Raw genomic sequence first — 111,404 nt, 5'->3', positions numbered from 1 at the left:
TCTCGGTCTCGTCGATGGCCTCCGCGAGCGCCGACTGGAGGCCCCGTAGCTCGGGGTCGGCCACGCACGTCTCTCGAATCCCGGCGAGTTCCGGCGGCGTGGTGGGGTCGGTCGCCGCGGTGACCGACCGCGGCGCGCCGGTGTGGTTGAGGATGCGGGTGGTCTCGGTCAGCGAGCGCGGCGCGGCGTCCGGGTCCGGGAGCCTCTCGGCGATGCTCCGCGGCGTGGCGTCGGTGACCGCGAGCAGCCGGTAGCGCAACTGGTCGTCGTCGCCGAGGAGCCGACCGCTCGCGCGGGTGAAGACCTCGCGCGGGGCGTCCCCGACCACGAGCAGATTACAGCCCGTCGTCTTGAGCTCGTTCAGCAGGCCGATGAACGCCGAGAGGTCGTCGGGCGGTCCGTCGTCGGCTCGCGAGGGGTGTGGCTGGTCCGTCGACATATGTTCACATGGTAAGTCATGTGTGTTTTCTTTATAAATTTTATCGATTAGTAAAAGTCAGTATAAAGATGTTCGGCCAGAGTCTTGAACGGAAAACGACGAGTCGGCGCTCGGGTGAATCGGCCCGCAGAACTAAGTTTCTGGAGTCCATAATTTAAATCGAGTTTGCAGATTGAAGTTCATATCGTATTTTTACTATAGGAAATCTTTAGAAAAATAGAAATTACCAGCTGGTGTAAATAAATTTGCAATGGAAAACAAATCCAAGCTCGCAGATTGGCTCGCGGACAACCCGAAGATGATGGGCGTTCTCTGGGCGATGATGTTACTGCTTGCAGAATCGGGGTCAGTGATAGCAACTAGTTCAAGCGCAAGAGCAGGACCATAATTCAAATATTTGAAAGCCAGTGTTTGCTCCAGACTAAGTTCTGGTCAACAATAATAGGTGGCCAATCGCCCTGAAACGTTTCGCGGATTTCCTCCGTACATACCGTTGTCTTTCCAGATAGTCCCCCAAGGATGAACCATTTAGGTTCAGAGATATGTGGATGGACAGTTGAACCAATGCCGAAAGAGCGTGTGATATAACCGCATGGCTCAATCTTTATTTCTCTAGTATTACTATAATCTACCATATGGTATAACACAGGAGCATTATTCTCACACTGAGTAAATGTCGTTCCGGGGTCCCCCAACACCACGTACTGATTCCCTAACGAAGTATACTCCCGAACGAGTTCGACCGCCGCACCGACGCCGAATCCGTGATACAGTAGACGCGCGAACGTCTCACCCACCTCCACGGCACCGGAGTTCCACAGGTCGGCCAGACTCACCACCGCCGCCCTCGCGCCCGCCTCCACGAGCGCGACGCCCTGATCGTGCGAGCGACACCCGTTCAGGAGGACGGTCTTCGCGCCCGTCTCGTCCAATTCCTCGGCGTCGAGGATGCCGTCCGAACACTTGAAGCCGAGGCCGTCGATGTGGCCGATGAAGTGGAACATGTCGGAGTCGGCCGCGAGCAGGTCCCGGAGCCGGTCGGTGGAGACGCCGAACTCGCAGGTCACGTCGGTCCGGAGGTCGTCGCGGCTCCCGTAGATTTCGGCGGCCGAGTCGAGTTCCTCGCGCATCTCCTCGTCGTTGCAGACCACCGTGATGGCGACCGTGCCGTCCTCGGAGGTCGCCCGGTCGTGTTCGAACGCCGCCTTGAGGAGCTTGGTGCCCTGAATCGGCGTCCGGTCGCCGACCCACGCCTGTTCGAGGGCGTCGGTCTCCGGGAGGGGCATGTACCCGCCCTCGCCCGGTACCCCGCGGGCCGACTCCGAGTCGGTGAGGTCGTCGGAGTCGTCGGATTCGTCCCCGTCGTCGCTCCCTCTCCGGGTCACCGACCGGCGGGTGCCGACCGACCGCAGGAAGTCGTCGGGGTCGCCCCCGCTCGCACTCCCGGGGTCGCCAGCGCCCGCGGGCGCTGGCGACCCCGCTGGCGGGCCGGACGGGACCGTCGCGTCGGGACCGCGGAAGAACCCCGACAGCGCCTCGTCGGTTTCGACCTGCTTGTCGGTCGGCGTCCACGACCCGCCGCCGGTCGTCTTCGGCCGGACGAGCGAGAGGTCGTTGACGACGTACGGCAGGAGTTCGGCCGCCTCGGGTCCGGGTTGGACGTGCGTGACCCGGTGCCACGGCGACTCGACCGCGGCGACCGCCTCGTCTGGCACCGCGAGGTACTCCCGGAGGCGCTCTCCGGGCGAGGCGTCGTAGAGCGCGGCGAAGTCGAGGTCGGCCTCCGATTCGAGGACCGACCGCTCGTGGAGGTCGTCGGGATACAGCCCCTCTGTCCGGGTCGCGCAGTCGAGGACGAGCGTTCGCTTGAGCAGCGACTCGACCGCGTCGGCGACTGCCTCCGGGTCCTCGCCGAGGAAGCGCGCGACCCCCGACTCGGCGGTCAGCCGCGGGGTCTCGCCCGCCGCGACCCGCGCCCCGAGGTAGTACGCCAGCGGCGCGACCGTGAGGACGTACTCGTACTCCGGGGGCACTGCGATGGTGATGCCCGTCTCCGGCGGGTCCAGCCCCTCGGGAATCGAGAGTTCGTCCCCGCGCTCGATGCGGGGCGGATGGCCGCGCAGGGTCGGCCACGCGCGCTCGGGCGAGGTGGTCTTGAGCGCCGAGGAGAACGTCGAGACCGCTTCCATGAGCGCCTCGGGGTCGTCGGGCACCGTCACGGTGGCGGCGGGTTCGCTGTGGTACGACCGCGCGCCGACCGCGACCGAGCGTTCGCGGTCGAACTCCACGTCGACGCTGTCCTCGGTCGCGTCGATGGCGACCGCGCCGGTGACCCGGACGTATATCTTGATGGGCGAGTGGAGTTCGAGCAGGTAGTCGCCGACCGGGAACGCCTCGGTCGTCGGGAGGTCGACGGCCGCCAGGTGGTCGCCGTCGGGCGTTCGGACCTCCATCGGAACCATGTACGGGAGTTCGAAGCCGTCGGTCCGAATCCGGCAGGCGTTGGCGACCGGGAAGGCGAACGACTCGGGGTCGGCCGGGACCGGGTCGACCGGCGCGCTCGTGAACAGCGAGAAGTGACGCGTCTCGATGGGGTCGACGACGTCGAGACCGTTCGCGTCCGGCAACGAGCCGAAGGTCGGGTGCGTGGACATGGTGTGGCGCGCCCCTGAACTGTACGGGATACTCTCAGCCAACTCCTAAAAATCCTCGGACACGAATCGACTCAGACGAGCCGGGTCGCGAGTTCGAACCCCTCGTCGAGTCGCTCGTTGTACCGGTCGGCGTCGGGGTCGAGGCTGTCGACGACCACCTCGCCCGCTTCGCCCTCGGCGTGGATCACCCGCTCGCCCCCGAGGCTCAGCGCGACGTGGCCCGGGAAGAACAGCAGGTCGCCGGGTTCGAGGTCCCCGCGCGCGACCTCCTCGCCCATCTTGCGCTGGAGGTCGGCGTCCCGCGGCAGGGTCAGGCCGTTCCGGCGGTAGGCCATCCACGTCAGCCCCGAGCAGTCGATGCCCTCGACCGTCATTCCGCCCCAGACGTACTCGGTGCCGAGGTACTCGCGGGCGGTCTCGACCACCTCGTCCCCGGTCGGAGAGCGGCCCGCGGGCCGCTCTCCGACCGCCTCGCGGGGCACCGAGTGCTCGACTCCCGTCCGGAACCGGACCCGCGCGGGGTCGGCGTCCTCGATTATCTCGCACTCGGTGCCCGCGTACATCGTTCCGGGGTCGGCCGCCACGTCGAGTCTCGTCGCGGTCACCGCGGCGTCGGCCGAAATCTCGGTCGGAACGCCCACGCAGGTCCGGTCGACCCACCCGACGTAGCCGTCCGGAACCCGGACGCGCCGCCAACCGTCCTCGGCGTCGTAGGCCGTCAGGTCCGCGCCGTACAGCACCTGCGTCACCTGCTCGGCGTCCTCGTCGGGCTCGCCCCGGACCGGCGCGACCGGCGCGGTGACGGTTCGGTCGCGGGCCGACCGCTCCAGCGCGGTCACGTCGGTGGCCGCGACCGGCCGGTCGGTCGCGGCCTCGACGGCCTCGACCGCGCGGGCCTTCAGGTGGTCGGTGAGTACTACTCCCGAGAGCAGGACGGCGCTGTCGGTCGATTCCGCGGATACGTCGAAGACAGTGACCCGCGGGTCGGGCGCGCGGTCGGTCTCGCACTTGGCGAGGACGTGGGAGAGTCGTCGGTCCGGGAGAGCCATCGTCTCTCCCCAACTCCTCGTCCGGAGGTGTTAAGTTTTGACACCCCACGCCGAGGCAGTCCGTTTGCGATTCCGCAAACGCGCTCAGAACTCCGTGACGACCTCGATTCCGACGGTCCCGTAGTCGCCCATCGCCGCGAGTCGGTCGGGCACGTCCGACAGGCCGACCTCCGCGGTCACGAGGTCGGCGGGCGAGACGGTCCCTCGGTCCATCATCCGGAGGAGTTCGTCGTACCGGGTCGGCGGCATCCCGCGCGACCCGAGGAACGTGATTTCGCTCATCGTCATCGCGTCGGTGGGGAGCGAGACCTCCCCGCGCTCCTCGTCGGTCGTCAGCCCGAGCTGGAGGTGCTGGCCGCGCTTGCGGAGACACGCGACCGAGTTGCGAACCGTCTCTGCGATGCCGAGTGCGTCGACCGAGACGTGCGCGCCGCCGTCGGTGAGCCCCCGAATCGCGGCGGGGACGCCGCCGTCGGCGGCGTCCCCGGCGTCCACGTCCCCGGCGTTCACGGTCTCGTCGGCACCCAGCTCGCGGGCCTTCACCAGCTTCCCGTCGGCGAGGTCCACCGCGACCACGTTCGCCCCGAGCGCGTCGGCAACGTGGACCGCCGAGAGGCCGACCCCGCCACAGCCGTGGACCGCGACCCAGTCGCCGGGCGCGAGGTCGGCGCGGTGGGCCAGCCCGTGGTACGCGGTCGCGAACCGACAGCCGAGACTCGCCATCTCGGTGGGCGAGACGCCCGCGGGCAGGCCGACCGCGTTGTAATCGGCGTCGGGGACGTGGACCCGCTCGGCGAACGCGCCGGGCGCGTCGGCCTCGAACCCGAGCGCGAGGCCGCCGGCACAGACGTTTCCGTGGCCGTTCCGGCAGTACTCGCAGTCGCCCCGACCGAGGTTGAACGGGACCGCGATGCGGTCGCCCTCCCGGATTCGCTCGACCGAGTCGCCGACCGCGACCACGGTGCCCGCGGGTTCGTGGCCGAGTATCTGGCCCTTCGGAACCCGGTCGTCGGCCCATTCGCCGTGGCCCTGCCACGCGTGCCAGTCGCTCCGACAGACGCCGCAGGCTTCGGTCTCGACGACGACGCCGTGGGGGTCCGGGTCGGGCGCTGGGACGTCTTCGATTTCGAGGGGTTCGCCGTATTCGCGCAGGACTGCGGCCTTCATGTGGGAACTGTTGTCGGGGCGCGGATTAAAAGGTGAGAGGTTCGACGCCCGGGACTCGCCGGTCTATCGACCGAACTATTGATGGGCGTGGTGTTCGAATTCGGAGGGTATGGAAATAACCCCGACCCAAGTCGGGCTCGCCGGGGCGCTGGCGGTCGTCCTCGCCAGCGCGTGGTACGTCGACGGCCGCGGTCGCTGGTACGCCGCCCTCGACGAGCGACTGCTCTACGGTGTGCCGTGGGGAACCCTCCTCGCCGCCAGCGCGGTCGTCGGGTTCTATCTCGTGGTTCAGGGCGGTTTCGAGCGTCCGAGCGACCCCCTCGTCCTGCCGTTCGTTACGTGGTCGTACTTCTATCCGACCGGGTTACTCACCGCCGGAATCGCACACGCCGGACTCGCCCACCTCGTCTCGAACGTGACGGCGACTCTGGTCTTCGGGTCCATCGCCGAGTACGCCTGGGGCCACCGGCCGCGTCGGGAGCGCCGCGCCCGACGGCGCGGTCTCCCCACCGGTGGGGAGACCGCCGCGACGGACGCCCGTCGCGGCGGCCTCCTCGGCCGTCCGTGGTTCCGGGCGTTCGTGGCGTTCCCGGCGGCGCTGTTCGCGGCCGCGCTGGTGACCGCCGTCTTCTCGCTCGGGCCGGGACTCGGCTTCTCGGGCGTGGTGTTCGCCCTCGTGGGGTTCGCGGCCGTCCTGCGCCCCCTCGCGGCCGTCGTCGGGGTCGTGGCGTCCTCGGTCCTGTCGGTCACGCTCGACGCGCTCACGCAGCCGGTCGTCCGCGAGACGGTCGAAGCCGGTGGGCCGTCACCGCCGGGGTGGGCTGGCATCGCGTTTCAGGCCCACTTGCTGGGGTTCCTGCTCGGCGTCGTCGTCGCGGTCCTCGTGGTGTCGCGTCGTCGGCGCAGGCCGTCGTTCGCCGCGCTCGGACTGGGCGTGTTCGCCGTCGGTGCGGTCCAGTCGCTGTGGCTCCTCGTCTGGACGCCGAGTCAGGACGTGTACGTGCTGTACCGGGGAATCGGCCTCGCCATGGTGGCGGGTCTGGCGCTGGCCATCGCGAGCGCGGTCGCGGGCCGCGACCGACGCCTCCTGACGCCGGGCGGGCGCTTCGCGTGGCTCCCGTCGGGCCGGACGGTCGCGGTCGCGTGGCTCGCGTTGCTGGTCGCGGGGGCGGCGCTCGGAGCCGTGAGCCTCGTCGCGACGGGAGAGGGGAACGTCTACGAGTCCGCCGTTCTGGTCGCGTTCGCGTCCGTGCTGGCCGTCCCGGCGCTCGTCGCGCTGGCCCCCGACGACCGACTGCCCTCGACCGCGTCGTGGCGGGGCGGGGCCGTGGTCGCCATCGCGGTGTTCACCGCGCTCGTCGCGGTCGTGAGCGTTCCCGTCGGGCTGACGGTCGTCGGGGCCGACGCGATGCCCGAGGGGGGCGTGTCGGCCGGGGACTACGCCGTCACCTACGCGGAGAACGCCACCAGCGGACAGCAGTGGCTCGTCGACACCGGGGACGAAGCCACCGACGAACCGACGAGCGTCAGCGGCGTCATCGTCGCCAGCGACGACCGAGAGCTCTGGACAGTCGGCCTCGACAGACGGACGCTCGCGTTCAGGGGCGAGGGGAACGTCACGGTGGGCGGCGTCGGCTGGCGCGAGACGGTCCGCGCCGAGCGAACGGGCTGGGAGGTGCTGGGCAACGACACCGCCTACGCGGTCGACCTCGAACCGGGCGCTGGCGGCGAGACCGTCCGGGCGTTCACCTCCGACGGGTCTCGGGCGAGCGCCGAGGTCGACGGTCGACGTCTCGAAGTGGTCCCGACCCCGGAAGGATTCGAGGTCGCGGTCCTGACCGACGGCGAGACCGTCGACGCCGTACCGGTCCCCGAGACCAACGAATCGGCCGACGTGGGAGACCTCACGGTGACGGCCGTCGACGGCGACGACGGAACCCGGCTGATGGCCGAATCGGGCGACACGCGCGTCCGGTTCGCCGAGCGCGAGACGTATCGGTGACCCGAGAGCGGTGTCCCGGGCGCTCCCGTGTCCTCGACCCGTGAGCTTGTCGCCGCCAGGATTGGGACCGCCGTGGCGTCACGCGAACTCTTCGGCGGCACTGAGCAGGACGGCGAGGCAGAGGACCCCGACCAGGACCGAGGCGATTCCCTCTCCCGTCAGGAACACCCGGACCGTGCCGAAGAACACGTTCACGAAGAGGAGGAGCGTCGCCCAGAAGAACGCCCACGCACGGGTGGCGAGCACCCCGACCGCGACCACGAGCTGGCCGGTCGCGGCGAGTGCGAGTGGAAACCCGACGATGCCCATCCCACCGGCGATCAACAGCAGGCTACCCCAGAGCGCTCCGAGAGCGCCGACCGCCATGAGGAGTCCTAGAGCCACCAGCCGGACCGAGCGGTCGGTTCCGCGGGTCGCGGAACGCCGCGACTCGTCGCTCGGCGATTGCCCCCGAGACCGGCCCCCAGACTTCCGCCTGCGCTTCTCTCGCTCCGCGCGGACCATACGCCGGGTAGAGTGTAAACTTATTAATATCTTCGGGTCGGTGACGGCGTCTCGGTCGGAGGCGTTCCGGGGACCGCCACGCACAGAACTAAGGACGAAACCCCCGACCGGACGAGTATGGAGTACGTCAGACTCGGCTCCACGGGCACCAAGGTCAGCGAGATATGCTTCGGGACGTGGCGGTTCGGCAAGGAGTCGAACGGCACCGTCGAGACCGACCGCAAGACCGCCCACGACCTGCTCGACGCGGCGTGGGACCGCGGGGTCAACTTCGTCGACACCGCGAACGTCTACGGCGACCCCAACGGCACCGCAGAGGAGTGGATCGGCGACTGGCTCGCCGACCACGACCGCGAGGACTTCGTGCTGGCCTCGAAGGTGTACTTCGGCGTCGACGAGGGCCCAAACGACAGGGGCCTCTCGCGCAAGCACGTCCGGGCCCAGATCGAGGGCACGCTCGACCGACTCGGCACGGACTACCTCGACGTGTACTACGTCCACCGCTGGGACGACGAGACGCCCATCGAGGAGACCCTGCAGACCTTGAACGACCTCGTTCGCGAGGGGAAAGTGAACTACCTCGCGGCGAGTTCGATGGCGGCGTGGAAGCTGACCAAGGCGCTCTGGACCAGCGACGTGGAGGGACTGGAGCGCTTCGAGGTGACCCAACCGAGGTTCAACGCCGCGTATCGGGACCCGGTCGCCGACTACCTCGACGTGTGCGCCGACCGAGACCTCGCGGTGTGTCCGTACTCGCCGCTCGAAGGCGGATTTCTGACGGGGAAATACGACCGCGAGGGGACCGTCCCCGAGGGGTCGCGCGGCGAACTCTACGAGTGGGGAGACAGGTGGGACGACCGCCAGTGGGCGGTCCTCGACGCCGTCGAGGCGGTCGCCGACGAGGTCGACGCCACGCCCGCGCAGGTGTCGCTGCGGTGGCTGGCCGACCAGCGCGAGTTCCGCTGCGTCCCCATCGTCGGCGCACGAACCGTCGACCAACTGGAGGAGAACCTCGGCGCGAGCGACATCTCGCTGTCTGACGAGCAGTTCGAGCGAATCCGCGAGGCCTACGAGTAGCGAATGGTATCCAGCCTTACACAAATCGGCTACAGGATACAGTGAAGGGCCGAGAGGCGGAACGTCCGAACGAGATGTCACGCGATACGTCGGCGGCCGGTCCGACCGGCGGCGGGTCCGAGCGCGCCCGTCGGGCGCGCTCGGACCCCGAAACGCAACGCGAACGCGACGACGTGGACCCCGACGCGTACCTCGAACCCAACGACGTGGACCCCGACGCGTACCTCGAACGCATCGGCATCGACCCCGGGACCGTCGAGACGCCCGACCTCGACACGCTCGAACGCCTCCAGCGCGCCCACGTCACCGCGGTCCCGTTCGAGAATCTGTCCGTCGTCGGCGACCCCCACGGCGACCGGGATGCCGAGGGTGACGGCGAACGCGTGGTCCTCTCGACCCCGCACCTCCGCGAGAAGGTCGTCGAGCGCGGGCGGGGCGGCTACTGCTTCGAACTCAACGGCCTCTTCCACTCGCTACTCGCCGTGTTCGGCTACGACGTGGACCGCGTGGCGGCGCGGGTCGTCGGCGACGACGGCGACGCGCGCCCGCCCGCGAATCACCATGCTAATATCGTGGAACTCGACCGCCGGTACGTGGTCGACGTGGGGATGGGGGTCCCGACGATGCGCCGACCCATTCCCCTCGACGGGACCCCGCGCTCCGATTCGGTCGGCGTCGAGTGGCGAATCGCCGAGAGCGACCGGCCCGACGAGACCTACCGCTCGGAGTACCGCGGACCCGGCGACGTGGAGTGGTCCACGCGCTACGTGTTCAGCGACGTGGCCCGCGAGTTCCGCTACTTCGAGGCGACCAACGACTACCTCCAGACCGCCCCCGAGTCGCCGTTCACGGGCGACCCCGTCGTCTCGGTCGCGACCGACGAGGGCCACCGGAAGCTCTCGGGCGAGACCCTGACCGAGTACGTGAGTGGCGACGAGCGCGAGCGCACCGTGACCCACGAGGAGTGGCACGCGACGCTCGAACGCGAGTTCGGCCTCCGGTACGACCGCGGGTAGCCAGCCGTGACCCCGGCGGGCGAGCGCAGAGGGTTCCGCCACGCGCAGAATTTTATATTCGACCTGAAAAGGGAGAGACGTGACCGAACGCGACGGCGCGACAGCGGGTTCGGGCGAGCGGTCCCGACGCCGAACCGTCGGTCTCGTGGCCGGACTGTTCGTGCTCTCGACCGCGGCGGGCGCGTACGAGATAGCCCCGGCGAGCGTCCTGCCCCTCGTCCGCGAGTCGCTCGGCGTGGGAGCGACCGCGGCGGGGTGGCTCGTGAGCGTGATGTACCTCACCGCGGTCGTCGCGAGCGTCCCGGTCGGGGCGGCGCTCGACCGCGTGTCGGTCCGGCGGGCGGTCGCGGCCGCGGCCCTCGCGCTGCTCGTCGCGGGCGGGTGGGGGTGGGCCGCCGCGGTCGCCGGGGCCTACTGGTGGCTGTTCGCCTCCCGAATCCTCGGCGGGTTCGCGTACGTCGTGTTCTGGAACGCGGGCGCGAACCTCGTGGGGCAGGCGGTCGACGCCGAGGTTCGCGCGACCGCGGTCGGCGTGTTCACCGCGAGCGCGCCGGTCGGGTTCGCGCTGGGGCAGTTCGGCAGCCCGCTGGTCGCCGAGGCGCTCGGCTGGGAGGCGGCCTTGCCGACGTTCGCGGCCCTCGCGGTGGTCGGGGTCGCGGTCTTCCTGCTCGCGACCCGCGGGCGGAGCCTCGCGGTCGAGGCCGACGCGCCGAGTCGCGAGGAGTTCGCAGCGCTGTTTCGGAACCGCGCGGCGTGGACGCTCTGCATCCTCAGCTTCCTCGGGTTCTCGCTGTACCTCTTTCTCAACAGCTGGCTCCCGAGCTACCTGACCGACAGCCTCGGGGTCTCGCTGGCGGCGGGGGGCCTGTTGACCGCGCTGTTCCCCGCGGTCGGCGTGGTCTCGCGGACCGGCGGCGGCGTGCTCTCGGACCGGCTGTTCGGCGGCAAGCGTCGTCCGGTCGCGTTGCTGTCGTTCGCGGCGGCCGCGCCCGCGGTCGCCGGGTTCGTCGCGGTCTCGTCGGTCGCCCCGGTGGTCGCGCTCGTCGTCGTCTCCGGGTTCGCGGTCCAGCTCGCGCTCGGGCTGTTCTACACCTACGTCGTCGAGGTCGTCTCCCCGGCGGTCCGGACCACCGCGGTCTCGATGCTGACGAGCGTCGGTCTGCTCGGGGCCTTCCTCGCGCCCATCGTCGGCGGCGAGATAATCGCTCGCGCCGGGTACCGGCCCGCCTTCCTGCTCGCGACCGGGGTGGCGGTCCTCGGGGCGGTGCTGTCGTGGTACGCCCCCGAGGTGCGGTGAGCCGCGACCGCGACGGGCCGACCGCGGGGGAGGTGAGGCCTCACACCGGAGCAACTTTCATACCCATGAACCGCGACTAGTGTTCTACGGTGGGGGAAACCATGTCAGAGACCAACAAACCGCATCAGAATCTGGCCATCATCGGCCACGTCGACCACGGAAAGAGCACGCTGGTCGGGCGACTCCTCTTCGAGACGGGGTCCATCCCGGAGCACATCATCGAACAGCACCGCGAGGAGGCAGAGGAGAAGGGCAAGGGCGGCTTCGAGTTCGCCTACGTCATGGACAACCTCGCGGAGGAACGCGAGCGCGGCGTCACCATCGACATCGCCCATCAGGAGTTCCAGACCGACGAGTACTACTTCACCATCGTGGACACGCCCGGCCACCGCGACTTCGTGAAGAACATGATAACGGGGGCCTCGCAGGCCGACAACGCCGTGCTGGTCGTCGCCGCAGACGACGGCGTCGCCCCCCAGACACAGGAACACGTCTTCCTCGCGCGGACGCTGGGCATCAACGAACTCATCGTCGCGGTCAACAAGATGGACACGGTCGACTACGACGAGGACCGCTACCGCGAGGTCGTCGAGGAGGTCACCGACCTCCTGAATCAGGTGCGCTTTAACACCGAGGACGCCAGCTTCATCCCCATCTCGGCGCTGGAGGGCGACAACGTCGTCGACCGCAGCGACGACATGCCGTGGTACGACGGCGAACTCATCCTCGAAGCGCTCAACGGCCTCGAAGAGCCCGACCCGCCGACCGACGCGCCGCTGCGCCTGCCGATTCAGGACGTGTACACCATCTCGGGCATCGGGACCGTTCCGGTCGGCCGCGTCGAGACGGGGATGTTGAACACCGGCGACACCGTCTCGTTCCAGCCCAGCGACGTGGGCGGCGAGGTCAAGACCATCGAGATGCACCACGAGGAGGTCCCGCAGGCGGGTCCCGGCGACAACGTCGGCTTCAACGTCCGGGGCATCGGCAAGGACGACATCCACCGCGGCGACGTCTGCGGTCCGGCAGACGACCCGCCGAGCGTCGCCGAGACCTTCACGGCCCAGATAGTGGTGATGCAACACCCCTCGGTCATCACCGACGGTTACACGCCGGTCTTCCACGCCCACACCGCGCAGGTCGCCTGCACCATCGAGTCGCTCGACCAGAAGATAGACGCCTCCTCGGGCGAGGTCGAGGAGGAGAATCCCGACTTCATCCAGTCGGGCGACGCCGCGGTCATCACGGTCCGGCCCCAGAAGCCCCTCTCGATAGAGCCCTCCTCGGAGATTCCCGAGTTGGGGAGCTTCGCGGTCCGGGACATGGGCCAGACCATCGCGGCCGGGCGCGTGCTGGAAGTCCACGAGCGGTGAGCCACCGCCCGGCCGCGCCGGACCGCGGTCCGGCGCGGCCGGTCCGACATCGTTCCTTTTTAGCGTCGGACGCCCATCCGTCGAGACATGGGTTTCGGTAGCTACGACGAGTCCGAACAGCAGGACCAGGACAACGACATCGACGAGGACGCCGCGGTCAACGTCCACGAAAACGACCACAAGGGGACGGTCTCGTTCGACTCCGAGGCGTCCCAGGACGAGCTACTGGACAAGCTCGACGAGATAAAGAACGCCAGCGACGAGGAGTAGCGCAAACGCAGACGCCTCACGCCGACTCCGACCCCCGCGCCGAACCGCGCCGAATTTAACCCGGACCGCGTTACGTGGGTGCGTGAAGAACGTCACGGACAGAACCTCCAATCCCTTCGACATGCGGCCGCCCTGCGAACACGACTGCGGGGCGGCGCCTCGGCGGGCCGTCTTCGGGTACGGCGACGCCAACGCCGACTTCCACCTCGTCGGCGACCACCCCGGCGTCCACGGCGGGGTCGAGACGGGCGTCCCCTTCACCGGAAGCGTCGCGGGCGAGCGCCTCCGGCCGGTCCTGAACGAGGTCGGCCTCGTCGGCGACGGCGACGCCAGCGGCGTCGCCGTCGCCGACCGCGAGTTCCCCCCGACGCCGAACCTCTTCGCGAGCTATCTCCACATGTGCTGTCTGCCGGGGGACCGCGAACCGACCGCCCGGGAGTACGACGACCTCGAACCGTTCTTCGACGCGGAGCTGCGGGCCATCGCGGCCCACGTCCTCGTGCCGGTCGGCGAGCGGGCGACCCGTCACGTCCTCGGGACCTACGCCGCCCGCGAGTCCCTCGTGGAGGCGAGGGGGATGGACGCGCTCCACGCCGACCACGTCCCGGGGAGCGGCTTCCTCGTGGTCCCGGTGAAGCAACCGAGCGAGTGGACTGGCGACGACGGCGAGCGACTGACCGCCTCGCTGGCCGACCTGCTGGAATCGGACTACCGGCAGACCGCCGACCTGAGCCGGTTCGTCGCGACCGAGGACACCTACGAGGTCCGGTAGCGACCACCACTGCGACCTCCGGTAGCGACCACCCTTTTGGCGTTGCGCGTCGAACCGGACCGAGATGAGCGCTGCACGAATCGAGTCCCTCGTCGAGCGACTCGCGCGGAGCGCGAACGCACGCACCGTCTTCGGAGACCCCATCGAGCGCGGCGACCGGACCGTGATTCCGGTCGCCCGCGTGAGCTACGGCTTCGGCGGCGGATACGGCCGGGTCGGCGGTGGCGACCGAAAGCGCGAACGCGCGGGTCGAGACGAGGCGAACCGCGGGCCCGTCGGGGTACGGGGAGGTGGCGGCGGCGGGAGCGCGTCGGCGACCCCGGTCGGCGCGCTCGAAATCCGCGACGGCGCGACCGAGTTCGTGCGGTTCGAGCGCGAGCGCCCCGGGTTTCCCGGGGCGCTCGCGCTCGCGCTCGCCGGGTTCGGAATCGGGCTCGCGGTCGGTCGGCGGTGGGGTCGCGACTAGGTGGCCGTGCGTCCACCGGGGACGACCACGTCGAAGACGCTCCGGACCGCCCCGAACAGGAGGTCGAAGACGGTCGGGAGCAGGGGCACGACCACGAGGAACGCGACGACCGCACCGACCGCGACCAGCGCCATCTGCGTCGGCGAGTCCGGAGTCGGGATTGCCATGAGTCGTGACACGACCGCCCGCGTGTTAAACGGTCGGCCCGCGTGCGCGTCGAGCGTTCTGTCTGCCTGCGCGTCGAGCGTTCCGTCCGCCTGCGTGTCGAACGGTCGCGTGGAAGTCGCCAAATCGACCGAGGATACTTTGGCGTGCGATTCGCAGTTCCGAGCATGCCCGAGTGCGTCTTCTGCGACATCGTCGCTGGCGAGCGCTCTGCGCACCGACTCCACGAGGACGAGCGCACCCTCGCGTTCCTCGACGCCGCGCCAGCAGCGCCCGGCCACGCGCTGGTCGTACCCAAGCCCCACCGCGAGACGCTGACCGAGGTCGAACCCGACCTCGCAGTGGACCTGTTTCGGTCCGTCCGCCGAGTCGCGAGCGCCGTCGAGTCGGCGCTCGACCCCGACGGACTGAACGTGGTCCAGTCGAACGGCGAGGCCGCCGGACAGGACGTGTTCCACGCCCACGTCCACGTCGTCCCGCGGTACGGGGACGACGACGTGACGCTCGCGTGGTCCCCCGGAGACCCGCCGGGGGAATCCGACCGGGACATCGCCGCGGAAATCCGCGATGCGCTGTGACCCGTTTCGGTCGTTCCGCGACCCGCAGTTTCAACTGCCCCGACTTCGAGCGCAATGGTATGGAACACGACGTGCGACCCTACCTGACCGCGCGCCGGACCGTCTCGCCGACCCTCTCGCCCGACGGTCGGCTCGCGTTCCTCGCCGACACCACCGGCACGACGCAGGTCTGGACCGCCGACGTTCCCGGGGCGTGGCCCCGCCAGCGCACCTTCTACGACGAGCGCGTCTCGTTCGTCTCGTGGTCGCCCGACGGCGACGCCCTCGCGTTCGGAAAGGACGCGGGGGCCGACGAGCACGACCAGCTGTTCGCGCTCGACCCCGAGACCGGCCGAGTCTCCCGGCTGACCGACCGCCCCGACGCCATCCACGCGTGGGGCGGGTGGAGCCCCTCGGGCGACCGAATCGCGTTCGCCGCGAACCGACGCGACGAGTCGGTGTTCGACGCGTACGTGATGGATGTCGAGGACGAGGGGAGCGAGGCCGAACTCGTCTGCGAGGGCGACCGCGAGGGCATGCTGTCAATCGAGGGGTGGAGCCCCTCGGGCGACCGCCTGCTGGTCCGGGAACCGAACGCGAGCTCCGACGACGACCTCTTCGCGGTCGACATCGACTCGGGCGAACGCCGCCACCTCACGCCCCACGAGGGCCACGTCCGGTATCGCCAGCCGACGTTCGGGCCGGACGGCGACGCGGTCTACTGCGCGAGCGACGCGAACGCCGACGCGAAGGAGGTGGTCCGCATCGGCCTCGACACGCTCGAAACCGAGACGGTCGTCGAAAGCGAGGCGTGGAGCGTCGACCACTTCGCGCTCGACGCCGCGACCGGCCGACTCGCCCTGTCGCGGAACGTCGACGGCTACTCGGAGCTGCGGGTCGGGCGGCTTGCGGCCCCCGCGGAGGCCGCCACCGCGCCGGTCGACGTTCCCGAGGGCGTGGTCCACGGCCTCGCGGTCGGGCCGGAGGGCGAGCGAATCGCGGCGGCGGTGTCGGCTCCCGACCTGAACCACTCGGTGTTCGTCGTGGACCCGACCGACGCCGACGGCGGCGGGTCGCTCCGGGCCGAGCGCTGGACCCGCCCGTCGCCCGGCGGGGTGGCGCTCGACGCCTACGATACGCCCGAGTTAGTGCGGTACGAGACGTTCGACGAGCGAGAGATTCCGGCGTACTTCACGCTCCCCGAGAATCCGGAACCCGGGGAGACCCCGGTCGTCGTCGACATCCACGGCGGACCTCACCACCAGCGCCGACCGTGGTTCCGGCCGATTCGCCAGTACTTCCTCGATTCGGGGTACGCGGTGTTCGAGCCGAACGTCCGGGGGTCGTCGGGCTACGGCCGGGAGTACGCCGCGCTCGACGACGTGGAAAAGCGGATGGACTCGGTTCGGGACATCGCGGCGGCCGTCGACTGGCTCCGCGAGCGTCCCGAGGTCGACCCCGATGGAATCGTCGCCTACGGCCGGTCGTACGGCGGCTTCATGGTGCTCGCGGCCATCACCCAGTTCCCCGACCGCTGGGCCGCCGCGGTCGACTTCGTTGGCATCGGAAACTGGGTGACGTTCCTGGAGAACACCGGCGACTGGCGGCGCTCCCACCGGGAGGCCGAGTACGGGTCGCTGGCGGAGGACCGCGACCTGCTGGAGTCCATCAGCCCGATTCACTCGGTCGAGGCGGTCGAGTGCCCGCTGTTCGTCCAGCACGGCGCGAACGACCCCCGGGTGCCGGTCGAGGAGGCAGAGCAGATAGCCGAGGAGGTGGCCGCGCAGGGCGTGCCCGTCGAGAAGCTGATCTTCGAGGACGAGGGCCACCACACCACGAAGCTGGAGAACCGCATCGAGCAGTTCGAACGCATCGCGGCCTTCCTCGACGAACACGTCTGAGACGAGGGGTCGCGGCGAGCTCCCGGACGCTATCGGTCGGTCTCGAACTCCGCACCGCAGTTGCCACAGGCCATGCTCGCGGAGGGGAGGCCGCGTTGGGGGGCGACCAGCCCGCAGTCGTCGCAGATGCCGTACAGCCGCCTCGCGGGGTCGATGCCGCTGACGAACTCCATCCGGACCCACGCGTCTGCGTTGGTCTCGTCGTAGAGTTCCACGCCGCCGTCGGTTCGCTTCCAGTTGATGCGGTCGGCCTCGCGTTCGCGGGGCTCGGCTGGTTCGCTCATCGCGTGGTTGGAGCCGGGACCGAACCCATCATAAATGTTCCGTAGTAATATTTACTACAGTAATAATAAAACCCGCATCCGGGGGAGACGAGTGGAGCGAGACCCGGAAGGAAAGCGACTTACCCGAACCGGCCGGAGTACGACCGTGAAACGGATTCAGCTCGGAAACACCGTCTTCGAGGGGCGCAACGACGCGTACGTCCTCGGTGCCGAGTCGGGGACGACCGCGCTGGTCGACACCGGAGTCGCCACGGACGACGCCCGCGAGCAGTTCCGCGAGGGCCTCGGTGAGTACGGCCTGACGTTCGCCGACGTGGACGCCGTCGTGCTGACCCACTGGCACCACGACCACGCCGGACTCGCCGGGGAGATACAGGCCGCTGGCGACGCCGCGGTCTACGTCCACGAGGACGACGCCGAGATGGTCGGAAGCGAAGAGGCCAGCCACGAGGTCGAGATCGACCGGCGCGGCCTGTTCGACGACTGGGGCATCCCCGAGAAAAAGCGCGAGGAACTGCTGGACTTCCTCGAACTCCACGAGGAGATACGGGGCGAGACCCCGACCGTCGAGACGTTCGCCGACGGCGACCGCTTCGAGTTCGGCGACGCCGAACTCGAAGCGGTCCACCTGCCCGGCCACGCCGCGGGACTCACCGGGTTCGAATTCGCGGGCGAGTCTGGCACCGAGCTGTTCGCGGGCGACGCCCTCCTGCCGAAGTACACCCCGAACGTGGGCGGTGCCGACCCCCGAGTCGAGGACCCGCTCGGGGCCTACCTCGACTCGCTCGACCGGATTATTCGAAACGACTACGCACGCGCGTGGCCGGGCCACCGCGACGCCATCGACGACCCGACCGGGCGCGCTCGCGAGATACTTTCTCACCACCGCGAGCGCACCGAGCGCGTCGTTTCGGTCCTGCGCGAGCGCGGGGTCGCCGACGCGTGGACGGTCAGCGCCGACCTCTTCGGCGAACTCTCGAACATCCACATCCTCCACGGGCCGGGCGAGGCGTACGCCCACCTCGACCACCTCGACCGCGAGGGCGTCGTCGCGAAGACCGACGAGGGGTACGAACTCCGCGAGGAGGACCCGGACCTCGACGCGATTTTCGGCGACCACGGCGTCTCGGCCGAGGCGGAGTAGGAGGGTTTCGGGAGTCGTCTTTTCGGGTGTCTGGCGCTCGATTGACCAGCCGCCGCGGGCGGGAATGAAAGGGGTCGGCCGGTCGCGGGCCGAAGGCCCGTGGTCGTCTCAGCGACCCCTATCCGAGTGAGCGAAGCGAGCGAGGATATGTCGCTGAGCGACCGCGACCGGCCGAGGGCTTTCTGGCCGTTCTCGTTTCCTACAGGTCCTCGAATCGCAGGACTCCCGCCGATACCAAGTATTCGCTCGAAGTGAGCCGTCAACAGTAATGCAGTGGCACGGCAACTACGCCCATGACCAGCGTCACCGTCTGGAACGAGTACCGGCACGAGCGCGAGGACGAGGAGGTCGCCGAGGTGTACCCCGAGGGAATCCACGAGGTCATCGCGGGGTTCCTCGGGGACCGCGGGTTCGAGACCCGGACCGCCACCCTCGACGACCCCGAGCACGGCCTGACCGAGTCGGTGCTCGACGGGACTGACGTGCTGACGTGGTGGGGCCACGAGGCCCACGACGAGGTGGCAGACGAGGTGGTCGAGCGCGTCCGCGAGCGTGTCCTCGGGGGGATGGGGCTGGTCGTGCTGCACTCGGGCCACTTCTCGAAGATATTCAAGCGACTGATGGGCACGACCTGCGACCTCAAGTACCGCGAGCGCGGCGAGACCGAGCGGCTGTGGGTGGTCGAACCCGGCCACCCCATCGCCGACGGAATCGACGAATACGTCGAGGTCCCCGAGGCCGAGATGTACGGCGAGCGCTTCGACGTGCCAGCGCCCGAGACGCTGGTGTTCACCAGCTGGTTCGAGGGCGGGGAGGTGTTCCGCAGCGGCTGTTGTTACCGGCGCGGCGCGGGGAAGGTGTTCTACTTCCGGCCCGGCCACGAGACCTACCCCATCTACCGACAGCCCGAGATTCAGCGGGTCGTCGGCAACGCCGTCGAGTGGGCCGCGCCGGTCGACGGGCCCGAACCGTCGTTCGGCCGGTCTGACCCGCCCGAGGGGGCGTAGTCCGTCCGGCCGGTCTGACCCGCCCGAGGGAGCGTAGTCCGTTCGGCCGGTCTGACGCGATGGAGGGACCGTAACACCGTACCTCGGCGACTTTTGGGAATCGAAAATCATCGAGGGCGTCGTTTCCGATTTGAAAGAGAGTAAACTTAAAAGAAGGAAACCATTTATTAGGGAGCCGCGAAACCGGCAAGACGTAGGATGTCAGACGCGCCGTACCGTGTGCTCCACGTCGAGGACAACGAGTTCTTCGCCAGAGTCACCGCAAGCGTCCTCGGCGACGAGTACGGGATGGCGGTGCGCACGGCGACGAGCGCGAGCGACGCCCTCGAACTGCTCGATTCCGAGGGGTTCGACTGCATCGTCAGCGACTACGAGATGCCGGGGATGGACGGACTGGCGTTCCTGGACGCCGTCCGAGAGCGGGGTTCAGAGGTTCCGTTCATCCTCCTGACCGGGGGCGGGAGCGAGGAGATCGCGAGCGAGGCCATCTCGGCGGGCGTGACCGACTACCTCCAGAAGGGGTCGGGAACCGACCAGTTCGCGGTCCTGGCGAACCGAATCGAGAACGCCGTCGCGCGCCGACGGAGCGAGCGGCGCGCGACCCGCCAGATCGCGGTGAACGACCGGATATGGGACGTGAGCAAGGCGGTTCTGCAGGCGTCCTCGCCCGAGGACATCGAGCGGACCGTCTGCGAGCGACTCGCCGACGCCGACCCGTACCTCCTCGCGTGGGTCGGGGACATCGACGAGGGAGCGAAGGCGGTCTGCCCGCAGGCGTCGGCCGGAATCGAGAGGCGATACCTCGACCCGGTCGCGCTCGACGGCGGGGGCGACGAGTCGGCCGACCACGCGACTCCGGGAACGAGGCTGATTCGGAGAGCGGTCGAAACCGGAACCGTCCGAGTCGGCGAGTCGGCCGCGGTCGAGACGGGTGAGGAGCCCGAGACGGAGGTCGAGACGGGTGAGGAGCCGGGGACGGAGGTGGAGACGGACGTTCTGGAGCCCGAAGTCGACGGGTGCCGGTGTACGATAGCCGCAGTGCCGCTCACGTACGAGGAGACGATATACGGCGTGTTGAGCCTCTGGTCGGACGAGCGAGACGCTTTCGGTGAGACCGAGCGTCGCGTCCTCTCGAAGTTCGGGAGCAACGTCGCCTACGCCATCGACTCTGTCCAGACCCGCAAGGAACTCGTCCGGCGCGAACAGCGACTCCAGGTGTTCAACCGCATCCTCCGGCACAACCTCCGCAACGACCTCAACGTGGTGTTGGGCCACGCCGACAACCTCACCGAGGAGTACCCGGTCGTCGAGGACGAGGCGGCCACCATCAAACGGAAGGCGAGCGAACTCATCGAGATAAGCGAGAAGGCCCGCGAGGTCGGCAAGACGCTCGACCGCGAGGACCACACCGATAGGCAGGTCGACGTGACCGACTGCATCCGAAGGTCCTGCTCGGAGCTCCGTCAGTCGTACCCCGACGCCGACATCACCGTCGACCTGCCCGACTCCGCGACGGTGTTCGGCGACAAGACGCTCGAAGCCGCTATCAGCGAGGTACTGGAGAACGCCATCGAACACAACGACACCGACCGGCCGTCGGTCAGAGTGACCGCCTCGTTCGTCGAGGACGAGGGCGAGTGGGTCGAGGTGACCATCCTCGACGACGGTCCCGGGATTCCGGAGGAGGAACGAGCGGTCCTGATCGAGGGCGAAGAGACCGCGCTCCATCACGGGAGCGGCCTCGGACTCTGGCTGACCAACTGGATCGTCGGCAAGTTCGGCGGCGAACTCTCGTTCGACGACTACCACACCGACGGCGGGGCGGTGACGCTCCGGCTACAGCGAGCGACCGAGAGTCTCCGAACGACCCCGTCGTTCTGAGTCCCACTCCGTCTTCTGAGCTTCACCCCGTCGTTCTGAATCGCCGCCCGGGAGTAGCGTTCGGTTTCCGGAACGTGTCCATTTTCTTTAACAACAGATATATATGGTCAAAACGAAAATATCGCCAGTATGAGTACTGGATCGACCGGATTCGTCGAACGGCTCCGGCAACCGGAGTACACCGGAGAGAACAGATGTACCCCGTGCACGATCGTCAACGTCGTCATCGCGATGGGCCTCGGTGGCGTGGTCTCGGTGTTCGCCACGCCGCTCGTCGGCGCGCCGGTGTTCGCGGTGTGTCTGCTGGCGATATACCTCCGAGGGTACCTCGTTCCCGGAACGCCCGCGTTGACGAAGCGGTACTTCCCCGACTGGCTCCTCGCGATGTTCGACAAGCACGAACACGGGGCCCCCGAGGTCGGCGAGGACGAGCGCGAGCCCGAGGCGGTGCTGGCCGACGCCGGAGCGGTCGAGCCCTGCGGGGAGGTCGACGACCTCTGTCTCGACGAGTCGTTCCGCGCCGACTGGTACGACCGGATGGAGTCTATCAAGGCCGAGGGAACCGAAAAGAGCGACCTGAGCGAGGTGCTCGACGTGGACGAGGCGGAACTCAGCTTCGAGGAACACGACGACGCCCTCGTGGCGAGGCTGGGCAGCGGTCGCCTCGGCCAGTGGGAGTCCCGCGGCGCGCTGATCGCCGACCTCGCGGCCGCGAAGTTGCTGGAGGAGCGGTACGCCGACTGGGACGCGCTCACGGTCACGAATCAGAGCCGGGTGCTGAGCGGTCTGCGCATCTTCCTCGACGCGTGTCCGGACTGCGGCGGTGACATCGCCATGGACCAGGAGACCGTCGAGTCGTGCTGTCGGACGATGGACGTGGTCGCGGTGAGTTGCTCGGACTGCGACTCGCGGCTGTTGGAAGTCGAACACAGCGCCTGAGCTCGGTCGGTACTCGGCCCGAGCTCGTCCGGTTTTCCCGCATTCGGGCCGTCCGGTTTTCCCGCATTCGGGCCGTCCGGTTTTCCCGCATCTTCTCGAATCGTCTCGACGCTCCCCCCACAACTCGGTCCGTCCGAATCCGAACGTGTGCGACTCGACCGACCCCGCCGTTTCCGCTGTCTCCGCCCGACGAGTAGGGGGGGTCCTACACCGTCGTTTCCGCTGTTTATCGTCGCTCTGACCCCGGTCGAACACCGGAATTTCCGCTGTCTGCGTTTCGAGAGCGCGGAGGGTGGGGAACGAATGAGCGGGGCCCTCGGCCGCGCTATCCGCGGTTTCCGGGTATCACGCGTCGGCTCGCCGGTTCGCCGTCGCGACGTTCGGGCCGAAATCCGCGATGGCCCGCCACACCGGCGTTTCCGCTGTTTCGTCCGATTCGGGAGGTTCGTTCGGTTTCGGAGAGGTCGCGGGGCCAGAGTGCTTCTCGCGAGTCTCGGGGCGGGACTCGACGCGGGTCTGGGTCTTCCGAACCGTCGAAAATCGCCTGAGGCGGAGCTTCGGCCGGGGCACAACAGCGGAAATCGTGGGGTCTGCAGTTTGGGGGTTCCGGTCCGGAAACAGCGGAAACGTCGGAGTGGGAACACGTCTGCGGGAGAGAGAACGAATCGCTGGAATCGGGGGCGAACACATGCGAAAGACAACGGAAACGGCGGAGTAATAATCGGGAGCAATGACAGCGGAAATAGTGGGGTTAGCGGGTGAGTCTGGTGAACGCGAAGAAATCGCTGGGTAGCGCGGAGAGCGCGGAGAGCGCGGAGAGGAGAGCAACGGAAACGGTGGGGTACGGGTATTTAGGGGTGGCAGGGAAGGGGAAGAGCGAAAGATGACGAGGGGAAGGGAGGGGAAGGGAAATCTCAGTTCTCGGCTTCGCCGAACGTCGTCTGGTAGTAGGGGCGGATGCTCTCGTGGACGCCAGCGAACTCGATGGTCTCTTCGAGCGCGCTGACCACGAGCTGGAGGTCCTGTTTGAGGGCGTGCTCGCGGTACTTGCCGCCCGACATCCCCTCGTTCTTCTCGGTCGAGGAGATGACGCCGAGCATCGCGAGGTCGGCGAGGTGGTCGCGCATCCGTCGGCTGGTGAGGGGCTCGGTCCCGACGTGGTTGCAGAGTTGCTCGTAGCGCGGTCGGATGTCCCGCGAGCGCGCGGGGGTCTTCTCCTCGGCCTCCAGCGAGGTGAGCGCGTAGAGGATGAGCCGGGCGTGTTCGGTCAGGTCGGCGACCCCCTCCATGATGCGGTCGCGTTCGAGTTTCTCGCGGGCCTCTTGGACGTGGCTCTCGGTGACCTGCTCGACGGCCTCCTTGCGGGCGAGGTCGCCCGCCTCCAGCAGGAGGTCGAGCGCCTGCCGGGCGTCACCGGCGTCCTGCGCGCCGTACGCCGCACAGAGCGGAATGACGTCCTCGGCGAGCGCGCCGTCGTGGAACGCGACCTGTTCGCGCTGGCTGAGGACCTTCTGGAGTTCGGTGGCGTCGTACGGCGGGAACGAGACCTCCTTCTCACAGAGCGACGAGCGAACTTTCGCCGAGAGCGAATCGCGGAACGAGAGGTCGTTGGAGATGCCGATGAGACCGATCTTGGCGTCTTCGAGGTAGCCGTTGCTTCTGGCGCGCGGAATCTGATAGAGGATAGAGTTGTCGTTGATGTGGTCGACCTCGTCGAGGACCACGATGATGGTGCCGCCGAGTTCGTCGAGTTCCTCCCAGAGGAAGCTGTAGACCTGCGCCTGCGGGTAGCCCGTGTTGCTGATCTGCTCGGAGGGGTCCCGGAGCGTGTTGACGAGTCGGACCGCCACCTGATAGCTCGAATTGAGGCCGTCGCAGTTTATCTCGATGACGTCGAGCGTGATGTCGTCGTACTTCGCGGCGTCGTCCTGGAGCCGATTGAGGAGAAACCGAGTGGCGGCGGTCTTGCCTACCCCGCTCTTGCCGTAGAGAAAGATGTTCGACGGGGCCTCGCCGTTGATGATGGGCTGGAGGGCGGCGTGGTACTCCTCGAGCTCGTCGTCGCGCCCGACGAGGTTGTTCGGGGTGTACTCCTCCAAGAGCGCGTCGCGGTTCTTGTAGAGGGAGTTGTCCCGGTCGAAACTGAACGATGACATGAGTGTCGGTTGGACGGAGAGCGACATAAAGCCACATGGTTAGTGTGGTGTCCGCTGTTTCTTCTGTCCCGAGGGTTTTTGTTTGGCGGGGTTTTTCGAAGGGGGCGTCGTTTCCTGTGTCCGATTTTTTATAAGGACACACCCACCCCATCGTTTCCTGTGTTTTGGTGTGGAGGGATGGGGGGATGTTAGACTGGGTGCTATTGGAGCGAAAGTCTTATTACTATATGGGGAAAACCATACCCGTATTGCAATTAGTCTAAATCGACTATATAGAATAATGTAACTATATAAACTACACTCGGTTTTGTACCCGTTCTTTTATTTACCCCTTCATCCCTCCAGCCCTTCATCCCTCCAGCCCGTGATCTTCCATCTACCCCTTCACTCCCCCCACCCATCCGATCATCCACAAAACAGCGGAAACGGTGGGGTGGGTGTGTCCCGAAAACCGACCCCTCCGAGGGTCCGACATCCCCCAGACCCCCGCCACCGCTCCCATCTCCTCCGAAAACATCGGAAACCGTGGGGTGGGTGTCCCCCTCGAACTCCGCGGTAATCAGTCCGAGTCGGACGACCTAACAGCGGAAATGGTGGTGTTCAGCCCCGTTACGTCTACGATCTCGCGAGTCGTTTCCAACCGTTCGCTTCTCTCCGACCGTTCGCTTCTCTCCGGAGTATCCTGTGGACGCCACCACCTCGGAAGCCGTTCGTTCCCCTGAGACCTCCGTGAAAACAGCGGAAACGGTGGGGTAGAACTCCTCCGTCCTCCGGCGTCGCACCTCGGTTTCGTCCGTAATCGCGGACGCTCCAACTTCGGATACTCGTACTTCGAACACCCGCTCTCCCAATCCCTCATCGTCACGCCCCCTCGTCGACTACGACGTCTCCTCGCCCGAGAGAAACAGCGGAAACGATGGGGTTAGTTCACCGTCACGTCTTTGGAACCGCGGCCGTCGGAAATCGCCGCCGTGACGATTCGATGACGATTCGAGTGAGTGCCGCCAGCGCGACCCGCGTCTCGGACCGTCACCATCGCTACCTGCATTCCATCGCCCCCGTCGCGACCTGTGTCCCGAACCGACACCATCGCGACGCCACAGCCCGAACGTTATCGGGCCATCGGTGACCGTAGACTCTACTTTCCTTATACCTAAATACGGAAAATAATTTGTATCGCACCCGTAATTACACCTCCGTGAACAGGAGAAATTTCATCACGGCCGCAGGTGCCGGACTCGCTGGCGTACTCGGTGCCGGTACCGCGAGCAGTAGCGAGGACGCCGACGGCCCGATTCGCGTCGAGGGCGTTCGGATGCACCGATTCACCCCGCGGGACGACGACACCTTCGACTACGAGGAGCAGTTCAGGAGCGGGCGACTCCGCGCGAAGTTCGGAACCGAGACGGTCACCGTCGACGAGGCCACCGTCACCCGCGACCAGCTCCCCGAGGAGTACCGGGACCGCGAGGGGCGATTTCAGGTCACCCAGCCCGACACCGCGGTACTGGCCCACATGCCGGAGTTCGTGGCGCAGGAGTCCGGCGCGAACGGCGAGGTGGGGACTCGGACCCACGACCTGCCGATGTACTGCTACAAGAACGCCGAGGCCGCCGAGCGAACCGGGCCGATAAACGTCGCCTGGGACGTGGACATGTCGGCTGGCGAGATCCGGTCGGCCATGCGCGACGACGTGAGCTGGTGGGGCGGCGAGTGCTGGTGCGCCGACCTCCCGAGTTTCACCCGGTACGCGGTCATCGACGGGGACGCCACCGAGAACGACAGCGGCGTCGCCAAGTCGGTCGGCTCGCACCTCACCGGGAGCCAGTGGCACGCCCGGCTGTGGAACCTTCCGGACGGTCGCGTCGTCTCGCAGGCCCACTACGACGTGCAGGACCACGGGACGATACTCCTCGACCCCGATTATCGCTTCAGCGAATCGCGCCAAACCCTCGCCGACACATGGACGGATTCGCTCGATTACTCAGAGACGCTCTACTACCAGAGTAACGGTAGCGGGTACACCTGCGACGACTCCTCGAACGGGTACCTCTCGAAGATTTCCTGACCGCGCCCGATGAACCCGGAACTCCGAGACGCGCTGTCGTTTGGGGTCGTCGCCTACGCCGCGCTGGTCGCGCTGTACGTCGCGCTGGTCGGCGCGAGTAGCGTCGCGGCTGGCGAACCGACGCGGTCGCAGTGGCCGACCGCGACCTACCTCCTCGCGGGGACGTGCGTGTTGCTCGTCGCGGGCTGGTGCGGCGCGAACGACCTGTCGGCGGCGACCGTCGTCGGAGTCGGCGTCGCCCCGGTCGCGGCCGCGCTCACCGCGGGACTGGTCGGCGCGGTCGTCGAACCGCTCGGAGACCCGATTCACCCCGGCTTCCTCGCGTTCTTCCTCGCGGGGACGCTCGCGCTCGGGCAGGTCGTCGCCCTCGTCGGCTACGGAATCGGCTCGGTCCTCGCCGACCTCTGAGGCGAGCTATCGCTCCGCGACCGCGAACAGCGTCTCTGGTCGCTCGTCGGCGCGAACCACGTCGAATCCCGCCTCGTCGAGGAGTTCGACAGCTCGCTCGCGGTCGTAGCGCTCGTCGAGGGGCGGCCCGCTTTCGCCGTCGCCCGCGGCGGTCCAGTCGGCGACCACGAATCGCCCGCCCGACCGGAGGACGCGCGCGACCTCCGCGAGCGACTCGGGGCTCGCGAACTCGTGGAAGGTCATGGTCGAGAACGCGGCGTCCAGTTCCCCGTCGGCGAACGGGAGGTCGGCCACGTCGGCGGTCACCAGCGCGACGTTCTCGGGAACGCCCTTCTCGCGGTAGACCTCGTGCATCTCGGCCTGCACGTCCACCGCCCGCACCTCGCCCGCGAAGGGAGCGACGTCGTCGGTGTAGAAGCCGGTCCCGCTCCCGAGGTCGGCTATCGCGTCGCTCGTGTCGGGGTCGAGCCCGGCGACCAGCTCCTCGCGCGAGAGGTACCGATAGCGCGATTGGTCCTCCAGTTTCTCGGCTCGGTCGGCGTCGAAGGTGTGAAAGCCCATGGTGAAGTTTGGCGGCTGACCGGCTTAAAATCGAGTATTCGGTTCGGTCACGCGTACCGGTCGACGAGCCTCGTCAGGGCGGCCTCGTCCTGCATCCCGACGACCTGCTCGACCTGTTCGCCGTCGGCGAACAGGACGAGCGTCGGGACGCTCCGAACGCCGTACTGGCTCGCCAGCCCCTGATGCTCGTCGATGTCGACCTTCGCCACCGCGGCCTCGGTGTTCGCGGCGACCGACTCGACGACCGGTTCGAGCATATTGCACGGACCGCACCAATCCGCGTAGAAGTCCACCAGCACGACTCCGTGGTCGGTGGTGACCGTCGAGAACTCCTCGACGCTCCCGACGTGAATCGGCTCGTCGGGTGCGTCGGGAGCGGCGGCGTTCTCGACAATGGCTTCGCGCTTTTCCTGACGGATGGATTCGAGTTCGTCCTCGCTCATCGGTTCCACCTTGTCGCCGGAGGGGCATAACTATTGTGTGTGGGGTATGCAATACTGAGTCGCGCTCGTCCGGAACTGTCGCCGCGGCCGCTTTCCCGGCGAGTGGACAATCGACCGATGGGGCCCCACGCCCGGCGATCCGTGACCGGTAACCCCCCGTTTCCCCGGACGTATGCCCCGACTATACGACTTTCCGCAATTTTTGCCCCGGATTCGCCAGCGAATAACAATGGGTGCATCCGTGGTCGTTCGAGCACATGGTAGGTGTCATCGGCGGGAACCTGACCGGCGACGCCCTCACGTCGGCTGTCGAGAGACTCGACCGCGAGGAGTGGTACGAGACCGAGCGGTTCGAGGTGGGCGAGGCGGGACTCGCGCTCGTCCACCACGGGGAGAAGGACCCCGGCGGCCACGCGATTTGGGAGGGCGACGACGGGGTCGGCGTCTGCTACGGCGCGGTGTCGAACCGCGACCGACTCGGCCTCCCGATGGCCGAGGTCTTCGAGCGGGTCCTCGACCGGCCCTCGGTCGTCCTCCCGGAACTCAGCGGCCCCTTCCTGCTCGCGGTGGCCGACCGCGACGGGGACCTGCTCGTCGCCACCGACAAGCTCGGCACGCGGGACTGCTACCACGCCGAGACGCCCGACGGAACCGTCTTCGGCTCCGACCTCGGAGCCGTCGCCTCGCGGCTCGACGACCCCGAGGTGGACGCCCGGACCGCCTCGGACCTGCTCTCCTTTGGCTTCGCGCTGGGCGGGAAGACGCTCGTGGAGGGCGTCGACGCGCTCGCCCCGGCCACGATGCTCCGGGTCGAGGCCGGAGAAGGCGGAACGGGCGGTCGAGACGACGGTCCCTCTCGCGAGCGCTACTGGGAGCCGACCTTCGGTCGCCTCCCCGAGGAGGGGTACGTGAGTCGCGCGCTCTCGACCTACCGCCGGGCGGTCGCCGACGCGAGCGACACCGTCGAGGGAAGCCTCGGCCTCTGGCTCTCGGGCGGCCTCGACAGCAGGACGATGGCGGGCGTCCTCCGCCGCGAGCACGGCCGGTTCCGAACCTTCACCTACGATTCGAACCCGCCCGACGCCTCGAACCTCGACCCCGCGAGGCGGGTCGCCGAGACCCTCGGGGTCGACAACGACCTCGTGCTGGAGACCCCCGACGACTTCGCCCGGGACTTCGAGCGGGCGGTCTGCGCGTTCGGCGGGATGGTCCCCCACCAGAACCTCGTCGCCCCGGGGTTCGTGTTCGACGACCTCCACGCCAAGGTCGACGTGATGATGGAGGCCGCCCCGCAGGGGGAGTTCCTCGGCGAGGAGGTCTGGACCTCCCACCTCGACGCGCCTTCGGCCGCCGACGCCTTCCTCTCGATGTTCGAGTTCCGCAGGGAACCCGCCGACAGGGTCCGGTTGCTGCTCGACGACCCGGTCGAGCCCGACGACTCGGTCCGGGAGATGGTCGCCGAGAGCACGAAATCGAGCGTCCCGAATCGCATCATGGATACGTGGTTCCGCAACGTCCCGTCGAACGCCCACTTCCGGGGCAACCGGGCGGTCCGGAGTCAGGTCGGCATGCGCATCCCGTTCGCCGACGGCGACTTCCTCGACACCGCCGCGGGGATGCCCCTCAGGCGGTTCCGGCGGGCCACGGTGCCGGGCACGGGCGGGCGAATCCCGCGGTCGATGTCGCCGCTCAAGCGCGAGGTCCTCGTCGAACTCGACGGCGGACTCGACCGGATTCCCTACGAGCGGACCGGGTTCGCTCCGGCGCGACCGCTCGCGCTTCACGACGCGGGCTACGTCGGAAAGCAACTGCGCTGGAAGTTCCTCACGGGTCGCCCCTCGATTCCGTGGAGCGACTGGTACCGCGACCGCGAGGAGGTCCGCGAGCCCGTGGACGGGTGGCTCGACGCGGCGCGCGACCGCGACCTGTTCGAGGGCGACGCGGTCGAGGACCTCCGGCGCGACCACCTCGCGGGCGAGGCCGACGAGTGGAACGCCATCTCGGGAATCTGCAACCTCGAAGTCTGGATTGAACAGGCACTGGACTGATGCGGGGGTCGGTTCGTTCCCCCGACCGGCCGCTCCTACCCCGTGAGCACGTCGACCCGACGCGCCTACCCCGTGATAACGTCGGTATCCCAGCCGTCGTTCGGAATCTCGGCTTCGAGTTCGACCTCGACGAGCGCGTCGGGGTCGAGGAGGCTCGCGACCCCGACCATCGTGCTCGCCGGATAGTGGGGGCGCGAGAAGAACTCGCTCCGAACTTCGTGAATCTCGCCCTGCGTCTCGCGCGACAGCACGTCGTCTCGGACGAAAAACTGCATCGAGACCACGTCGTCCATGGTCCCACCGAGGTCTCCGAGCGCCATCTCCTTGTGGGCCAGAATTTGACGCACCTGCTCCGCAACGCCGCCCTCGGGCCATATCGACCCGGAGAACACCACCCGAGCGTGGTCGGCGTGGTGGGTTACCGTTCCGTACGACGACGCCGGTTCGTCGAGGTCGTCCGACTCGACGGTGCGTCCCTCGGGCAGGATGGCTGTCTTGTCCATCAGTTATCATGTCGTCTCAATACGTAATAAATGTCCGGGTCGGGTTTCGGATGCGACTCGGTCCAAACCACTACGTTCCTGTCGTGCTTCCGTACGACCATGCCCGAAGAGAGCGACGACGTTCGCGTCTGGCTGGTCGAGCGCACCTACTCCGACGACGAGCAGAACCTCATCATCCTCGTGTACGCGACTCCCGACGGCGAGCGCTACTTCCGGAAGGAGCGGGCGCTCACCAGCTTCTCCGACGCCCGGGACACGACCGCCGCGCTCGCCGTCTCGCCCGGCGACCTCGGGAGCGTCGACGACCCGGAGGAGCGCGAGCGGTACGCGACCGAGGCGACGCGGATGGCCGACGAACACGACCCCGACGACCCGATTTAGCGGCGAGGGCCGACGCCGTCGGCCCTCGCCGCGGCCCTCGGCGCTCGCCCGTCATCCCTTCTCCCTACCCGGATACCCCGCGTCCCTCGCTCGTACCCACACCGTAATGTGGTCCGACCGCCACGATACTGCCATGCCCGACCCGCTCGAAGTCGAGGACTTCTACGACCTCACGCTGTTGACGGACCTCGCGGTCTCGCCCGACGGGGGCCGCGTGGCGTTCGTCGCCGCCGAGTTCGACCGCGCCGAGGACGACCGCCGGAGTTCGGTGTTCGTCGCGCCGACCGACGGCTCCCGGGACCCCCACCGCCTCTCGCGGGCCTCGGACGCCAGCGCGCCGGTCTGGAGTCCCGACGGCTCGAAACTCGGCTTCCTCGCGGCCCGCGAGACCGACGCCGAAATCGCGGTCTCGCGGGACGAGGACGCGGACGAATCCGAAGACGCCGACGAGAACGGCGGTTCGGACGACGAACCCAAGACGCAGGTCTGGGCCTTCGACCTCGAACGCGGCGGCGACGCCCGACAGCTCACCGACTTCGAGGAGGGCGCGCGGTCGTTCGACTGGGGTCCGGAGGGCGACCGTCTCGTCGTCGCCGCCCGCGACCCGACCGACGACCAGCGCGAGTATCTGGAGCGCCGACGCGACGAGGACGGCCCGATAGAGATCGAACGTCTCCAGCACAAGTACGACGGGAAGGGCTGGCTCGACGACGTGACCACCTACCTGTTCGTCGTCGACTGCGACACCCGCGAGGCCGAACGCCTCGACGACGCCTACGGCGGCGGTGCGCGCGAACCCGCGCTCGGCCTCCAGCCCGCGTGGTCGCCCGCGGGGGATGACATCGCCTTCCTCTCGAACCGGACCGACAGGCCCGACGACAACCATGTGATGGACGTGTACCTGATCTCGCCCGACGGCTCCGCCTGCCGGAAGGTGACCGACTCGGACCTCACCGCCTCCCGGCTCCGGTGGCACCCCGAGGGCGTCTCCGGAAGCGACGCGACCGGAGGCTCGTCGGACGCGTCCGACGGCGAGCGCCTCGCGTTCGTCGGCGGCGACCCCGAGAACTGGTACGTTCCCTCCGAGGTCTTCGTCGCAGACCTCGACTCGGGAGCCACGGTCCGGTCGAGGTCTGCCGACCTCGACCGGACCGTCGCGCGGTACGGGTCGCTCGGGTGGCGGGGAGACGACGTGCTCGCGGCCGTCGGCGACGAGGGGCTGACCCGACTCGTCCGGTTCCCGGCCGACGGCGAACCCAAGCGAATCTTCCACGCGCAGGGTCGCGGCCGGACCATCGAGGGGTTCGACTGCCGCGGTGGCACCGCGGCGGTCGTCCTCTCGGACCCGCAGGAGGGAACGGACGTGTACGCCGTCGACGCGGCGGGCCTCGATGCCGCCTCCCCCGCTACCGCCGACCGCGGCGTCGCCGACGGCGACGCCGCGGTCGAACCCACCCGAATCTCGGCGGTCAACGAGGACCTGCTGGCCGACGCCGAACTCCCGGAGTGTCGCCGACTCACCGTCGAGTCCGACGGCCAGGAGATAGAGGCCCTCGCGTACCTGCCCACCGACTTCGACCCCGAGGACCCCGACCCCCGGCCGCTGGTCGCCTCAATCCACGGCGGGCCCATCTCCTACGACGCGCCGACCTTCTCGTTCGAGTACGCCCACTTCACCGGGAGGGGGTACGTCGTCCTCCGGACGAACTACCGCGGGAGTTCCTCGTACGGCCGCGAATTCAGCGAGCAGATTCGCGGTGAGTGGGGACCCCGAGAGCGCGACGACGTGCTCGCGGGCGTCGAGGAACTGGTCGAGCGCGGGTGGGCAGACCCCGACCGGTGTTTCGCCACCGGCTTCTCGTACGGCGGTATCACCACGGGCTACCTGATCACGGCGAGCGACCGGTTCGCCGCGGCAGCGGCCGAACACGGCCTCTACGACTTCCGGTCGGCGTTCGGCACCGACGACAGCCACGTCTGGTGGGAGGACGACTTCGGCCTGCCGTGGGAGGACCCCGAGGGCTACGACGCGAGTTCGAGCATCCTCGACGTGGGCGAGGTGGAGACGCCCCTGCTCGTGACCGCGGGCGGCGAGGACTGGCGGTGTCCGCCCTCCCAGAGCGAACAGCTCTACGTCAGCGTGAAGAAGCAGGGCGTGCCCGCCCGCCTCGTCGTGTACCCCGACGAGCATCACAACATCGGCGACCCCGACCGGGCGGTCCATCGACTGGAGGAACTCACCGACTGGTTCGCGCGCCACGACCCGGCGGTCGAGTCGTCGTGAGTCCCGAAGCTCGCGACTCGTTCGCCCGAGTTCCGCGAGTCAGTCGTCGGAGACGGGCCCGCGGTCGCCGAAGACGCTCCGCTGGAGTTTCGCGCGGTGGAACGCCACGAGGTGGTACCGGGTCACCACCACCGCGGCGGCCGCCATCACCACGGCGAACGCGCCGGTGTGGGTCACCGGGACGCCGTGGAGGTAGCCGTTCACCAGCTGTGCGACGCCGAGGAGGACGGGGACGACGCTCGCCACCGCGGTCCGACCCGGCAACTCCCTGAACATCTCCCAAAACGAGACCTTGTTCCTGACGGCCATTCGGTAATCGCTCCGTGAGGGAGCCTGCGACCGACGGCCCATCACCTTTTCGCAACCGCGTTCTGATGGGTCAGCTCTCGGAGAACGCCGCGCTCGGACGGACCAACTCCCGGAGAACGCCGCGCTCGGACTACGCCGACCCGACCGACGGCGAGTGAGAGTCGTGGTGGGCCTCCTCGGGCGCGTAGACGACGTGCTCGCCGTCGGAGTGGACCTCGACTCGACAGCCACGTAGCTCGAAGGTGACCGTTCCGACGACGCGTCCGTCGGCCGCGTCGTCGGGGAAGAGCCGTTCCAGCGCTTCGGGGTCTACCACGTCGTACAGCCGGAATCCCTCCGAAACCGGGTCGCAGTCGGCCACCTCCGCGACGGCCCCGACGATTGTGGCCGTCAGGCCCCTCCCGTCGGTGTTCACACGGTACGCCGCGCGCCCGTCGCTGTCGAGCGAGGGGTCGCGTTCCACGATGTCTGTCGTATCTCCCTTCATAATTTACTCGCCGACGAACGGCTCCCTCGGTTCGGCTTACCGTGCCAAGCACGCCGGATGGTAAAAAATTCACGGTTTCCGGCAGAGAGAATAGGGTAATACAACCGACGAATGAAGGGTCGGATGGCCGACGGGAGCCGAACGGCTCCCGTCGGCCTCAGTCCTCCTCGACAAGCACCAGCGGTTCGCCCTCGTGGTCGTCCGGGTCGCCGACGCCCGCCCGGAACGCCTCGGCGTGGACGGCCTTCAGGCGCGCGAGTTCCGCCTCGCTCGTTTCCAGTCGGTCGGCGAAGTCCTCCCAGACGTGGCTCCGGACCGAGAGGTAGTACGCGGCCCCGTCGCGCGCCACGAGGGGGTCGCGGTGGAAGCGCGTCCGGTACTCGTAGACCACGTCGGCGACCGAGAGGTCGGAGAACTCCCGGACGAGCCGCTGGTGGCGGGCCGCGAGGTCGCGGGCGTCCTCTTCCTCCACGCCGGAGAACGGGTCGAGCGGGTCGGCCATCGTCACCACTCCGCGACGCTCCCGTCCTCGTGTCTCCAGACGGGATTGCGCCAGTTCACCTCGCCCGCGCGCTCGCGGACGACCGACTCGTCGACCTCGACGCCGAGCCCCGGACCGTCCGGTATCGCGACGAAGCCCGAATCGAACTCGAAGACGCTCGGGTCGGCGAGGTAGTCGAGCACGTCGCTGTCCTCGTTGTAGTGGATGCCGAGGCTCTGCTCCTGAATCAGGGCGTTGGGCGTGCAGGCGTCGATCTGGAGCGCGGCGGCCAGCGCGACCGGACCGAGCGGGCAGTGGGGCGCGAGCGCCACGTCGTAGGTCTCGGCCATGCTCGCGATTTTGTGGACCTCGGTAATTCCCCCGGCGTGGCTCGGGTCGGGCTGGACCACGTCGACCGCGCCCGACTCGAAGACCTGCTTGAAGTCCCACCGGGAGTACAGCCGCTCGCCCGTGGCGATGGGTACCGTCGTTCGGGCCGCGATGTCGGGGAGGGCGTCGTTGTGCTCGGGCAGGACCGGCTCCTCGACGAACATCGGGTCGTGGGGTTCGAGCGCCGCGACCAGCCGTTTCGCCATCGACTTGCTCGCCCGGCCGTGGAAGTCGACGCCGATGCCGACATCGTCGCCGACCGCCTCGCGGACCTCCGCGAGGCGGTCGGCGGCCGCCGCGACCGCGGCGGGGGTGTCGATTCGCTCTAACTCGGGCGTGGCGTTCATCTTGAGCGCGGTGAACCCCTCCGCGACCTTCTCGCGGGCGGCCTCGCCCACGTCGTCCGGCCGGTCGCCGCCGATCCACTGGTAGACACGGATTCGGTCGCGCGCCCTCCCGCCGAGGAGTTCGTGGACCGGCGCGCCGAGTCGCTTGCCCTTGATGTCCCAGAGCGCCTGATCGACGCCCGCGATGGCCGACATCAGGACCGGCCCGCCCCGATAGAACCCCCCGCGGTAGTGGGTCTGCCAGTGGTCCTCGATGCGCGCGGGGTCCTCGCCGAGCAGGTACCCCTCAAGCAGTTCCTCGACCGCCGTCCGGACCGTCCCGGCCCGCCCCTCGACGACCGGTTCGCCCCACCCCACGAGTCCGTCGCTCGTTTCGAGGCGCAGGAACAGCCACCGCGGGGGCACCTCGAACAGTTCGTAGTCGGTGACGCTCATGTCGCCGGGCTACGACCGCCAGCGCATTAACCCCGGGGGCGGCGGAGTCGGCGCGTTCGGCCCCGACCCCGCGAGTTCCGACTCGAACGGACAGAATTATGGTCCGATATCGGGTAGTTCCGGACGATGGACAAACTCGACGGCGTCTCGCGCGCGTCGCTCCGCGCCGAACTCGATGCGGTCGAGAGCGCGAAGGCCGCCAAGCGCCTGATGGTCGCGCTGGCCTACAAGGACGGGGTACCGGTCTCGACCCTCTCCGAGCGCTACGGGATTCCGGAGTCGACCCTCTACTACTGGCTCGACCGATTCGCCGCCGAATCCGTGTCGGCCGCGGTCGAGGACGGCGACCGCCCCGGCAGGCCGAGCGAACTCGACGACGCCGACCGCGAGGCCGTGTTCGGGGCGCTCGCCGACTCGCCCGAGGCCTACGGCTTCGACGCGGCCTCGTGGACGCCCGAACTGGTCCGGGACCTCATCGAGCGCGAGTACGGCGTCTCCTACTCGCTCGGGCACGTCCGGCGGCTGATTCGGGAGGCCGACGCGGAGGAGTGACCGCCCGCAGATGTGGCCGCTCTGGGCGTGAAACCGACTCCTCGCGCGGTCGCTCGGCGGTTCACCGCCGAGCGACCGCGAGCGCCGAGACCAGCGCGGCGAGCGCGAGTAGCGCCACGCCGACGCCGAATCCGGGCACGTCGCTGGCCGACTCCTCGGTACCGGTGGCGGTCTCGGCCTCCATCGCGCCGTCTTCTGCGGTGGTCCCATCGGGCGGTTCTGCGGTCGTTTCGTCCGCGGTTTCGCTCTCGGTGTCCTCGGCGGTCTCGGACGATTCCGTCCCGTCTTCCGTCGAATTCCCGTCTGCGCCGCCGATGCGGAGCATCCAGCCGTCCCTGCCCTCCGCGCCGTCGCCCGCGGTCTGTCCCGCGAGGACGTAGCCGCCGCCGTGGGCGCGGACGGCTGGCCACGGCTTGTCCCACGAGTCGGTGCCGTAGTAGGACTCCCACGCGACCTCCCCCTCGGGGTCGGTCGCCAGCACGTAGCCGTCCACGCTGTCGGAGTTCGCATCGGAACTCCCGGTGAACAGGAACCCATCGTCGGTCGCCATCGCGGAGTCGAGCCACTGGGTGCCATCGCCGCCGTGTCTGCGTTCCCACTCGACCTCCCCGTCGTCGTCGAACTTCACCAGCCAGCCGTCCCGCGGGCCGGTGGCGTTGCTCTCGGTCTCGCCAGCCATCACGAACCCCGCGTCGGACTCCCCGTCCCCGGCGGGCGCGGCCGCCCACACGTCGTCTCTGTCTGGTCCCCCGGCCGTGGACTGCCAGTTCTGGCTCCCGTCGGAATCGACCGACAGCGCCCACCCGTCGTCGCTGTCGCCCTCGGTCTTCCCGGCGAGGTAGTAGCCGTCGTCGGTCGGCACGATTGCCCGGAGGTAGCCCGCGTCGTACCCCTCGGGGGTCGCGTAGGTCTCGGACCACTCCGTAGCGCCGTCCGAGCCGAGTTTCGTCGCCCGTCCCTCCCGGCCGTCGCCGCGGGTCCATCCGGCGAGGAGGTAGCCCGAGTCGTCGGGTTCGAGGGCGTAGAACGCGCCCGGATCCGCGATTCGCTCGTCTTCGAGGTCGCCGTCGGAACTCAGTTCGACTATCCAGCCGTTCGGCCCACTATTCTGGTCGGTCCGGCCAGCGAGCAGGTAGCCGTCGTCGGTCTCGGCGACGCCGTAGAAGCGGTCGGTCCCGTTCCCGCCGAGGCTCCGCTCCCACTCCTTCTCGCCGCCGCCGTCGGTCTTGAGGACCCAGCCGTCTCGGTCGCCGTCCTCGGTCCACCCGACGAGGAGGTAGCCGCCGTCGTCGGTCGGCACGAGGTCGGCGAAGGTGTCGTCGCCGCTCGCGCCGTAGGTGTGTCGCCACTGCTCGGGCAACTCGGGCGGTGCGCGCTCTCGGGGGTCGTCGGCGGTGGCCCCTCGTGGCCGGTCGCGGTCGTCGCGCTCGCGCCCGCGAGCGCGACGACGCTCCCGCCGACCGCGAGCGCCACCAGAGCTACGGACAGTGTGGCTCTCCGCATGCGCGCTACTGACCGCCCGACCCGTTTTGTTATACGCCGTCTGTCCCGCGATAGGGCGGTCCTGTCGAATCCGAAGCGGTATGTTCCCCGACCGATTCCCTCCGACAATGACGCGGACGGCACTCCTGTTGGCTGGCGTGGGCATGGTCTCGTGGGGCGTCTGGGCGATGTTCGCCGACCTCGCGACGCGAACGCTCGACCCCGCGGTGGCGATGGTGATATCGTACCTCGCGGGTATCGGAATCGCGGTGGGGTACATCGCCTCACAGGGCCTCTCGCCGACGCTCTCGGGGGTCGGCGTCGGCTACGCGGTCGCTGGCGGTCTGTTCTCGGGCGTCGGCGCGGTGAGCTACTACGCCGCGCTCCAGTACGGGGCCTCGGGAATCGTCACCACCGTCACCGCGCTCTACTTCGTGGTCGCGGCGGTCCTCGGCGCGGTGTTCCTCGGCGAGTCGGTCGGCCTCCGGGACGCGGCGGCCATCGCGCTCGCGGTCGGCGCGGTCGCGTTGCTCTCGACCTGACCTACCGCTCCCACGCCGGGGGTGCCCGCCCGAGACGGCGAAGCACCACGGGATACCCGAACGCGACCGCCAGCGCCACGGCTATCCTGACGACGAACCCGTCGATACCGGCCGCCGCCAGCGCCGCGACGAAGACGAAGTAGAGCAACATCATTATCAAGAACTGCGGGAGCAGTTGCCGCCACGTCGAAGCCATGTCGGACGCGACGGCCCCCCGGAAGTTAAGTGTGGGGAGTCGGGCCCGAGCGAGCGGTCGCCGTCGGTCGGCGACCGACGGCGACCGTCTGCCAGCCCTGCCGGAAAGGGCGACCGAGCGTTCACTCGGGACCGGTGACCGGTCGGTCACTCGGGAACGGTGACCGAGCGTTCACTCCGAGAGGGTGACCGGGCAGTCACTCGAAGGCGGGCACCACCTCGTCGCCGAGGCGCTCTACGCACTCGACCATCCGGTCGGTACCGATTCCGGGGTGGTAGGTCCGGAACACGAAGTGGATATCGTCGCCGAGCGCCTCGCGGTACTCCTCCAGCCCCTCGACGACCTGCTCGGGCGTCCCGAAGACGGCCTGCTCTCTCAGCTCTCGCCTTCGCTCGTCGGACAGCTGCTCGACCGCCTCGCCCGAGAATATCTCGGCGTATCGGCGCTGGATGTAGAGGTAGCCGTCTTTCATCGTCTCCCACGCCTCTTCGGCCGAGTCGCCGACGAACCCGTGCTGGAGGACGTATATCTGGAAGTCGCCCTCGATTCCCTCCTCCTCGCGGACGGTCCGGATGTCCTCGACCCGCTTGCGGACCCCCTCCACCGAGAGCGCGGAGGGCGCACACCACGCGTCGGCCTCGCGGGCCGCCCGCCGGACCGCGGGCTTGGCCGACCCGCCGTACATGACGGGGATGTCCGAGTCGGGCTTGGGCGTCACGTTCGCGTCCGGGGACACGTCGTGGAACTCGGCGTCGTAGTCGAGGGGGCCGTCGGACCACGCCCCGCGGAGGACCGCGGTCGCGTCGCGCATGCGCTCGACGCGCTCCTCGCGGGGGACGCCGAACTCCTCGAACTCGCGGGGGTTCGACCCGATTGCGAGCCCGAGCGTGAGCCGACCGTCGGCCAGCAGGTCGACCGTCGCGGCGTCCTCGGCGAGCCGGACCGCGTCGTAGAGGGGCGCGAGCGCGATGCAGGTGCCGAGCTCGACCGTGTCGGTCTCGGCCGCCAGCGCACCCAGCGCGGGCATCGTCGCCGAGAGGTAGCCGTCGTCGGCGAAGTGGTGCTCGGAGACCCACGCGCTCGCGAGTCCCGCGTCGTCGATGGCCCGCCCGAGTTCGAGCATCTCGTCGTAGATTTCGGTCATCGAGCGGTCGTCGTCGGGTTGGCGCTGGCAGGTGAACAGTCCCGTGCCGATGTCCATGCCGGGGAGTCGGTCGGGGCCGACTTAGTGTTTTATGAGCGACGAGTCTCCCACGAAGAATCGGCCCGGCGAGTCCCGCACGGTCGCCGGTCGGACCGGTCCCGTTCGGGTTTTCCGTCCGACGGGGCCGACGCGTCGGCCCCGTCGGACGGGAAAACCTCTTGGGGTCGTCCCACGAAGCCACCGACATCGACAATGCTCGAAGACATCCTCGTGCCGGTGGACGGAAGCGACGGTGCCGACGCGGCGATTCGACACGCCGGAGACATCGCCGAGCGGTTCGGTGGGACGGTCAGGGTCCTGTTCGTCGCCGACACCAACCGCGACAGCGTGACGATGGTCGGGACCGAGGTCGTCGACGCGCTCGAACACGAGGGCGAACGAATCGTCGAGGACGCCGCCGCCGAGCTCTCCGAGGCCGGAATCGACTGCCGGACCGACGTGGTGCAGGGCAAGCCCGCCCAGACCATCGCGGAGTACGCCGACGCCCACGCCGACCTCGTGGTGATGCCAACCCACGGCCGGAGCGGCATCTCGCGGTACCTCCTCGGGAGCGTGACCGAGAAGGTGGTCCGGCTCTCGCCGGTCCCGGTGGTCACCGTCCGGATGGAGGAGGCCCGGACGCCGTTCCCCTACGAGGACGTGCTGGTGGCGACCGACGGGAGCGACGCCGCGGCCGCGGCCGCGGCGCTCGCGGTCGACATCGCGGCCGACCTCGACGCGACGCTTCACGTCCTCTCGGTCGCCGATTCCGGCTCGCTGGGCCTCGACGTTCGCTCGGAGCTCTCGGACGCCCAGCTCCGGGAGGCCGCCGAGGACGCGGTGTCGGATGTCGCAGACCGCGCGACAGAAGCGGGCGTCGAGAACGTCGTCGAGCGCGTCGAGACCGGACGAGCCGCCGACGAGATCGGTTCGTACGTGGACGCGGAGGGCGTGGACCTCGTCGCGATGGGGACCACCGGACAGGGTGCGACCGAGCGCATCCTGCTCGGCGGCGTGACCGAGAAGCTGATCCGCTCCTCGCCCGTGCCGGTGCTGACGGTCCGGGAGTGAACGCGGGGCCGACCCCGAAAGCGACCGGGGAGTCGGTCGCCGAACCGGCTCGCGCCCGTCAGTGTTCGATGGTCGTTATCTCCTCGACCGGCCACTGGCTCAGTATCTCGACGCCGTTCTCGCGGACGACCACCATCTCCTCGACACGGACGCCCTGCCGGTCGGCGGGCCGCATCGTCTCGACCGCCATGGTCATCCCCTCCTCGATCTCGATGGGGTGGTCGGGCGAGAGCCCCCGCCAGATGAGCGGGACCTCGTAGAGCTGGAGGCCAAGGCCGTGGGCCCAGTGGTTGGTGGTCATCTCCCAGAAGTCCTCCGCGCCGTACCAGTCCATGTGCTCGCCCTCCTCGTCGGGGAAGCCCCGACAGATTTCGTCGGTCGTGGCTCCCGGTTCGATTCGTTCGAGCACGTCGTAGAGGTCGTCGCGGGCCTTCTCGTAGGCGTCTTTCTGGGCCTCGGTGGGTTCCCCGAGCGAGAAGGTCCGGTAGTAGCACGACCGATAGCCCATGAACCCGATGTTGTAGAAGTCGGCGTACACGAGGTCGCCCGGCCGGATGACGCGGTCGGTGGTGTTGGCCTGATGCTTGGGCCAGGTGTTCGGCCCCGAGGTCACGTAGCCGCCCTGCACCATCGCGCCGAGCCGCCAGAGCTCCTTCGTGGCCTCGCCCCACACCTCCGACTCGCGCATGCCGGGCTTGGCGGTCTCGGTGATCCGCTGGAATCCGGCCTCACAGAGCGCCGCCACCATCCGCAGGCACTCTATCTCGTCGCGGGTCTTCGTCTTCCGGGCGTCCTCCATCACCTGCGCGCACTCGCCGGGGCGCACGTCGACCCCGCGGTCCTCGAACGCAGAGACGAGCGCCCGATTGCCCACGTCGATTCCCATCGGCTCCTTTCGGACGCCGTACTCGTCCATCGCCTCCACGACCAGATCGGCCATCTTGCCCTTGAGCCAACGCCGGGCCGAGCTACTGCCCGACGCTCGCGGGACGTTCCCCAGTCCGGGGGCGGCGTACCGGATGTCGTCGAGCCACGGGCAGTTGAACTGCTGGTTGCTCGCGTGGTCGGCGGTGTCCCAGTGGACCACGTCGCCGTCCTCCGTGAGCAGGGTGTAGTGATCGGCACCCGACCCGCCGGTCATGGCGAGTCCCGTCACGTATCGAACGTTAGGGTCGTTTATCAGGAGCATCGAGCCGAGACCCTGCTCGCGCATGCGTTCGAGGGCGCGTTCCTTGCGCTCCTCGCGCATGCGCTGGAAGTTTATCCGTTCCTCCCAGTCGACGCCCATCGTGCCGCGCGTGCCTTCCATGAAATCGCGCTGATAAAATCCCATGCCCGCGGGTACTCCGGGCGAGATAATGAAAGTAGGTGGATTCGCGCGCACGGGGGCGGGAAAAATCCCCGCTCCCCGATACCGTCGTCTCCGCTTCCCGATACCGTCGGCCGAAGTCGGCGCTACTGGCGCACCGGAAGATACTTCCCCCACACAGGTCAACCGAGTGACGTGAACCGTCGAACCGCCCTGCGGTCCCTCGTTGCGACGGGGTCGGTTCCCCTCGCCGGTTTCGCGACTGGCTGTGTCGGCGACGCCGACGACGCCGCCGAAACCACCCGGACCACCGACACCGTCGCGCCGGACGAGTCTCCCGCCGAGCGCATCGAGTGGGCGTCGATGGGCCTCGAACGCGTCGCGTTCGAGTCGCTCGCCGAGGACGACGTGCGCGTCACCGCCACCGTGGAGATACGGAATCCGACCGAGTACCGCGTCCCGGTCAACGGCGTTCAGTACAGCGTGCTGTCCGGCCGCGACGGGGAGTTCGCGGCGTTTGCAGAGGGCGAGGTCCGGGGGTGTGACTTCGTGGAACTCCTCGGTGCGGACCAGACGTTCCACGACTTCGTCGAGAAGGAAGGCCTGCCCTGCCCGGACGAGAAGACGCCGACGTTCGTAGTCGAACCGAACGACACGACCGAGATTACGGTCGTCTCGAAACCGCAGACGGAAGCCCAGTGGAAGGTGGCGAACGACCTCGTCGGCGCGAACGAAACGGTCTACGTCCGAGTGGACGGCGAAGCACAACTCTGGAACCAACAGGTAGACGTCCACTTCGAGACCGAGACGGGTCTCAAGCCACCATAGGCGTCTACGAATCCGTGTCGGAATTTTCAGAAGTGGTCGGTCTTGCTCGTCAGGTAGACGATTGGAGCTACTCGAAGTGGTCCTCGACGCTGAACAGGTACGCGATGATCAGCAGGTCGAGTATCAGTCCGAGCGCGTTGAACTGCACGAGGTCGACGACCGCGCTGAGGCCGTAGAAGACCAGCGCCCACTTGTAGCCCCAGTGCTGGAGCCGCCAGAGGCCGTTGAGGACGACGGCCTGTCCGACCGCGACCGCGAGTACGAACGCGCCGACCAGAATCCCCGCGCCGCCGCTCCCGAGCGCACCGAGGCCCCCGAAGAAACTGACGACGACGCCGATAGCGCCGAGGATACAGAGAATCGTGATTCCGAGCGGTCTGTCGCTCGACGGATTGTCGTAGGTGGAGGGCATCGTGACGGGATTCAGAGGACGACGGGATAAGCTTTCGGTCCCGAGCGGGGTAGCGAGCGCGACCACACGACGAACGGTAATATCAAACTCCTTCACCCGAAGATATTAAGCTCCCCGACCCGATTCCTACTCAACAACGACGAATAAGATTATGTTCTCACTATTGGAACGAACGACCCTCGAAACGGAGGTGGAAGAAACCGACACCCGATACGGGTTCACCTGGGTCTTCGCCGACGGGAAGTACCGGATTCGGTCGCCCGACGACCGGTTCAAGCAGGTCCCCGAGGTGGTGGTCGAGACCATGAGAGAGAAGTCGACGGAGCTGTCCATCGACGAACTCATCGCCGAGACGGAGCGACACGACTCCGGAGCGGCGGCCGTCCTCCGGGAGATGGACGAGAAGGACTTCGTCAGGGACGGCGCGCCGGTCGAGCGAGTCCGACCGCCCGAGGACATCCGACTGTGGCACCGCGCGCTCGGGGTCGGACTGCTTCTGTGTCTCACCGGAGCGCTGTGGGTCGCGACGGCGTCGAGGCTCGCCGGGCCGTTCCTCGACCACCCGATTCGCTACCTCCTCGACTCGGCCCCGGTTCTCATCCCGATGGTGATTTGCTCGGTCGTCGTCCACGAACTCGGACACTACCACACCGCTCGGAAACAGGGACTGGACCCGTCGTTCGGCGTGTCCATTCTCAACGGCGTGATTCCCGCGGTCGTCACGCGGACCCACGGCGGCTGGGTCCTCCCGCGGAACCGCCGGATGTGGAACACCCTCGCCGGACCGGCCTACGGCCTCCTCTGGACGCTGGGGATGTTCGCGCTCTACTACACGCTCTGGCCGCATCCGGGCGTCGCAGTGGCGGGGCTCCTCTGTTTCAATCTCCAAGTCGCCGCCCTCAATCCGCTCATCCACGGCGACGGCTATCTGCTGATGACCGACTTGCTGGACGAACGCAACGTTCGAACGCGCGGGATAACGGACCTCAAGGAGCGCCGCCCGACGTGGCAAGCGGCGTACGCCGCCGTCTCCTACGGGTTCGCTATCGTCGGATTCGCGGTGAATCTGGCGGTCGGATATCTCGTCGGTGACGTCGCGGGGTCACTCGCCGTCCTCTGTGTGCTCGTCGTCATCTACGCCGAATCGTACTTCGGTATCGTCGAGCGCTTCCGAACGGTCCGGTCGGCGTCCGGTCGCTGAACGGCCGGGAGCGAGCCGGTCGCCACCACAGCTCGTCTCACTTTCGTAGCGGAGGCTCTTAATTGTTAGATATAACTAGAAAAGATTTAATTGACACCGGTTACCATTACACAATGTAGCATGATGGAAACATTCATCGAAGCCCTCGGCGAGGAAGAGGATCTCGAAGACCGCGAACAGACCATGTACACCAGCGACCCCACCTGGGACTCGCAGTAGACGACTGGTCCGACCGTCGGCGAGCGCGAGCGCTCGCCGACGGCCGCCAGAATCGATTTTTTCGACGGCCGACGCAACCATCGTGAGCTGAGGGGTCGCGTAGACCGTCGTCGGTCCGAGTCGAGACGCGAGACCGCCTACCCCTGAGTCTCACTCGACCAGCGCGTCGGCGAGGACACCGGCGATGTCCGTGGCACCGTGGAGGTCGTGGAACGCGAATCGGGGACCGGGATTGACCTCCAGAAGGGCGTGTTCGTCGTCCGTGACACGCAAGTCGACCGCCCCGAACCGAATCGGAGAGACGCGGGCGGCGCGTTCGACGTCGCGTCGAACCTCCTCCCGGAGGTCCACCGGTTCGGCGTCGTCGACGCGACCGACCGACTTGTACGTCCAATCGTCGATCTCGTAGCGACTCGCGCCGACGACCTCGCCGTCGAGGAAGTACGCCCGGACGTCGTCGCCCGGGGCGTACTCCTGAAACTGGACGGGCGCGTTCGACAGTCGGTCGAGCGGCGCGTCCCCGAGGTCGCTCTCGGACAGTCGATTCGGTCGCGTCGAGTCGGCGACCGGCTTGTAGACGACCTCGCCGTGTTCCGCGACGAACTCGCGGACGCGGTCCGGGTCGGTGGTGAACACGGTGTCCGGAACCGAGACCCCCGCCATCGCGAGCTGTTCGAGCTGTAACGGTTTCCAGTCGTCGTACTGCTGGGCCCCCGGCGGATAGAACACCGTCGCGCCGTGGTTCTCGAACAGACCGAGCAGTGAACGGAAGACGCCCCGCCACTGGTCTGCTATCATGAACACGCTCTCGGTTCCGTGCTCCTCGAACTCGTCTGCGTACCGGGACAGGGCGGGGTGGAAGATGTGGTGTACCCACGGGAAGACGGCCGTCACCTCTTCGACGCGGAACTCGCGCTCGACGGTGACCGTGTCGCTCCCCACGTCGTAGGTCACCGGAACGTCGCTCGGCCAGTCGGTCGTGTCCCACACGACCGGTTCCCCGCCCCTGTCTTCTATCGCGTCCGAGAGCAGTTCGAATTCCTTGTACTCGGCCTCCCCGATAAGTACAACCGTCATTGGTTTGCATAATCCATCCTGAGAGTAAAAAACTACGTGTGATACCGAGCGGGGTGACCCGGACGGTCGCCCGGGAAGCGGGAGCCGTCGGGCGGCTATTCGGCCGCCGACTCGACCAGATACTCGGCGATGGCATCGGCCACGTCGGTCGACCCGGCGAGGTCGTGGGCCGCGAACCGGCCGGGCGTGTTGCTCTCCAGCACGGTGAACTCGCCGTCGTCGGTGAGTCGCACGTCGACGGCGGCGTACGCCGACGGGGAGAGTTCCCCCGCGCGGACGACCGTCTCGCGGAGGTCCGGGCCGGGAGAGAGCGCGACCGACTCGATGTCCCCGTAGTCGACCGACGGACTCTGGAACGAGATGGCGTCCGAGTCGTAGTCGTATCGGACCATCCCGGCGAACTCCCCGTCGACCACGTACCCCCGCGTGTCGTCACCGGGAGCGAACTCCTGGAGTTTTATCGGAGCACCGGCCATCTTCTCCAGTCGTTCCGGTTCGAGGTCGGACGGGCGTATCAGTTCGAGGCCGCGACCGCCGTTGACCGGCTGGACGACCGCCTTCGAGTGGGCCTCGACGAACTCCTCGACGCGCTCGGGGTCGTTGGTGAACGTCGTCTCCGGCACGGGAATACCGTCCTCGTCGTACAGTTCGAGCATCAACGGCCGATGAAAGTTCCAGTACCGGTCGACCGGAGAGGCCGCTATCCTCGCTCCGTGGGCTTCGAACACGGCCAGCATCGACTGCACGGTCTGTTGCCACTCCCGAAGTTGGGTGTACGCGTGCCGCTCCGGTTTCTCGTCGAACCAGTCGTAGGTCGGGACGAACTCGGGGAAGACCGTCTGTATCATCGAGAACACGCCGGTCACGTCGTCGACCGGAATCGGCTCTCCCAACACCAGTTCGCCGCTGGCGACCGTGTGTTCGAGTGGGGCGTCTCCCGGCCAGCGGTCGACGTCGACCACGACCGCCTCCTCGCCCCGTTCCTCGACCGCTTCTCCCACGAGCTGATGTTCTTTGAACGTCTCGGTGTCACCGAGGATAACGACGACCATTGCCGGATGAATCCGGGCGTGAATACAAGTACTTTAGGATGGAAGGACCCCGAAATAAGCGTACCGAGGCTCCGCCGCCTTCCGCCAGCCTCCGGCGCGAGACGCCGCCCGGCCCGAATCCCGTCGGTCTATCGGCGGATTTATTGGAAATCCCGCCGACGGTCCAGTCATGTACAAACACGTCGCCTTGCTGGTACGACGGGACGACACGACCCACGAGGAGTTCGTCGACCACTGGCAGAACGAGCACACCCCCATCGCCCGCGAGATCGAGGGCGTCACGCGCTACCAGACCGTCCTGCCGACCGACCCCGAGAACGCCGAGTTCGACGGCATCGCCGAACTCTACTTCGAGGACCTCGATGCGCTCCACGACGCGCTGGGAAGCGAGGGGAGCCGAGACTACGACCCCGAGAGGGGCAAAGCGAAGGAGGCCCGCGAGGATGTCGACAACTTCCTCGACATCGACCGCAGACCCCGGTTCATCGGCGAGGAGATTCTCCAGAAGGACGAGGTGGACGGTGATACCGACGGTCTCTACAAGCACTCGGCGTTCCTCGTCCGACAGGACGGGATGACCCACGAGGAGTTCGTCGAGTACTGGCAGGACAACCACACGCCCATCGCCCGCGAAATCGAGGGCGTGGTCCGGTACGCGACCGTCCTGCCGACCGACCCGGAGAACGCGGAGTTCGACGGAATCGCCGAACTCTACTTCGAGGACTTGGACAAACTCTACGACGCGCTGGGAAGCGAGGGGAGCCGAGACTACGACCCCGAGAAGGGCAAGGCGAAGGAGGCCCGCGAGGACGTGAACAACTTCCTCGCCATCGACGAGCGTCCCCGGTTCATCGGGCGCGAGACGGTCCAGAAAGACGAGACGTAGTTCGGAAGACCGAGACGGAATCGACCCTTCCCGGCCGATTGATTCTCCGCCGCCCGTCGCGCGAACGAGCGTAGCCGCGGCTGTCGGCGGTCCGGCACCGAGAATTAATCCATCCGAAGAATATAAGTCCGAGCGAGAAGAAGCAGGTTTTGATGCGTCTAAAAAATAGATTCGTCTCGCAATATCTCGGCTCTCGCCGTTGGTCCGAACGGAGGGGGTCGCGATGATAGGGGTCGACGAGGCGCTGGACATCCTCGTGTTCTCCGTTCGCGACGGCTTCGTGCAGGTCAGCGCGTTCGTCGCGCTGACCGTGCTGGTGTTCGGTCTGGTCCAGTACCGGTCGGGCGGACGGCTCGTCGAGATGCTTGAGCAAAACGAGCGGTTCCAACCGCTGGCTGGCGGGCTCCTCGGTCTCACGCCCGGTTGCGGCGGCGCGATAGTCGCGATGCCGCTGTACATCCGCGGGAAGGTCAGCTTCGGCACCGTCGTCGCGGCGCTCGCCGCGACGGCGGGCGACTCGGCGTTCGTCATCCTCGCGCTGGCACCCGAGGCCGCCCTCTACGCCTACGCCATGGCGTTCGTCGCGGGCGTCGCCTTCGGGTACATGATCGACTTCTGGGGGATGGGCGTCGGCCGCGTCGACAGCGCGGTCGAGCGAATCGGCCGCCCGATGACCGACGGCGGGTTCGCCACGACGAGCGTCGCAGACGGCGGGCCGAGCATCTCCGGGTCCGAGTCGCCCGCCCGCGGCGGGTCGCAGGCGGCCGCCTGCGACCACCCGCACAACCACGGGACGGCCCGCGGTTCGCCCGGCATCCCGTTCGTCTCGCGGGCCGCCGTGACGAAGTTCACCCACGCGGCCCACGTCGTCTGGTGGATAGCGGCCGTCGTGGGGTTGGCGGCGGGCGTGGAGTACCTGCGCCGCGGCGCGCCCGAGGTCGCGCTCGAATTCGCGCCCACCTTCTCGGGCGTGTTCACGGTCGCGGGTCTCACGGGGACGGCCCTCTCGTTCTACCTCTACTTCGTCGGACGCCACTACGTCGGACCGGGCGAGGCCGGTCGCATCCGCGAGTCGTTCGCGAGCGCCTACGACACCTTCCAGCACGCGGCGATGGAGACGGCCATGGTCACGGTCTGGGTCATCGGGGCCTACCTCGTCTACGAGTACACCATGGCGATATTCGCGCTCGATATCGGCGCGCTGGCCGCCGCCGCGGGGATTCTCGCACCGCTCGCGGGCGCCGCGCTCGGGCTCATTCCGGGGTGTGCGCCCCAGATCGTGTTCGCCACGATATACGCCAGCGGCGAGGTTCCCTTCTCCGCGCTCGCGGCCAACGCCATCAGTCAGGACGGCGACGCGCTGTTCCCGCTGATGGCCATCGACATGAAGGCCGCCATCATCGCCACCATCTACACCACCGTCCCGGCGGCCGCGGTCGGCGTCGGCCTCCACTACTTCTGGCCGTACGCCCAGTTCGGATTCGGGGTGCTGGGGTAGGAGCCTCGACCTCCCGACTCGGGGACGATTCCGACCCGGGAGCGATTCCGATTCGGGAGCGATTCCGACCCGGGCGCGACCGCGCGCCGCGCGGTCGCGCCCGAGACACGAACCATTACGTTCCGCCCCGGAGACCACTGAATCATGTCCGACGAGACCCCCGACTACGACGCACAGGTGCGGGACGCCTTCCCCGAGATCGCCGACGTAGCCGACGAGTCGCTCCGCGAGAAGGTCGTCGAAGCGTGGGTGCTGGGCCTCGAACGCGGCGGGTGGCGGGATATCTCGGACGTTCCCTACGCGTGGAACATCCACGAGGTCACGAACGTCGAACACGTCCGCGGGGTGACCCGCATCGCGGTCGACTCGGCCGAGCAACAGCGCGACTTCCACGGTGCCGACCCGGACTTCGACGTGATTCGGGCGGCCTGCCTGCTCCACGACGTGGGCAAGTGCTACGAGTACGTCGACCACATCGACGACGACGAACTGCTCGACCCCGACCCGACCTACGCCACCGAGGAGATACCCCACTCGCTGTCGGGGTACGCGCTGGCCCACGAGGTCGGGTGTCCCCTCGCGGTCCAGCGCGCGATTCCCCACTTCCTCGGCGAGGTGCCCAAACGGACCCTCGAAGCCGAACTCGTCAAGAGCGCCAACTCCGCGAGTTCGAACGCCATCACCCAGTCGGCGATGGGCATCACCCTGCAGGAGTGGGTCGAGAAGTACAGCCAGACGACCGGCTGAGCGGGCCGGATTCGATGGGGGCGAACCGACCACCGATTCGCGCTCGTCCGCCTCCACGCTTTTCCCGCCGCGCGTCGAAGGACCTCCCATGTACGAGAAGACCAGTCTGGACGACCTCGAACCGCGCGACGTGGAGGGCATCGAACCCCGACTCAGGGCGGTGGGCTACCAGCTACGACCCGACGAGATGCGCCCCAGCGTCTGGGAGTTCGAGACGGGCGAGACCAACAACTGGCACCGCCACGAGGCTCAGGAGGAACTCTACTACGTCACCGACGGCGAGTTCGTGATGACCGTGCAGGGCGGCGACGAGGAGGAGACCTTCGACCTCCGAGCGGGCGACTTCGTGGTCGTCCCGCCGGAGACGTGGCGACAACTGGAGGCGCTCTCGGACGGCCGGGTGTTCGTCGTCGGCGCGCCGAGCGAGAAGGACGACGCGATTACCGAGCAGGAGTAGAGGTGGGCGTCGGCCGTCCTCAGAACGTGAAACCGTGCTTCTCGGTGATGTGGTACGCGCCGGTGCCCCAGATGTAGTTCTCGCCGGGCCACCACGTCCGGGCGTTGTTGAGTCCGCCGACAAGCACCCCGGCGTCCGGGTTCTCGGGGTCGGCGTGGAAGTTGACCGAGCCGCTGTCGCCGTCCGTGAAGTCCGATTCGCTGCCCCACTTGAGCTGGCCGCGCTTGCAGACGGCCCCGTACGCGCAGGTGAAGCCGTCGACCGCCTGTATCTTCCCGGTCGTGTGGCCGGTCTTGACGCCGATCTTTTCGAGCGATTCGCCCTCCGCCTTCAGGTCCGAGAGGCCGACCCGCGTGAACTGCCCGAGGACGCGCCCGGGCGAGCCGTTCCGAATCTCGTGGAGGGGTTCGAACTCCGATTCCGGGGTCGCACAGACCAGGTCCGACTCGGGATACCCAGTCTCGACCGTCCCGATTCTGGTCTTGCCCCCGTCGAGGAGGTAGAGCGGCTGGCCGCCGTTGTCGCTGCCGTCGTAGATGTGGTTCGCGGTGGCGAAGTACAGCGACCCGTCCTCGGGGTCGCGCATCGCTGGTGCGAGCGTGCCGTAGAGGTCCTCGCTCCCGATGGTGACGCTCCCGGGGATGCCGCCCTCGACCGTCTCGGGCTCCGAATCTTCCGATTCGGAGCCCGGGGCGGTCGAGTCGTCCCCGCGCTCGGTGGCTTCGCCGGACTCGACCCGCGCTACCTTCTCGACCTCGACCGGCACCTGCTCGAACTCCTCGGGGACCTCCCCGCGGGCGTCCTCGCTCGTGACCTCGACGCGGATGGCGGCGTTTGCGCCGCCGTACTCGCCGGGCTCGACGGCCGAGCTAGCAACGTCGTCGGTCTCGACCGCGCCGAGTCGGCGGTTCGCCGCGACCGCGGTCCGGAAGTCGTCGTACCAGTCGGCCGGGACGCTCTTGCGCCGCGGCTGAAGTTCCTCGCCCTCGCGAACCAGTCCGTACACCACCGGCACCTCGTCGTCGCTCGCGGCCCGCACGTCCTCGGCTGTCAGAAACGCGGCCGAGAGCGCGCCGAATCCGAGACCCAGAAGTGTGTCCATGAACCGCCGCCGCCCCATCGTCGCCACCGACTCGTCGTGGATGGCTCTCGTGTGCCGTTCGGTCTTCTCGTGCATGCTCCCCCATTTCCCCGCACACCTGTACGCCGCTCCATCACTTCAAGTTGCTTGCTCGCGCGGTCCGTGTGCTGGCCTGCTCGGTCCGGTCTGAATGCTGGCCCGCCACCCCCGGCGGGGTCGCTACGACGGATACCCCACGACGGCGTCGGTCTCGACCTCGGTCACGCCGTCGAGCGAACAGACGGCCTCCAACCGCTCGTGTCCGACCGTCACGAGGACCCTGTCGAACTGGAGTTCGCGGTGGAAGTCGCCGTCCAGCGATTCGACCTCGGCGCGAACCTCGTCGGGAGTCGTCGCCTCCGCGAGGGTCAACACGAGCCGGACGGTCTCGCCCGGAATCGGGTCGCGCAGGAGCGACCGGACGGTGTGGCTCAGGTAGGTCATGGTCCGGGTGTGACTGTCGCTCAGAGCGGTTCCCACGCTCTCGGGGAGTCGTTGAGGCGCTCGAAGCCCTCGTCGGTGACCACCACGAGGTCCTCGATGCGGACGCCGAACTCCCCGGGGAGGTAGACGCCGGGTTCGACGCTGAACACCATCCCCGGTTCGAGTTCCGTCTCGTTGCCTTCGACGATGTACGGGTGCTCGTGAACGTCGAGGCCGACGCCGTGGCCCGTGCGGTGGGTGAACTGCTCGCCGTAGCCCGCCGACTCGATGACCTCGCGCGCGGCCCGGTCAATCTCCGCGGCGGGGACGCCGGGTTCGACCGCTTGCACCGCGGCCCGCTGGGCCTCCAGCACCGTCTCGTGGACTTCCTCGTAACCCTCCGGCGGGTCGCCCGCGAACACGACCGTTCGGGTCTGGTCGCCGGGGTAGCCGCCGACGGACGCGCCGAAGTCAAGCACCACGGGGTCGCCGCGCTCTATCTCTCGGTCGCCGTGGCGGTGGTGGGGCTTCGCGCCGTTCGGACCCGACCCCACCACGGTCTCGAACGAGAGGCCCTCGCCGCCGCGCGCCGAGAGCAGGCGGTCGATCTCGTCGGCGAGTTCGGTCTCGGTCATCCCGACGGCGTCCTCGCCCAGTTCGCGGGCCGCGACGCTGACCTCGTCGGCGAGCGCTCCGGCTTCCCGGAGCGCGTCGAGCTCGGCCTCGTCCTTGCGCACTCGGAGGTCGTCGAACACCTCGCTGGCGAGGCCGAACGTGGCGTCCGGAAGCGTCTCCCGGAGGTCCTGGGTGAACAGCGCCCACATGGTGTCGTCAACGAGGAGGCGACCGCCGCGCAGGTCCATCTCGTCGGCGAGGTCGGCGACGAGCCCGCCGGGGTCCTCGCCGTCGGCCCACAGCCGGAGGTCCTCGACCCACGAGGCGTCCCGAATCTGCTCGTCGTACATCTCGGGCGCGACGAAGACGGGGTCGCCGTCTCGGGGGACGAACAGGAACAGGTGTCGCTCCATCGGCTCCTCGCGGAACCCCGAGGCGTAGAACAGATTGGTACTCGGGAACAGGACCGCGGCGTCGGCACCTACCTCGGCGAGTCGGTCCCGACACCGCCGGGTTCGCTCCTCGAAGACGTTCATGTCGTGAGCTTGCGCGCGATTCGGTTTAAATGTACGCGGTGACGGACCGGAATCGCAGCCGGACCACGGAAACTCATTTGTGGGTCCCCGAACACGACCGCGCATGGACGACCCTCGAATCCGGGAGGCCGTCGCCGACGACGCCGAACGGCTCGCAGAGGTGTACCGGAGCGCGTACGCGGAGAACCGCCGCCTCGGGTTCCCCGCCAAGGCGGGGTCGGCGACCGCCGACGACGTCTCGGAGTGGCCCCGCGAGAACCGGGTGTTCGTCGCCGAGGTGGAGGAAGCGGTCGTCGGCGGCGTCCGACTCGAAGTGACCGATTCCGAGCGGGTGAAACTCAGCCGCCTCGGCGTCCACGAGGACTGGAAGGGCGAGGGAATCGGCGGTCGTCTGCTGGGCTTCGCCGAGGAGGTCGTTCGCGAGTGGGGTCGCGACGTGGTTCGGCTCACGACGCCCGAGGACCACCCCTTCCTCCCGACTTCTACCGGAGCCGCGGCTACGAGAAGACGGGGCCGTATCCGCTGGACTTCCGCGAGTACGACGAGATTGTCATGGAAAAGCGGGTGCGGTAGTGGGGTCGCGCCAACCGCACCGTCGCGCCCACCGGCGGGCGGCCGACCGGTCGGCCGCCCGCCGACCCGCCGCCCGCCGACCTGCGCGTCTCGGCAACGTCACCTAAATACCATGCCGTGGTAGCGCCTGCGTGGTTCGCGAGCAAGTAGCGGAGTTCTCGATACAGTACGTGCAGGCCCTCGACGAGGACGGGGACCTCGACGAGTCGGAAGCGCCGGACCTCGACGAGGAGACCCTGCGCGAGATGTACCGGCTGATGAAGCTCTCGCGGCGGGTCGACGAGCGCGCGGTGGCGTTGCAACGCCGGGGCGAACTCGGCACCTACGCGCCCGGAATCGGACAGGAGGCCGCCCAGATCGGCTCCGCGCTCGCGCTCGCGGAGGGCGGGTGGATGGTGCCGTCGTTCCGCGAGGGCGGGGCCTACCTCGCGCGCGGCACGCCGGTCCACCGTCTGCTGTGGTACGCGCTCGGGATGGAGGAGGGCGCGGAGGTCTCGGGCGGGAACTTCCCGCCGTCGATTCCGGTGGGGTCCCAGCCGCTCCACGCCGCTGGCGTGGGGTGGGGTCAGGAGATGACGGGTGCCGCCGAGGCGACCCTCTCGTACTTCGGCGACGGCGCGACCAGTCAGGGCGACGTGTACGAGGCGATGAACATGGCGGGGGTGTTCGACTCCCACGTCGTCTTCCTCTGTCAGAACAACCAGTACGCTATCTCGACGCCCCGGGGCGTCCAGACCCGCGCCGAGACGCTGGCCCAGAAGGCGGTCGCGGCTGGAATCGAGGGGATACAGGTCGACGGCAACGACGTGCTGGGGGTCCACGCGGTCGTCCGCCACGCGCTGGAGTCGGCCCGCGGGGGCGACCCCGTGCTCGTCGAGGCGCTGACCTACCGGCGGTCGATGCACACCACCAGCGACGACCCCACCGTCTATCGGACCGAGGAGGAAGAAGCGGAGTGGGCCGCCCGCGACCCCATCGACCGGTTCGAGCGATACCTCCTCGGCGAGGACGTGCTGGACGAGGCGGAGATCGACGCCGTCGAGAATCGAATCGAGGAGGAACTGGCCGACGAGATAGAGCGCGCCCGAGCGGGCCGGGAGGGCGTCGACCCCGCCGAGATGTTCGACCACGTATTCGCGGAGATTCCGCCCGCGCTCCGCGAGCAGCGCGCGGAGTTCGAACGAGGGCGAACCGGGCAGTACGACCGAGAGCGAACGGAGGGGTCCGAGCGTGACGAATGAACTCAGGCTCGTGGAGGCGATTCGGCAGGCGCTCGACGAGGAGCTGGCCCGCGACGACTCGGTCGTGGTGTACGGCGAGGACGTGGGCGTCAACGGCGGGGTGTTCCGGGCGACGCGGGAACTCGCCGAGACGTACCCCGACAGGGTGTACGACACGCCGGTCGCGGAGGCCGGGATCGTCGGGATGGGCGTCGGCCTCGCGGCCTACGGCCTGAAGCCGGTGGCCGAGATACAGTTCGCGAGCTTCGCGTATCAGGCGTTCCACCAGATACAGCAGCACGCCGCCCGGATGCGGGCTCGGACCCGCGGGACCCTGAACTGCCAGCTGACCATCCGGATGCCCTACGGCGGCGGTATCCGGGCGCTCGAACTCCACTCGGAGAGCTTCGAGGCGGGGTGGGCCCACGTCCCCGGCCTGAAGGTCGCGGTGCCGTCGAACCCCGCCGACGGAAAGGGCCTGCTCGCCGCGTCGATTCGCGACCCCGACCCTGTTGTCTTCCTCGAACCGACTCGCCTCTACCGCGCCACCCGCGAGTCGGTCCCCGAGGGCGACCACGTCGTCCCGCTCGGTGAGGCCGCGGTCGTCGCCGAGGGCGAGGACGCGACCGCGGTCGCGTGGGGCGGCATGGTGCCCGAGACGCTCGACGCGGTCGACGACCTCGACGCGAGCGTCGAGGTCGTCGACCTCCGGACCGTCTCGCCGATGGACACCGAGGCGGTCCTCGACTCGGTACGCAAGACCGGCCGCTGCGTCGTGGTCCACGAGGCACCCCGGACCGGCGGCTTCGCGGCCGAGATACTCGCGCGCATCAACGACGACGCGCTCTACCACCTCGAAGCGCCGGTCGAGCGCGTGACCGGCTACGACGTTCCCTTCCCGCTGTTCGCCCGCGAGGACGCCTATCGGCCGGACGCCGACCGCATCCGCCGGGGCATCGAGCGCGCGCTGTCTGCGTAGGCCGCCCGCTCGCGGTCCGCCGGGAGAGCTATGCACATCCGCGTCGTGTCCAATCCGGAGGAATCCAGAATGCAAGCATTCGTGATGAACGGAATCGGAGAGACCGACATCGTCGAGAAGGAGCGACCTGAACCGGGGCCGAACGACGCGATACTCCGGCCGACGAAGGGACTCGTCTGCACCTCCGACGTACACACCGTCCACGGAGCCATCGGCGACCGCGAGAACCTCACGCTCGGCCACGAGGCCGTCGGAATCGTCGAGGCGGTCGGCGAGGCGGTCGAGGAGTTCGCGGAAGGCGACCGGGTCGCGGTCGGAGCGATCACCCCCGAGTGGGGGTCGGCGGCCGCTCAGGACGGCCACCCCTCCCAGTCGGGCGGGCCGCTCGGCGGGTGGAAGTTCGCCAACGAGAAGGACGGGATATTCGCGGAGTACGCCCACGTCAACGAGGCCGACGCCAACCTCGCGGCGATTCCGGAGGGCGTCGCCGACGAGGAGGCGGTCTACGTCTGCGACATGATGAGCACCGGGTTCGCGGCCGCCGAGAACGCCGCGATTCCGGTGGGCGGGACCGTCGCGGTCTTCGCGCAGGGACCGGTCGGACTGATGGCGACCAAGGGCGCGAGCCTCCGGGGCGCGGGCCGAATCTTCGCGGTCGAGAGCGTCCCCGAGCGCCAGGACCTCGCCCGCGAGTACGGGGCCGACGAGGTGGTCGATTTCACCGAACACGACCCGGTCGAGCGGATCACCGAACTCACCGACGGCGAGGGCGTCGACGCCGCCATCGAGGCGCTCGGGCGCGAGGAGACCCTCGCCGACTGCGTCGCGGTCACGAAACCCGGCGGGACCATCTCGAACGTCGGCTACTACGGCGAGGGCGAGACCGTCGGGATTCCCCGCGAGGCGTGGGGCGTCGGCATGGCCGAGAAGGACATCGTGACCGACCTGTGTCCCGGCGGCCGCCTGCGACTCCGGCGGCTCCTTCGACTGCTCGACACCGGCCGGGTGGACCCGACGCCCATGACGACCCACGAGTTCGACTTCGCCGACGTGGACGAGGCGTTCGAACTGATGGCGTCGAAGGAGGACGGCGTCATCAAGCCGCTGGTGTCGTTCTGAACCGCGGCCGTCGTGTCAGTACTCCTCGGCCGCCAGTTCTTCGAGGTGTTGGCGGAGTTCGGGGTACTCCTCGACGTTCACGAACCCGTACTCGCCGCCGCCGTAGAAGGTGTCGGGGAGTTCGCGCTCTATCAGCATCTCGTCCGGGTCGCCGTCGACGTGGTTGACCTTGTCCATCGGGACCATCCGAACCTCGTCGGTTCCGTCGACGCAGACGACCGCGTTCTCGCGCACGAGGACCGCGTCGAATTCGAGGGGGTCGTACTCGTCGACCGTGTAGACGGTGGGTCTCGTCGATGCCATGTCGATGACGCCGACGAGGCGAGTAATAAATTCCCGGTCCGAGCGCGGCTTTCGCCTTCCGGTTCGAGCGCAGGTGTCGGTGACGGTCGGAGACTCCGCGGAGGGTTTATCTGTGACACCACCTTACCTACCACAGACCCATGACCGGCCCCATCCGCCAGCGCGAGGCTGAGGCGACGACCGAGGAGCGAGAAGAGACCGACAGCGAGACTACGTGTCCCGAGTGCGAGTCGAAGTCCCTCGTCGCCGACGCTGGCGGAAGCGAGCTGATCTGTGAAGACTGCGGGCTGGTCGTCGAGGAGCGCAACGTCGACCGCGGGCCCGAGTGGCGCGCGTTCAACCACTCCGAGCGACAGAAGAAGAGCCGGGTCGGCGCGCCGACCACCAACACGATGCACGACAAGGGGCTGACGACCACCATCGACTGGAAGGACAAGGACGCCTACGGTCGGTCGCTCTCCTCGGAGAAGCGCAGTCAGATGCACCGCCTGCGCAAGTGGCAAGAGCGCATCCGAACCAAGGACGCGGGCGAGCGCAACCTCCAGTTCGCGCTGAGCGAACTCAACCGGATGGCCTCGGCGCTGGGGGTCCCGCGCTCCGTACAGGAGGTCGCGTCGGTCATCTACCGGCGCGCGCTCAAGGAGGACCTCATCCGGGGACGCTCCATCGAGGGCGTCGCCACCTCCGCGCTCTACGCGGCCTGCCGCAAGGAGGGCATCCCGCGCTCGTTGGAGGAGGTCGCGGAGGTCTCGCGTGTCGAGCGCAAGGAGATCGGACGGACCTATCGCTACATCTCTCAGGAGCTCGGACTCGGGATGGAGCCCGTCGACCCGAAGAAGTACGTCCCGCGGTTCTCCTCGGAGCTCGAACTCAGCGAGGAGGTCCAGTCGAAGGCGAACGAGATAATCGACGTGACCGCCGAGAAGGGCCTGCTCTCGGGCAAGTCGCCGACCGGCTACGCCGCCGCCGCCATCTACGCCGCCTCGCTGCTCTGCAACGAGAAGAAGACCCAGCGCGAGGTCGCCGACGTCGCGCAGGTGACCGAGGTCACCATCCGCAACCGGTATCAGGAGCAGATCAAGGCCATCGGACTTTATAACTGAGCGGCCGTAGCCTCGTTCGCGACCGAAGGGAGAATCCGGAGCATGGAGACTCGGAGGACGGAGACCGAAATGGATCAGCGATTCGAACGACAGCTCGCCGAGGAGTTCGACGGCAACGCGGGTGCCAGACGAGTAGTCGTGCGCCAGGCCCGCGACCTCGCCGACTCCGGGCAGTTCGGGGCCGACATGGGCCGAGAGCTGACCGCCGACGTGGTCGTCGACAACCTCCACGACGCCCCGCCCGACCTCTCGCTCCCCGAGAAGTGGAACTGGTGGGTCGGCGCGCTCGAACTCGCGTACGGCGGCTACGACCGCTTTCGGGTGGTGCGGTGGGCGGGGCGGTCCGACTGACGGCCCGCCGTCAGTCGGACCGTCCCGTCGACCCAGCGGCGGTCTGACTGGCCGACTTCCTCCGGGGGCCCTACCGGCCCAGCGAGCCTCGGTGGCGGAAACTTTCTTGGGGACGAACCCGGCAATTCACGTATGAACAAGGCGATTCGGGCGGTGGCTGGCGGGGTCGCCGGAACCGCGGTGCTGACGCTGGGTCTCGTCGTGACCGACGTGGAGACGGGCTACCGCATCGGCATCTTCGAGGCCATCGCGTCGTTCGTCGGCACGCCCGAGCGCCTCGCGCTCGGGTTCGCCCTCTTCGTTCTCGCGGGCGTGTTCGCGTGGCCGCTGGTGTTCGTCGCTGTCGAGGACTACCTCCCGGGCGGTCCCGACCCGGCGGTCCGGGGCCTGCTGTTCGCGGCCGTCCTCTGGGTCGCGTTCGCGCTCACCGGGTCGCCGGGCGTCGATTTCCCGCTCGTCGTTCCGTATCTGGCGCTCACGCTCCTCGCGCATCTCGCGTACGGCTACATCATGGGCGCGGTGTACGCGCAGTTGGACGACGTGGATGTCGGGCGCGAAGCGGGCGCGAGCGTCTAGTCGTCGTCTCCGGGGTCGCGCGAGTCCGAACGGACGCGCCCGCGTTCGCGCTCGAACCGCGCCTCGAACCACCGCCACTCGCGGGTGAAGAAGCCGGTCTCCTTGAGGTTCCACGGGTCGGGGTCGTCGAGCGTCTCGCCCGTGCGGTAGGTGTGGAGCATGTTCCAGAGCCACACCAGCTGGAACGCCATGAGGACGTACGCCAGCACCGTCGCGACCTGCTGGGCCAGCGCGAACTCCGCCGGGAAGCCCGCCAGCCGCCGGGGAAGCCCGTCCATCCCGATCACCAGCAGAACGAAGAACAGGGGCATGACGGTGGCGAACGTCCCCCAGAAGTGGACCTTCGCGAGGCGGCGGTCGAACATCCGGCCGGTGATGAGCGGGTACCAGTAGTAGTTCGCCGCGAACATCGCGAACAGGATGGTACCCGCGAGGATGAGGTGGAAGTGGCCGACCACGTAGTAGGTGTCGTGGAGCACGAGGTCGACTGGAACCGACGCGAGGAAGACCCCGGTGACCCCGCCGACGATGAAGTTGGCGATGGAACCGACGCAGAACAGCATCGGGGTCGCGAGCCGTATCCGGCCGTTGTACATGGTGGTGATCCAGTTGAACGTCTTGACCGCCGAGGGGACCGCGATGGCTATCGAGACCGCCATGAACGACCCCCGGATGCGGGGGTCCATGCCCGTGGAGAACATGTGGTGAGCCCAGACGCCGAAGCTCAGGACGCCGATGGCGAGCGTCGAGTACACCACGAACTTGAACCCGAACAGCTTCCGGCCGGAGAACTTCGGGATGATGAAGCTCAGCAGGCCCAGCGGCGGCAACACGAGAATGTAGACCTCGGGGTGGCCGAAGAACCAGAACAGGTGTTGCCAGAGCATCGGCCCGCCGCCCTCGACCGCGAAGAAGGTGGTTCCGAAGTTGCGGTCGAGCAGGAGCATGATGAGGGCGCTCCCGAGCAGAGGGAACGCGAACAGGACGATGCCAGCGGTCGTCAGCATCGTCCACGAGAAGATGTCGAGTTCCTCCCAGCCCACGTCGTCGGCGCGCTCGGTGAAGATGGTCACGATGAAGTTTATCGCGCCGAGCGTGGTGGAGACTCCCGAGAGGTGGAGACCGAGCAACAGCACGTCTATCTGTGGGTTCGCCATCTCTGCGGTCATCGGGACGTACATCGTCCACCCGGTCTCGGGCGGCGCGAGGAGCCCGATGCCGAGCAGGTCCGAGAACAGTCCGAACCGGATGAGGACCAACGCGGGCGGGAGCAGCCAGAACGCGATGGCGTTGATGCGCGGGAACGCCATGTCGTCGGCTCCGATGAGCACCGGCAGGAGGTAGTTCGCCAGCCCGAACAGGACGGGCGTGACGAACAGGAACAGCATCGTCAGCCCGTGCATCGTGAACAGGGCGTTGTACATCCCCGCGCTCACGACGTTGACCCCGGGCGTGAGCAGTTCCGTCCGGAGCATCACGGCGTCGATGGCACCCCACAGCCCCGCGCCAGCGCCGAAGACGATGTACAGGACGCCGATGTCCTTGTGGTCGACCGTGGTGAGCCACCGGGTCACGCCCGGCGGCTTGTTCCGGAGTTCGTCGGGGAGTCCGACGTACAGGTCGACGACGTCGGGCAGATCGGGAAGCCGGTCCCGAAAGCGGAACGCCCCGATGCCCACCAGTCCGACGCAGAGCAGTATCGTGAGAGCAGTTAACATGTGTACCCCCCGAGGGTTCCCCCGCCAGTGCCCTACATCGGACTGCACGAAAACCCTTATCGCCGCTCTCGCTCGAAAGCGCGTATCGCCGCTCGGCCGATTCGCCACTCCTACTCCAGCGTCGCGCACACCGCTTCTCGGGGGGTCTCCGGCCCGCGGACGTACCGGACCGAATCGGCGCGCTCGACCTCGAACGCTCGCAGGAGGACGACCAGCCGCCCCGCCGAGACCGTCGCGCGAAGGACCGGCCCGCGACTCGTGACCGCGACGTAGGGCGGGGCCGCGACCGGGGCCGCCGGGAGCGAGAACCCGGCCGCCTCGACCGCGCCCGCGAGGACTTCCGGGAGACGCGTCCACGCTCCCGCCGATTCGAGTTCCCGGCGGAGCGGCCCCGCGACCGCGCGGCGCGCGGTCGCGGGGCCGTCCCAGTCGGCCGCCACGGCGTCGGCGCATCGCAGGACGGTCTCGACCGTCTCGGTGTGGGCGTCGAGGACGTACTCCTCGGCGCGGGTCGCGGGGTCGGTCACGCGAGTCGGTTCGGCCGCCAGCGTATAAATCCCGTCCGGACTTCGATTCGGGACCGCCCCGCCGGTCGGCGGCGGTTCGGCGTTTTGCGTACCGCGCCGAAATCCACCCAGAGCCGCAGAGACGGCTGACGGCGGCCGATAGCCGGTTCGAATCCTCGGGGGAAAAGCCTACAAGTGAGGGGCCAAACGATGAGGTAGAGATGGTAGAGATGATCCCACTGTTCGGACCAATCCCGGGCGGGATGGAGATGATGGTGATACTCCTCATCGCCGTCCTGCTGTTCGGCGCGAACAAGATTCCCAAGCTCGCCCGCTCGACCGGCGAGGCCATGGGCGAGTTCAAGAAGGGCCGCCAAGAGATCGAGGAGGAGCTCAACGAGATGCAGGACCCCGAGATCGAGGCCGACGCCGACACCGGCGTCGAGACCGAGACCAACGTCGACGCCGACGCGTAACGCGGTCCATTTCTCGCGGTTCTCTCGGTCCCTTCTCGCGACCTCCGTAACCACTTTCGGTTTCTTCAGACCCTCCTTCGACACCGAAGTTAAGAGGCTTCGGTACCGAACTAGGGCACATGAGCACAGACGAGGAGCTTCAGGAGACAAACACGGAGGAGCGCTTCGCGTTCAAGAAAGAAGAGCGCTCGGCGGTCAGGTCCGAGAAGGGGCTGACCGAGGAGGTTGTCCGACTCATCAGCGAGGACAAGGACGAGCCCGAGTGGATGCTCGACCGGCGTCTGCGCGCGCTCGAACACTACCAGAACATGCCGATGCCGACCGACTGGCCGGGCCAGCCCGACCTCTCGGAACTCGACGTCGGTGAGATCGTCCCGTACATCCGGCCCGACGTCGACAAGCGCGCGGGCGCAGACAGCTGGGACGACCTGCCCGAGGACATCCAGGACACCTTCGAGAAACTGGGGATTCCGGAGGCCGAGCGCAAGGCGCTGTCGGGCGTCGGCGCGCAGTACGAGTCGGAGGTCGTCTACCAGAACATGCAGGAGCAGTGGGAACAGAAGGGCGTCGTCTTCATGAACATGGACGAGGCCGTCCAAGAGCATCCCGACCTCGTCAAAGAGCACTTCATGACCTCCTGCGTCCCGCCGAGCGACAACAAGTTCGCCGCGCTCCACGGCGCGGTGTGGAGTGGCGGCTCGTTCGTCTACGTCCCCGAGGACGTGACGGTCGAGATGCCCGTGCAGGCGTACTTCCGGATGAACTCGGAAGGGATGGGCCAGTTCGAGCACACCCTCATCATCGCCGAACCCGGGAGCGAAGTCCACTACATCGAGGGGTGTAGCGCGCCCAAATACGGCACGCACAACCTCCACTCCGGCGGTGTGGAAGTCTTCGTGAAAGAAGACGCCCACGTCCAGTACTCGACGGTGCAGAACTGGTCGAAGAACACGTTCAACCTCAACACCAAGCGCGCGCTGGTCGAGGCTGGCGGGCGCATGGAGTGGGTCTCCGGAAGCATGGGCTCGAAGGCCACCATGCTGTACCCGTGTTCGATTCTGAAGGGCCGAGGGGCCTCTGCGAACCACATCAGTATCGCGTTCGCGGGTGAGGGCCAAGACATCGACACCGGCGCGAAGGTCTACCACAACGCCCCGCGCACGAAGTCCACCATCGAGTCGAAGTCGATTTCGAAGGACGGCGGGCGCACGAACTACCGCGGGCTCGTCCACATCAGCGACGGCGCAGAGCATTCGAGTACGAGCGTCGAGTGTGACGCGCTGATGTTCGACAACGAGAGCACGTCGGACACGATGCCGTACATGGAGATCGACGAGAACAAGGTCGACGTCGCCCACGAGGCGACGGTCGGCAAAATCGGCGACGAGGACGTCTTCTACCTCCAGTCGCGGGGACTCGACGACGACGACGCCAAGCAGATGATCGTTTCCGGGTTCATCGAACCGCTGACCGAGGAACTGCCCATCGAGTACGCCGTCGAGATGAACCGACTCATCGAACTCGAAATGGAGGGGAGTCTCGGATAGCTCCCGCCGGTTCACTCGCTCCCCAGGCAACCCCGCCCGTTTCTCTCCCCGCGCGCCGACCCTTACGACGAGCGGTGTTTATATCCGGGGCGGGCGTCGGAATGCGACAATCGTTTAGGGGAGAAGCCAGTCCCGATAAATATGGCAGGCGATTCCGCCGCGGGCGGCGACGACGAAGACGACCGCGGCGGGTCGGCAATCGGAGTTGACGAGGTTCTGGCGCTTCTCAGCGAGCGATACCGACGACACGCCATCGCGTGTCTCGACGGTCAACCGATGCCGGTCCCCATCGAGCGACTCACCGACGAGGTCGCGGGCCGGGAGTTCCAGCAACCGCCCGACAACGTCTCGATGATAAAGCGGACCCAGATAGCCACCGCGTTGCACCACAACCACCTCCCGAAGCTGGAGGAGGCCGGAATCATCGCGTACGACACCGACGAGGGGAAGGTGACCGAGGTCACGATTCGGGAACCCCTCGAAGGCTTTCTCGACAAGGTGCGCCGCCACGAGGGGTGACGCCGCAACCGCAAAGTCGCTCTCGCCCGTCGGTGCTCACATGGCCCGACAGACCCGAACCGGCGGGGACTCGACGCTCGGCAGACTCCTCGCGCTCGCGTTGACGTTCGCGGTCGGCTACGCCCTCGGCGCTTGGCGCACCGGGGAGTCCGAGCCGTGGACGGAGGGGCGCGAGCCGACCGAGATACCCATCGACGGCGATTCCGCGGAGCGGGGCTCCGCGGAATCGCCGGACGGTGACACCGCGAACAGCGAAGGCGGGGTAGGCGGGGAAGGTGAGGAAGGCGGGGAAGTTCGCGACCAAGAGGGCGAGGGCGCGAACGAGTAGCCCGGAAGGAGACGCGAACGAGTGGGTCGAGAGCGCTCAGTATCCCGACGCGGTGCCGTCCTTCCGGGGCTCGGTCGCGCCCGAGAGCACGTCGCCGTCGTCGGTCTCTTCGAGTCGCGTCACCTGCGCACCGCCGAACGAGACGGGGGGAAGCACGCGCACGTCGTGGCCCATCCGTGCGAGCTTCGTCTGGAGGGTGCCGTCCATCCGCCCCTCGACCGCGAGCGACCCGTCCTCGCGGTAGCGCCAGCGCGGGTAATCGAGCGCGGCCTGCAGGGGCATGTCGTAATCGACGATATTCGAGATGACTTGGACGTGGCCCTGGGGTTGCATGTAGCCGCCCATCACGCCGAACGCCGCCCAGTCGTCCTCGCCGAACTTCGCGACCGCCGGGATGAGGGTGTGGAACGGTCGCTTGCCGGGTTCGAGGCTGTTGGGATGCTCGGGGTCGAGCGAGAAGGAGGCCCCGCGGTTCTGGAGCGCGATGCCCGTGTCGCCCGCGACGAGTCCCGACCCGAACCCGGCGAACCGGGAGTTGATGTACGAGACGACGTTGCCCTCGTCGTCGGCCGCCGTGAGCAGGACGGTGTCGGCGTCCTCGGCGTTCGCGTTCGGCACGCCGAACGACACGTCGCTGGCTGTCTCGCCGACCTCGTCGGCGCGCTCGGCGGCGTAGTCCTTCGAATTGAGCGGCGGAATCTCCTCGTACTCGGGGTCGGTGATGTGTCGGTGGCCGTCGTGGAACGCCCGCTTCGTGGCCTCCGCGAAGTAGTGGACGCGCTCGGGCGAGTCGAGGGGGTACTCGCCCGCGCCGAGTTCCTCGGCGATGTTGAGGGTTTCGAGCGCGATGAGCCCCTGATTGTTCGGCGGGAGCTCGTAAATCTGCGCGCCGTTGTACGTCGTCGAGACGGGGTCGATGAATTCGGGCTCGAAATCGGCGAGGTCCTCGACGGTCATGAAGCCGCCGTGTTTCTGGACTTCTCCCGCTATCTGTTCGGCGATCTCGCCCTCGTACACCACGTCGGCACCCCGCTCGGCGATCTTGCGCATCGACTCGCCGAGTCGCGGGAGGGTCGCCATCTCTCCGACTTCCGGGGCCGACCCGTCCTGCAGATACGCCTCGCGGGCGTTCTCGTCGGTGAACAGGTCCTCTGCGCCCGACCAGTAGGAGGCGATGACCTCCGAGACGGGATAGCCGCCGGTGGCGTACTCGATGGCGGGTGCCAGAACGTCGGCGAGCGAGAGCCGACCGAGTTCCTCGACGGTGGCCTCCCACCCGCGGGCCGTTCCCGGGACCGTGACCGCGTGCGGGCCGTAGAACGGCATCCCGGCGTCCTCGGTGTCGTCGACCGCGTAGCCGCCGTCGTCGGGGTAGTACTCGGAGATGTCGTCCTTCTCCGCCAGGGCCGCGCGGACGTTCTCGATGGTGGCGTCGGCGGGCGCGCCACCGCACGACCGCATCGCGCCCACCTCGCCGTCGGCGGTCCGGTAGAGCGCGAACACGTCGCCGCCGAGGCCCGTGCTGGTGGGTTCGACCACGTTCAGCGCCGCCGCCGTGGCGACCGCCGCGTCGAAGGCGTTGCCGCCCTCGCGCAGCGTCTGGACGCCCGCCTCCGCGGCGAGCGGCTGGCTCGTGGCGACCACGCCGTTCGGGGCGTACGTCGTGGAGCGTCGGGACGTGAATCTGTCGAGGTCCGGGTCTGGCATGAACGGGAGTTGCGTGGCAGGGGCCAAAAGCGGCGGGGAAGGGGCAGGGCGCGACGGGGGCGTAGCGGTTCGACGGGAGGGGGAGGTGGGTCGTCCCCGGACCGACGCCCCGGCGCAAGACGGCTCGGGGTCCTCGGCGACTACTGCGGGACCGAGTCGCGGGCTACCGCTCGCGGACCCGCATCGGCATGCCGTTCCGGGGGTGCATCGTCAGCGACGGTAGCAGTTCGGGCTCGCGGTCTCCGAGGTATTCGAGTCGGTAGCGCTGGCCTGTCCGGGCGAGGATGAGCGTGGCCTCCAGCTTGGCGAGGTGCTTTCCGATGCAGTGGCGGGGACCGCCGCCGAAGGGGAAGTAGGCGAACCGCGGCCGGTCGGTCTCGCGCGTCCACCTGTCGGGATCGAACGAATCGGGGCGGTCCCAGTAGCGCTCCGAGCGGTGCATCGCCCACTGGGAGAGCATGATGGCCGAACCCTCCGGAATCCGGTAGCCGCCGAGTTCCGCGTCCGTCTTCGGCTCCCGGAACATCGTGTACACCGGCGGGTAGAGGCGCATCGCCTCGTCGACGACGCGCTCGACGTAGTCGAGCCGTCGAACGTCGGCCATCGTCGGCGGGTCGCCGCCGAGGACATCGTCGAGTTCGTCGTGGACTCGCCGCTCGGCGTCGGGATGCTGAGACAGCAGGTACCACGCGTAGGTCAGGGTGAGCGCGGTGGTGTCGTGGCCCGCCAACAGCATCGTCATCACCTCGTCGCGAATCTGGGTGTCCGACTGCTCGCCGCGGTCCCGCGCGCGCAATAGAATCGAGAGCAGGTCGTCGGGCCCCTCGTCGCTCTCGGGGTCGCCGTGGGTGCCCCGGCGCTCGGCCACGATGTCGTCGATGACGGTCTCCATCGTCTCGACCGCGCTCCGGTACTCGCCGTCGCCGGGCATCGGCAACCACTGCGGGGCGGCGAACCGGACCGGGTCCGGTTCGAAGCGCGCCCCGAGCGGTTCCAGCGCCTCCCGGATGGTCCGGACTCGGCGGTCGTTCAGGTCGGTGCCGAGCATGAGGTCCACGATGACCGCGAGCGTCACCTCGGTCATGTCGCGCTCTACGTCGACCTGCGCGCCGTCGGCCCAGTCGGCCAGCAGGTCGTCGCTGTGGCTCACGATGTCGTCGACGAACCCCGTCACGCGACCCGGTGAGAACGCCGGATTCGCGAGTTCGCGTTGCTCGCGCCACGTCTGGCCCTCGCTGAGCAGGAGTCCCTTCCCCAGCAGGTCGCCGAGCGCGTCGTCCTGGAAGTCCGGCTTGCGATACCGGTCGGCCTCCGAGACCAGCACTCGCTCTACGTCGGCCGGGTCGGTCAACAGGTAGGTCGGAATCGGGCCGAGGTCGAACTGGACCACGTCGCCGTACGCCTGCTCGCAGGCCGACAGGAACCGGAACGGGTCGCGGGCGTACCGACGACTGCTACCGAACAGCGGTTCGCCCTTCGGGCCGGGTGGTGACGAACTCATCAACACGTTGTTGGGCGCGAGCGACATGAATCCCGCGGTGGTCTGCCCTTCGACCTCTTCGGTCGGCGGGAACTCGTCGGGAAGTTCCGCCACGGCCGCAGTCGGGTGTACGAACTCCTCGCCGCTCGGCGAGGAGTTCGTGCCCGCGGTCTTCGATTCGGTTGGCGAACGGGTCGAAGTTACGTAGTCGGAGAGTCTCGTCGGCTCCGGACCACGCCCTCCGGCCCGCGCGCCAGGAACTCCCGACCGCCCTTCTCGACCTGCAGTTGCCCGTCCTCGACCACGACCTCGCCGCCGACGATGGTGTGGGTCGGCAGGCCGGTGAGTTCCTGCCCGTGGAAGGTCGAATATCTGGGTTCCATCGTGTGGTAGAAGTCGTCGTCCACGACCGCCGACTTCTCTAGGTCCACGACCACCATGTCGGCGTCCGAACCTTCCGCGAGCGCCCCCTTCCGGGGGTAGAGCCCCCAGCGCTTGGCGTTGTTCTCGCAGGCGACCTCCACGAGTCGCTCCATCGAGATGCGGTTCTTGTTCACGCCCTCGTGCATCATCACCGGGAGGAAGTACTCGATGCCGTTGTTGTCGCCCGGGATGGCCTCCCAGATGTCGCCGTGTTTGCCCTCGCCCTTCTCCTTGAACTCGATCTTGTGCGGACAGTGGTCGGTGCCCAGATACTCGACCGTGCCGTTTCGAAGCCCCTCCCAGAGGCGCTTTTTGCTCGCCTCGCCCCGGAGCGGCGGCGAGATCTTGCCCCAGACGCCCAGTTCCGCCTCGTCCTTGGTGTGGGCGAGGAACGCGGGCAGGGTCTCGGCGTGGAGGTTGACGCCCCGCTCCTGGAATCGCTCGCAGATGTCGACGCCCTCGCCGGTGGACATGTGGACGACGTACGCTCTGGAGTCGGTGTACTCGGTCAGCCTGCCGATCTGCTCGATCTGCATCGCCTCGCAGATGTTGGGCGCGCTCTCGGACCACGCTTCGAGGTCGTTGCGGCCGTCCTCCTGCAATTCCCTCCGGCGCTCGACCGCGAGGTCCTCGTTCTCGGCGTGGAACATCACGACGCCGCCGTTGATTTCCGAGACCTTGTCCAGTACCTTGTACACGCGCCCGGCGTCCGAGTGGTCGATGCCGAGTTCGGGCGAGGCGTGCTTGTACCAGTTGAAGAACACCTTGAACGACCGGACGCCCTCCTCGGCCAGCCCCGCTATCTCCTCGACGTGGTGGTCCTGATGGACGATGGCGTGGTACGCGAAGTCGATGTAGGAGTTCTCCCGGCCGACTTCGCGGAAGAAGTCCATGTCGGGCAGGTAGGGGTCGGGCTGGAGCAGGAAGTTCACCACCGTCGTGACGCCGCCGTGGACCGCCCCGCGGGTCTCGGTCTCGAAGTCGTGGGCCAGCCCCTCGTGGTAGTCGTACTCGTACCGGGATAGCCCCCAGTGGACGTGGGGGTCGACGAAGCCCGGAATCAGGTAGTTGCCCTCCGCGTCGACGGTCCGGTCGGCGTCCGGGAGGTTGCGGTCGGCACCGACCGCGACGATTTCGCCGTCTCGGGCCGCGACCCCGCCGTCGATGCTTCCGCTCGGCGTGACGACGCGGGCGTTCACGACCCGCAGGTCTGCTTGTCCTTCCATAACACACCTCATATCAGACTAGCGCGACTTAGAGCTATCCCCTCCGAGATACGGGCGAGAGTTTCGCGTTCTGGACGGCAATCGCTGGAACGACCGTAGGGAAGCCGTCTCAGAAAGCCCCCGCCCGGTCGCGGGCCGCAGGCCCGCGACCGGGCGGCCCCTTTCATTCCCGCGAGCGGAGCGAGTGGGAAGTCGAAAGACAAGCGCCGGAAGAGCGGAGCTCTTCCGAGCAGTCGCGCCGACGGCGCGACGACGAAGCGCAGTCTTTCGGAAGTCCCACCTGTGGCCCGTGTCACCGGCCGATTCCCGTCGACAGCGCCACCGACCGGGACAGAATCGAGCGGTCCTAGTCCGAGTCCACGGCCACCTCGGCCTCCATCGCGTCGGTGAACGCCCCGGGGTCGGCGGGGAACACCGACACCGGCTTGGGCCGCCCGGCCACCTTGATGCGGGCCTTTCCGCGCTTTCGATACGTCCAGTAGCAGCTCGCCGCGCCGAACGCCGCGAACCCGAGGCCGAGCAGGAGGTCCCGCCGGGTGGAGTAGAGCCCCCACCCCACGAGGACGACGCTCAGCAGGCCGACGAACCAGTCGAAGTCCTCGACCGTTATCTCGGCGATGTCGTCGCGGTCGATGCGAATCACCGAGTCGCCGGTCGCGACGAGCAGGCCGTCGTCCGTCAGCGCGACCGACCCGCCGGTCCGGAGCGGGAAGCGGTCGCGCACGCGCTCGCCGTCGGCGAGCGCGTCCGTCACGTCGGTCATCGGGCGAATCGTTGGCAGTCGGTCGTGATAAAGCGGTCGGTCGGATTCGGGGTCGCGGCCGGGCTCAGTCGGCGCGCCCGGCGCGGTCCTCGGAATCGGGCCCGCCGACGCGGTCCCAGAACGACTGGAAGTCGCCCTCGTCCTCGGACATCGCTTCGAGTTCGGTCACGCCGCGCTCCTCGGGCGTGCCCTCGACGGTGTTGTCGAGGAAGAACGCGATGATGCCGCCGACCGCCATCCCGGTCGAGCCGATGACGAAGACGGTGGTCGCGACGACCTCGGTGCCGAGGATGGGACCGAGCGCCGGAACCGCGGCGAGTCCCTCCTGGAACCCGGCCGCGCCGCCCTCGACGTTGCCCATGTACGACGGGATGGCGAGGCCCGCGAACAGCGCGAGGCCGACGATGAACACGTTCCGGTTGCTGTCGAGGTCGACGAACTTGAGCTGGGAGAGCCCGACCGCCGCGATCTGGCCGAACATGGCGATGTAGAGCCCGCCGACGATGGGGTTCGGAATCGTGGCGAACAGCTGGCCGACGTAGCCGACGTAGCCCGCGACCAGCATCACGATGGCCCCGATCTGGACCACATGCCTGCTCGCGACGCCCGTGATGCCGATGGCACCCACGTTCTCGGTGTAGGAGGTCGAGCCGTTGCCGGTGCCCATGATTCCGGCGAACGCGTTGCCGAGCCCCTCCATGCCGATGCCGTGGTCGATGCGCTTCTTCGAGGGCGCGCCCTTCCCGGCCATCCGGGCGACCGCGTGGTAGTCGCCGAAGCTCTCGATGGCCGACGCCAGCATCCCGGCTATCATCCCGATGATGAACCCCGGCGTGAACAGCGGCATCCCCCACTGGAAGGGGTAGATGGGCTGGACCGCGGGCGCGCTCGCGACCGCCGCGAGGTCGACGTAGCTCGCCGAGTCGGCGGCGTAGAACCCGGTCACCGACAGTACCGCCGCGATGACCCACGCCGTGCCGATGCCCAGCAGGACCGGGTAGAGCCGGAACGTCCGGTGGTACTTGTCGAGGTACTGGGAGAACGCCACGATGAGCACGAGCGTCAGTCCGAGCAACCACCAGTTCTGGCCCTCCGCGGTCGAAATCTGGGGGGAGTTGAACAGCGCGAGACCGATGAGCGCGATGACCGGCGCGATGACCACCGGGCTCATGTAGCGCTTGAGCGCGCCCATCACGCCGAAGTAGCCGATGAGCACCTCGACCACTCCGGCCACGATGACCGCGCCCATCAGCTCGCGTATCATGATCTCCCAGCCCAGTCCGTTCGCGCCGATGACGCCGATGATGGCGATGGCCGGGGCGAGCATCGAGAACGTCCCGCCCTGTACGATGGGATACCGGTTCCCGATGGTGGTCTGGGCGAGGGTGGCGATGCCCGAGACCACGAAGAAGGTCCCGATGAGTCGGCCGACCTGTTCGTCGGGCATCCCCATCGTGGTAGCGAGCGCGAGGGGGATGGCGACCGTCGCGCCGATCATCGTCAGGTAGTGCTGGAAGCCCAGCAGGGTGGACTCGCCCAGCGGCGGTTTGTCCTCGATGCCGTACTCGACGAAGCTCGCGGCCTCGGGGTCGTCGGGGTCCGGGTCGGTCGCCGGACCGTGGGGGTCTACCGGCCCTTCGGACTCGTCTCCGCTCATGCCCGACCGCCTCCGGTCACCGAACGCCGCCCGGTTCCCGCGTCCGTGCGCGAAGTGATAACGGTACTCATGACTGGCACACCTACCAATGGAAAGACAATTGATTTAAAAGCACCGGTGAAATTTTCCTCGTTCGGCGGTTCGAACCGAGATTTCGAACCGCCGACGCCGACGGGGCCTCCGGACCGGCGTGCGAGCGGGGCAAGGTATAACGGCTACGACGGAGTGGTCTCGCCATGAGAAACCGCGACCCGAACGTCGTCCTCCTGCTCACCGACCAGGAGCGATACGACGTCTCCGCGCCCGACGGCCCCGACGTTCGGACGCCGAACATGGACCGCCTGCAGGAGGAGGGGATGCGCTTCACGAAGGCCTACACCCCCATCAGCATCTGTACCAGCGCCCGCGGGTCGCTCCTCTCGGGGCTGTATCCCCATAACCACGGCATGCTGAACAACTGCCACGAACCCGACGCGGTGCGCCTGAACTTCCCCGAGGAGATTCCCACCTTCGGGGAGTTGCTCGCTGACGCGGGCTACGACAACAGCTACGCCGGAAAGTGGCACGTCGGCCGCGACCAGCGGCCCGCCGACTTCGGCTTCGAGTACCTCGGCGGCGGCGACGGCGGCCACGACGACGAGGACGCCGACTTCCGCGAGTACCAGCGCGAACTCGGCGTCGACCCCGAGGAAGCCGAACTCGAAGAGACCATCTACACCGACAATCCCGACCCCGAACTCATCGCGGCCAAGACGACGATGCCGAAGGAGGCGACCCGGACCTACTACCTCGCCGAGCGGACTGTCGAGCGCATCCGGGACGGCGAATCGCTCGACGAACCGTTCTTCCACCGGACCGACTTCGTCGGCCCCCACCACCCCTACACGGTGCCCGACCCTTACGCCTCGATGTACGACCCCGACGACATCGAGCCGTGGGGGTCGTTCGACGAGACCTACGAGGGCAAGCCCGCGGTCCACGAGAATTACCTCGAATACCGGGGCGTCGACGGCCTCGACTGGGACGACTGGGCCGAGGCGGTCGCGAAGTACTTCGGGTTCGTCACCTTCATCGACGACCAGATCGGCCGCATCCTCGACGCGCTCGACGAGTCGGGCCTCGCCGACGACACCGCGGTGTTCCACGCCGCCGACCACGGCGACTTCACCGGGAGCCACCGCCAGTTCAACAAGGGACCGATGATGTACGAGCAGACCTACCACGTCCCGCTGATGGTCCGGTGGCCGGGCGAAATCGACCCCGGGACGACCTGCGAGGAGTTCGTCCGCCTGCTCGACCTGATGCCGACCTTCCTCGAACTCGGCGGGGTCGAACCGCCCGAGGACATCGACGGCCGGAGCGTCCTTCCGCTCCTGTGCGGGGAGGTCCCCGACGACTGGCCCGAGACGCTGTTCGCGGAGTACCACGGCGACGAGTTCGGACTCTACTCCCAGCGGATGGTCCGGACCGACCGGTACAAGTACGTCTACAACGCGCCCGACCGCGACGAACTCTACGACCTCCGGGAGGACCCCCACGAACTCCACAATCTGGCCGACCACCCCGAGTACCGGGACCTCCGGGCCGACCTCGAAGAGACGATGGTCGAGTGGATGGCCGAGACCGACGACGTCATCCTGAAGTGGTCCCGGAAGGTCCTCGGGGAGTGACCCGGCTCGGTCCCGGGGTCCGACCGGCATCTCCGCGATTCGGGAGCCGAGACTCCGCGAGCGTAAGCCGCCGTCCACGCTATCGGAAACCAGACACCATCCGGTAGGACCGAGCCTCAGGTGTCCGGCACCCCGGCTCACGGGGGACAACGTATTTGGCACTCGTCCGAAAGATGTGGGGTATGGTAACCGAACCCACTTACGGCGTCCACGCCGAGCTGAACGTCCCGGTCGAGACCCGCGACGGGACCGAACTCGCGACCGACGTCTACCGACCCGCCGACCCCGAGACGGGCGACCCGGTCGCAGACCCCAAGCCCGCGCTGCTCGACCGCACCCCCTACGGCAAGCGCGGGCGGATGGAGCGCCACGGCGAGTGGTACGCCGAGCGCGGCTACGTCGTCGCCATTCAGGACTGCCGTGGGCGCTTCGACAGCGAGGGCGACTTCTACATCTTCGCCAACGAGGCCGAGGACGGCCACGACACCGTCGAGTGGCTCGCAGACCGAGAGTACTGCGACGGGCAGGTCGGCACCTTCGGCACCTCCTACGGCGCGTGGGTCCAGTCTGCGCTCGCCACGCAGGACCCACCCCACCTCGAAGCCATGTTCGTGAATCAGGGCGCGGCCAACGGCCGGACGGCCACCTTCCGGCACAACGGCGCGTTCGAACTGCGGTGGCTCTGCTGGGCGCTGACGCTGGGCGGCGGGTTCGCCGAGCGCGCGCTGGAGGACCCCGATGTCCAGCAACGACTCGCCAACGTGGACGTTCGCGAGGTGCTCTCCGACGGCCCGATACATCGCGGGCAGTCCCCGCTCCGGCACGTCCCCGACTACGAGGACTGGCTGTTCGACATCGCCGGGTCGGGCGACGCCGCCGACGAACTCTGGCAGTCGCCCGGCATCAACTTCGAGCGCTACTACGACGAGAGCGCCGACGTGCCGACCGTCTACTCGGGCGCGTGGTACGACTCGTACACCAAGGCGACCTGCGACAACTTCGAGGCGCTCGCCGACCGGAAGGACAGCGACCACTTCCTCCTGATGGGGCCGTGGACCCACGGCTGGGACTCCTACCCCCTGCCGTCGTGGAACAAGTCCTACTCGGGCGAGGTCGAGTTCGGCGAGCGGGCGCTCAGGGACTACCAGGAGACGCGCTTGCGCTTTTTCGACCACTACCTCAAGGGCAAAGGGACGTGGAGCGACCAGCCGACGGTCCAGTACTTCCGGATGGGCGGCGGCGACGGCCGCCGGGTGGGCGACCGGCGCGTCTTCCACGGCGGCGAGTGGCGCGAGGCCGACGAGTGGCCCCTCCCCGACACCGAGTTCACGAAGTACTTCGCGCACGCCGACGGGACGCTCGCTCGCGAGCGTCCCGACGTCGCCGACTCCGCGACGACCTACGAGTTCGACCCGAAGGACCCGGTTCCCACGCTGGGGGGCAACTGCTCGTCGTACATCACCTACGAACCCCGCGAGGAGTCGATACTGGAGTACCCCCTCGCGGAGCGAAAACTGCAGGACATCACGGGCCGAGGCGGCTACGACCAGCGCACGCGCGAGGACACCTACTTCGCCGACGAACCGTACCGGCCCCTCGAAGAGCGCGACGACGTGCTGGTCTTCCGGACGCCGCCCCTCGACGAGGCCGTGGAGATCGCGGGACCGATTCGGGTCCGAGTCTACGCCTCGACCGACGCCGCCGACACCGACTTCACCGCGAAGCTCATCGACGAGTACCCACCGAGCGAGGAGTTCCCGAACGGGTTCGCGCTCAATCTCTCCGATTCAATCTGTCGCGCCCGCTACCGGGGGTATCGCGACCACCCCGACTTCGTCGAACCCGGCGAGGTCTACGAGTTCTACATGGAGCCGTACCCGACCGCGAACGTGTTCGCGGAAGGGCATCGGATTCGGCTCGATATCTCCTCGTCGAACTTCCCGCGCTACGACGTGAACCACAACACCGGCGGGCCGCTGTACGGCGACCGGGAGTACGAGGTGGCGACGAACACGGTGTACCACGACCGAGAGAATCCGACCCACGTTGAGTTGCCGGTTCGGCCGCGGGAGTAGTCGTTCGGCGGGCGGACCGACCCGCGAACTCGCGTCCCGAACTCACTCCTCTCTGAACGCCACGCAGCGACACACCGACGACTCGCCGCCGCGGAACCGCCACGGGAAGGTTCCTATCTGGACGCGCTCGTTCAGGAGTTCCTCGGGGACCTGTGCGTTCTCGACGTGGACGATGCCCTCGGGGAACAGTTCGGTGTGCATCAGCTGGTAGCCCTCCGGCGGGAAGATATCGTCCAAGTCGTCGACGCCGAGGTGCTCGCGGGCCTCCGCGGCGAGTTCGGGGCGCACGTCCCGAACCACGGTGTTCATCGGGTGGTCGGCGCTCCCGCAGTCCAGAATCAGGTAGTTGAGGTCCTTCTCCCTGCACCAGTCGGCGAACTCCTGATTCGGGCCGGGGTGCTTGCAGAAGAACGCGTGGGGGTCGGCCTCCTCGCGGTGCCACGCGTACTTCTGATAGCCCGTGTGGACGAACAGGATGTCGCCCTCCTGTACGTCCACCACGTCCTCTATCATGTCGCTTGTGTACACGTCGTAGTCGCCCACTTTGTCGGAGATGTCGGCGATGACGGCGTCACCCACCAGTTCGTCGAGGGGCATCGACTCGATGTCCCGGCCGCTCGCGACGAAGTGCTTCTCGCCGTCGAGGTGGGTGCCGGTGTGGTTCATGAACTCTATCTTCTGACCGTTGACCTTCTCGGTGTCGAGGCTCTTCTCGTACCACACCTTCGGGTTGTCGTAGGTCGGCCACGCGGGCGTGTCCTGACACCACGGCTGGGTCAGGTCGTACATTTCGTATCCGTCTAACATATCGTGAACTCCTCTGAATCCATGAGACGACGCGGCAGGGGCTTAAAGGTTGGCCGGGATACCGGAACGAAACGCCGGTTCGGACTCCGAGACCCTCGGCATTGGTATGGGTATTCACGCCAAGGTTTATAACAGTCGTGCGTGAAGTTTCGGATTCACCGATTTCCCGGCCGAAACCGGGACGCTTTCGGCGAATTTCACGCACCGCTCGCAAATCGCACACGTACCACCACCGATATGAAACCGGCTCCGTTCGAATACCACCGACCGACGACCGTCGCCGAGGCCGCAGAGGTGCTGGCCGACCGCGAGGACGCCGAACTGCTGGCGGGAAACCAGTCGCTGGGAATCGTGATGGCCAACCGACTCGCGACGCCCGACCACCTCGTCGACCTCAACGCGGTCGAGGACCTCGACTACGTCGCCGAACGCGCCGACGGCGACGCCGTCGCCGTCGGCGCGATGACCACCCACCGGACCATCGAGCGCTCGGACCTGCTGGCCGAGCGCGTCCCGATGCTCCCGGAGGCCGCCGAGCAGATCGCCGGGCCGAGCGTCCGAAACCGCGGCACCCTCGGCGGGAGCGTCGGCGAGGCCGACCCCGCGGGGAACTACCCCGCCGCGCTCCTCGCGCTCGACGCGACGCTCGAACTCGTCTCCGCCGACGGCGAGCGCGAGGTCCCCGTCTCCGACTACTTCGTCGCGTACATGTTCACCGACCTCGGCGAGGACGAGATTATCGCGGCCGCACGAATCCCGACCGACCCCTTCCCGCCCGCCCGGACCGGGATGGCGTTCCTCGAACTCAAGCCAGCGGCGCAGACGTGGCCGACCGTCAGCGCCGCGACCGCGGTTCGCGTGGACGACCCGGACGCCGACGCTCCGGTCGTCGAGGAGGCCCTCCTCGCGCTGGCGAACGCCGCCGACGTTCCCCTGCGGGTCGAGGACGCCGAGGCCGCAGTCGAGGACGAACCGCTCTCGGCGGCGGCGCTCGACGCCGCCGCCGCGGCCGCGACCGAGGCGGCCGACCCCGAAGGGGAGATGCACGCCGACCGCGAGTTCAAGGAGGAAGTCGCGGGCGAGTACGCCCGCCGGTCGCTCGCGCTCTCGTACGACCGCGCGACGAACGGCGAGACCGACGTGAACGTGCCGACCGACGAGTGATACACCATGATGGAATTCGAAGGCGAATTCGAGTCAGACCTGCCCCGAGACGAACTGTGGAACTACTTCACCGACCCCGACGTGCTCGCCGACTGCGCGCCCGGGACCGACTCCATCGAACTGGAGTCGCCCCACGAGGTCACCGCGACCATCTCGGTCGGGGTCGGGAGCGTCAAGCCCACCTTCGACGTGGAGATGGTGGTCACCCGCGCCGACCGCCCCGAACTGCTGGAGATGCAGGCCGACGGGAGCGCTTCCCGGAACGCGTTCGACGCCGTGGCCGAGATGGACCTCCGAGAGGGCGACGACGGCGGCACGGTCGCCCAGTGGACGGCCCGGACCGACGTCTCGGGCATGATCGCCAGCCTCGGCCAGCGCGCGCTCGGGAGCGTCACCGACAAACTGGTCACCGACTTCTTCGAGGACCTCGAAGCGACGGCCCGCGAGGGCGACCCCGCCGAGTCGAAACTGGAGGCCAAGCCCGACGCCGAGGCGTCGCTGGAGGACTGACGGCTCGCTCTGGCGCTCCGGACCGACAGCGCCTCGATGGGCGCTCGGACCTCCCGAGTGCGAGCCTCATCCCGATGTTGTCCATCGCGGTGGCGGTGGCGAGTTCGACGGCGATTTCCGTGCTGGTCGTGACACCCGAACCGTCAGATGTGGCCTCTCCAAACCCAATTTCGCTTGACATCCCCGAAGTGACGGGGAATCGTGGCCCAACCCCTCAACCGAGATGAACTCGGTAGGCTCCGAGCCAACCGAGGTAGCGCCAACGCCGGAGGGCCGACTCCGAGACTTTTTGCAGTATTTCCACCGTAATACCGTTTCAGGATACGACCCATCTCTAGAATACGAATTCGAATTGAAGCTGCCTGTTCTACGCCTGACTCACCGAGGAGATGTATCTTTCACCCGATTCTCTTTATCATCGTTACTGATGACAACATTAATGACCCATTACCAACAACATACGACCTGTCTAACTAAGGAGTCCAAGATATACTATGGCGACAGGAGAGACGATGCCCCCCTCGCGAACTTGCGAAATCGGCACCCGTGAGGAGTGGATACTGCGTCTCCTCTACGCGCCGGACGAGGAGGGCCACTCTCGGCCCCTCTACGGTCGAAAGCGCCTGATGAAGGCGATGTTTCTGCTCCAGCGGAAACTCGAAGAGAACTTCGAGAAGAGCGCCGGATTCGACTTCACTGCGAAGAAGTACGGCCCGTACGATAGCGGCGTCGCCCGCGCTCTCGACTGCCTCACGGAGTTCCAGTACGTCCGTCCGACTCGTGAGCAGTTCCACTCTTCCGAGTACGAAGGCGACGAACTCGCGCTAACGCCGAAGGGGAAACGAAAGGCGGGACAGCTGTACGACCGACTCTCGGAGCGCGAACAGCAGCTTCTCCACTGGGTAAAGTACAAGCAGTCGATGCGGTCGCTCGGGGCGCTCATGTCGTACGTCTACATGGAATACCCCGAGATGACGGCGGACTCAACGTCGGCGTAGCTTCCGATGTCGGGCCTCGAACTCCTCGCTACAGTGCTGACCGCTGTATTCGCTTTTTTGAGCCTTTTAGCAGGATTGCTTTTTCGACTTCTCAAGCATCCAAAGGGGCGGTACAAGTCGGAGGTACGAGACATCCAAGACGACCGATGGAACGACGCTTGCGGCGAACTCGGTCCGGTCGTCGCAGAGGCGTACGAGTACGTCTCCCGGTCGGACAACGACCACTCTCCCGACGAACTCCTCGACGGGGAGAAAGCCAGCGTCATACTCCGGCGAGTCCTCGACTCGCGCGACGACCTTGGCGACTTAGAGGACAAACTCGAGAGCATCGACGAACCGAAACAGGCGTATCGACGGTGTAGGAAAGACTACACATACATCCCGTGGATTCTCTCTGGAGGAAGTACGGGGTTCGGTGTCTCGGCGGTCGTCCTCTGGTTCGCGCCCGAGAGCATGGTTTTCACTGCCATCGGTGCATCGACCACAACCGTCAGCGTCGTCGTCATCACCGTCGGCGTGTACGTCGCGTATCGCTTTTCGAACGCTCAAAACGACCTCGACGAGATGACCGAGGAAACCGAGTTCCGATAGACGCTCGGACGAACTCGGGACGAGTCGGCTCACCCCGACACCCGCAGGTAGAACGACTCCGCGAGCCGGGGGAACACCCCGACCGAGACCGCACCGACGACCGCTCCGGTAGCCAGCGACCCTGCGGGCGACCCGAGTTGTACCGCCGCCTCTCCGCCGTAGGCCGCGGCCGCGAGCGCGGCGTTGAAGTAGACGACCCGGAACAGGACCAGCCACGGCGTCAGCGACACCCACCCGCGAACGTCCGTGCCGAGGGGCCGAACCCACCCCCCGCGGATCAGGGTCCCGACGCCGACCATCGCCGCCCACGCGACCAGCGCCGAGGTCTTGGTCCCGTACCACCGCGCGGGCGAGGTCATCATCACGGTGTAGAGAATCGGGATGCTGAACACCGAGACGTCGGCGAAGACGTAGGCGGCGTCGTCGAGTAGCAACCCCAGCGGGTCCTTCTCGCTCACCGCGCCGAGGCTGTTTCCGTCCCACGACCGTCGCCGCCTGCTCTCGGCGGCCTCGATTTGCCTGCCGGGTCGCTCCGCGCGTCGGCCGCGCCGGTCGGACATACCTCCCGAAACGACCCGCAGGAAAGTAAACCTCGCCCCGTTAGGGGGTCCGTTACTCTCCGCGCTCGGTCTCGCGCACTCGCTCTCGGACCCGGTCGGGCGTGAACGGAATCCGGTCGGCGCTCACGCCCAGCGGCTCCAGCGCGGCGTTTATCGAACACGCGATGCTCGCCGGGCCGTCTATCATCCCACCCTCGCCGGTCCCCTTCGCGCCCGTGGCGGTGAACGGCGAGGGGGTCTCGGAGTGGTCCAGTTCCATCTCGGGGACGTTCTCGATGGAGGGGAGCCGATAGTCGAACATCGTGATGGCCTGGGGCTGCCCCGACTCGTCGTAGCCGAACTCCTCCAGCAGGGCCGCGCCGACGCCCTGCGCGAGACCGCCGTGGGCCTGCCCCTCGACTATCATCGGATTGAGCTGGGTGCCACAGTCCCGCAGGGAGTAGAACTTCAGTATCTCGACCTCGCCGGTCTGCACGTCGACCTCGACGACCGGGGCGTTCGCGGCGAACGCCGCGGTCGGGTAGACCGGGAGCTTCCGGGCGAGCGCGTCGTCGAAGTCGGCCAGTTGGGTCGCGGGATGCTCGTAGTCGTAGCTCGCGCGCGTGAGCCGGTCGTCTCCGGGTCGCTCGCGGTCTCGCTGCGCGAGACCCGCGAGCGACAGCGTCTCGCCGCCCGCCCGCTCGACCGCGCCGTCCCGATAGGTCACCTCGCTCTCGGGGCAGTCCCAGACCTCGCTCGCCAGCGCCTCCAGATTCTCGGCCAGCGTCCGGCCCAGCCCCTGGGCCGCGCCCGAGACCATCACCGCCATCCGCGATGCTGCGGAACCGTACTCGGTCGGGGCCTCGGCGCTGTCGAGGTACGACACCTCGACGTCGCTGGGAAGGATTCCGAGCTCGTCGGCCAGAAGCTGGGTCACGAGGGTCTGGTGGCCCTGTCCAGACGAGTCGGTCGCGAGGTACGCTCGCACGGTGCCGTCGTCGCGTATCTCCGCCCGGAGGTGTTCGGGGAGTTCGGCCACGTCCTCGCGGTCGCGGTCGTCGAGGCCCTCGCGGTCCGAGCGCTGGCGGTCGGTCCAGTCGGACCCCGAGACGCCGGGTTCGATGTGGACCGTCGGGCGGACCCCTCGGTACTTGCCCTGCTCGCGCTTCTCCGCGACCGTCTCGGGGTCGAGCAGGCCGCCGTCGCGCTCTTGCTCGATCCTCTCCCGGACGTGCGCCATGGCCGCCGGGAAGTCCCCCGAGTCGTAGACGTTCTTCGAGGGCAGTTCGTAGGGCATCTGGTCGGACTCGATGAGGTTGCGTCGTCGGAGAACGTCCGGGTCCAGCCCGATTTCCGCGGCGGCCTCGTCCACTATCATCTCCAGCGCGTAGAGGTGGGCCGGGACCCCGAACCCCCGGTAGGCGGTCTGGCAGGTCTTGTTGGTCAACACGAGGTCGTACTCGTAGCGGGCGTCCCGAACGTCGTAGGCGTTGGTGAGGACCGAGAGGGGTTTGAGCACCTGATTCACGGGGTAGCGCGGCCACGCGCCGAAGTCGTCGACGAACCAGAAGTCCAGTCCCCGAATCGTTCCGTCGTCGTCGACCGCGAGCTTCACGTCGTACTCGCGCTCGGTCGAGTGCATGTCCCCGCCCTGCAGATTCTCGATGCGGTCCTCGACGAACGCCACGGGGCGGTTCAGCTCCTTGCTCGCCATCGCGGCGAGACAGCAGTAGCGATGGATGGCGATCTTCGTCCCGAAGCTCCCGCCCACGTCCGGCGGCACGTCCAGATGCACGTCGTCGGGGTCGTAGCCCAGCGTCTCGTACACCGTGTCGTCGACGAGGGTGTGCAACTGGATGTTGCAGTCGATGTCGAAGCTGTCCGAATCGTCGTCGTAGTCGGCCACGACGCCCGCGGTTTCGAGCGGGACCCCGGAGATGCGGCCCCACGAGTAGGACCCCTCCACGACGTGGTCAGCCTCCTCGAACGCTTCCTCGGGGTCGCCGAACGCGAGCTCCTCGTGGTCGGCGACGTTCGACCCGAACGCCTCGTGGACCACCGTCTCGTCCTCGCGGGCCTCCCGGGGGTCGACGACCGGGTCGAGCGTCTCGTAGCGCACGTCCACCAAATCCACCGCGTCCTCGGCGACGTAGCGGTCGTCGGCGACCACCGCCACCACGGGTTCGCCGACGTACCGCGTCTTGCCGTCGGCGAGCGACCACTCCTCGAACCCCTCCAGTCCCGCGGGCATGGGGTTGTACTCGGCCTTGAGGTCCTCGGCGGTCAGCACGAGGTGACAGCCGGGGTGGTCCTCGGCGGCGCTCGCGTCTATCTCCTCGATCTCGGCGTGGGCGTGGACGCTCCGGTACAGCGCCATGTGGAGCGCGCCCTCGGGGGCCCTGTCGTGGACGTACTCGGCCTCGCCCGTGAGGATGCGCCGGTCCTCGACGCGCCGGAGGCCCCGGCCCGTGAACCGCTCCTCGCCCTCGGTCTCGGCGTCCGTTCCGGTCTCGGCTCCCGACTCGGCCTCCGCGTGTGGGCGCGAACTCATTTCTCCGCCTCCGCGCCCGCGTCGCCCTCCGCCTCTTCGCCGTCCATCCGGTCGGCCGCGCGCAGGACCGCGTCGTAGATGTTCTGATACCCCGTACACCGACAGATGTTGTCGGCGAGTCCCCGCTCTATGTCCTCTTCGTCGGGGTCGGGTTCGTCGTCGAGCAGTTCCTTGGTCGCCATCACGAACCCGCTCGTGCAGAATCCGCACTGGAGGGCGTGCTCCTCGTGGAACGACTCCTGAATCGGGTGGAGCGTCCCGTCCTCGGCGAGTCCCTCGACCGTCTCGACTTCCCTTCCGTCGGCCTGCACCGCGTAGGTCAGACACGACTTGATGGCGTCGCCGTCCAGCAGGACGGTACAGGCCCCACAGACCCCGTGTTCGCACCCGACCCGTACCCCGCGTAGTCCCTGCGAATCCCGGAGGAAGTCCGAGAGCTTGTGGCGCGGTTCGACATCGGCGGTGACCTCCTCGCCGTTGACCGAGAGGGTTATCTCCTCGGTGGGGTAGTCGAGGGTGGGGGGAGCGTCATCGGTACTCATGGTAGGTGCTGACATATATCTGGGCGGCGCATAAACGTTGCCCCGAAAACGGGTGCGTGCTCCCCTGCTGGCGTCCTGGCGCCCGTCTACTCGCCCGCCCGTTCGCCGGGACCGGCCAGCGAGCCGATCCGGTCCAGCAGGGTCGCGGCCTCGTCCTCGAACTCCTCGACCGACCTCTCGACGTAGTGGACCCGCGTCTCGACCGATTCGTCGTCCTCGGGCGATTCGTACACGACGGCCGCCTCGCCGAGCTCTCGCTCCATGTTTCGAGGGCGACGGCCACGCGGCTAAGCGATGGGGCCGCTAGGAAATGATGGGTTCGGTGACGAGAGAATCGTTGACCCTGAAGTAACTACCTCGATGACGACGCAGAAAGCCCCTGCACGCTCGCGGTCGCTGTGCGGGATATTTGGTCGGCGCTCGCTTCGCTCGCGCCTCGAAATAGTGGCCCGCGCAGGCGACCACGGCCTTCGGCCGCGAGCGCGCAGGCCCTTTCAGTCCGACCGACAGCACCGCGACCGCAGCCCACATCCTCCCCAACCGACTGCGCTTCTCGGGCGCTCGCTTCGCTCACGCCCTGTGGTGCTCGTCCCTCGCGCGGTTGGCGCGGCGCAAACCGCACGCCGCGCCAGCACGCGCCGGAAGATGCACCGCGTCTTCCGAGCCTGCGGTCGCTTCGCTCCCGCAGACGCCGGGTGGAACGGTCCACCGTGAAATCGGCCCGTGGACCAGTCCACGAGGCGACGACTGGGGAGACAGTCCACCGGGTGGGATGAAAGGGGCCGCCCGGTCGCGTTTATGTAGTCGCCTCAGCGACATATCCGCGCGGGCGGTGCGGAGAGCGCGGGTATGTCGCTGAGCGGCCTCCTCGTGAGCGAAGTCTGCGCGAGCGAAGCGAGCGCAGGCTCGTCGGAGCGTGCTCCGACGGTGCGAACGAGGGCTCGACGGACGCGGTTTGTCCGTCGGTGGCGAGCGGGCGGGGGCTTTCAAGGCGTTCTCGGCTTTGCTGTCTCCGTTTCGTCGCAAGCGAACGGGAACTTTTACTGAATTCCTAAGTCGAACATCTCCGCTACGACTTCGCCATCCACCGAAGACCTTTGGGCCTCCACACCACACCTCACGCACGATGATACTCGGGGTCGTCCTCGCGGCCGGGTCGGCCAGCCGGTTCGAGGGGTCGAACAAACTCCTCGCGTCCCTCGACGGCGACCCGGTCGTCGCGCACGCGACCCGGACGCTCGCGGAATCGAGCGTCGATGCGCTCGTCGCGGTGGTGGGCCACGACGCCGAGCGGGTCGTGGCTGCGCTTCCCCCCGCAGTCGAGGTCCTCGAAAACCCCGACCACGGGGCGGGTCAGAGCACCTCGGTCCGGCGCGGGGTCGAGGCGGCCCGCCAGCGCGACGCGGCGGCCGTCCTGTTCGCGCTCGGCGACATGCCCCGCGTCTCGGTCGAGACGGTCGAGCGACTCCTCTCGGCCTACCGCGACCGCGGGCCGGAGGGCGAGACCATCGCGGCCCCGCGGTACGACGGTCGCCGCGGCAATCCCGTCCTGTTCGGGGCCGAGTACTTCGACGCGCTGGCCGGAGTCGAGGGCGACCGCGGGGGCCGAGTGCTCCTCGAAACCGAACCGGTCGCGTGGGTCGACGTAGCCGACCCCGGAATCCACCGCGACGTGGACACGCTCGGAGACTTGCGCGACCTTCAGGACGAGTCGGCGTCGTCCGACGCCGACTCGTCCTCGGGCGAGGACGCCGACTCGGGTCTCGGGTGAATCGGTTCCTCGCGGCGGGTCAGCCGACCGCCCTCGCGACCGTTGGCGACCGCGAGGACCTCCGAGACCACGCTGAGCGCGACCTGCATCGGCTCGCCGCCGCCGAGGTCGAGGCCGACCGGCGTCGCGACGCGCTCGCGGTCCGACTCCGAGAGCCCAACGTCCTCCTCGGCCAACGCCGCGCGCATCTCCTCGAACCGCTTTCGCGGGCCCATCACGCCGACGTAGGGCACCGCGGTGTCGAGCAGGGCCTCCAGCGCGAGGCGGTCGTCGACGAAGTTGTGGGACATCACGACCGCGTAGGTGTCCTCGGGGCGCTCTATCACCTCTGCGACCTCGGTCGGCCGGGCGGCGACCACCCGATGCGCGGCCGGAAACCGCTCGGCGTCGGCACGAGCGCCGCGCGCGCTCGCGACCGTGACCTCGAACCCGGCGTCCCTCCCCAGCCGCGACACCGGGCGCACGTCGTTGTCGCTCCCGAACACGAGCAGTTGGGGCGTCGGCTCGTAGCCGTCGACGAACACCTCGGCGGTCCCCCGGTCGGTCTCGACCGCCACGGTGTCGGATTGCCCCGATTCCGCGAACTCGCGGGCGGTCTCCCGAACTCCGGCCAGCACGTCGTCGGGAATCGGTTCGCGGGCGTCGGTCGCCTCGATTCCGCCCGACGGGTCGGCCACCGCCCGCGCACCGACCCGCGCGGGGTGGTCGCCACCGACCACCGTCAGGAGGGCGACCCGCTCGCCCGCCGTGACCCGGTCGAGCGCGGGCCCGAAACTGCCGTCTGCGGGTTCGACCAGCACGTCGATGACGCCGTTGCATCCGAGTCCGAAGCTCCACGTATCGTCCTCGCTCGTCAGGTCGAACGTCTGTCGTAGCGGGCCGTCGACGAGCGCGCGGTCGGCGAGCTCGGCGACCGGACCTTCGAGACACCCCGCGGTGATGGCTCCGACCTCGTCGTCGTCGTCGAGGACCATCTTCGCGCCGGGACGGCGGTAGGCCGCGCCCTCGACGTCCGAGACGGTGGCGACCGCGACGCTCTCGCCGAGGCGGTCGCGCAGTGACTCGCGGACCCCGAAGGTGCTGGCGGCCCACGGGTCCGGATTCGCGTCGTCCATGGGGACTGGTAGCTAATCGGCGTATTTAGTGTTGGCGTCGAAGATGGGGCGAACACTCCTCTGTTGCTACCCGAAGTACAAAGAAACAAATAATAATTACGTAAAATAAAGCTAGAAAATTACTTATATTTGTATAACAGTACTGATGTATGGAGAAGCGAAACACTCCTGACTCGTCGCAACGAGCACACTCGAACACCTCTCGACGCGATTTCCTGCGAACGACTGGCGTCGTAACCGGAGCCGCCGTGACGGGGCTCGGAACCCTTGCCTCCGGGCCTTCGCTGGTCTTCGCCAGCAAGGAGGAACCGTACGACCGCACGCAGAAGAGCGTCGTCGAGCGACTTGACGAAGACTGGTGTGAACTCCAGTCGAACATCAACGGCGCGAAGATGATCAGCCAAGAGACCAACCAGTTCGAGCAGGCAGGCACGTTCGCCATCTCCCGAACTAGCGTCGAAGGTGCGTACGCCAACACCCGAAACGTCCGGTTCGACCTCGATGCGGTGGACGTTCCGGATACCGGTTACTGGGTCAACGAGCACAACGCGTATAAGCAAGACGACGACGACTCTGAGGTGGGCGAACAACTCGTTGAGGAAGCTGCGAGCTTCCTCTGGGATGTCACTCTCAGTTCGCTCGGTGCGCCGAACCCACTCTCACTCCTACTCGTCGGCGACGACGACAATAGCGTCAGCGTCGACACGGGGTGCTGTAACGACTACCTCCATGTGAGTTATCCGAAGAACACAGACGTCGGTGGCATCTGGGTGAGTCAGTACTTCCAAGATGAGGATACTCAAGTCCCCGAGGGGACCTACAAGTTCGAGGCCACCTTCGAGGCGGACGTCGGACACGTCAGCACGTCAACGCTGGACCCCGGCTTTCAGAAGAAAGAGACGGTCACTCACGACCACGATATCGAGGTCGAAGTCTACTCCGATTAGCCGAAACGGCGCTCCAGAACCGCGGAGCTCTGCGGCCACGGGACGGACGCTCAGGACTCCCGCTTCACGACCAGCACCGGGAGGTCGCCGCCGCGCAGGAGCTCCGACGTGACGCTCCCCAGGAGCTGGCTCCGGAGGTTCGAACGGCCGTGTGACCCCATGACGACGAGGTCGACCTCGCGGTCCACCGCGTAGTCGTGGATACCCGGTGCGACGCCGTCGAAGTCGGCGGTCCGGACCACGTCGGTCTCGAAGTCAACGTCGGGCGCGAGCGACTCGATGCGCTCTGCGACGCGCTGGGTGGCCTCCCGTCCCCGCGACTCCAGACGCTCGACGAACTCGCGTTCGAGCCCCCCGGCGCTGAACAGCCCGCCCGCCGACTGCAGGTCGGCGACATTCAGGACGTGCACCTTCGACCGGAAGCGTCCGGCTATGGCCACACCGTGGTCGGTCGCGGCTTCGGCGTTCTCGCTGCCGTCGGTCGGCAGGAGCAGTCGCTCGTACTCGATTCCCTCTCGCGGCCTGCGCTCGCTTTCCGGGACGACCAGCACCGGGACGTCGCCGTGGGTCAGCACGTACTCGGTGACGCCGCCGAGGAGCCGCCGCCGAAGGCCCCTCCGGGCTCCCCGACCCATCGCGACGAGGTCGGCGTCCCGTTCGGCCGCGTACTCGCAGATTCGAGTCGACGGCCTCCCCTCCAGAAGCGCCGTCTCGACCGCACAGCCGAACTCCGCGCCGACGGCCTCGACCTCCCCGAGCGTCTGCTCGCCGCGCTCTCGGAGTTCCCGCTTCTCGTCGTCGGTCCGTGCGAGCCGTCTGGCTTCGCGGTCGAGGACGTAGAGCACGTCGACGCTCGCGTCGAACGACTGGGCCAGCTTGAACCCGCTCTCTGCCGCACGCCTCGCGGCGTCGCTCCCGTCGACGGGAATCAGGATGCGGTCGTACATGGCAACGAACGGTATACGAGGTCCCCGCCAATCAGTGTTGTCTCCGCTCCCGGCTCCGAGGTTTGGGACCGACGCGGGGAGTCGGCTACTCCTCGCCGAACACGCCCGCCTCCGCCAGCGCCTCGACCTCCGCCTCGGAGTAGCCGATTTCGCGGAACAGCTCCCGGTTGTCCTCGCCCAGCGTCGGCGGTGCCGACTCGAACCCGCTGTCGGCGTTCGCGTAGTTCAGGGGGTGCTCGACGACCGGCACCTCGCGGTCGCCGTCCGCTACCTCGGTCACGACGCCGCGGGCCTCGGTCTGCTCGTTGTACAGCGCCTCCTCGACGCTCTGGACCGGACCCGCCGGAACCCCCGAATCCTCGACCAGAATCTCCATCCACTCGTCGGTCGTGCGCTCGGCGAGTTCGGCCTCTATCTCGGCTTCGAGCGCGTCCATGTGCTCGACGCGGTCGGCGTTGGTCTCGAATCGGTCGTCCTCGGGGAGGTCGGGCCGCCCGATGGCCTCACAGAACGCCCCCAGAGTTTCGGATTGAGGCACGCGACGTTGATGTGGCCGTCGGCGGTCTCGTAGGTCTGATACGGCGCGAGCACGGGGTCCTTGGTCCCCATCCGGGTCGGCTCCTCCCCGGCGAACACCTTCCCGGCCTGCTTGGTGAGCCACGGGAGGGTGGCGTCGAGCATCCCCAGGTCGATGTACTCGCCCTCTCCGGTCCGCTCGCGCTTGTACAGCGCGTTCGAGATACCGAATCCCGCCCACATCCCGGTGATGAGGTCGGTCTGGGGGAGTCCCACCTTGACCGGCCGCCCGCCCGCCTCGCCGGTCACGCTCATGATGCCGCTCATCCCCTGCACGAGCAGGTCGTAGCCCGGCCGCTGGCTCCACGGCCCGGTCTGGCCGAACGCCGAGATGGCGCAGTAGACCACGTCCTCGTTCACGTCCCGGATGGAGTCGTAGTCGACGTGGAGGCGCTCGGCGGTGCCGGGCCGGTAGTTCTGGACGAACACGTCGGCGGTCTCCGCGAGGTCGTAGAGCGCGGCGAGTCCCTCCTCGGACTTGAGGTCCAACTCGACGCTGCGCTTGCCGTAGTTCACGGTCCAGAAGTAGGGCGATTCGCCGTCGACGAACGGCGGCCCGGAGTGGCGGTTGTCGTCGCCCGCGTCCGGACGCTCGACCTTGATCACTTCCGCGCCCTGATTCGCCAGCATCAGGGTCGCGAACCCGCCCGTGACGAACGTCGAGAGGTCGAGAACCCGGATTCCCTCCAGAATCTTGCCTGTCATGGCCCAGAGAGTCGGCGGAACGGACAAAAACCTTCGCCCCGAGCGCCGGGCCACCGGCCCGCGGGCCGGTGGCCCGGCGCGATTGGGTCCGTCTTTCCTCTGCTTCTCCCTGTCCCTCTCCCTGTCCCTCTCCCTGTCCCTCTCCCTGTCCCTGTCCCTCTCCCTCTGCCTGTCCCTGTCCCTCTCCCTCTGCCTCTCACCGAGCGACCGCCCGGAGGTCGACTCGCCACGGCGACACCATCGCGACCAGGATTCCGGCGGCCGCCAGCAGGCAGACCGCCAGTCCGACGAACGCCGCGGTGTAGCTGGCGACCTCGGCGACGTACCCCACGTAGGCCGGACCGACCGCCCCCACGCCGAGGTAGACGGTCCGGGTCGCGCCCATGTCACCGCCCATGCTCGAATCGGGGAACACCCCCATCAGGAACGTCTGCATCACGGGCGGGAACGACATGAACCCCGCCGAGAACGCGACCACCGCGACGACCACCAGCGGCGCGGCCGAGAGCGCGATGATGCCCCGAGCGCGACCGTCCCGACCACCAGCGCGGCCGTGGCGACCGTCGCGTGGGTCGCCCGGTCGCCCAGCGCGCCCGCGACCGGCTTGACGACGATGCCGACCGCGAACAGCGCCGCGAACGCGCCGCTCGCAAGCCCCGCCGAGAACCCCTTGTCGGCCTGCAGGAAGGCGGGGAGGAAGCCGGTCGCGCCCTGCCACGCGAACGAGAACAGCGAGTAGACCAGCGTGAGGTTCCGTATCTCGGGGTCGGCGACCAGCCGACGCCCCGTGTCGAGGAGGTCCATGTCCACCCGCGCGACCGAGTAGGGCTCGCGACTCCAGAGGTGGAGCATGACGAGCGCGAGTCCGACCAGCGCGACGACGGGCAGGAAGGCGGTCTGCCAGGTCGCGACCGCGAGCGCCGCGACCGCGACGCTGCTCGCGACCGCGCCGCCCGCGTCGCTCGCGGCGGTCTGGACGCCGAACGCCTGCCCGCGCCGGACGACGAACAGGTCGGTTATCAGCGCCTTGGTGGGCGTCGAGAACACCCCCGCGCCGACGCCGACGACCGACGCCGCGACCACGAAGGCGACGTAGTCGCTCGTCACCGCGAACAGCCCGAACCCCGCGACGAGCAGGCCGAGACCCGCGATGAGCAGGGTCTTGCGCGAGAGTTCGTCCGAGAGCCGACCGCCGGGGTACTGCAGGAGCGCGTAGAAACCCCACAGCGCCGAGAGCGCGACACCGGCCTCGAACCGGGTGATGGCGAGGTCCTCGATGATGGCCGGGAGCATCGGCGCGAGCGCGAACCGGCCGACGCTCAGGGCCGCCCACCCGAGCGAGCAGGCCACGAGGAGCCGACCCGCGTAGCCGCCGAACAGTCGCTCGCCGCCGTCCCCGCCGGTGGCCGACATACGCCCTCCGACGGCGGCGGGGCATTTCAAACCTGATTCCGCGGCAGAACGCGGGCCGCCGGAGCGGCCCGCGTTCGGTACCGCGAGCGGGCGCTCGGCGTTCGCCACCGTTCTCGCTCGGCGTTCGCCACCGCTCGCGGGCGGCGATTCGCCGCCCGCGAGCGGTCAGTACCAGTCGGGGTAGTCGTCGGCCGCCATCTCGTCGACGGGGAACCTGGGTCGCCGGATTCGGTCGTAGTCGTACTGGTTCGGGTCGAAGGCCGCCACGCCGGGGCTGTTGACCGTGATGACCTCGCTCGCCATCGGCTCGTAGGCGGCCCGGTAGTGGTTGTTGCTCTTGACCGCGACGACGTCGAGGCGCTCGGGCTGGACGCCGACGTGCCGCCATATCTCGGCGTCGAGGGGCTGGATGCGCTTCTCGGTCAGGATGACGCGCACGCCGTCGCCCTCGCCGCAGCGGAACAGGACCGTCCGGCCGAGGTGGTTCTCGGTCCCGGTCGCCATCGGTCCCGCGTTCCGGAACTCGCCGTCGGTTATCGCCGCCACGTAGCCGTCGGCCTCGCAGATGGGCGGCGTGAAGCTCCCCTCGGCCTTCCCGCCGAGCGTGACGGTGACGCGCTCGCCGACGCCCGCCTCGACGCAGGCCGCGACCGCCTCGGGGTCGTGGACGAGCGCGAGGCCCGCGTTCGTCGCCCCGCGGTCGATGAGTTCGCGCAGGACCGCGGTCTCGTCGCCGGTGCCGCCCCCGCCGGGGTTGTCGCCGCTGTCGGCCAGCACGACGGGTCCGGCCTCCGGGGGGTTCGCGTCGGCGGCCCGCAGCGCCCGACCCACCGCGTCCATCGGGTCGGGGAACTCCCCGACGAACGCCTCGCGCATCTCCCAGAGTTCGGCCGCGAGGTCACGGGCGGCGTGCACTCCGGCCGACTCGTCGTCGGCGACCGCGACGACCGAGGTGCCCATCGCGGGCACGTCGGCCTTGTGGAAGCCCGGGAGGACGTTGACCTTCGCCACGCCGTCGCGGTCCTCGATCCGGCGCGCGGTCGCCATGATGTCGGCCATCGGCCCCCCGCGAGTGTTCTGGAGGGGGCCGAGCGGGAGCATCGGCGGGCGCTCGACGTGCATCGAGTACTCGCGACCCTCTCGCAGCATCTCGACGAGGAGCCGGGTCGCGCGCCGCCCCGTCTCGGCCATGTCGACGTGGGGGTAGGTCTCGAACGCGACCAGCGCGTCGGCGGCTGCGCACATCTCGTCGGTGACGTTGCCGTGGAGGTCGAGGGTCGCGACCACCGGCACGTCGGGACCGACCGCCTCCCGGACCGCCGACAGCAGGGGGCCCTCCCCGTCGGTCCGGCCCTCCGGGACCATCGCGCCGTGTAGCGAGAGCGCGACGCCGTCGAGGTCATCGCCGCGCTCACGGACCGCCGAGAGTATCTCGCCCGCGTAGAAGTCGTAGGCGTCCTCGGTGACGAGCCCGCCCGGCGTGGCGGCCGCGGCGACGCTCGGAACGAGGTCCAGACCCGCCGACTCGGCGGCGTCGAGGATGCCCCCGACCGGGGTGTTGGTCCCCCGGAGTCCGGCGACCAGCTCCTCGCCGACGTACTCGCGGCGGTCGGCGAACGCCGCGCGGTCGGTCGCCCGCACGGCGAAGGTGTTCGTCTCGTGGGAGAACTCCCCCACGAGTACCGTCTCGTCAGTCATTCACTCTCCATTGGCGGGCCGACGATATAAATGTGGAACGCCAACATTCATACGTGCCGACCCGGATGTCGTTCGTATGTCGAACTCCCGGCGGCCGGGCGGGGGCGCGCGAAGCTGAGTCTCGGTCTGTCGCTGCTGTTCGCGGTCGGCGCGTTCGCCTACTTCGCGCTCGGGGGTCACCGGTTCAGGGCGCGATTCTCGGACTCCTCGTCGTCGCGGCGGGATACTGGGAGTACCGCCGCAAGCTACAGGACGAGATGACCGCCGAGCGCTACGAGGCCGAGGCCGACGAAGAGCGTCGGCGGGGCCGGGAGTAGACGGGGTCGAGCGGGGCGAGAGACAGGTCTGAGCGCGTGCGTCGTCCGAACCCGGCGCGGTCGGGTCGCCGCGCGCGGCGACCCGACCGCGCCCCTCTCCGGTGCCCGAACGGCTAAGTCAGGGCCTTCCCTATCCCCGCCGAATGACCGACATCGACGCCGACGGCCTCGCCGACCTGCTCGCCGAACTCGTCGCCCGGGAGACGGTCAACCCCCCGGGCGACGAGGGCGTCCTCGCGGAGTACCTCGTCGAGCGCCTCGACGACTCGCCCGTCGACTTCGACGTGGGGGTCCGGGAGGTCCACCCGGGTCGCCCGAACGTCGTCGCACGCGCTGGCGACCCCGAGAAGGGGAGCCTGCTCCTCACGGGCCACATGGACGTGGTGCCCGCGAACCCCGACGACTGGACGGCCGACCCCTTCGAACTCCGGCGGGAGGGCGACCGACTCGTCGGCAGGGGGACCGCCGACATGAAGGGCGCGCTCGCCGCGAAACTCCTCGCGGCCGAGGCGTTCCTCGCGTCCCACGACGACCCCGGCGAGGTGATTCTGGGGTTCACCGTCGACGAGGAGCGCGGCGGGTCGGGCACCGAGGCGCTCGCCGAGCGCGTCGAGGCCGACGCCGCCATCATCGGCGAACCCAGTCGGTGTCAGGTCGCCATCGCGGAGTACGGCGTCGTGGGCTACGAACTCACCGTCCGGGGCGAGAGCGGCCACTCCGGGCGGCCCGACCGCGCGGTCAACGCCGTCGACGGCCTCCGGAAGGCCCTCGACCGGGTCGAGGCCCTCGACGACGAGGTCCGGACCCAAGAGCACGACTTGCTCGAACCCGGCCCCTCGGTCAGCATCACCGAGATAGACGGCGGGCTCGCGCCGAACGTCATTCCCGACGAGGCGACCGCGACCGTCTTCTGGCGGACGCTCCCGGACATCGACCGCGACCCCGCGGTCTTCGACGACCGCCTCGCAGACGCCCTCGAAGGCGTCACGCTCGACGGGGAGCCCGTAGACGTGGAGTTCGAGCGCTGGCTCTTCAGCGCGGGGTCGGAGGTCGACCGCGACGCCGCCATCGTGCGGGAGACGCTCGACGCCGCCCGCGAGGTCGGAATCGACGCCGAGGTCACCGGCTTCAACGCCGGGACCGACGCGCGGTTCCTCACGCGGGCTGGCATCCCGACGCTCGTGTTCGGGCCCGGAAGCATCGAGGACGACGCCCACACCGTCGACGAGTCGGTCGCGCTCGACGAGCTGGTGGCGACGGCCGAGACGTATCGGGGCGTCCTCGAACGTCGGCTTGGCTGAGTCTCATCGAGCGCCCCGGCCTCGACGTCGTCGTTTCGGACCACCTCTCCCGTGTCCCGTCCCGAGATGTACGCTCTGTAGAGATATGTCTCTCAGTTCATGTAGACGAGAGTGGATAGTATTTCGTCGTTGAACCTCTCAGGTTGCGTATCGGACGTGGCTAATCGATACGATTTTAGACCGTTTCGTCTTCGGATTATCCGCATCGTGTCCGACGATTTTCGGGTTCCCGCCCGCATTACCTGTAGGTAGGATATCCTTTCGTGACCCGCGTCGCCACATCAACAATCATGATTTATTGATATAGTTGGGTTCAATATATTAAACACAACTTATCAGTACTTCCGCAAAACGGTAATATAGTTGTGTGCTGTGTACTGCTCTATGCCGGATAGGCAGATCGACCCGAAGCGGCGTGACTTCTTGGCGAAAGCCGGTGCAACGAGCGGTGTCGTCGGTCTGACTGCGCTTGCCGGGTGTACCGGCGGCAGTCAGGACGAAACAACGACGACCGAGGCCGAAACCACCGAAGGCGGCGGTGACGGTACGGACACCGAGACCGAATCGGGCGGCGACGGCGAAGCGCTGCCGACCTACACCTACGTCAACAACGCCCAGAGCTACAACCCGCCGCGCCACGACGCGATAAACCTCAACGCGCGGCAACTCGGCGACCTCGGACTGGACGTCGACGTCGAGGTGCTCGAATGGGGTACCCTGTTCAACCGCGTCGACCAGGAGTACGACTACAGCTTCTCGACGTGGCACACCTTCTTCACCCCCGACCCGGTGCTGGAGTTCAACAACATGCTCCATTCCTCGAACACCGGCGAGGGCGAGGGCAACTACGCGGGCTACGAGAACTCCGACGTCGACGAACTCATCGACGGCTACATGGCCGAACCCGACGCCGATACCCGTATCGAGCAGGTCCACGAGCTCCAGCAGATCCTCATGGACGACGTGCCGATGATGCCGATCACCCACATGCCGATGCTCGTCGTGTACAACAACGAGCAGACCGGCAACTGGCAGCCCGGACTGGCGCTTGGGTACAACTCCTACTGGACGATGATCAACCTCGAGATGCAGGGCGACGAGTCCGTCCTGAAGGGGTACTGGCCCGAGTCGCTGTCGACCATGAACCCGCTCGGTCACAACGGCGAGAACAAGCACGTCTACCAGTTCACGGTGATGTACGACACGCTCCTGCGACTCGACAACAACGCCGAGTTCAACACGGACGTGAGCCTCGCCACCGACTTCGAGCGCGTCGACGAGACCACGATGGAGTACACCATCCGGACCGACCACTCGTGGCACGACGGCGAGGACCTCACCACCGAGGACGTCGCGTTCACGTTCAACTACATCACCGAGAACGAGGTGCCCTACTACTCCACCCAGACCGAGTACATCGAGGGCGCGGAAGCCGTCGACGACGAGACGGTCCGCATCAACATGTCCGACCCGCTGGGGCCGTTCAACGAGATCGTCGCCACCCAGATTCCGATCATCCCCGAGCACATGTGGGCAGACCGGGAGGACCCGAGCGAGCAGACCATCGACGAACCCGTCGGCAGCGGTCCGCTCCAGTTCGATTACTGGGAGGAGGGCAGCGAGTTCGGGATGACCCGGTTCGACGACCACTTCGCGTCGGTCGACTTCGAGGAGCGCTACTGGCGCATCATCCCCGAGGCCTCGACGGTGTGGGAGCTGCTCAACAACGGCGAACTCAACTACGAGCCGTTCGGCCGCATCGACCGCTCGCTCAACGAGAATCAGGACAACGAACAGATCGGTGTCGAGTCCAACCCCGCGACCTCGTTCTGGCACTTCACCCCGAACGAGCGCGAGGAGGGCCTCGACGACGTGGCGCTCCGGAAGGCGATGGTCGAGACCCTGCCGCGGACGCCCATCGTCGACCAGATCCTGTTCGGATTCCCCGAGCCGGGATTCAACGTCGTCTCGCCCGCGTACGGGCCGCTCCACACCGAGGACGTCACCGAGTACGAGGAGAGCATGGACGCCGCCCGGAGCCGTCTCGAAGAGGCTGGCTACACCTGGAATGACGAAGATTTGCTTCAGACGCCAGAAAGTTAAAAACCCTCAATAGAATCGGGAATAAGATAGACTTTTTAAGGTTGCGACACAGAGGATAATGTGATTCAGTGCCATGGGAAAGGCCAGCTTTGTAATTAGACGGTCACTTCAATTAGTTGTAACGTTCTGGGCCGTGGGCACGGTCCTGTTCATGTTGTTCAGGCTGATGCCCGGCGACCCGACGTCGTTCGTCGTCTCCTCGCAGATGACCGCTGAGGCGCGCCAGCAGATAATCGCGAGCTACGGCCTGAATCAGCCGTTGCACATCCAGTACATCAAGTTCCTGCAGAACGCGGCCGTACTGGACTTCGGCCAGTCGTTCCACTCCAACGAGCCCGTCAAGCAGGTCATCTGGACCTACCTCCCGAACACGCTCGTGCTGATGCTCACCGCGTTCGTCATCGCGTACATCGCGGGCATCACGCTGGGCGTGCTCTCGGGCTGGTATCGGGGCTCGCGGTTCGAGCGTAGCGCGGTCATCACCGCGCTGATGGCTCGCAGCGTCCCCACCTTCTGGGTCGGCCTGATGGTGCTGTGGATCTTCGGTGCGGGCCTCGACGTCATCCCGATGAGCGGCATGACCAGCGCCGGGCAGGGCCACTCGGGCTTCTGGGACAAGATTTCGTCGGTGGACTTCCTTCGCCACCTCGTCGCCCCGGCGGCGGTGCTGGCGTACTACTACATGGGGTATCCGTTGCTCATCATGCGCTCCAGCATGCTCGAAGTCCTCTCGGAGGACTTCATCGACGTGTGTCGCGCGAAGGGGCTCAAGGAGCGGACCATCATGTTCAAACACGCCGCGCGAAACGCCCTGTTGCCCATCGTGACCGCGGCGGCCATCGCGCTCGGCTACGCGGTCGGCGGGAGCGTCCTGATCGAGACGGTGTTCGCGTGGCCCGGAATCGGTCGGGAGATGGTGAACGCGGTGCTACGCCGTGACTTCCCCGTCGCGCAGGGGACGTTCATGGTGCTGGCCGCGACCATCATCATCCTGAACTTCATCGCCGACTTGGCGTACGGCTACCTCGACCCGCGGGTGACTTACGACTAGAACCATGGCACAAGAAGAAAGCACGAGTTCGATATTCACGGACCTCGACGACAGCACCTCGCGCGAGGAGGTCAACAAGTGGCAACGGCAGTTCAGACTGTGGCGCGAGACGCTCGGCGAACACTGGGGGATGCTGACCGACGAGCTGTCGGTGAAGCTGTCGATGCTGACGGTGACGTTCTTCGTGGTCGTCGCCATCTTCGCACCCTACATCGCGACCCACCGGCCGCTGACCCGCCAGTACCAGACCTCCGACGAACTGCTCATCGAGAAGTGGGCCGACCCGGCGATACTGGGCGCAGACAGCGGCTACATCCTCGGAACGACGGCCGAGGGGTTCGACATCTTCAGCCAGCTCGTGTACGGCACCCGCGCCGCACTGATGGTCGGCCTCATCGCGGCGGTGTTCACCGCTGGCATCGGCACCATGGTCGGTCTGGTCGCGGGCTACTACGGCGGGACGGTCGACGACTTCCTGATGCGCATCGTCGACTTCCTGTACGGGATGCCCATGCTCCCGACGGTCATCGTGCTGGTCGCGGTGCTCGGGCCGAGCCTCTGGAACATCATCCTCGCGCTCATCCTCCTCCAGTGGCGCTCGACCGCGCGCGTCATCCGGTCGCAGGCGCTCTCGTTGCGCGAGCGACCGTTCGTCAAGGCCGCGAAGGTCTCGGGCGCGAGCGACTGGCACATCATCTCCAGACACCTCGCGCCGAACGTGCTCCCGATGTCGTTCCTCTACGGGTCGTTCGCCATCGCGTGGGCCATCCTCACCGAGGCGGGCGTCTCGTTCATCGGGCTGGGCGACCCCAACACCGTGTCGTGGGGGACGATGCTTCAGGCCTCGCGGGCGTACTCGGCGCTCCAGTTCGGCGCGTGGTGGTGGTTCGTGCCGCCGGGCGTCTGCATCGGCCTGCTCGTGATCAGCGGCTTCCTCATCGGCCGCGGCTACGAGGAAATCACTAACCCCAAATTACAATGAGTCTACTAGAAGTCGAAGACCTCGAAGTGTACTACGAAACCGAGGGCGGGCCCGCTCAGGCGGTCGACGGGGTCTCGTTCGAACTCGAAGAGGGCGAGAACCTCGGCATCGTCGGCGAGTCCGGTTGCGGAAAGACCACCCTCGCGAAGGCCATCATCGGCATCCTGCCCGACGAGGGCTACGTCAACGGCGGGAAGATAGATTTCAAGGGCGAGGACCTCACCGCGATGTCCGACCCCGAGCGCCGACGCCTCAAGTGGGAGGAGATATCGATGATCGCCCAGTCGGCGATGAACAGCCTCGACCCGGTCTACACCATCCGCGAGCAGATCGTCGAGGCCATCGAGACCCACCGACCGGGAACCGGCCGCACCGAGTCCGAGCGAATCGTGACCGAGATGTTCGAACTCGTGGGACTCGACCCCGACCGGGCCGACGACTACCCCCACCAGTTCTCTGGCGGGATGCGCCAGCGCGCGATGATAGCGATGGCGCTCGCGCTCGACCCCTCCCTGGTGCTGGCCGACGAGCCCACGACGGCGCTCGACGTCATCATGCAGGACCAGATTCTCAAGCGCATCAGCCAGATTCAAGACGAGATCAACTCCTCGATGCTGGTCATCACCCACGACGTGAGCGTCGTCGCCGAGACGTGCGACCGCGTCATCGTGATGTACGCCGGGCAGATCGCCGAGGAGGGGCCGGTCGAGGAGATATTCGAGCGGCCGTACCACCCCTACACTATCGGGCTGAAGCGGGCGTTCCCCAACATCCGGCTGTCCGATCAGGACCTGCTGTCCATCGCGGGCTACCCGCCGGAACTGGTCGACCCGCCGTCTGGCTGTCGGTTCCGCGACCGGTGTCCGATGGCGACCGAGAGGTGCGCCGAGGAGTTCCCCGAACCCCACCACGAGAACGGGCTCCGGTCGTACTGCCACTACGCCGACGAGATAGACGAGGAGTTGCGGCCCTACGCCGACGACCCCGAGACGTGGAACCAGACGGTCGCCGCCCAGCAGACGGTCATCGAGGAGGCAGGTGATGACTGAATGAGCTACACCGACGACTACGCCGACGAGGACGTGCTCCTGCGCGTCGAGGACCTCAAGAAGCACTTCAAGGTCGACGAGGGCTGGATCGCGAGCATGATGAACGCGGTCTCCGGGGGCGGGGCCGACTACGTCCACGCCGTCGACGGCGTGAGCTTCGAACTCCGGGAGGGCGAGACGCTCGGGCTCGCGGGCGAGTCCGGCTGCGGGAAGACGACCACCGGGATGTCGCTCGTGAAGCTCCACGAGCCGACCGACGGCGACATCTACTACGACGACAAGCGGCTCTCGGACGCCAGCGACGCCGAGCTCAAGGAGTTCCGCCAGAACGCCCAGATGATCTTCCAGGACCCCTTCGAGAGCCTCAACCCCCGGATGACGGTGTACGACACCGTCGCCGAACCGCTACGCATCCACGACATCCGCAACGAGACCGCGCGGGTCCGGCGCGCGCTGGAGTTCGCCGAGCTCGAACCCGCCGAACACTACTTCGACCAGTACCCCCACGAGCTGTCGGGCGGCCAGCGCCAGCGGGTCGCCATCGCGCGGGCGCTGGTGCTCGACCCCGACTTCATCGTGGCCGACGAGCCGGTGTCGATGCTCGACGTGAGCCTCCGGGCAGGCGTCCTCTCGTTGCTGGAGCGGATGACCGAGGAGTTCGGGCTCTCGGTCGTCTACATCAGCCACGACCTCTCGCTGTTGCGCCACATGTGCGACCGCCTCGCCATCATGTACATGGGCAAGATCGTCGAGAAGGGGCCGACCGACCAGATCATCGAGGACCCCCAGCATCCCTACACCCAGTCGCTCATCAACGCGGTCCCGGTGCCCGACCCCGACGTGGGCCGCGAGCGCGTCGAACTGCAGGGCGAGGTCGGCGACGTCATCGACATCCCGACCGGCTGTCGGTTCAAGGACCGGTGTCCCGACTACATCGGCGAGGTCTGCGATAAGGTGGTCCCGCCGCTCGAACGCAAGGCGGACATCGACGGCCAGCAGGCGGTCGCCTGCCACCTCTACGAGAGCGAGCAGGGCTTCGACCCCTACGCGCAGCTGGAGGGGACCCCCGCGGCGGCCGACACCGACGACGGCACCGAGTCGGCACCGGCCGACGACTGAGGCCAGCGTTCCCCCTCCCGTCTCTTCCGCGCTCCCGCGCTACTTCTCGCGCAACGCCGCGCGCAGTCGCAGTCCGGGAGCCGTCACCGCGTACGGGAGCCGGGACTTGTGCTTCTCGCAGACGCCGGTCACCGTCGCGCGCACCGCGCCGAGTCGGGCGACGTTCCGTAGCGTCTCGGGGCCGTAGTCGAGGGTCACGCCCTCGACGCGTCCGGCGCGCTCCTCGCCGTCGAGGCGGTAGGCCTCCGCGACCGGCAGGTCGGCGCACCACCGGTCCTCGCCCTCGGGCATCTTCTCGGCCACGTCCCTCGCGTAGAGCACGCTCGGGGGCATCTCGCCCTCGCGCTGGGCGCGCTCGAACTCGTCGCGGAGCCGCGGCGTGCCGAACCGCTCGACGTACACGTCGGCGCTCTCCCGGAGTTCCCCGGGAGTGGCGTCGCCGGGAGCGACCTCTAGATGGCGGGCGTGGATTCGTGGCGGCTGGTCGAGGCCGAGGCTCGGGACCGCGTTGCCCGCCGGATACGTCTCGTCCTCGGCCGCGCTGGCGGTGTTGTGGAGCAGTCGAGCGACCTCCCCGCTCTCGACCAACTGGACCGGCGTCGCGGGTCGGACCTCGGCGTCGAACGCCAGCGCGTCCCACGACCCCGCGTGGACGGTGTCCTCGATGTCGAGGCCGTCGGGACCGATTCGGTCGCCGACCGAGTGGGGACTCATCCCCATGTATCGCGCGTCGGCCTCGAGCTGGTGGGAGGCGTGGTGGAACAGCTGTCCGGCCGCCTCGGGACTCAGCGCGACGGTCGTCTCGCCGGTGGGCGAGTCGGTCGGCTCCGCGGCCGACAGCGAACGAACGTCGGCGGCGGCGTCCTCGAAGACCGCCGGGAGTCGGTCGAGGAACGCCGCTCCCCGGGTCGACCCGGCGTGGCGGCTCACCTTCGGGCCCTCTTCCGGAGTGAGCGAGAAGGTAACGCTCGCGCGGTCGAGCGTCGTCTTGACGGTGCTACCGGTCGTCGTCCCGAGGGTCACCTCCGCGTGTTCGTCGGCGTAGTTGACCCAGACGCGGTCGAGCGCGAGGTCGTCGGTCGCGGCGAGGGCCTCGCCGACCGCCTCGACCTTCGACTCGGCGTCCACCGAGTGGATCGGCTCGTCGGCCCACCCGCCGTGGACCGCCCGGTGGGTGGTGTAGGCGTCGAAGCGCGCGGGGTCGTCCTGCGCGAGGAACTCCCCGCCCCGAATCGCTCGCGCCGCCACGTCCTCCAGGCTCTCCTCGTTGAGGCTCGTGGTGTACCGGTAGTCGGCCGCGCCGTCGGCGAAGACCCGACACCACACGCCCGTCTCGGGGAACGCGGTGACGTTCCGGGGGCCGTCGTCGGTGATCACCGCGTCGGTCTTCTCGCGGTAGACGCCAGCCACCTCGGCGTAGGCGACCGAATCGTCGCCCTCGAAGCGAGTCAGGAGCCAGTCCATCGCGTCCAGCAGTTCCCCGCGGTCCTCGTCGCGGTCGCCGGTCATGCTCTGGGCGTACGCGTCGCCACACCATGAATCCCCGGACGGAGACGAATCCGAGCGCCCCGCGCTCGGATTCGTCCCCGGTCGAACTACTCGATGACCTTCCGCATGCAGACCGCCGAGTCCGGACACAGCTCCGCGAACTCGGTCGTCTCGCGGATCGCGGACGGGGCCGACTCTCGCGGGACCTCCCCGTACCCGAGCGCGTCGAAGAAGTCCGATGCGGTCGTGGTCAGCAGGTACAGCTCCTCGACGCCCGTCTCGGCCGCGCGCGCCTCCAGTCCGGCGCAGATGCTCGTCCCCACGCCCTCTCCGCGGTGGGCCTCCGCGACCGCGACCGACCGGAGGAGTCCCGAGTCGCCGTGGACCTCGACCGCGCCGACCCCGACCGCTTCTTCGTCGGCGACGCCGACGAAGAAGCGGTCGGCCTTCTCGCCGAGGTCCCGAGTCGGGAGTCCCTCGCGCTCCAGTAGCGACCGGATCCAGTCGAGGTCGGCGTCGGCGTCTCGGAGGGGTACCAGTCGGGTCATGCGCGATACCTCGGCTTACGGACCGATATAGGTTCGCCCGGTGCCCCATCGATTCACCCGAAATTCGTGCGGGATTCCGTCGGTCGCTCGACGATGGCGGTGTCTCGCCGTGAACCTTTAACCGAGTCACCCGCGTACTCGACCGTCGATGCCCGAATACGAACCGGTCGAGTCTCCGGACGAGACCACCATCTTCCCGTACCACGACGTGACGCCGCCGACGACCCGCGATATCTACGAAGCCCGCGAGGTCGTCGAGGAGTACGTCCCCCGCACCCCGCTGGTGCGAAGCGAGAACCTCTCGGCAGAACTCGACGCCGACGTCTACCTCAAGCGCGAGGACGTGCTGCCCACCCGGTCGTTCAAGATTCGGGGGTTCTACAACCTCGTCGCCGACCTCGACGAGGAGTTCCGCGAGACCGGTCTCATCACGTCGAGCATGGGCAATCACGGGCAGGGGATGGCGACCGCCGCCCGCGAGTTCGGCGTGCCCGCGACCATCGTCGTACCCGAGACGCTCGAAAACCCCACCAAGATACAGAACATGGAGCGACTCGGCGCGACCGTCCGCAAGTGCGGCCGGGACGTGGACGAGGCCCGCGAGGTCGCTGAGGGACTCGCCGCCGAGGAGGGGTATCGGTACGTTCACGGCGGCAACGAACCCCACCTCATCGCGGGCCGGGCGAGCGCGGGCCTCGAAGTGATGGAGGACTGTCCCGAGGTGGACGTGCTCATCAATCCGGTCGGCGGCGGGTCCAGCGCCGCGGCGTACTGTCTCACGGTCGGCAAGCTCCTCGGTGCCGACGTGGTCGGGGTGCAGGCGACCGGCGCGGACGCCGTCTATCGGGCGTGGAGCGAGGGCGTCATCGAGGTCCAGGAGGAGGCCGACACCTTCGCCGAGGGCATCAAGACCCGGACGCCGTTCGGCCTCCCGCTCGAAATCATGCGCGAGCACCTCGCCGACATGGTGCTGGTCGAGGACGACGACCTCCGGGACGCCATCTACCGCCTGCTCACTGCGGACTCGGTACTCGCGGAGGGCGCGGCCGCGACCAGCGTCGCGGGCGCGCTCTCGCTCGGCGACGAACTCGCGGGCGAGACGGTGGTGCTCCCCATCTCGGGCGGGAACCTCTCGACCGCGAAGCTGAAGGAGATTCTGGACTCGCGGGCGTAGCCGTACCGCGAATATTCGAAGACGCTCGTGACTGAATTCCTCGATTCGAGGAGTACGTGTGTGCTTGAGACCGAGTATCCCCGGGAGTCGAGAGCCCGCTGTGGCGGTCTGTGCGTAGGTGGGCGGCGTGGTTCGCGAGATGCGTCGTCAGGATTCGCGCCACTTGTGGCCGCACTCGACGCAGGTGAACAGCCGAACCTCGTAGGACCCGCCCGGCTTCGGCATCATCTCGTAGTCGGCTCGGTCGCCGTCGCAGTCCTCGGCCGGACAGGGCTCCTGCATCGTCTCGGTGGAGCCCTGAGTCGCGTCGGCCACGGCGGGTGCCCCGTCGTCCCGCTGTCCGTCCTGTGTCGTCATCGCCGCTTCTGCTTGCGAGTCCCGGGGCTCCTCGTTCTCACAGGAGCGACACACCCATCTCTCGCCCTCGGTGTGCATCAGCGACCCACACTCGTCACAGAATTGCATATAACGGAACGATACACGGCCGTCGGATTTATGTGTTAACTTCCGATTCGTCGTGGATTTCAGGCAACTGCTCGTGCCGACTGCACTGAGATATCGAAGACCCAACAGGCAACGTTCGATATCACCCGACACAAACTGCGTTATCACCTGTCGGTTTCCATCCCTTTCGTTGCTGTCACCTCCCTGTCGCCCGATTTTATGCCACCCGTTACCGACTCTCTCCCCGATGCAAGTCATCGAAACCGACGACGCGCCCGAACCCGGCGGCGCGTACTCGCAGGGAATCGTCGGGGACGGCCGCGCGTACGTCTCCGGGCAGGTCGGCCTCGACCCCGAGACGGGCGACCTCGCTGGCGACGGTGGGCGTGGCCGACCTCGCCGGTCCCTTCCGGGTCGAGGTAGACGCGGTCGTGTCGCTCGACTGACCGGTCCGGCGGGTGAACGGGGCCCCGTCTCGAACCCCTCGGCGATTCGCCGCGAGCGCGGCGAATCGCCGAGAGTCCCGGGCTTCCGGTAACCAAATCCCCATGTAGCTCCTCTCCGATTGTATCTCCGTCACATGACGACCCTACCCACAGCACTCGTCGGCGACGCGTACACGAGCACCCACTCGTGGGACCTCCTCTCGGACCTCGTCGACATCGACAACCGGATGGCCGGACAGGAGGGCGAGGCCGAGGGGGCCAAACTGGTGAAGGCGGCCTTCGAGGGCCACGGTCTCCGCGACGCGACCATCACCGAGTTCGGGATTCCCGGCTGGTGGCGCGGGGACTGCTCGCTGACCGTCGAGAGCGACCGAACCCACGTCTTCGACGAGCGCTACCAGCTGGTCGAACTCCCCGGCACCCCGAGCGGCGAGGTGACCGCCGAAATCGTCGACGTGGGCTACGGTCTGCCCGAGGACTTCGAGGAGGCCGATTTGGAGGGCAAGATAGCGATGGCCTCCAGCCTCACCCCCGACGGCTACGGCCGATGGATTCACCGGGCCGAGAAGTACTACGCCGCCGCCAACGCCGGTGCCGACGCCTTCCTCTTCTACAACCACATCGAGGGCTGTCTCCCGCCGACCGGGAGCATCGGCGAAGAGGACGGTCCCGGCCCGATTCCCGCGGTCGGCGTCAGCAAGGAGGTCGGCGACCGCCTCGTCCGGTACTGCGAGGGCGGCGCGGTCGAGGCCGACCTCTCTGTCGAGTGTCGCAACGAACCCACCCAGTCGCGCAACGTCGAGGCCGTCGTCGGTCCCGACACGGACCAAGAGGTCCTGCTGACCGCCCACGTCGACGCCCACGACGTGGGCGAGGGCGCGAACGACAACGGGGTCGGCACGGTCCTCGTCTCGGAGGTGGGCCGCCTGCTCGCCGAAATCGAGGACGACCTCGAAACGAGGGTCCGCCTCCTCGTCTTCGGGGCCGAGGAGGTCGGCCTCTTCGGCGCGTACCACTGGGTCGAGACCCACGACCGCGACCGCGTGAAGTCCATCGTCAACGTCGACGGCGCGGGCTACTCGCGGAACCTCGATATCTACACCCACGGCTTCGACCCCATCGGCGAGGCCTTCCGGGAGGTCGCCGACGAGCTCGCCGTGCCCATCGAGGTGAGCGACGACATCCGACCCCACAGCGACCACTGGCCGTTCGTTCAGGAGGGCATCGCCGGGGCACAGGCCCGCTCGAAGTCCGGCGAGAGCGGCCGCGGCTGGGGACACACCCACGGCGACACCCTCGACAAGCTCGACCTCCGGGACCTCCGGGAGCTCGCGGTCGGCCTCGCGGCGGGCGTGGTGAAGCTCGCCGAACGCGACCGGGAGGTCCAGCACAAGCCCGTCTCCGAGATTCGGGACGCCACCGTCGAGGAGGGCTTCGAGGAGGGGATGCGCAACACCGGAAGCTGGCCGTTCGACGACGAGTGAGCGGGACGGATTAACCACGGCAATAGCCGACTGACCAAACGACACGGGCGGGGGCTTTCGAGGTATTCTGAACATCTGCGACGGTCGAGCGAACGCACTCAAATCGCCCCTTCCAGATACAACGGCACTCCCGAGAACAATCACACAACCGACAAGCAAAAGTTGCCGGATACTGTCGATTCGACCAGCAATCGCCATGTCCGAATCCCGAATCACCGAACCTCGATTGGAGGACCGATGACCGAGACCAGCGAGGCACTCGTCGCCGAACTCGAAGCGTTGGGCGTCGAGTACGTCTTCGGCTACCCCGGCGGGCGGGTCATCGAACTCCTCGACGAACTCCCCGACTCCGACGTCGACGTGGTCCGCCCGCGCGACGAGCGCGAGGGGAGCGTGATGGCCGAGGTGTACGGCCGACTCACCCAGAGTCCGGGCGTGCTGGCCGGACAGGGACCGTGGATCGGCAGTCTCGGCACCATCGGACAGATGGAGGCCCGCCTGTCGTCGTCGCCGATGGTCGTCCTCACGGAGGCCAGCGAGCGCGGTGACTACTCGACGCTCGCGCCCTACCAGCAAGCGAGAGGCGACTACGGCGGTCTGAACCTCCCCAAAATCTTGGACGGCGTGACCAAGGAACACTGGTTCCCGCGCTCGCCGACCGAGACCCTCCGGAGCGTCCAGTTGGCGTTCAAGCACGCCACCGCGGGGCGTCCCGGCCCGACCGCGGTCATTCTGGACGGCGACGCCGTCACCGAGGAGGTCCCCGAGGACCCGATACCGCCGGTCTGGGACGCCGACGAGCAGGTCCGAAACTGGGACGCCGCGCCCACCGACTCCGACGTGGCCGACGCCGCGGCGGCGCTCGGCGACGCCGAGCGCCCCGCGGTGATTGCCGGGAACGGTGTCCACGCCGCGCAGGCCTACGACGAACTCGAAGCGGTCGCCGAGGCCTACGACGCGGTGGTCGTGACCTCCTACCTCGGCAAGTCCACGATTCCCGAGACTCACGACCTCGCGGGCGGGGTCATCGGCTCGTTCGGCCACGAGGGCGCGAACCGGGTCGTGAGCGAGGCCGACGCCCTGCTCGTGGTGGGGTGTCGGATGAACCCGATGGACACCAACTGGCAGGCCCCCTCGTTCATCCGGCCCGACGAGCAGACCATCATCCACGCCGACGTCGACACCCGGAACGCGGGATGGGTCTACCCCGCCGACGTGGGCCTCATCGGCGACGCGGCCGAGAGCCTGCGGGCGCTCGCCGACGTAGCTCCGGACGGACACGCGCGGTCGTCGGCGTCCGAGGACGCCGACGACCGCGCGAGCGACTGGCCACGGGGCCGGGCCGCCGAGGCCCGCGAGTCGTTCTCGGTCCCCGCCTGCGACTCGGACGCCTCGCCCGTCAAGCCCCAGCGCGCGGTGAAGGAGATAGAGCGCGTCGTCGACGAGGACACCATCGTCACCGCCGACTCGGGCAACAACCGCTTCTGGCTCCTGAACTACCTCCAGACCCCGGGCGTCCGGACCTACTTCGGGTCGGGCGGCGTCGGCGGGATGGGGTGGGCGACCCCCGCGGCCGTGAGCGCGGCCATCACCACCGACAAGGACGTCGTCGGCGTCGCGGGCGACGGCGGGTTCGCGATGACGATGACGAGCGTCGAGACCGCGGTCGAGCAGGGGGTCGCGCCCACATTCGTCGTGCTCAACGACACCAGCCTCGGCATGGTCCGCCAGATGCAGGACGGCGAGGGCGACATCGCGGGCGTGGAGTTCCACGATACCGACTTCGTGACAGTCGCGGAGGGCTTCGGCGCTGAGGGTCGGCGCGCGACCACCCCCGACGAACTCCGCGCGGCGCTCGAAGAGGGGACGGACGCCGACGTGCCCACCGTCATCGACGTGCGAATCGACCGCGAGGAGGACATGGCCGAGCAGTTGCAGTCGTCGTTCTACGCCGAGGTCGGCGGGCTACACGAGTAGCCGGTCCGGGACCGGGAAACCGTGAAGCCCTTGAGGACTCCGTTCCTCGTCTCGTACAATGGCAACCGAGGACACGTCTCCGGCGAGGGAATCGAACCTCCCCTCGCCGGTGTATCTCGTCGCGGCCCACCTCGCGGTGATCGTGGCGGTGGTCCACCTCACGATGGGGCTGTACAACTGGTTCCGGTGGGCCAGCGCCGGGTTCTTCCTCCCGCGGGACCTGCGGTGGCCGCTGTTCACCGTCTCGGGACTCGCCATGGTCGTCGGCATGTTCCTGGCGGCGCAGGGACGCTACCGCCGCCCCATCTACGCAGGCGGCGTCGGCCTGATGGCCGTGTACGTCCTCGGGTACTTCGGCTGGCACACGAGCGGCCACCGGCCCCGGCTCTTCTTCGGCCGGGGGTCCAGCCACGAGGGACCGCTCGGTCAGTTCCTGCTCGACCACCTGTTCGCGGGGCCGGTCGAGTTCGTCTCGCTGACCTCGGAGGTCCTGCTCGCGGTGATACTGGTCTACCTGCTGATTCGGGACTCGGGGTGACCGACGGCGGTCGGCTCCCCCGAGGTAACAGAATTGACAGTCCCGGACAGTTTAGCCGGTACGGTCCGTAGTCGGGACGCATGAGCTCAGCAGACCCGCGGGGGATTCAGGCGTTCCCCGACGAGCTACGGGGCCGAGAGTCGTGGCTGGAACCGTTCGACTGGTATCGGGAGATGCGCGACGAACGCCCGGTCAGATACGACCCCGAGCGCCGGTCGTGGGACGCGTTCCGGTACGAGGACGTGAAGGCGATACTGGACGACGACGAGACGTTCTCGGTCGACCCTCGCAACGCCGACGACTTCGTGGAGCCCGAGCGCCCGGGCGAGGGTCTCATCTTCGATACGATGCTGTTTCAGGACCCGCCGCGCCACGACGACCTCCGGAGCGTCGTCGAGGAGGCGTTCCGACCGCGCGCGCTCGGGGACCTCGAACCCCGGATTCGGGAACTGGCGACCGACCTGCTCGACGATGCGGTCGGCCGAGACGGCGGAGAGATGGACGTGGTGACCGACCTCGCGTACCCGCTTCCGGTGACCGTCATCGCGGAGCTGTTGGGCGTTCCGGCCGACGACCGCGACCGATTCAAGGCGTGGTCGGACGCCCTCGTCGCGGCCGCGAGCGACGACGACGAGGAGTCGGCGGCGGTCGCCGAGCGCCAGCAGGAGGCCCAGCAGGAGATGGCGTTCTACTTCCTGGAACTGATAGAGGAGCGCCGCGAGGACCCCCGCGACGACCTCGTGACCCGAATCGCGACCGCCGAACTCGACGACGGGGAGCGCCTCTCTCGCGAGGAGGCGCTCGGGATGTGCATCCTCCTGCTCGTCGCGGGCAACATCACGACGACGAACCTGATAACCAACGCGGTCCGGTGTTTCGCGAACCACGACCTGTTCGACTCGCTCCGGGGCGACGACGCCGCGCTGAAGCCAGCGCTCGAAGAGGTCCTGCGCTACCGCTCGCCCGTGCAGGCGATGACGCGCATCGCGACCACCGACGTGACGATGCGGGGCGAGTCTATCGAGGCGGGCGACCGAATCGTCGTCTGGCTCGGGTCGGCGAACCGCGACGAGCGCCGGTTCGACGACGCCGACGCGTTCGTCCCCGACCGGTCGCCGAACCAGCACCTCGGGTTCGGCCACGGCACCCACTACTGTCTGGGCGCCCCGCTCGCGCGCCTCGAAGCCTCGGTCGCGCTGTCGGCGCTCGTCGACCGCCTCGACGACGTTCGACTCGCGGATACCGAGCTTCGACCGACCCGAAGCTCGTTCATCTACGGGGTCGAGTCGCTCCCGATTCGGTACGAGGTCGGCGGCGAGTAGCTCCGAACCGGCCCCATCCCCCGCGCTCGCGGTGAGCCGTGTCGTACACTTTTTTTACGGCTCCGGACAGATTTGCGAGGTGATGACCGAGACAGAGACGGTACTCGTCACGGGCGGCACCGGATTCATCGGCTCGTACGTCGCAGAGGACCTCGTCGAGGCGGGCCACGACGTGGTGGCCTACGACCTCTCGACCGACGACCGCATCCTCGAAAAGCTCGGGGTCGCCGACAACGTCGAAGTCGTCCGGGGCGACATCACCGACCCGACGAGCGTGACGCGGGCGGTCCGGGAGTCGGGCGCGACCCGCATCGTCCACCTCGCGGCGCTGCTCACGACCCTCGCCCGCGAGAACCCCCGCGGCGCGGCCGAGGTCAACGTCATGGGCACCAACAACGTCTTCGAGGCCGCCCGCACCCTCGACGATCAGGTCGAGCGCGTGGCGTGGGCGTCCTCGGCCGCGGTGTACGCCCCGCCCACCAACTACGACACCGAGTGGGTAGACGAGGAGGACCTCGTCTACCCCGACACCCTCTACGGCGCGACCAAGGAGTACAACGAGCATCAGGCGAAGGTGTACTTCGAGGACCACGACGTGAGCCACGTCGGCCTGCGCCCGACGGTCGCCTACGGTCCGTATCGGGAGACCGGCGGGTCGGCGTTCCTCGCGAACATAATCGAGAAGCCCGCGCTCGGCGAGCCCTTCTCGGTCGAGTACGGCGACCAGGTCATCGACTGGCAGTACGTCCGGGACATCGCTCAGGCGTTCCGGAAGGCGGCGTTCGCGCCCGAGGCCCACCTGAGCCAGCGCATCTACAACGTCCGGGGCGAGGTCGCGACCATCCGGGAGGCCGCCGAGACCGTCGAGGGCATCGTCCCCGACGCCGACGTCGAGGTCAGCGACGAGGGCGAACTCCCGTGGACCCAGAAGCTCGACATGACCGACGCGCAGGCCGACCTGGGCTACGAGCCGGATTTCGACCTCGAAACCGGATTCCGCGAGTACATCGACGTGCTCCGCGAGGAGAACGGACTCGAACCGCTGGAGTAGCGAACCGCTTTTTTCGGCCCCGGACGAAAGCCGCGCATGGAGAAAGTCTCCGTCGAGGACGTAGAGAACGAGCGGAACCCGCTGGAGGTCCACGGCGTTCGCAAGCCGGTCTCTCGCGCGCTCGGGACCGACCACTTCGCGATGAACTACTTCGAACTCGCCCCCGGCGAATCGTTCTCGGGTGGTCTCCACCGGCACAACGACCAGGAGGAGGTGTTCTACGTCGAGTCGGGAACCGCGACCTTCGAGGTCGGACTCGACCGCGAGGAGGTCGCGGTCGAGTCCGGAGAGCTGATTCGGTTCCCGCCGGGCGAGTTCCAGAAGGGGTACAACGACCACGAGGAGACGGTCGAGGGGTGGGCGCTCGGCGCGCCGGGCGCGACCCACGACTGGGACGAACTCCAGTCGCGGGCGTTCTGTCCCGACTGCGAAGCCGAGCGCACCCACGACGTCGCGCTCTCGGAGGGAGCGTTCGAACTGACGTGTACCGACTGCGGGACCTCGCAGGGGTGACCCCCGCCCTCGCGTCACGAAGGCGAACGGTCACCGAATCGCGAGCCCGAGTACTCATCGGGCCACGAACGCGAACGCTCACCGGGCCACGAACGTGAACAGGCCGCCCTCACCGGGTTCGGCGGTCTCGTCGTACCAGCCGTACGTCTCGACCGACAGCCCCAGCGCGTCGCAGACCCCCGCGAGGTACTCGGGGTCGTAGTCGGTCAGCCGGTGGGTGTCGACGAAGAACTCGCCGTCGGGCGTGAACACCAGCGAGTCCCAGCGGTACTCCGAATCTCCCACCTCGTGGACGTGGGTCAGGCGGGCGTAGGTCCCCTCGTCGGCGGGGTAGGTCTTGAGGCGCGGTCCGGTCCCCTCCCCGCGGGTCGCTATCTCGTCGAAGACGAGGACGCCGCCCGCCGCGAGGCGGTCGGCGACCGCGCGCAGGCTCTCGGCGAGTTCGTCCGGCCGCAGGTGGTTGACGACCGTGAAGGGGAGCCACGCGAGGTCGAAGGCCCCTTCGACCGGGAGGTCCGGGAGCGTCCCGACCCGGAACTCGGCGTCGGACTTGGTCCGGGCGCGCTCGACCATCGCGGGGTACTTGTCCACGCCGAGGACCTCGAACCCGGCGTCTCGGAGTCGCTTCGCGTG

The 111,404-nt window shown here is 67.9% G+C and carries 110 protein-coding genes and 1 pseudogene (2 of these 111 cut by a window edge); 63 read left to right on the top strand and 48 right to left on the bottom strand.

The features are described from left to right. Positions 1-439 carry the 5' portion of a DUF7504 family protein gene (locus tag NGM10_RS16450; RefSeq protein WP_253484709.1) on the bottom strand. 314 nt of this gene lie to the left of the window's left edge, so the window shows 439 of its 753 coding nt (coding positions 1-439); it begins with the start codon at positions 437-439; the stop codon falls past the left edge of the window. A 250-nt stretch (positions 440-689) separates the two neighbouring features. On the opposite strand from NGM10_RS16450, the gene NGM10_RS18375 reads away from it, so the two are divergent. Then, complete coding sequence (locus NGM10_RS18375; protein WP_438267175.1) at positions 690-827, top strand: DUF7503 family protein; 138 nt, start codon at positions 690-692, stop codon at positions 825-827. Between the two features lies 1 nt (position 828). Here the strand turns inward: NGM10_RS18375 and NGM10_RS16445 are convergent, their stop codons facing one another. The 3 genes from NGM10_RS16445 to NGM10_RS16435 form a co-directional block, all read right to left on the bottom strand. Next, positions 829-3,093, bottom strand: a complete 2,265-nt coding sequence (locus NGM10_RS16445) for a CHAT domain-containing protein (protein WP_253484706.1) — start codon at positions 3,091-3,093, stop codon at positions 829-831. A gap of 71 nt (positions 3,094-3,164) precedes the next feature. Further along, entirely contained in the window at positions 3,165-4,142 is a 978-nt protein-coding gene (locus tag NGM10_RS16440) for a C40 family peptidase (protein ID WP_253484703.1), read from the bottom strand. An 84-nt stretch (positions 4,143-4,226) separates the two neighbouring features. Next, on the bottom strand, positions 4,227-5,309 hold the full coding sequence (locus tag NGM10_RS16435) for a zinc-dependent alcohol dehydrogenase family protein (protein WP_253484701.1): 1,083 nt from the start codon (positions 5,307-5,309) through the stop codon (positions 4,227-4,229). Positions 5,310-5,418: 109 nt separating this feature from the next. On the opposite strand from NGM10_RS16435, the gene NGM10_RS16430 reads away from it, so the two are divergent. Beyond that, positions 5,419-7,311 (top strand): rhomboid family intramembrane serine protease, encoded by a 1,893-nt coding sequence (locus NGM10_RS16430; protein ID WP_253484698.1) that lies wholly within the window; start codon positions 5,419-5,421, stop codon positions 7,309-7,311. A 78-nt stretch (positions 7,312-7,389) separates the two neighbouring features. Here NGM10_RS16430 and NGM10_RS16425 read toward each other — a convergent pair whose 3' ends face one another. Beyond that, positions 7,390-7,815: a hypothetical protein gene (locus NGM10_RS16425; RefSeq protein ID WP_253484695.1), complete on the bottom strand. Its 426-nt coding sequence runs from the start codon at positions 7,813-7,815 to the stop codon at positions 7,390-7,392. Positions 7,816-7,932: 117 nt separating this feature from the next. On the opposite strand from NGM10_RS16425, the gene NGM10_RS16420 reads away from it, so the two are divergent. The 7 genes from NGM10_RS16420 (at position 7,933) to NGM10_RS16390 (ending at position 14,086) form a co-directional block, all read left to right on the top strand. Then, positions 7,933-8,892 (top strand): aldo/keto reductase, encoded by a 960-nt coding sequence (locus NGM10_RS16420; RefSeq protein ID WP_253484692.1) that lies wholly within the window; start codon positions 7,933-7,935, stop codon positions 8,890-8,892. 74 nt (positions 8,893-8,966) lie between these two features. Continuing rightward, positions 8,967-9,908 carry an arylamine N-acetyltransferase family protein gene (locus NGM10_RS16415; RefSeq protein WP_303656711.1) on the top strand — a complete coding sequence of 314 codons (942 nt, stop codon included), beginning with the start codon at positions 8,967-8,969 and terminating at the stop codon, positions 9,906-9,908. Between the two features lie 79 nt (positions 9,909-9,987). Continuing rightward, positions 9,988-11,205 carry an MFS transporter gene (locus NGM10_RS16410; RefSeq protein WP_253484689.1) on the top strand — a complete coding sequence of 406 codons (1,218 nt, stop codon included), beginning with the start codon at positions 9,988-9,990 and terminating at the stop codon, positions 11,203-11,205. A 101-nt stretch (positions 11,206-11,306) separates the two neighbouring features. Further along, positions 11,307-12,578: a translation elongation factor EF-1 subunit alpha gene (gene tuf, locus NGM10_RS16405; RefSeq protein WP_253484687.1), complete on the top strand. Its 1,272-nt coding sequence runs from the start codon at positions 11,307-11,309 to the stop codon at positions 12,576-12,578. Between the two features lie 87 nt (positions 12,579-12,665). After that, a complete protein-coding gene (locus NGM10_RS16400; protein WP_253484684.1) occupies positions 12,666-12,848 on the top strand; it encodes a DUF5786 family protein in 183 nt (60 codons plus the stop codon). A gap of 82 nt (positions 12,849-12,930) precedes the next feature. Further along, a complete protein-coding gene (locus NGM10_RS16395; protein WP_253484681.1) occupies positions 12,931-13,620 on the top strand; it encodes a uracil-DNA glycosylase family protein in 690 nt (229 codons plus the stop codon). A 64-nt stretch (positions 13,621-13,684) separates the two neighbouring features. Further along, the gene (locus tag NGM10_RS16390; protein WP_253484678.1) at positions 13,685-14,086 is read left to right on the top strand and encodes a GerW family sporulation protein; all 402 of its coding nucleotides are present in this window, start codon (positions 13,685-13,687) and stop codon (positions 14,084-14,086) included. Here the strand turns inward: NGM10_RS16390 and NGM10_RS16385 are convergent. Next, positions 14,083-14,253: a hypothetical protein gene (locus NGM10_RS16385; protein ID WP_253484676.1), complete on the bottom strand. Its 171-nt coding sequence runs from the start codon at positions 14,251-14,253 to the stop codon at positions 14,083-14,085. The genes NGM10_RS16390 and NGM10_RS16385 overlap by 4 nt on opposite strands. A 165-nt stretch (positions 14,254-14,418) precedes the next feature. Between NGM10_RS16385 and NGM10_RS16380 the strand changes: the two genes are divergently transcribed. Both NGM10_RS16380 and NGM10_RS16375 read left to right on the top strand, forming a co-directional pair. Next, positions 14,419-14,829: an HIT family protein gene (locus NGM10_RS16380; protein ID WP_253484674.1), complete on the top strand. Its 411-nt coding sequence runs from the start codon at positions 14,419-14,421 to the stop codon at positions 14,827-14,829. Between the two features lie 59 nt (positions 14,830-14,888). Continuing rightward, positions 14,889-16,709: a S9 family peptidase gene (locus NGM10_RS16375; protein WP_253484672.1), complete on the top strand. Its 1,821-nt coding sequence runs from the start codon at positions 14,889-14,891 to the stop codon at positions 16,707-16,709. A 29-nt stretch (positions 16,710-16,738) separates the two neighbouring features. Here the strand turns inward: NGM10_RS16375 and NGM10_RS16370 are convergent, their stop codons facing one another. After that, complete coding sequence (locus NGM10_RS16370) at positions 16,739-16,993, bottom strand: hypothetical protein (protein ID WP_253484670.1); 255 nt, start codon at positions 16,991-16,993, stop codon at positions 16,739-16,741. Between the two features lie 145 nt (positions 16,994-17,138). Here NGM10_RS16370 and NGM10_RS16365 point away from each other — a divergent pair, with 145 nt between their 5' ends. The 4 genes from NGM10_RS16365 to NGM10_RS16350 all read left to right on the top strand — a co-directional run bounded on the left by NGM10_RS16365 (position 17,139) and on the right by NGM10_RS16350 (position 21,964). Further along, a complete protein-coding gene (locus tag NGM10_RS16365) occupies positions 17,139-18,137 on the top strand; it encodes an MBL fold metallo-hydrolase (RefSeq protein ID WP_253484668.1) in 999 nt (332 codons plus the stop codon). Between the two features lie 293 nt (positions 18,138-18,430). Next, positions 18,431-19,144, top strand: coding sequence for a ThuA domain-containing protein (locus NGM10_RS16360; protein ID WP_253484666.1), 714 nt, complete (start codon positions 18,431-18,433; stop codon positions 19,142-19,144). 198 nt (positions 19,145-19,342) lie between these two features. Then, positions 19,343-21,025, top strand: coding sequence for a response regulator (locus NGM10_RS16355; RefSeq protein WP_253484663.1), 1,683 nt, complete (start codon positions 19,343-19,345; stop codon positions 21,023-21,025). A gap of 129 nt (positions 21,026-21,154) precedes the next feature. After that, entirely contained in the window at positions 21,155-21,964 is an 810-nt protein-coding gene (locus tag NGM10_RS16350; RefSeq protein ID WP_253484660.1) for a DUF8054 domain-containing protein, read from the top strand. 914 nt (positions 21,965-22,878) lie between these two features. Here the strand turns inward: NGM10_RS16350 and NGM10_RS16345 are convergent. Then, positions 22,879-24,120, bottom strand: coding sequence for an orc1/cdc6 family replication initiation protein (locus NGM10_RS16345; protein WP_253484656.1), 1,242 nt, complete (start codon positions 24,118-24,120; stop codon positions 22,879-22,881). Between the two features lie 1,198 nt (positions 24,121-25,318). Between NGM10_RS16345 and NGM10_RS16340 the strand changes: the two genes are divergently transcribed. Beyond that, the gene (locus NGM10_RS16340; RefSeq protein ID WP_253484653.1) at positions 25,319-26,188 is read left to right on the top strand and encodes a hypothetical protein; all 870 of its coding nucleotides are present in this window, start codon (positions 25,319-25,321) and stop codon (positions 26,186-26,188) included. 9 nt (positions 26,189-26,197) lie between these two features. Beyond that, on the top strand, positions 26,198-26,596 hold the full coding sequence (locus NGM10_RS16335; protein WP_253484650.1) for a hypothetical protein: 399 nt from the start codon (positions 26,198-26,200) through the stop codon (positions 26,594-26,596). Positions 26,597-26,602: 6 nt separating this feature from the next. Here NGM10_RS16335 and NGM10_RS16330 read toward each other — a convergent pair whose 3' ends face one another. Both NGM10_RS16330 and trxA read right to left on the bottom strand, forming a co-directional pair. Then, the gene (locus NGM10_RS16330) at positions 26,603-27,157 is read right to left on the bottom strand and encodes a class I SAM-dependent methyltransferase (RefSeq protein ID WP_253484648.1); all 555 of its coding nucleotides are present in this window, start codon (positions 27,155-27,157) and stop codon (positions 26,603-26,605) included. 47 nt (positions 27,158-27,204) lie between these two features. Then, positions 27,205-27,600 (bottom strand): thioredoxin, encoded by a 396-nt coding sequence (trxA, locus tag NGM10_RS16325; RefSeq protein ID WP_253484645.1) that lies wholly within the window; start codon positions 27,598-27,600, stop codon positions 27,205-27,207. Positions 27,601-27,857: 257 nt separating this feature from the next. Between trxA and NGM10_RS16320 the strand changes: the two genes are divergently transcribed. Then, the gene (locus NGM10_RS16320) at positions 27,858-29,648 is read left to right on the top strand and encodes an asparagine synthase-related protein (protein WP_253484642.1); all 1,791 of its coding nucleotides are present in this window, start codon (positions 27,858-27,860) and stop codon (positions 29,646-29,648) included. Positions 29,649-29,713: 65 nt separating this feature from the next. On the opposite strand, the gene NGM10_RS16315 is transcribed toward NGM10_RS16320, so the two are convergent. Continuing rightward, positions 29,714-30,151, bottom strand: coding sequence for a RidA family protein (locus NGM10_RS16315; RefSeq protein WP_253484638.1), 438 nt, complete (start codon positions 30,149-30,151; stop codon positions 29,714-29,716). 99 nt (positions 30,152-30,250) lie between these two features. Here NGM10_RS16315 and NGM10_RS16310 point away from each other — a divergent pair, with 99 nt between their 5' ends. Then, complete coding sequence (locus tag NGM10_RS16310; RefSeq protein WP_253484635.1) at positions 30,251-30,532, top strand: DUF7967 family protein; 282 nt, start codon at positions 30,251-30,253, stop codon at positions 30,530-30,532. 133 nt (positions 30,533-30,665) lie between these two features. Next, positions 30,666-32,816 carry a S9 family peptidase gene (locus NGM10_RS16305; RefSeq protein ID WP_253484632.1) on the top strand — a complete coding sequence of 717 codons (2,151 nt, stop codon included), beginning with the start codon at positions 30,666-30,668 and terminating at the stop codon, positions 32,814-32,816. Positions 32,817-32,855: 39 nt separating this feature from the next. Here the strand turns inward: NGM10_RS16305 and NGM10_RS16300 are convergent, their stop codons facing one another. From NGM10_RS16300 to dgoD, 4 genes are all read right to left on the bottom strand, one after another. Further along, a complete protein-coding gene (locus tag NGM10_RS16300; protein WP_253484629.1) occupies positions 32,856-33,125 on the bottom strand; it encodes a hypothetical protein in 270 nt (89 codons plus the stop codon). A 130-nt stretch (positions 33,126-33,255) separates the two neighbouring features. Next, a complete protein-coding gene (locus NGM10_RS16295; RefSeq protein WP_253484626.1) occupies positions 33,256-33,612 on the bottom strand; it encodes a HalOD1 output domain-containing protein in 357 nt (118 codons plus the stop codon). A gap of 157 nt (positions 33,613-33,769) precedes the next feature. Further along, complete coding sequence (locus NGM10_RS16290) at positions 33,770-34,114, bottom strand: DUF8048 family protein (RefSeq protein WP_253484623.1); 345 nt, start codon at positions 34,112-34,114, stop codon at positions 33,770-33,772. A 2-nt stretch (positions 34,115-34,116) separates the two neighbouring features. Continuing rightward, complete coding sequence (dgoD, locus tag NGM10_RS16285) at positions 34,117-35,265, bottom strand: galactonate dehydratase (RefSeq protein WP_253484620.1); 1,149 nt, start codon at positions 35,263-35,265, stop codon at positions 34,117-34,119. A gap of 126 nt (positions 35,266-35,391) precedes the next feature. Here dgoD and NGM10_RS16280 point away from each other — a divergent pair, with 126 nt between their 5' ends. Continuing rightward, entirely contained in the window at positions 35,392-35,817 is a 426-nt protein-coding gene (locus NGM10_RS16280; protein WP_253484618.1) for a helix-turn-helix domain-containing protein, read from the top strand. Positions 35,818-35,878: 61 nt separating this feature from the next. Here the strand turns inward: NGM10_RS16280 and NGM10_RS16275 are convergent, their stop codons facing one another. Further along, positions 35,879-37,177 carry a hypothetical protein gene (locus NGM10_RS16275; RefSeq protein ID WP_253484616.1) on the bottom strand — a complete coding sequence of 433 codons (1,299 nt, stop codon included), beginning with the start codon at positions 37,175-37,177 and terminating at the stop codon, positions 35,879-35,881. Between the two features lie 250 nt (positions 37,178-37,427). Between NGM10_RS16275 and NGM10_RS16270 the strand changes: the two genes are divergently transcribed. After that, positions 37,428-37,841, top strand: coding sequence for an EamA family transporter (locus NGM10_RS16270; protein ID WP_253484614.1), 414 nt, complete (start codon positions 37,428-37,430; stop codon positions 37,839-37,841). 1 nt (position 37,842) lies between these two features. On the opposite strand, the gene NGM10_RS16265 is transcribed toward NGM10_RS16270, so the two are convergent. Next, entirely contained in the window at positions 37,843-38,037 is a 195-nt protein-coding gene (locus NGM10_RS16265) for a hypothetical protein (RefSeq protein ID WP_253484613.1), read from the bottom strand. Between the two features lie 196 nt (positions 38,038-38,233). Further along, the gene (locus NGM10_RS16260; RefSeq protein WP_253484611.1) at positions 38,234-39,238 is read right to left on the bottom strand and encodes an LLM class flavin-dependent oxidoreductase; all 1,005 of its coding nucleotides are present in this window, start codon (positions 39,236-39,238) and stop codon (positions 38,234-38,236) included. A gap of 195 nt (positions 39,239-39,433) precedes the next feature. On the opposite strand from NGM10_RS16260, the gene NGM10_RS16255 reads away from it, so the two are divergent. After that, positions 39,434-40,291, top strand: a complete 858-nt coding sequence (locus tag NGM10_RS16255) for a universal stress protein (RefSeq protein ID WP_253484609.1) — start codon at positions 39,434-39,436, stop codon at positions 40,289-40,291. Between the two features lie 58 nt (positions 40,292-40,349). Here the strand turns inward: NGM10_RS16255 and NGM10_RS16250 are convergent, their stop codons facing one another. Continuing rightward, positions 40,350-41,624 carry a M24 family metallopeptidase gene (locus tag NGM10_RS16250; protein WP_253484607.1) on the bottom strand — a complete coding sequence of 425 codons (1,275 nt, stop codon included), beginning with the start codon at positions 41,622-41,624 and terminating at the stop codon, positions 40,350-40,352. A gap of 171 nt (positions 41,625-41,795) precedes the next feature. On the opposite strand from NGM10_RS16250, the gene NGM10_RS16245 reads away from it, so the two are divergent. After that, positions 41,796-42,428: a hypothetical protein gene (locus NGM10_RS16245; RefSeq protein ID WP_253484604.1), complete on the top strand. Its 633-nt coding sequence runs from the start codon at positions 41,796-41,798 to the stop codon at positions 42,426-42,428. Between the two features lie 67 nt (positions 42,429-42,495). Here the strand turns inward: NGM10_RS16245 and NGM10_RS16240 are convergent, their stop codons facing one another. Then, entirely contained in the window at positions 42,496-42,840 is a 345-nt protein-coding gene (locus NGM10_RS16240) for a hypothetical protein (protein ID WP_253484602.1), read from the bottom strand. 151 nt (positions 42,841-42,991) lie between these two features. On the opposite strand from NGM10_RS16240, the gene NGM10_RS16235 reads away from it, so the two are divergent. Beyond that, the gene (locus NGM10_RS16235) at positions 42,992-44,041 is read left to right on the top strand and encodes a M50 family metallopeptidase (RefSeq protein ID WP_253484598.1); all 1,050 of its coding nucleotides are present in this window, start codon (positions 42,992-42,994) and stop codon (positions 44,039-44,041) included. Positions 44,042-44,410: 369 nt separating this feature from the next. On the opposite strand, the gene NGM10_RS16230 is transcribed toward NGM10_RS16235, so the two are convergent. Then, positions 44,411-45,337, bottom strand: a complete 927-nt coding sequence (locus tag NGM10_RS16230; protein ID WP_253484595.1) for an ATP-grasp domain-containing protein — start codon at positions 45,335-45,337, stop codon at positions 44,411-44,413. 95 nt (positions 45,338-45,432) lie between these two features. After that, positions 45,433-46,389: an ATP-grasp domain-containing protein gene (locus NGM10_RS16225; protein WP_253484592.1), complete on the bottom strand. Its 957-nt coding sequence runs from the start codon at positions 46,387-46,389 to the stop codon at positions 45,433-45,435. A 169-nt stretch (positions 46,390-46,558) separates the two neighbouring features. Here NGM10_RS16225 and NGM10_RS16220 point away from each other — a divergent pair, with 169 nt between their 5' ends. From NGM10_RS16220 to NGM10_RS16205, 4 genes are all read left to right on the top strand, one after another. After that, a complete protein-coding gene (locus NGM10_RS16220; protein WP_253484590.1) occupies positions 46,559-47,275 on the top strand; it encodes an EthD domain-containing protein in 717 nt (238 codons plus the stop codon). A 223-nt stretch (positions 47,276-47,498) separates the two neighbouring features. Continuing rightward, on the top strand, positions 47,499-48,773 hold the full coding sequence (locus NGM10_RS16215) for a putative manganese transporter (protein WP_253484587.1): 1,275 nt from the start codon (positions 47,499-47,501) through the stop codon (positions 48,771-48,773). Between the two features lie 144 nt (positions 48,774-48,917). Beyond that, positions 48,918-49,520 (top strand): HD domain-containing protein, encoded by a 603-nt coding sequence (locus NGM10_RS16210; RefSeq protein ID WP_253484585.1) that lies wholly within the window; start codon positions 48,918-48,920, stop codon positions 49,518-49,520. Positions 49,521-49,608: 88 nt separating this feature from the next. After that, complete coding sequence (locus NGM10_RS16205) at positions 49,609-49,977, top strand: cupin domain-containing protein (protein ID WP_253484582.1); 369 nt, start codon at positions 49,609-49,611, stop codon at positions 49,975-49,977. Positions 49,978-49,996: 19 nt separating this feature from the next. Here the strand turns inward: NGM10_RS16205 and NGM10_RS16200 are convergent, their stop codons facing one another. The 3 genes from NGM10_RS16200 to NGM10_RS16190 form a co-directional block, all read right to left on the bottom strand. Beyond that, positions 49,997-51,154, bottom strand: a complete 1,158-nt coding sequence (locus NGM10_RS16200) for a hypothetical protein (RefSeq protein WP_253484578.1) — start codon at positions 51,152-51,154, stop codon at positions 49,997-49,999. Between the two features lie 123 nt (positions 51,155-51,277). Then, complete coding sequence (locus NGM10_RS16195) at positions 51,278-51,577, bottom strand: Rossmann-fold NAD(P)-binding domain-containing protein (RefSeq protein ID WP_253484577.1); 300 nt, start codon at positions 51,575-51,577, stop codon at positions 51,278-51,280. Continuing rightward, a complete protein-coding gene (locus NGM10_RS16190; RefSeq protein WP_253484574.1) occupies positions 51,562-52,671 on the bottom strand; it encodes a M24 family metallopeptidase in 1,110 nt (369 codons plus the stop codon). Before NGM10_RS16190 ends, NGM10_RS16195 begins: the two co-directional genes overlap by 16 nt. Positions 52,672-52,774: 103 nt before the next feature. On the opposite strand from NGM10_RS16190, the gene NGM10_RS16185 reads away from it, so the two are divergent. From NGM10_RS16185 to NGM10_RS16170, 4 genes are all read left to right on the top strand, one after another. Beyond that, the gene (locus tag NGM10_RS16185; protein WP_253484571.1) at positions 52,775-53,368 is read left to right on the top strand and encodes a GNAT family N-acetyltransferase; all 594 of its coding nucleotides are present in this window, start codon (positions 52,775-52,777) and stop codon (positions 53,366-53,368) included. Positions 53,369-53,375: 7 nt separating this feature from the next. Beyond that, complete coding sequence (gene pdhA, locus NGM10_RS16180; RefSeq protein ID WP_253484568.1) at positions 53,376-54,485, top strand: pyruvate dehydrogenase (acetyl-transferring) E1 component subunit alpha; 1,110 nt, start codon at positions 53,376-53,378, stop codon at positions 54,483-54,485. Continuing rightward, positions 54,475-55,443 (top strand): alpha-ketoacid dehydrogenase subunit beta, encoded by a 969-nt coding sequence (locus NGM10_RS16175; RefSeq protein ID WP_253484565.1) that lies wholly within the window; start codon positions 54,475-54,477, stop codon positions 55,441-55,443. The genes pdhA and NGM10_RS16175 overlap by 11 nt, the downstream gene beginning before the upstream one ends. Positions 55,444-55,512: 69 nt before the next feature. Then, positions 55,513-56,562 carry an NAD(P)-dependent alcohol dehydrogenase gene (locus NGM10_RS16170; RefSeq protein ID WP_253484562.1) on the top strand — a complete coding sequence of 350 codons (1,050 nt, stop codon included), beginning with the start codon at positions 55,513-55,515 and terminating at the stop codon, positions 56,560-56,562. Positions 56,563-56,577: 15 nt separating this feature from the next. On the opposite strand, the gene NGM10_RS16165 is transcribed toward NGM10_RS16170, so the two are convergent. Beyond that, entirely contained in the window at positions 56,578-56,865 is a 288-nt protein-coding gene (locus NGM10_RS16165; RefSeq protein WP_253484560.1) for a hypothetical protein, read from the bottom strand. Positions 56,866-57,005: 140 nt separating this feature from the next. Between NGM10_RS16165 and NGM10_RS16160 the strand changes: the two genes are divergently transcribed. From NGM10_RS16160 to NGM10_RS16150, 3 genes are all read left to right on the top strand, one after another. Then, the gene (locus tag NGM10_RS16160; RefSeq protein ID WP_253484558.1) at positions 57,006-57,968 is read left to right on the top strand and encodes a transcription initiation factor IIB; all 963 of its coding nucleotides are present in this window, start codon (positions 57,006-57,008) and stop codon (positions 57,966-57,968) included. Between the two features lie 69 nt (positions 57,969-58,037). Next, positions 58,038-58,319: a WNWW family protein gene (locus NGM10_RS16155; RefSeq protein ID WP_253484555.1), complete on the top strand. Its 282-nt coding sequence runs from the start codon at positions 58,038-58,040 to the stop codon at positions 58,317-58,319. 132 nt (positions 58,320-58,451) lie between these two features. After that, positions 58,452-58,895, top strand: coding sequence for a DUF6789 family protein (locus tag NGM10_RS16150; RefSeq protein ID WP_253484552.1), 444 nt, complete (start codon positions 58,452-58,454; stop codon positions 58,893-58,895). Here the strand turns inward: NGM10_RS16150 and NGM10_RS16145 are convergent. Beyond that, positions 58,892-60,613, bottom strand: coding sequence for a cbb3-type cytochrome c oxidase subunit I (locus tag NGM10_RS16145; protein ID WP_253484549.1), 1,722 nt, complete (start codon positions 60,611-60,613; stop codon positions 58,892-58,894). The two genes, NGM10_RS16150 and NGM10_RS16145, sit on opposite strands and share 4 nt — an antisense overlap. Positions 60,614-60,723: 110 nt before the next feature. Further along, a complete protein-coding gene (locus tag NGM10_RS16140) occupies positions 60,724-61,140 on the bottom strand; it encodes a DUF7988 family protein (RefSeq protein WP_253484546.1) in 417 nt (138 codons plus the stop codon). Positions 61,141-61,340: 200 nt separating this feature from the next. On the opposite strand from NGM10_RS16140, the gene NGM10_RS16135 reads away from it, so the two are divergent. The 4 genes from NGM10_RS16135 (at position 61,341) to NGM10_RS16120 (ending at position 63,989) form a co-directional block, all read left to right on the top strand. After that, positions 61,341-61,595 carry a Sec-independent protein translocase subunit TatA/TatB gene (locus tag NGM10_RS16135; RefSeq protein ID WP_253484543.1) on the top strand — a complete coding sequence of 85 codons (255 nt, stop codon included), beginning with the start codon at positions 61,341-61,343 and terminating at the stop codon, positions 61,593-61,595. A 119-nt stretch (positions 61,596-61,714) separates the two neighbouring features. Further along, on the top strand, positions 61,715-63,142 hold the full coding sequence (gene sufB / locus NGM10_RS16130) for a Fe-S cluster assembly protein SufB (protein ID WP_253484541.1): 1,428 nt from the start codon (positions 61,715-61,717) through the stop codon (positions 63,140-63,142). Positions 63,143-63,283: 141 nt separating this feature from the next. Beyond that, positions 63,284-63,661: a DUF7344 domain-containing protein gene (locus NGM10_RS16125; protein ID WP_253484539.1), complete on the top strand. Its 378-nt coding sequence runs from the start codon at positions 63,284-63,286 to the stop codon at positions 63,659-63,661. 40 nt (positions 63,662-63,701) lie between these two features. Beyond that, on the top strand, positions 63,702-63,989 hold the full coding sequence (locus tag NGM10_RS16120) for a hypothetical protein (protein ID WP_253484537.1): 288 nt from the start codon (positions 63,702-63,704) through the stop codon (positions 63,987-63,989). Positions 63,990-64,025: 36 nt separating this feature from the next. Here the strand turns inward: NGM10_RS16120 and NGM10_RS16115 are convergent, their stop codons facing one another. From NGM10_RS16115 to NGM10_RS16095, 5 genes are all read right to left on the bottom strand, one after another. Next, complete coding sequence (locus NGM10_RS16115) at positions 64,026-65,696, bottom strand: gamma-glutamyltransferase family protein (protein WP_253484535.1); 1,671 nt, start codon at positions 65,694-65,696, stop codon at positions 64,026-64,028. A 163-nt stretch (positions 65,697-65,859) separates the two neighbouring features. Next, the gene (locus NGM10_RS16110; RefSeq protein WP_253484732.1) at positions 65,860-67,197 is read right to left on the bottom strand and encodes a cytochrome P450; all 1,338 of its coding nucleotides are present in this window, start codon (positions 67,195-67,197) and stop codon (positions 65,860-65,862) included. 179 nt (positions 67,198-67,376) lie between these two features. Then, a complete protein-coding gene (locus NGM10_RS16105) occupies positions 67,377-68,825 on the bottom strand; it encodes a dihydroorotase (RefSeq protein WP_253484533.1) in 1,449 nt (482 codons plus the stop codon). A gap of 346 nt (positions 68,826-69,171) precedes the next feature. Further along, positions 69,172-69,588 (bottom strand): hypothetical protein, encoded by a 417-nt coding sequence (locus tag NGM10_RS16100; protein ID WP_253484531.1) that lies wholly within the window; start codon positions 69,586-69,588, stop codon positions 69,172-69,174. Positions 69,589-69,652: 64 nt separating this feature from the next. Next, positions 69,653-71,245 carry a uracil-xanthine permease family protein gene (locus tag NGM10_RS16095; protein WP_253484528.1) on the bottom strand — a complete coding sequence of 531 codons (1,593 nt, stop codon included), beginning with the start codon at positions 71,243-71,245 and terminating at the stop codon, positions 69,653-69,655. A gap of 236 nt (positions 71,246-71,481) precedes the next feature. Between NGM10_RS16095 and NGM10_RS16090 the strand changes: the two genes are divergently transcribed. Next, positions 71,482-72,915, top strand: a complete 1,434-nt coding sequence (locus NGM10_RS16090; protein ID WP_253484527.1) for a sulfatase family protein — start codon at positions 71,482-71,484, stop codon at positions 72,913-72,915. Positions 72,916-73,097: 182 nt separating this feature from the next. Continuing rightward, on the top strand, positions 73,098-74,990 hold the full coding sequence (locus tag NGM10_RS16085; RefSeq protein ID WP_253484524.1) for a CocE/NonD family hydrolase: 1,893 nt from the start codon (positions 73,098-73,100) through the stop codon (positions 74,988-74,990). 42 nt (positions 74,991-75,032) lie between these two features. Here the strand turns inward: NGM10_RS16085 and NGM10_RS16080 are convergent, their stop codons facing one another. Continuing rightward, entirely contained in the window at positions 75,033-75,797 is a 765-nt protein-coding gene (locus NGM10_RS16080; RefSeq protein WP_253484523.1) for a cyclase family protein, read from the bottom strand. Between the two features lie 237 nt (positions 75,798-76,034). Here NGM10_RS16080 and NGM10_RS16075 point away from each other — a divergent pair, with 237 nt between their 5' ends. The 4 genes from NGM10_RS16075 to NGM10_RS16060 all read left to right on the top strand — a co-directional run bounded on the left by NGM10_RS16075 (position 76,035) and on the right by NGM10_RS16060 (position 79,060). After that, a complete protein-coding gene (locus tag NGM10_RS16075) occupies positions 76,035-76,961 on the top strand; it encodes an FAD binding domain-containing protein (RefSeq protein WP_253484521.1) in 927 nt (308 codons plus the stop codon). A 6-nt stretch (positions 76,962-76,967) separates the two neighbouring features. Further along, positions 76,968-77,471: an SRPBCC family protein gene (locus NGM10_RS16070; RefSeq protein WP_253484519.1), complete on the top strand. Its 504-nt coding sequence runs from the start codon at positions 76,968-76,970 to the stop codon at positions 77,469-77,471. A gap of 512 nt (positions 77,472-77,983) precedes the next feature. Then, positions 77,984-78,469 carry a hypothetical protein gene (locus tag NGM10_RS16065; RefSeq protein WP_253484517.1) on the top strand — a complete coding sequence of 162 codons (486 nt, stop codon included), beginning with the start codon at positions 77,984-77,986 and terminating at the stop codon, positions 78,467-78,469. Positions 78,470-78,475: 6 nt separating this feature from the next. After that, positions 78,476-79,060 (top strand): hypothetical protein, encoded by a 585-nt coding sequence (locus NGM10_RS16060; RefSeq protein ID WP_253484515.1) that lies wholly within the window; start codon positions 78,476-78,478, stop codon positions 79,058-79,060. 29 nt (positions 79,061-79,089) lie between these two features. On the opposite strand, the gene NGM10_RS16055 is transcribed toward NGM10_RS16060, so the two are convergent. The 4 genes from NGM10_RS16055 to NGM10_RS16040 form a co-directional block, all read right to left on the bottom strand. Further along, complete coding sequence (locus tag NGM10_RS16055; RefSeq protein ID WP_253484513.1) at positions 79,090-79,620, bottom strand: DUF8215 family protein; 531 nt, start codon at positions 79,618-79,620, stop codon at positions 79,090-79,092. Positions 79,621-79,672: 52 nt separating this feature from the next. After that, positions 79,673-82,150 (bottom strand): xanthine dehydrogenase family protein molybdopterin-binding subunit, encoded by a 2,478-nt coding sequence (locus tag NGM10_RS16050; protein ID WP_253484511.1) that lies wholly within the window; start codon positions 82,148-82,150, stop codon positions 79,673-79,675. Continuing rightward, positions 82,147-82,692: a (2Fe-2S)-binding protein gene (locus tag NGM10_RS16045; protein WP_253484508.1), complete on the bottom strand. Its 546-nt coding sequence runs from the start codon at positions 82,690-82,692 to the stop codon at positions 82,147-82,149. Before NGM10_RS16045 ends, NGM10_RS16050 begins: the two co-directional genes overlap by 4 nt. A gap of 86 nt (positions 82,693-82,778) precedes the next feature. Continuing rightward, the gene (locus tag NGM10_RS16040; RefSeq protein WP_253484743.1) at positions 82,779-82,955 is read right to left on the bottom strand and encodes a hypothetical protein; all 177 of its coding nucleotides are present in this window, start codon (positions 82,953-82,955) and stop codon (positions 82,779-82,781) included. A gap of 863 nt (positions 82,956-83,818) precedes the next feature. Between NGM10_RS16040 and NGM10_RS16035 the strand changes: the two genes are divergently transcribed. Then, positions 83,819-84,463 carry a nucleotidyltransferase family protein gene (locus tag NGM10_RS16035; protein ID WP_253484506.1) on the top strand — a complete coding sequence of 215 codons (645 nt, stop codon included), beginning with the start codon at positions 83,819-83,821 and terminating at the stop codon, positions 84,461-84,463. Here NGM10_RS16035 and NGM10_RS16030 read toward each other — a convergent pair. Beyond that, complete coding sequence (locus NGM10_RS16030) at positions 84,394-85,578, bottom strand: XdhC family protein (RefSeq protein WP_253484504.1); 1,185 nt, start codon at positions 85,576-85,578, stop codon at positions 84,394-84,396. The genes NGM10_RS16035 and NGM10_RS16030 overlap by 70 nt on opposite strands. 149 nt (positions 85,579-85,727) lie before the next feature. On the opposite strand from NGM10_RS16030, the gene NGM10_RS16025 reads away from it, so the two are divergent. Continuing rightward, positions 85,728-86,525 (top strand): twin-arginine translocation signal domain-containing protein, encoded by a 798-nt coding sequence (locus NGM10_RS16025; protein WP_253484502.1) that lies wholly within the window; start codon positions 85,728-85,730, stop codon positions 86,523-86,525. A 50-nt stretch (positions 86,526-86,575) separates the two neighbouring features. Here the strand turns inward: NGM10_RS16025 and NGM10_RS16020 are convergent, their stop codons facing one another. From NGM10_RS16020 to NGM10_RS16000, 5 genes and pseudogenes are all read right to left on the bottom strand, one after another. Further along, the gene (locus NGM10_RS16020; RefSeq protein ID WP_253484500.1) at positions 86,576-87,472 is read right to left on the bottom strand and encodes a universal stress protein; all 897 of its coding nucleotides are present in this window, start codon (positions 87,470-87,472) and stop codon (positions 86,576-86,578) included. 85 nt (positions 87,473-87,557) lie between these two features. After that, positions 87,558-88,753: pseudogene (locus tag NGM10_RS16015) on the bottom strand (CaiB/BaiF CoA transferase family protein). Positions 88,754-88,949: 196 nt separating this feature from the next. Beyond that, the gene (locus NGM10_RS16010) at positions 88,950-89,207 is read right to left on the bottom strand and encodes a hypothetical protein (RefSeq protein WP_253484498.1); all 258 of its coding nucleotides are present in this window, start codon (positions 89,205-89,207) and stop codon (positions 88,950-88,952) included. Continuing rightward, positions 89,189-90,166: an MFS transporter gene (locus tag NGM10_RS16005; protein WP_253484494.1), complete on the bottom strand. Its 978-nt coding sequence runs from the start codon at positions 90,164-90,166 to the stop codon at positions 89,189-89,191. The genes NGM10_RS16010 and NGM10_RS16005 overlap by 19 nt, the downstream gene beginning before the upstream one ends. A gap of 165 nt (positions 90,167-90,331) precedes the next feature. Further along, positions 90,332-91,864, bottom strand: a complete 1,533-nt coding sequence (locus tag NGM10_RS16000) for a M81 family metallopeptidase (protein WP_253484491.1) — start codon at positions 91,862-91,864, stop codon at positions 90,332-90,334. Positions 91,865-91,929: 65 nt separating this feature from the next. Here NGM10_RS16000 and NGM10_RS15995 point away from each other — a divergent pair, with 65 nt between their 5' ends. The 7 genes from NGM10_RS15995 (at position 91,930) to NGM10_RS15965 (ending at position 99,786) form a co-directional block, all read left to right on the top strand. Further along, entirely contained in the window at positions 91,930-92,181 is a 252-nt protein-coding gene (locus NGM10_RS15995) for a hypothetical protein (RefSeq protein WP_253484489.1), read from the top strand. Positions 92,182-92,324: 143 nt separating this feature from the next. Continuing rightward, complete coding sequence (locus NGM10_RS15990) at positions 92,325-93,482, top strand: M20 family metallopeptidase (protein ID WP_253484487.1); 1,158 nt, start codon at positions 92,325-92,327, stop codon at positions 93,480-93,482. Positions 93,483-93,866: 384 nt separating this feature from the next. Then, positions 93,867-95,585, top strand: coding sequence for an ABC transporter substrate-binding protein (locus tag NGM10_RS15985; protein WP_253484485.1), 1,719 nt, complete (start codon positions 93,867-93,869; stop codon positions 95,583-95,585). 73 nt (positions 95,586-95,658) lie between these two features. Continuing rightward, the gene (locus NGM10_RS15980; protein WP_253484483.1) at positions 95,659-96,636 is read left to right on the top strand and encodes an ABC transporter permease; all 978 of its coding nucleotides are present in this window, start codon (positions 95,659-95,661) and stop codon (positions 96,634-96,636) included. 4 nt (positions 96,637-96,640) lie between these two features. Beyond that, positions 96,641-97,618, top strand: coding sequence for an ABC transporter permease (locus NGM10_RS15975; RefSeq protein WP_253484481.1), 978 nt, complete (start codon positions 96,641-96,643; stop codon positions 97,616-97,618). Beyond that, the gene (locus tag NGM10_RS15970) at positions 97,615-98,667 is read left to right on the top strand and encodes an ABC transporter ATP-binding protein (protein ID WP_253484478.1); all 1,053 of its coding nucleotides are present in this window, start codon (positions 97,615-97,617) and stop codon (positions 98,665-98,667) included. The genes NGM10_RS15975 and NGM10_RS15970 overlap by 4 nt, the downstream gene beginning before the upstream one ends. Next, complete coding sequence (locus NGM10_RS15965; protein WP_253484475.1) at positions 98,668-99,786, top strand: ABC transporter ATP-binding protein; 1,119 nt, start codon at positions 98,668-98,670, stop codon at positions 99,784-99,786. Between the two features lie 39 nt (positions 99,787-99,825). Here the strand turns inward: NGM10_RS15965 and NGM10_RS15960 are convergent, their stop codons facing one another. Continuing rightward, positions 99,826-101,295, bottom strand: coding sequence for a TldD/PmbA family protein (locus NGM10_RS15960; protein ID WP_253484472.1), 1,470 nt, complete (start codon positions 101,293-101,295; stop codon positions 99,826-99,828). A gap of 86 nt (positions 101,296-101,381) precedes the next feature. Further along, positions 101,382-101,822 carry an arsenic resistance N-acetyltransferase ArsN2 gene (gene arsN2, locus NGM10_RS15955; protein WP_253484470.1) on the bottom strand — a complete coding sequence of 147 codons (441 nt, stop codon included), beginning with the start codon at positions 101,820-101,822 and terminating at the stop codon, positions 101,382-101,384. 148 nt (positions 101,823-101,970) lie between these two features. Here arsN2 and NGM10_RS15950 point away from each other — a divergent pair, with 148 nt between their 5' ends. Then, entirely contained in the window at positions 101,971-102,996 is a 1,026-nt protein-coding gene (locus NGM10_RS15950; protein ID WP_253484466.1) for a threonine ammonia-lyase, read from the top strand. A gap of 147 nt (positions 102,997-103,143) precedes the next feature. Here the strand turns inward: NGM10_RS15950 and NGM10_RS15945 are convergent, their stop codons facing one another. Continuing rightward, on the bottom strand, positions 103,144-103,461 hold the full coding sequence (locus tag NGM10_RS15945) for an RPA12/RPB9/RPC11 RNA polymerase family protein (RefSeq protein WP_253484463.1): 318 nt from the start codon (positions 103,459-103,461) through the stop codon (positions 103,144-103,146). A 226-nt stretch (positions 103,462-103,687) separates the two neighbouring features. Between NGM10_RS15945 and NGM10_RS15940 the strand changes: the two genes are divergently transcribed. The 7 genes from NGM10_RS15940 (at position 103,688) to NGM10_RS15910 (ending at position 110,771) form a co-directional block, all read left to right on the top strand. Further along, positions 103,688-103,978 carry a Rid family hydrolase gene (locus NGM10_RS15940; RefSeq protein WP_253484460.1) on the top strand — a complete coding sequence of 97 codons (291 nt, stop codon included), beginning with the start codon at positions 103,688-103,690 and terminating at the stop codon, positions 103,976-103,978. A gap of 42 nt (positions 103,979-104,020) precedes the next feature. Continuing rightward, positions 104,021-105,370, top strand: coding sequence for a M28 family peptidase (locus NGM10_RS15935; protein WP_253484457.1), 1,350 nt, complete (start codon positions 104,021-104,023; stop codon positions 105,368-105,370). Positions 105,371-105,607: 237 nt separating this feature from the next. Beyond that, a complete protein-coding gene (locus NGM10_RS15930) occupies positions 105,608-107,347 on the top strand; it encodes a thiamine pyrophosphate-binding protein (RefSeq protein WP_253484454.1) in 1,740 nt (579 codons plus the stop codon). A gap of 58 nt (positions 107,348-107,405) precedes the next feature. Further along, positions 107,406-107,885 (top strand): hypothetical protein, encoded by a 480-nt coding sequence (locus tag NGM10_RS15925; RefSeq protein ID WP_253484452.1) that lies wholly within the window; start codon positions 107,406-107,408, stop codon positions 107,883-107,885. 80 nt (positions 107,886-107,965) lie between these two features. Next, a complete protein-coding gene (locus NGM10_RS15920; RefSeq protein ID WP_253484450.1) occupies positions 107,966-109,207 on the top strand; it encodes a cytochrome P450 in 1,242 nt (413 codons plus the stop codon). An 82-nt stretch (positions 109,208-109,289) separates the two neighbouring features. Further along, the gene (locus tag NGM10_RS15915; RefSeq protein ID WP_253484448.1) at positions 109,290-110,258 is read left to right on the top strand and encodes an NAD-dependent epimerase/dehydratase family protein; all 969 of its coding nucleotides are present in this window, start codon (positions 109,290-109,292) and stop codon (positions 110,256-110,258) included. A gap of 36 nt (positions 110,259-110,294) precedes the next feature. Beyond that, positions 110,295-110,771, top strand: a complete 477-nt coding sequence (locus tag NGM10_RS15910; protein WP_253484446.1) for a cupin domain-containing protein — start codon at positions 110,295-110,297, stop codon at positions 110,769-110,771. Positions 110,772-110,849: 78 nt separating this feature from the next. Here NGM10_RS15910 and NGM10_RS15905 read toward each other — a convergent pair whose 3' ends face one another. Then, positions 110,850-111,404, bottom strand: partial view of a class I SAM-dependent DNA methyltransferase gene (locus tag NGM10_RS15905; protein ID WP_253484444.1) — the 3' portion only. The gene runs 180 nt beyond the window's last position; only the last 555 of its 735 coding nucleotides appear in the window; its start codon lies beyond the right edge, outside the window; the stop codon is at positions 110,850-110,852.

Origin of the sequence: Halorussus salilacus (assembly GCF_024138125.1) — an archaeon.
Classification (GTDB): domain Archaea; phylum Halobacteriota; class Halobacteria; order Halobacteriales; family Haladaptataceae; genus Halorussus; species Halorussus salilacus.
The sequence above is the reverse complement of the archived record's forward strand: the minus strand, read 5'-3'. Positions and strand labels throughout refer to the sequence as shown.

Coding starts and splice junctions, on each gene's coding strand:
- NGM10_RS16335 (WP_253484650.1), top strand. CDS start 26,198: ATGAACCCGGAACTCCGAGACGCGCTGTCGTTTGGGGTCGTCGCCTAC.
- NGM10_RS15985 (WP_253484485.1), top strand. CDS start 93,867: ATGCCGGATAGGCAGATCGACCCGAAGCGGCGTGACTTCTTGGCGAAA.
- NGM10_RS16070 (WP_253484519.1), top strand. CDS start 76,968: ATGATGGAATTCGAAGGCGAATTCGAGTCAGACCTGCCCCGAGACGAA.
- NGM10_RS16040 (WP_253484743.1), bottom strand. CDS start 82,955: ATGGAGCGAGAGCTCGGCGAGGCGGCCGTCGTGTACGAATCGCCCGAG.
- NGM10_RS16160 (WP_253484558.1), top strand. CDS start 57,006: ATGACCGGCCCCATCCGCCAGCGCGAGGCTGAGGCGACGACCGAGGAG.
- NGM10_RS16270 (WP_253484614.1), top strand. CDS start 37,428: ATGACGCGGACGGCACTCCTGTTGGCTGGCGTGGGCATGGTCTCGTGG.
- NGM10_RS16290 (WP_253484623.1), bottom strand. CDS start 34,114: ATGGCCGACCCGCTCGACCCGTTCTCCGGCGTGGAGGAAGAGGACGCC.
- NGM10_RS15980 (WP_253484483.1), top strand. CDS start 95,659: ATGGGAAAGGCCAGCTTTGTAATTAGACGGTCACTTCAATTAGTTGTA.
- NGM10_RS16050 (WP_253484511.1), bottom strand. CDS start 82,150: ATGAGTTCGCGCCCACACGCGGAGGCCGAGTCGGGAGCCGAGACCGGA.
- NGM10_RS16400 (WP_253484684.1), top strand. CDS start 12,666: ATGGGTTTCGGTAGCTACGACGAGTCCGAACAGCAGGACCAGGACAAC.
- NGM10_RS16205 (WP_253484582.1), top strand. CDS start 49,609: ATGTACGAGAAGACCAGTCTGGACGACCTCGAACCGCGCGACGTGGAG.
- NGM10_RS16240 (WP_253484602.1), bottom strand. CDS start 42,840: ATGCCCTCCACCTACGACAATCCGTCGAGCGACAGACCGCTCGGAATC.
- NGM10_RS16345 (WP_253484656.1), bottom strand. CDS start 24,120: ATGTCATCGTTCAGTTTCGACCGGGACAACTCCCTCTACAAGAACCGC.
- NGM10_RS16010 (WP_253484498.1), bottom strand. CDS start 89,207: ATGTCGTTCCCGCCCGTGATGCAGACGTTCCTGATGGGGGTGTTCCCC.
- NGM10_RS16185 (WP_253484571.1), top strand. CDS start 52,775: ATGGACGACCCTCGAATCCGGGAGGCCGTCGCCGACGACGCCGAACGG.
- NGM10_RS16110 (WP_253484732.1), bottom strand. CDS start 67,197: ATGAGTTCGTCACCACCCGGCCCGAAGGGCGAACCGCTGTTCGGTAGC.
- NGM10_RS16150 (WP_253484552.1), top strand. CDS start 58,452: ATGAACAAGGCGATTCGGGCGGTGGCTGGCGGGGTCGCCGGAACCGCG.
- NGM10_RS16145 (WP_253484549.1), bottom strand. CDS start 60,613: ATGTTAACTGCTCTCACGATACTGCTCTGCGTCGGACTGGTGGGCATC.
- NGM10_RS16045 (WP_253484508.1), bottom strand. CDS start 82,692: ATGAGTACCGATGACGCTCCCCCCACCCTCGACTACCCCACCGAGGAG.
- NGM10_RS16390 (WP_253484678.1), top strand. CDS start 13,685: ATGAGCGCTGCACGAATCGAGTCCCTCGTCGAGCGACTCGCGCGGAGC.
- NGM10_RS16055 (WP_253484513.1), bottom strand. CDS start 79,620: ATGTCCGACCGGCGCGGCCGACGCGCGGAGCGACCCGGCAGGCAAATC.
- NGM10_RS16080 (WP_253484523.1), bottom strand. CDS start 75,797: ATGTTAGACGGATACGAAATGTACGACCTGACCCAGCCGTGGTGTCAG.
- NGM10_RS15995 (WP_253484489.1), top strand. CDS start 91,930: ATGTCGTTCGTATGTCGAACTCCCGGCGGCCGGGCGGGGGCGCGCGAA.
- NGM10_RS16300 (WP_253484629.1), bottom strand. CDS start 33,125: ATGGCCGTCAGGAACAAGGTCTCGTTTTGGGAGATGTTCAGGGAGTTG.
- NGM10_RS16125 (WP_253484539.1), top strand. CDS start 63,284: ATGGCAGGCGATTCCGCCGCGGGCGGCGACGACGAAGACGACCGCGGC.
- NGM10_RS15950 (WP_253484466.1), top strand. CDS start 101,971: ATGCCCGAATACGAACCGGTCGAGTCTCCGGACGAGACCACCATCTTC.
- NGM10_RS16100 (WP_253484531.1), bottom strand. CDS start 69,588: ATGACCGACGTGACGGACGCGCTCGCCGACGGCGAGCGCGTGCGCGAC.
- NGM10_RS16320 (WP_253484642.1), top strand. CDS start 27,858: ATGGTAGGTGTCATCGGCGGGAACCTGACCGGCGACGCCCTCACGTCG.
- NGM10_RS16090 (WP_253484527.1), top strand. CDS start 71,482: ATGAGAAACCGCGACCCGAACGTCGTCCTCCTGCTCACCGACCAGGAG.
- NGM10_RS16350 (WP_253484660.1), top strand. CDS start 21,155: ATGAGTACTGGATCGACCGGATTCGTCGAACGGCTCCGGCAACCGGAG.
- NGM10_RS16105 (WP_253484533.1), bottom strand. CDS start 68,825: ATGGAAGGACAAGCAGACCTGCGGGTCGTGAACGCCCGCGTCGTCACG.
- NGM10_RS16035 (WP_253484506.1), top strand. CDS start 83,819: ATGATACTCGGGGTCGTCCTCGCGGCCGGGTCGGCCAGCCGGTTCGAG.
- NGM10_RS15915 (WP_253484448.1), top strand. CDS start 109,290: ATGACCGAGACAGAGACGGTACTCGTCACGGGCGGCACCGGATTCATC.
- NGM10_RS16435 (WP_253484701.1), bottom strand. CDS start 5,309: ATGAAGGCCGCAGTCCTGCGCGAATACGGCGAACCCCTCGAAATCGAA.
- NGM10_RS16310 (WP_253484635.1), top strand. CDS start 30,251: ATGCCCGAAGAGAGCGACGACGTTCGCGTCTGGCTGGTCGAGCGCACC.
- NGM10_RS16155 (WP_253484555.1), top strand. CDS start 58,038: ATGGATCAGCGATTCGAACGACAGCTCGCCGAGGAGTTCGACGGCAAC.
- NGM10_RS16225 (WP_253484592.1), bottom strand. CDS start 46,389: ATGGTCGTCGTTATCCTCGGTGACACCGAGACGTTCAAAGAACATCAG.
- NGM10_RS16385 (WP_253484676.1), bottom strand. CDS start 14,253: ATGGCAATCCCGACTCCGGACTCGCCGACGCAGATGGCGCTGGTCGCG.
- NGM10_RS15935 (WP_253484457.1), top strand. CDS start 104,021: ATGACGACCCTACCCACAGCACTCGTCGGCGACGCGTACACGAGCACC.
- NGM10_RS16425 (WP_253484695.1), bottom strand. CDS start 7,815: ATGGTCCGCGCGGAGCGAGAGAAGCGCAGGCGGAAGTCTGGGGGCCGG.
- NGM10_RS15945 (WP_253484463.1), bottom strand. CDS start 103,461: ATGCAATTCTGTGACGAGTGTGGGTCGCTGATGCACACCGAGGGCGAG.
- NGM10_RS15990 (WP_253484487.1), top strand. CDS start 92,325: ATGACCGACATCGACGCCGACGGCCTCGCCGACCTGCTCGCCGAACTC.
- NGM10_RS16445 (WP_253484706.1), bottom strand. CDS start 3,093: ATGTCCACGCACCCGACCTTCGGCTCGTTGCCGGACGCGAACGGTCTC.
- NGM10_RS16250 (WP_253484607.1), bottom strand. CDS start 41,624: ATGGGATTTTATCAGCGCGATTTCATGGAAGGCACGCGCGGCACGATG.
- NGM10_RS16260 (WP_253484611.1), bottom strand. CDS start 39,238: ATGGACATCGGCACGGGACTGTTCACCTGCCAGCGCCAACCCGACGAC.
- NGM10_RS15925 (WP_253484452.1), top strand. CDS start 107,406: ATGGCAACCGAGGACACGTCTCCGGCGAGGGAATCGAACCTCCCCTCG.
- NGM10_RS16200 (WP_253484578.1), bottom strand. CDS start 51,154: ATGCACGAGAAGACCGAACGGCACACGAGAGCCATCCACGACGAGTCG.
- NGM10_RS16355 (WP_253484663.1), top strand. CDS start 19,343: ATGTCAGACGCGCCGTACCGTGTGCTCCACGTCGAGGACAACGAGTTC.
- NGM10_RS16315 (WP_253484638.1), bottom strand. CDS start 30,151: ATGGACAAGACAGCCATCCTGCCCGAGGGACGCACCGTCGAGTCGGAC.
- NGM10_RS16380 (WP_253484674.1), top strand. CDS start 14,419: ATGCCCGAGTGCGTCTTCTGCGACATCGTCGCTGGCGAGCGCTCTGCG.
- NGM10_RS16085 (WP_253484524.1), top strand. CDS start 73,098: ATGGTAACCGAACCCACTTACGGCGTCCACGCCGAGCTGAACGTCCCG.
- NGM10_RS16165 (WP_253484560.1), bottom strand. CDS start 56,865: ATGGCATCGACGAGACCCACCGTCTACACGGTCGACGAGTACGACCCC.
- NGM10_RS16060 (WP_253484515.1), top strand. CDS start 78,476: ATGTCGGGCCTCGAACTCCTCGCTACAGTGCTGACCGCTGTATTCGCT.
- NGM10_RS15960 (WP_253484472.1), bottom strand. CDS start 101,295: ATGACCGGCGACCGCGACGAGGACCGCGGGGAACTGCTGGACGCGATG.
- NGM10_RS16420 (WP_253484692.1), top strand. CDS start 7,933: ATGGAGTACGTCAGACTCGGCTCCACGGGCACCAAGGTCAGCGAGATA.
- NGM10_RS16020 (WP_253484500.1), bottom strand. CDS start 87,472: ATGTACGACCGCATCCTGATTCCCGTCGACGGGAGCGACGCCGCGAGG.
- NGM10_RS16255 (WP_253484609.1), top strand. CDS start 39,434: ATGCTCGAAGACATCCTCGTGCCGGTGGACGGAAGCGACGGTGCCGAC.
- NGM10_RS16220 (WP_253484590.1), top strand. CDS start 46,559: ATGTACAAACACGTCGCCTTGCTGGTACGACGGGACGACACGACCCAC.
- NGM10_RS16000 (WP_253484491.1), bottom strand. CDS start 91,864: ATGACTGACGAGACGGTACTCGTGGGGGAGTTCTCCCACGAGACGAAC.
- NGM10_RS18375 (WP_438267175.1), top strand. CDS start 690: ATGGAAAACAAATCCAAGCTCGCAGATTGGCTCGCGGACAACCCGAAG.
- NGM10_RS16115 (WP_253484535.1), bottom strand. CDS start 65,696: ATGCCAGACCCGGACCTCGACAGATTCACGTCCCGACGCTCCACGACG.
- NGM10_RS16295 (WP_253484626.1), bottom strand. CDS start 33,612: ATGAAGGGAGATACGACAGACATCGTGGAACGCGACCCCTCGCTCGAC.
- NGM10_RS16430 (WP_253484698.1), top strand. CDS start 5,419: ATGGAAATAACCCCGACCCAAGTCGGGCTCGCCGGGGCGCTGGCGGTC.
- NGM10_RS16265 (WP_253484613.1), bottom strand. CDS start 38,037: ATGGCTTCGACGTGGCGGCAACTGCTCCCGCAGTTCTTGATAATGATG.
- arsN2 (WP_253484470.1), bottom strand. CDS start 101,822: ATGACCCGACTGGTACCCCTCCGAGACGCCGACGCCGACCTCGACTGG.
- NGM10_RS15940 (WP_253484460.1), top strand. CDS start 103,688: ATGCAAGTCATCGAAACCGACGACGCGCCCGAACCCGGCGGCGCGTAC.
- sufB (WP_253484541.1), top strand. CDS start 61,715: ATGAGCACAGACGAGGAGCTTCAGGAGACAAACACGGAGGAGCGCTTC.
- NGM10_RS16280 (WP_253484618.1), top strand. CDS start 35,392: ATGGACAAACTCGACGGCGTCTCGCGCGCGTCGCTCCGCGCCGAACTC.
- NGM10_RS16440 (WP_253484703.1), bottom strand. CDS start 4,142: ATGGCTCTCCCGGACCGACGACTCTCCCACGTCCTCGCCAAGTGCGAG.
- NGM10_RS16170 (WP_253484562.1), top strand. CDS start 55,513: ATGCAAGCATTCGTGATGAACGGAATCGGAGAGACCGACATCGTCGAG.
- trxA (WP_253484645.1), bottom strand. CDS start 27,600: ATGAGCGAGGACGAACTCGAATCCATCCGTCAGGAAAAGCGCGAAGCC.
- NGM10_RS16375 (WP_253484672.1), top strand. CDS start 14,889: ATGGAACACGACGTGCGACCCTACCTGACCGCGCGCCGGACCGTCTCG.
- NGM10_RS16305 (WP_253484632.1), top strand. CDS start 30,666: ATGCCCGACCCGCTCGAAGTCGAGGACTTCTACGACCTCACGCTGTTG.
- NGM10_RS16120 (WP_253484537.1), top strand. CDS start 63,702: ATGGCCCGACAGACCCGAACCGGCGGGGACTCGACGCTCGGCAGACTC.
- NGM10_RS16360 (WP_253484666.1), top strand. CDS start 18,431: ATGACCAGCGTCACCGTCTGGAACGAGTACCGGCACGAGCGCGAGGAC.
- NGM10_RS16030 (WP_253484504.1), bottom strand. CDS start 85,578: ATGGACGACGCGAATCCGGACCCGTGGGCCGCCAGCACCTTCGGGGTC.
- NGM10_RS16190 (WP_253484574.1), bottom strand. CDS start 52,671: ATGAACGTCTTCGAGGAGCGAACCCGGCGGTGTCGGGACCGACTCGCC.
- NGM10_RS16370 (WP_253484670.1), bottom strand. CDS start 16,993: ATGAGCGAACCAGCCGAGCCCCGCGAACGCGAGGCCGACCGCATCAAC.
- NGM10_RS15965 (WP_253484475.1), top strand. CDS start 98,668: ATGAGCTACACCGACGACTACGCCGACGAGGACGTGCTCCTGCGCGTC.
- NGM10_RS16025 (WP_253484502.1), top strand. CDS start 85,728: ATGGAGAAGCGAAACACTCCTGACTCGTCGCAACGAGCACACTCGAAC.
- NGM10_RS15930 (WP_253484454.1), top strand. CDS start 105,608: ATGACCGAGACCAGCGAGGCACTCGTCGCCGAACTCGAAGCGTTGGGC.
- NGM10_RS16235 (WP_253484598.1), top strand. CDS start 42,992: ATGTTCTCACTATTGGAACGAACGACCCTCGAAACGGAGGTGGAAGAA.
- NGM10_RS16210 (WP_253484585.1), top strand. CDS start 48,918: ATGTCCGACGAGACCCCCGACTACGACGCACAGGTGCGGGACGCCTTC.
- NGM10_RS15975 (WP_253484481.1), top strand. CDS start 96,641: ATGGCACAAGAAGAAAGCACGAGTTCGATATTCACGGACCTCGACGAC.
- NGM10_RS16075 (WP_253484521.1), top strand. CDS start 76,035: ATGAAACCGGCTCCGTTCGAATACCACCGACCGACGACCGTCGCCGAG.
- NGM10_RS16415 (WP_303656711.1), top strand. CDS start 8,967: ATGTCACGCGATACGTCGGCGGCCGGTCCGACCGGCGGCGGGTCCGAG.
- NGM10_RS15910 (WP_253484446.1), top strand. CDS start 110,295: ATGGAGAAAGTCTCCGTCGAGGACGTAGAGAACGAGCGGAACCCGCTG.
- tuf (WP_253484687.1), top strand. CDS start 11,307: ATGTCAGAGACCAACAAACCGCATCAGAATCTGGCCATCATCGGCCAC.
- NGM10_RS16005 (WP_253484494.1), bottom strand. CDS start 90,166: ATGTCGGCCACCGGCGGGGACGGCGGCGAGCGACTGTTCGGCGGCTAC.
- NGM10_RS16095 (WP_253484528.1), bottom strand. CDS start 71,245: ATGAGCGGAGACGAGTCCGAAGGGCCGGTAGACCCCCACGGTCCGGCG.
- NGM10_RS16330 (WP_253484648.1), bottom strand. CDS start 27,157: ATGGGCTTTCACACCTTCGACGCCGACCGAGCCGAGAAACTGGAGGAC.
- NGM10_RS16215 (WP_253484587.1), top strand. CDS start 47,499: ATGATAGGGGTCGACGAGGCGCTGGACATCCTCGTGTTCTCCGTTCGC.
- NGM10_RS16065 (WP_253484517.1), top strand. CDS start 77,984: ATGCCCCCCTCGCGAACTTGCGAAATCGGCACCCGTGAGGAGTGGATA.
- NGM10_RS15920 (WP_253484450.1), top strand. CDS start 107,966: ATGAGCTCAGCAGACCCGCGGGGGATTCAGGCGTTCCCCGACGAGCTA.
- NGM10_RS15970 (WP_253484478.1), top strand. CDS start 97,615: ATGAGTCTACTAGAAGTCGAAGACCTCGAAGTGTACTACGAAACCGAG.
- NGM10_RS16135 (WP_253484543.1), top strand. CDS start 61,341: ATGGTAGAGATGATCCCACTGTTCGGACCAATCCCGGGCGGGATGGAG.
- NGM10_RS16230 (WP_253484595.1), bottom strand. CDS start 45,337: ATGACGGTTGTACTTATCGGGGAGGCCGAGTACAAGGAATTCGAACTG.
- dgoD (WP_253484620.1), bottom strand. CDS start 35,265: ATGAGCGTCACCGACTACGAACTGTTCGAGGTGCCCCCGCGGTGGCTG.